At 42.7% G+C, this 115,343-nt stretch carries 94 protein-coding genes (1 of these 94 running past the window's edge); 40 read left to right on the forward strand and 54 right to left on the reverse strand.

Annotated elements, in window-relative coordinates; translation table 11 throughout:
* Nucleotides 1-266: 266 nt before the first annotated feature.
* Complete coding sequence (locus EXT48_RS19900) at nt 267-1,439, reverse strand: MFS transporter (protein WP_130165510.1); 1,173 nt, start codon at nt 1,437-1,439, stop codon at nt 267-269.
* A 114-nt stretch (nt 1,440-1,553) separates the two neighbouring features.
* Here EXT48_RS19900 and EXT48_RS19905 point away from each other — a divergent pair, with 114 nt between their 5' ends.
* From EXT48_RS19905 to EXT48_RS19920, 4 genes are all read left to right on the forward strand, one after another.
* The gene (locus tag EXT48_RS19905) at nt 1,554-2,441 is read left to right on the forward strand and encodes a LysR family transcriptional regulator (RefSeq protein WP_130165511.1); all 888 of its coding nucleotides are present in this window, start codon (nt 1,554-1,556) and stop codon (nt 2,439-2,441) included.
* A gap of 102 nt (nt 2,442-2,543) precedes the next feature.
* Nucleotides 2,544-3,650, forward strand: a complete 1,107-nt coding sequence (locus tag EXT48_RS19910) for an alkene reductase (protein ID WP_130165512.1) — start codon at nt 2,544-2,546, stop codon at nt 3,648-3,650.
* Nucleotides 3,651-3,971: 321 nt separating this feature from the next.
* On the forward strand, nt 3,972-5,774 hold the full coding sequence (locus EXT48_RS19915) for a S9 family peptidase (RefSeq protein ID WP_240703413.1): 1,803 nt from the start codon (nt 3,972-3,974) through the stop codon (nt 5,772-5,774).
* 97 nt (nt 5,775-5,871) lie between these two features.
* Complete coding sequence (locus tag EXT48_RS19920) at nt 5,872-6,816, forward strand: hypothetical protein (RefSeq protein WP_130165514.1); 945 nt, start codon at nt 5,872-5,874, stop codon at nt 6,814-6,816.
* A 62-nt stretch (nt 6,817-6,878) separates the two neighbouring features.
* On the opposite strand, the gene EXT48_RS19925 is transcribed toward EXT48_RS19920, so the two are convergent.
* Nucleotides 6,879-8,585 (reverse strand): alkaline phosphatase, encoded by a 1,707-nt coding sequence (locus tag EXT48_RS19925; protein ID WP_130165515.1) that lies wholly within the window; start codon nt 8,583-8,585, stop codon nt 6,879-6,881.
* 106 nt (nt 8,586-8,691) lie between these two features.
* Nucleotides 8,692-9,615 carry a GGDEF domain-containing protein gene (locus EXT48_RS19930; protein WP_130165516.1) on the reverse strand — a complete coding sequence of 308 codons (924 nt, stop codon included), beginning with the start codon at nt 9,613-9,615 and terminating at the stop codon, nt 8,692-8,694.
* A gap of 203 nt (nt 9,616-9,818) precedes the next feature.
* Between EXT48_RS19930 and EXT48_RS19935 the strand changes: the two genes are divergently transcribed.
* The 3 genes from EXT48_RS19935 (at nt 9,819) to EXT48_RS19945 (ending at nt 14,687) form a co-directional block, all read left to right on the forward strand.
* The gene (locus tag EXT48_RS19935) at nt 9,819-10,994 is read left to right on the forward strand and encodes an efflux RND transporter periplasmic adaptor subunit (RefSeq protein ID WP_130165517.1); all 1,176 of its coding nucleotides are present in this window, start codon (nt 9,819-9,821) and stop codon (nt 10,992-10,994) included.
* Nucleotides 10,995-10,996: 2 nt separating this feature from the next.
* A complete protein-coding gene (locus EXT48_RS19940; protein ID WP_130165518.1) occupies nt 10,997-14,179 on the forward strand; it encodes an efflux RND transporter permease subunit in 3,183 nt (1,060 codons plus the stop codon).
* Between the two features lie 139 nt (nt 14,180-14,318).
* Complete coding sequence (locus tag EXT48_RS19945) at nt 14,319-14,687, forward strand: MliC family protein (RefSeq protein WP_010605442.1); 369 nt, start codon at nt 14,319-14,321, stop codon at nt 14,685-14,687.
* A gap of 52 nt (nt 14,688-14,739) precedes the next feature.
* Here the strand turns inward: EXT48_RS19945 and EXT48_RS19950 are convergent, their stop codons facing one another.
* From EXT48_RS19950 to EXT48_RS20035, 18 genes are all read right to left on the reverse strand, one after another.
* The gene (locus tag EXT48_RS19950) at nt 14,740-15,168 is read right to left on the reverse strand and encodes a hypothetical protein (RefSeq protein WP_130165519.1); all 429 of its coding nucleotides are present in this window, start codon (nt 15,166-15,168) and stop codon (nt 14,740-14,742) included.
* A 101-nt stretch (nt 15,169-15,269) separates the two neighbouring features.
* Nucleotides 15,270-16,181, reverse strand: a complete 912-nt coding sequence (secF, locus tag EXT48_RS19955) for a protein translocase subunit SecF (protein ID WP_130165520.1) — start codon at nt 16,179-16,181, stop codon at nt 15,270-15,272.
* A 1-nt stretch (nt 16,182) separates the two neighbouring features.
* Nucleotides 16,183-18,015, reverse strand: a complete 1,833-nt coding sequence (gene secD, locus EXT48_RS19960; protein WP_130165521.1) for a protein translocase subunit SecD — start codon at nt 18,013-18,015, stop codon at nt 16,183-16,185.
* A 117-nt stretch (nt 18,016-18,132) separates the two neighbouring features.
* The gene (locus tag EXT48_RS19965) at nt 18,133-18,609 is read right to left on the reverse strand and encodes a hypothetical protein (RefSeq protein ID WP_130127424.1); all 477 of its coding nucleotides are present in this window, start codon (nt 18,607-18,609) and stop codon (nt 18,133-18,135) included.
* A gap of 144 nt (nt 18,610-18,753) precedes the next feature.
* Nucleotides 18,754-19,029 (reverse strand): HU family DNA-binding protein, encoded by a 276-nt coding sequence (locus EXT48_RS19970; protein ID WP_010377204.1) that lies wholly within the window; start codon nt 19,027-19,029, stop codon nt 18,754-18,756.
* A gap of 154 nt (nt 19,030-19,183) precedes the next feature.
* Entirely contained in the window at nt 19,184-19,708 is a 525-nt protein-coding gene (locus EXT48_RS19975) for a DUF2878 family protein (protein WP_130165522.1), read from the reverse strand.
* Nucleotides 19,680-20,942 carry a cyclopropane-fatty-acyl-phospholipid synthase family protein gene (locus EXT48_RS19980; protein ID WP_130165523.1) on the reverse strand — a complete coding sequence of 421 codons (1,263 nt, stop codon included), beginning with the start codon at nt 20,940-20,942 and terminating at the stop codon, nt 19,680-19,682. Before EXT48_RS19980 ends, EXT48_RS19975 begins: the two co-directional genes overlap by 29 nt.
* A 1-nt stretch (nt 20,943) precedes the next feature.
* Nucleotides 20,944-21,675: a DUF1365 domain-containing protein gene (locus EXT48_RS19985; protein WP_275446561.1), complete on the reverse strand. Its 732-nt coding sequence runs from the start codon at nt 21,673-21,675 to the stop codon at nt 20,944-20,946.
* Nucleotides 21,672-22,925: an NAD(P)/FAD-dependent oxidoreductase gene (locus tag EXT48_RS19990; protein WP_130165524.1), complete on the reverse strand. Its 1,254-nt coding sequence runs from the start codon at nt 22,923-22,925 to the stop codon at nt 21,672-21,674. The genes EXT48_RS19985 and EXT48_RS19990 overlap by 4 nt, the downstream gene beginning before the upstream one ends.
* Complete coding sequence (locus EXT48_RS19995; protein WP_130165525.1) at nt 22,918-23,634, reverse strand: SDR family NAD(P)-dependent oxidoreductase; 717 nt, start codon at nt 23,632-23,634, stop codon at nt 22,918-22,920. The genes EXT48_RS19990 and EXT48_RS19995 overlap by 8 nt, the downstream gene beginning before the upstream one ends.
* On the reverse strand, nt 23,631-24,056 hold the full coding sequence (locus EXT48_RS20000; protein WP_130165526.1) for a nuclear transport factor 2 family protein: 426 nt from the start codon (nt 24,054-24,056) through the stop codon (nt 23,631-23,633). The genes EXT48_RS19995 and EXT48_RS20000 overlap by 4 nt, the downstream gene beginning before the upstream one ends.
* 6 nt (nt 24,057-24,062) lie before the next feature.
* On the reverse strand, nt 24,063-25,442 hold the full coding sequence (gene phrB / locus EXT48_RS20005) for a deoxyribodipyrimidine photo-lyase (protein ID WP_130165527.1): 1,380 nt from the start codon (nt 25,440-25,442) through the stop codon (nt 24,063-24,065).
* 2 nt (nt 25,443-25,444) lie between these two features.
* Nucleotides 25,445-26,404, reverse strand: coding sequence for a DUF523 and DUF1722 domain-containing protein (locus EXT48_RS20010; protein ID WP_130165528.1), 960 nt, complete (start codon nt 26,402-26,404; stop codon nt 25,445-25,447).
* Nucleotides 26,405-26,419: 15 nt separating this feature from the next.
* A complete protein-coding gene (locus tag EXT48_RS20015) occupies nt 26,420-27,070 on the reverse strand; it encodes a ChrR family anti-sigma-E factor (protein ID WP_130165529.1) in 651 nt (216 codons plus the stop codon).
* Nucleotides 27,067-27,687, reverse strand: a complete 621-nt coding sequence (locus EXT48_RS20020; protein ID WP_039495233.1) for a sigma-70 family RNA polymerase sigma factor — start codon at nt 27,685-27,687, stop codon at nt 27,067-27,069. Before EXT48_RS20020 ends, EXT48_RS20015 begins: the two co-directional genes overlap by 4 nt.
* Nucleotides 27,688-27,747: 60 nt before the next feature.
* Nucleotides 27,748-28,320, reverse strand: coding sequence for an LON peptidase substrate-binding domain-containing protein (locus tag EXT48_RS20025; protein WP_069019219.1), 573 nt, complete (start codon nt 28,318-28,320; stop codon nt 27,748-27,750).
* Between the two features lie 80 nt (nt 28,321-28,400).
* The gene (locus EXT48_RS20030; protein ID WP_130165530.1) at nt 28,401-28,721 is read right to left on the reverse strand and encodes an MGMT family protein; all 321 of its coding nucleotides are present in this window, start codon (nt 28,719-28,721) and stop codon (nt 28,401-28,403) included.
* Nucleotides 28,687-29,601, reverse strand: a complete 915-nt coding sequence (locus EXT48_RS20035; protein WP_010605459.1) for a LysR family transcriptional regulator — start codon at nt 29,599-29,601, stop codon at nt 28,687-28,689. The genes EXT48_RS20030 and EXT48_RS20035 overlap by 35 nt, the downstream gene beginning before the upstream one ends.
* Before the next feature lie 100 nt (nt 29,602-29,701).
* Between EXT48_RS20035 and EXT48_RS20040 the strand changes: the two genes are divergently transcribed.
* The gene (locus tag EXT48_RS20040) at nt 29,702-30,781 is read left to right on the forward strand and encodes an efflux RND transporter periplasmic adaptor subunit (RefSeq protein WP_130165531.1); all 1,080 of its coding nucleotides are present in this window, start codon (nt 29,702-29,704) and stop codon (nt 30,779-30,781) included.
* Between the two features lies 1 nt (nt 30,782).
* Nucleotides 30,783-33,848 (forward strand): efflux RND transporter permease subunit, encoded by a 3,066-nt coding sequence (locus EXT48_RS20045; protein ID WP_130165532.1) that lies wholly within the window; start codon nt 30,783-30,785, stop codon nt 33,846-33,848.
* 82 nt (nt 33,849-33,930) lie between these two features.
* Here EXT48_RS20045 and rnd read toward each other — a convergent pair whose 3' ends face one another.
* The 3 genes from rnd to EXT48_RS20060 form a co-directional block, all read right to left on the reverse strand.
* On the reverse strand, nt 33,931-35,061 hold the full coding sequence (gene rnd, locus EXT48_RS20050; protein ID WP_130165533.1) for a ribonuclease D: 1,131 nt from the start codon (nt 35,059-35,061) through the stop codon (nt 33,931-33,933).
* A gap of 77 nt (nt 35,062-35,138) precedes the next feature.
* Nucleotides 35,139-36,791 (reverse strand): long-chain-fatty-acid--CoA ligase FadD, encoded by a 1,653-nt coding sequence (gene fadD, locus EXT48_RS20055; protein ID WP_045988558.1) that lies wholly within the window; start codon nt 36,789-36,791, stop codon nt 35,139-35,141.
* A gap of 192 nt (nt 36,792-36,983) precedes the next feature.
* A complete protein-coding gene (locus EXT48_RS20060; RefSeq protein WP_130165534.1) occupies nt 36,984-37,856 on the reverse strand; it encodes an alpha/beta fold hydrolase in 873 nt (290 codons plus the stop codon).
* 177 nt (nt 37,857-38,033) lie between these two features.
* Between EXT48_RS20060 and EXT48_RS20065 the strand changes: the two genes are divergently transcribed.
* Complete coding sequence (locus tag EXT48_RS20065) at nt 38,034-39,326, forward strand: alkaline phosphatase (RefSeq protein WP_130165535.1); 1,293 nt, start codon at nt 38,034-38,036, stop codon at nt 39,324-39,326.
* Between the two features lie 77 nt (nt 39,327-39,403).
* Here EXT48_RS20065 and EXT48_RS20070 read toward each other — a convergent pair whose 3' ends face one another.
* From EXT48_RS20070 to EXT48_RS20085, 4 genes are all read right to left on the reverse strand, one after another.
* Nucleotides 39,404-39,700 (reverse strand): hypothetical protein, encoded by a 297-nt coding sequence (locus EXT48_RS20070; RefSeq protein ID WP_017216823.1) that lies wholly within the window; start codon nt 39,698-39,700, stop codon nt 39,404-39,406.
* Between the two features lie 44 nt (nt 39,701-39,744).
* Complete coding sequence (tsaB, locus tag EXT48_RS20075; RefSeq protein ID WP_130165536.1) at nt 39,745-40,431, reverse strand: tRNA (adenosine(37)-N6)-threonylcarbamoyltransferase complex dimerization subunit type 1 TsaB; 687 nt, start codon at nt 40,429-40,431, stop codon at nt 39,745-39,747.
* Nucleotides 40,421-42,259: an ATP-dependent DNA helicase gene (locus tag EXT48_RS20080; protein ID WP_130165664.1), complete on the reverse strand. Its 1,839-nt coding sequence runs from the start codon at nt 42,257-42,259 to the stop codon at nt 40,421-40,423. The genes tsaB and EXT48_RS20080 overlap by 11 nt, the downstream gene beginning before the upstream one ends.
* A gap of 334 nt (nt 42,260-42,593) precedes the next feature.
* Nucleotides 42,594-42,938: a hypothetical protein gene (locus tag EXT48_RS20085; RefSeq protein ID WP_039495260.1), complete on the reverse strand. Its 345-nt coding sequence runs from the start codon at nt 42,936-42,938 to the stop codon at nt 42,594-42,596.
* 278 nt (nt 42,939-43,216) lie between these two features.
* Between EXT48_RS20085 and EXT48_RS20090 the strand changes: the two genes are divergently transcribed.
* Complete coding sequence (locus tag EXT48_RS20090) at nt 43,217-44,221, forward strand: lipopolysaccharide assembly protein LapB (protein ID WP_130165537.1); 1,005 nt, start codon at nt 43,217-43,219, stop codon at nt 44,219-44,221.
* A 92-nt stretch (nt 44,222-44,313) separates the two neighbouring features.
* On the opposite strand, the gene EXT48_RS20095 is transcribed toward EXT48_RS20090, so the two are convergent.
* Nucleotides 44,314-44,550, reverse strand: coding sequence for a hypothetical protein (locus tag EXT48_RS20095; RefSeq protein ID WP_095726550.1), 237 nt, complete (start codon nt 44,548-44,550; stop codon nt 44,314-44,316).
* 336 nt (nt 44,551-44,886) lie between these two features.
* Here EXT48_RS20095 and hisG point away from each other — a divergent pair, with 336 nt between their 5' ends.
* The 12 genes from hisG (at nt 44,887) to EXT48_RS20155 (ending at nt 55,424) form a co-directional block, all read left to right on the forward strand.
* Nucleotides 44,887-45,786 carry an ATP phosphoribosyltransferase gene (hisG, locus tag EXT48_RS20100; protein WP_039495263.1) on the forward strand — a complete coding sequence of 300 codons (900 nt, stop codon included), beginning with the start codon at nt 44,887-44,889 and terminating at the stop codon, nt 45,784-45,786.
* 4 nt (nt 45,787-45,790) lie between these two features.
* Nucleotides 45,791-47,086, forward strand: a complete 1,296-nt coding sequence (gene hisD / locus EXT48_RS20105) for a histidinol dehydrogenase (protein WP_130165538.1) — start codon at nt 45,791-45,793, stop codon at nt 47,084-47,086.
* Complete coding sequence (gene hisC, locus EXT48_RS20110; protein ID WP_130165539.1) at nt 47,079-48,146, forward strand: histidinol-phosphate transaminase; 1,068 nt, start codon at nt 47,079-47,081, stop codon at nt 48,144-48,146. The genes hisD and hisC overlap by 8 nt, the downstream gene beginning before the upstream one ends.
* Nucleotides 48,143-49,204: a bifunctional histidinol-phosphatase/imidazoleglycerol-phosphate dehydratase HisB gene (gene hisB, locus EXT48_RS20115; RefSeq protein ID WP_069019208.1), complete on the forward strand. Its 1,062-nt coding sequence runs from the start codon at nt 48,143-48,145 to the stop codon at nt 49,202-49,204. Before hisC ends, hisB begins: the two co-directional genes overlap by 4 nt.
* Nucleotides 49,201-49,791, forward strand: coding sequence for an imidazole glycerol phosphate synthase subunit HisH (hisH, locus tag EXT48_RS20120; protein ID WP_130165540.1), 591 nt, complete (start codon nt 49,201-49,203; stop codon nt 49,789-49,791). The genes hisB and hisH overlap by 4 nt, the downstream gene beginning before the upstream one ends.
* A gap of 11 nt (nt 49,792-49,802) precedes the next feature.
* Entirely contained in the window at nt 49,803-50,537 is a 735-nt protein-coding gene (locus EXT48_RS20125) for a 1-(5-phosphoribosyl)-5-[(5-phosphoribosylamino)methylideneamino] imidazole-4-carboxamide isomerase (RefSeq protein ID WP_130165541.1), read from the forward strand.
* Nucleotides 50,519-51,292 carry an imidazole glycerol phosphate synthase subunit HisF gene (hisF, locus tag EXT48_RS20130; RefSeq protein ID WP_130165542.1) on the forward strand — a complete coding sequence of 258 codons (774 nt, stop codon included), beginning with the start codon at nt 50,519-50,521 and terminating at the stop codon, nt 51,290-51,292. The genes EXT48_RS20125 and hisF overlap by 19 nt, the downstream gene beginning before the upstream one ends.
* Complete coding sequence (gene hisIE / locus EXT48_RS20135) at nt 51,289-51,900, forward strand: bifunctional phosphoribosyl-AMP cyclohydrolase/phosphoribosyl-ATP diphosphatase HisIE (RefSeq protein WP_130165543.1); 612 nt, start codon at nt 51,289-51,291, stop codon at nt 51,898-51,900. The genes hisF and hisIE overlap by 4 nt, the downstream gene beginning before the upstream one ends.
* A gap of 219 nt (nt 51,901-52,119) precedes the next feature.
* The gene (locus EXT48_RS20140) at nt 52,120-52,620 is read left to right on the forward strand and encodes a hypothetical protein (RefSeq protein WP_039495275.1); all 501 of its coding nucleotides are present in this window, start codon (nt 52,120-52,122) and stop codon (nt 52,618-52,620) included.
* Between the two features lie 391 nt (nt 52,621-53,011).
* Nucleotides 53,012-53,803 (forward strand): dermatopontin-like protein, encoded by a 792-nt coding sequence (locus EXT48_RS20145; RefSeq protein WP_130165544.1) that lies wholly within the window; start codon nt 53,012-53,014, stop codon nt 53,801-53,803.
* A gap of 115 nt (nt 53,804-53,918) precedes the next feature.
* Complete coding sequence (locus EXT48_RS20150) at nt 53,919-54,680, forward strand: glycosyltransferase family 25 protein (RefSeq protein WP_130165545.1); 762 nt, start codon at nt 53,919-53,921, stop codon at nt 54,678-54,680.
* A 195-nt stretch (nt 54,681-54,875) separates the two neighbouring features.
* Nucleotides 54,876-55,424 (forward strand): YkvA family protein, encoded by a 549-nt coding sequence (locus EXT48_RS20155; RefSeq protein WP_045990127.1) that lies wholly within the window; start codon nt 54,876-54,878, stop codon nt 55,422-55,424.
* Between the two features lie 91 nt (nt 55,425-55,515).
* On the opposite strand, the gene EXT48_RS20160 is transcribed toward EXT48_RS20155, so the two are convergent.
* Entirely contained in the window at nt 55,516-57,294 is a 1,779-nt protein-coding gene (locus EXT48_RS20160; RefSeq protein ID WP_130165546.1) for a M61 family metallopeptidase, read from the reverse strand.
* Between the two features lie 178 nt (nt 57,295-57,472).
* On the opposite strand from EXT48_RS20160, the gene EXT48_RS20165 reads away from it, so the two are divergent.
* The 6 genes from EXT48_RS20165 (at nt 57,473) to EXT48_RS20190 (ending at nt 64,810) form a co-directional block, all read left to right on the forward strand.
* Nucleotides 57,473-59,005, forward strand: coding sequence for a GGDEF domain-containing protein (locus EXT48_RS20165; protein ID WP_130165547.1), 1,533 nt, complete (start codon nt 57,473-57,475; stop codon nt 59,003-59,005).
* A 103-nt stretch (nt 59,006-59,108) separates the two neighbouring features.
* Entirely contained in the window at nt 59,109-60,452 is a 1,344-nt protein-coding gene (gene ppnN, locus EXT48_RS20170) for a nucleotide 5'-monophosphate nucleosidase PpnN (protein ID WP_045990124.1), read from the forward strand.
* A 1-nt stretch (nt 60,453) separates the two neighbouring features.
* The gene (gene xni, locus EXT48_RS20175; protein ID WP_130165548.1) at nt 60,454-61,224 is read left to right on the forward strand and encodes a flap endonuclease Xni; all 771 of its coding nucleotides are present in this window, start codon (nt 60,454-60,456) and stop codon (nt 61,222-61,224) included.
* Nucleotides 61,225-61,363: 139 nt separating this feature from the next.
* A complete protein-coding gene (locus EXT48_RS20180; protein ID WP_010377120.1) occupies nt 61,364-61,747 on the forward strand; it encodes a DUF3192 domain-containing protein in 384 nt (127 codons plus the stop codon).
* A gap of 167 nt (nt 61,748-61,914) precedes the next feature.
* Nucleotides 61,915-63,606, forward strand: coding sequence for a hypothetical protein (locus tag EXT48_RS20185; RefSeq protein WP_130165549.1), 1,692 nt, complete (start codon nt 61,915-61,917; stop codon nt 63,604-63,606).
* A 196-nt stretch (nt 63,607-63,802) separates the two neighbouring features.
* Nucleotides 63,803-64,810, forward strand: coding sequence for an isocitrate dehydrogenase (locus EXT48_RS20190; protein WP_010377116.1), 1,008 nt, complete (start codon nt 63,803-63,805; stop codon nt 64,808-64,810).
* A 34-nt stretch (nt 64,811-64,844) separates the two neighbouring features.
* Here EXT48_RS20190 and EXT48_RS20195 read toward each other — a convergent pair whose 3' ends face one another.
* A complete protein-coding gene (locus tag EXT48_RS20195; protein WP_130165550.1) occupies nt 64,845-67,826 on the reverse strand; it encodes an immune inhibitor A domain-containing protein in 2,982 nt (993 codons plus the stop codon).
* A gap of 366 nt (nt 67,827-68,192) precedes the next feature.
* On the opposite strand from EXT48_RS20195, the gene EXT48_RS20200 reads away from it, so the two are divergent.
* The 4 genes from EXT48_RS20200 (at nt 68,193) to EXT48_RS20215 (ending at nt 72,496) form a co-directional block, all read left to right on the forward strand.
* Nucleotides 68,193-69,914 carry an acetolactate synthase 3 large subunit gene (locus EXT48_RS20200; RefSeq protein WP_010605491.1) on the forward strand — a complete coding sequence of 574 codons (1,722 nt, stop codon included), beginning with the start codon at nt 68,193-68,195 and terminating at the stop codon, nt 69,912-69,914.
* The gene (gene ilvN / locus EXT48_RS20205) at nt 69,914-70,411 is read left to right on the forward strand and encodes an acetolactate synthase small subunit (RefSeq protein ID WP_010377111.1); all 498 of its coding nucleotides are present in this window, start codon (nt 69,914-69,916) and stop codon (nt 70,409-70,411) included. Before EXT48_RS20200 ends, ilvN begins: the two co-directional genes overlap by 1 nt.
* A 154-nt stretch (nt 70,412-70,565) precedes the next feature.
* Nucleotides 70,566-71,066 (forward strand): DUF4240 domain-containing protein, encoded by a 501-nt coding sequence (locus EXT48_RS20210; protein WP_010605492.1) that lies wholly within the window; start codon nt 70,566-70,568, stop codon nt 71,064-71,066.
* A gap of 203 nt (nt 71,067-71,269) precedes the next feature.
* Nucleotides 71,270-72,496, forward strand: coding sequence for an FG-GAP repeat protein (locus EXT48_RS20215; protein WP_239359142.1), 1,227 nt, complete (start codon nt 71,270-71,272; stop codon nt 72,494-72,496).
* Between the two features lie 119 nt (nt 72,497-72,615).
* Here EXT48_RS20215 and EXT48_RS20220 read toward each other — a convergent pair whose 3' ends face one another.
* Both EXT48_RS20220 and EXT48_RS20225 read right to left on the reverse strand, forming a co-directional pair.
* Nucleotides 72,616-73,074 carry a hypothetical protein gene (locus EXT48_RS20220; RefSeq protein WP_130165551.1) on the reverse strand — a complete coding sequence of 153 codons (459 nt, stop codon included), beginning with the start codon at nt 73,072-73,074 and terminating at the stop codon, nt 72,616-72,618.
* A 160-nt stretch (nt 73,075-73,234) separates the two neighbouring features.
* Nucleotides 73,235-75,190 (reverse strand): methyl-accepting chemotaxis protein, encoded by a 1,956-nt coding sequence (locus EXT48_RS20225; protein ID WP_240703414.1) that lies wholly within the window; start codon nt 75,188-75,190, stop codon nt 73,235-73,237.
* A gap of 272 nt (nt 75,191-75,462) precedes the next feature.
* Here EXT48_RS20225 and EXT48_RS20230 point away from each other — a divergent pair, with 272 nt between their 5' ends.
* Entirely contained in the window at nt 75,463-75,807 is a 345-nt protein-coding gene (locus EXT48_RS20230) for a hypothetical protein (protein ID WP_010378719.1), read from the forward strand.
* A gap of 33 nt (nt 75,808-75,840) precedes the next feature.
* On the opposite strand, the gene asd is transcribed toward EXT48_RS20230, so the two are convergent.
* The 13 genes from asd to EXT48_RS20295 all read right to left on the reverse strand — a co-directional run bounded on the left by asd (nt 75,841) and on the right by EXT48_RS20295 (nt 93,935).
* Entirely contained in the window at nt 75,841-76,956 is a 1,116-nt protein-coding gene (asd, locus tag EXT48_RS20235) for an aspartate-semialdehyde dehydrogenase (protein ID WP_130165553.1), read from the reverse strand.
* 444 nt (nt 76,957-77,400) lie between these two features.
* Entirely contained in the window at nt 77,401-80,088 is a 2,688-nt protein-coding gene (locus EXT48_RS20240; protein WP_130165554.1) for a TonB-dependent receptor, read from the reverse strand.
* Between the two features lie 77 nt (nt 80,089-80,165).
* Nucleotides 80,166-81,824, reverse strand: coding sequence for a hypothetical protein (locus EXT48_RS20245; protein WP_130165555.1), 1,659 nt, complete (start codon nt 81,822-81,824; stop codon nt 80,166-80,168).
* A 191-nt stretch (nt 81,825-82,015) separates the two neighbouring features.
* Entirely contained in the window at nt 82,016-83,326 is a 1,311-nt protein-coding gene (locus EXT48_RS20250) for a lipopolysaccharide assembly protein LapB (RefSeq protein WP_069019192.1), read from the reverse strand.
* Between the two features lie 21 nt (nt 83,327-83,347).
* Entirely contained in the window at nt 83,348-83,953 is a 606-nt protein-coding gene (locus EXT48_RS20255; protein ID WP_010378710.1) for an energy transducer TonB, read from the reverse strand.
* Nucleotides 83,954-83,962: 9 nt separating this feature from the next.
* On the reverse strand, nt 83,963-84,373 hold the full coding sequence (locus tag EXT48_RS20260) for a biopolymer transporter ExbD (protein WP_010378708.1): 411 nt from the start codon (nt 84,371-84,373) through the stop codon (nt 83,963-83,965).
* A gap of 22 nt (nt 84,374-84,395) precedes the next feature.
* On the reverse strand, nt 84,396-84,923 hold the full coding sequence (locus EXT48_RS20265) for a MotA/TolQ/ExbB proton channel family protein (RefSeq protein WP_010378705.1): 528 nt from the start codon (nt 84,921-84,923) through the stop codon (nt 84,396-84,398).
* 2 nt (nt 84,924-84,925) lie between these two features.
* Nucleotides 84,926-86,293, reverse strand: a complete 1,368-nt coding sequence (locus EXT48_RS20270; RefSeq protein WP_010605502.1) for a MotA/TolQ/ExbB proton channel family protein — start codon at nt 86,291-86,293, stop codon at nt 84,926-84,928.
* 14 nt (nt 86,294-86,307) lie between these two features.
* Nucleotides 86,308-87,057 (reverse strand): DUF3450 domain-containing protein, encoded by a 750-nt coding sequence (locus EXT48_RS20275; protein WP_069019190.1) that lies wholly within the window; start codon nt 87,055-87,057, stop codon nt 86,308-86,310.
* Nucleotides 87,058-87,306: 249 nt separating this feature from the next.
* Entirely contained in the window at nt 87,307-89,196 is a 1,890-nt protein-coding gene (locus tag EXT48_RS20280) for a methyl-accepting chemotaxis protein (protein WP_130165666.1), read from the reverse strand.
* A gap of 197 nt (nt 89,197-89,393) precedes the next feature.
* On the reverse strand, nt 89,394-90,161 hold the full coding sequence (locus EXT48_RS20285; protein ID WP_130165556.1) for a basic secretory protein-like protein: 768 nt from the start codon (nt 90,159-90,161) through the stop codon (nt 89,394-89,396).
* Nucleotides 90,161-92,515, reverse strand: a complete 2,355-nt coding sequence (locus EXT48_RS20290; RefSeq protein WP_130165557.1) for a GH92 family glycosyl hydrolase — start codon at nt 92,513-92,515, stop codon at nt 90,161-90,163. Before EXT48_RS20290 ends, EXT48_RS20285 begins: the two co-directional genes overlap by 1 nt.
* Before the next feature lie 145 nt (nt 92,516-92,660).
* Nucleotides 92,661-93,935, reverse strand: coding sequence for a sugar MFS transporter (locus EXT48_RS20295; protein WP_130165558.1), 1,275 nt, complete (start codon nt 93,933-93,935; stop codon nt 92,661-92,663).
* A 131-nt stretch (nt 93,936-94,066) separates the two neighbouring features.
* On the opposite strand from EXT48_RS20295, the gene EXT48_RS20300 reads away from it, so the two are divergent.
* Together EXT48_RS20300 and EXT48_RS20305 are read left to right on the forward strand one after the other, a co-directional pair.
* Nucleotides 94,067-95,248 (forward strand): AGE family epimerase/isomerase, encoded by a 1,182-nt coding sequence (locus EXT48_RS20300; RefSeq protein ID WP_130165559.1) that lies wholly within the window; start codon nt 94,067-94,069, stop codon nt 95,246-95,248.
* A 1-nt stretch (nt 95,249) separates the two neighbouring features.
* On the forward strand, nt 95,250-96,203 hold the full coding sequence (locus tag EXT48_RS20305; protein WP_130165560.1) for a carbohydrate kinase: 954 nt from the start codon (nt 95,250-95,252) through the stop codon (nt 96,201-96,203).
* 63 nt (nt 96,204-96,266) lie between these two features.
* Here EXT48_RS20305 and EXT48_RS20310 read toward each other — a convergent pair whose 3' ends face one another.
* Nucleotides 96,267-96,761: a YcgN family cysteine cluster protein gene (locus tag EXT48_RS20310; protein ID WP_130127451.1), complete on the reverse strand. Its 495-nt coding sequence runs from the start codon at nt 96,759-96,761 to the stop codon at nt 96,267-96,269.
* A 242-nt stretch (nt 96,762-97,003) separates the two neighbouring features.
* Here EXT48_RS20310 and EXT48_RS20315 point away from each other — a divergent pair, with 242 nt between their 5' ends.
* Entirely contained in the window at nt 97,004-98,740 is a 1,737-nt protein-coding gene (locus EXT48_RS20315) for a diguanylate cyclase (protein WP_130165561.1), read from the forward strand.
* 246 nt (nt 98,741-98,986) lie between these two features.
* Here EXT48_RS20315 and EXT48_RS20320 read toward each other — a convergent pair whose 3' ends face one another.
* On the reverse strand, nt 98,987-100,897 hold the full coding sequence (locus EXT48_RS20320; RefSeq protein ID WP_240703415.1) for a sensor histidine kinase: 1,911 nt from the start codon (nt 100,895-100,897) through the stop codon (nt 98,987-98,989).
* Between the two features lie 328 nt (nt 100,898-101,225).
* Between EXT48_RS20320 and EXT48_RS20325 the strand changes: the two genes are divergently transcribed.
* Nucleotides 101,226-102,365 (forward strand): Na/Pi symporter, encoded by a 1,140-nt coding sequence (locus EXT48_RS20325; RefSeq protein ID WP_069019181.1) that lies wholly within the window; start codon nt 101,226-101,228, stop codon nt 102,363-102,365.
* 136 nt (nt 102,366-102,501) lie between these two features.
* Nucleotides 102,502-102,981, forward strand: coding sequence for a hypothetical protein (locus EXT48_RS20330; RefSeq protein WP_039495325.1), 480 nt, complete (start codon nt 102,502-102,504; stop codon nt 102,979-102,981).
* 3 nt (nt 102,982-102,984) lie between these two features.
* Here EXT48_RS20330 and EXT48_RS20335 read toward each other — a convergent pair whose 3' ends face one another.
* The 6 genes from EXT48_RS20335 to EXT48_RS20360 all read right to left on the reverse strand — a co-directional run bounded on the left by EXT48_RS20335 (nt 102,985) and on the right by EXT48_RS20360 (nt 114,116).
* Entirely contained in the window at nt 102,985-104,148 is a 1,164-nt protein-coding gene (locus tag EXT48_RS20335) for an anhydro-N-acetylmuramic acid kinase (RefSeq protein ID WP_130165563.1), read from the reverse strand.
* Complete coding sequence (locus EXT48_RS20340) at nt 104,149-106,083, reverse strand: ATP-dependent DNA helicase RecQ (protein WP_130165564.1); 1,935 nt, start codon at nt 106,081-106,083, stop codon at nt 104,149-104,151. It abuts the gene before it with no gap.
* The gene (locus EXT48_RS20345; protein WP_130165565.1) at nt 106,080-106,841 is read right to left on the reverse strand and encodes an ABC transporter substrate-binding protein; all 762 of its coding nucleotides are present in this window, start codon (nt 106,839-106,841) and stop codon (nt 106,080-106,082) included. Before EXT48_RS20345 ends, EXT48_RS20340 begins: the two co-directional genes overlap by 4 nt.
* A 166-nt stretch (nt 106,842-107,007) precedes the next feature.
* Nucleotides 107,008-109,476 carry a glycosyl hydrolase family 18 protein gene (locus EXT48_RS20350; protein WP_130165566.1) on the reverse strand — a complete coding sequence of 823 codons (2,469 nt, stop codon included), beginning with the start codon at nt 109,474-109,476 and terminating at the stop codon, nt 107,008-107,010.
* Between the two features lie 52 nt (nt 109,477-109,528).
* Nucleotides 109,529-110,956 (reverse strand): lytic polysaccharide monooxygenase, encoded by a 1,428-nt coding sequence (locus EXT48_RS20355; RefSeq protein ID WP_130165567.1) that lies wholly within the window; start codon nt 110,954-110,956, stop codon nt 109,529-109,531.
* A gap of 46 nt (nt 110,957-111,002) precedes the next feature.
* The gene (locus EXT48_RS20360) at nt 111,003-114,116 is read right to left on the reverse strand and encodes a glycosyl hydrolase family 18 protein (RefSeq protein ID WP_130165568.1); all 3,114 of its coding nucleotides are present in this window, start codon (nt 114,114-114,116) and stop codon (nt 111,003-111,005) included.
* Nucleotides 114,117-114,521: 405 nt separating this feature from the next.
* On the opposite strand from EXT48_RS20360, the gene EXT48_RS20365 reads away from it, so the two are divergent.
* A protein-coding gene (locus EXT48_RS20365; RefSeq protein ID WP_130165569.1) for an HD domain-containing phosphohydrolase crosses the window boundary here: on the forward strand, nt 114,522-115,343 show its 5' portion. The gene runs 501 nt beyond the window's last position; only the first 822 of its 1,323 coding nucleotides appear in the window; it begins with the start codon at nt 114,522-114,524; its stop codon lies beyond the right edge, outside the window.

The following is a 115,343-nucleotide window of genomic DNA, read 5'->3' on the forward strand; positions in this document are numbered from 1 at the left end:
TTTTCGTAGGAGCCACTTCACGTGGCGATCTTTAACAAAAGCTCGCAGGATTAACCTGCTCCTACTTTGGTGAGATTTGAATATTTGCTAAACCAGATCGCCTTTTCGTAGGAGCCACTTCACGTGGCGATCTTTAACAAAAGCTCGCAGGATTAACCTGCTCCTACTTTGGTGAGATTTGAAAATTTGCTAAACCAGATCGCCTTTTCGTAGGAGTCACTTCACGTGGCGATCTTTTAGCAAAATTCCTCCGGATGAGCTGCCACCTACTCTACAACTTGAGCCCTGTTATCCAGATGGCCACTAAAACGGGTTGCTAATAAGGCTGCAGCGCTAATAAGTGCGCCTACCCAAGCGGTGTCCTGCAGCGACATATTTTCTACAATTTGGCCACCTAAGACAGAGCCGAGCGCAATTCCAACGTTGAAGGCAGCGATATTCAACCCTGATGCGACATCCACCGCTTTTGGACTAAACTTTTCGGCTAGCTGCACAACATAGACCTGAAGACCTGGTACATTTCCAAAAGCAAATGCTCCCCACACAAGTACTGTGATCACCACGCCTACTTTCGACTGCATGGTAAATGTCAACACAGCCAAAATGACTGAGAGTAACGCGAAGATGATAGTCAGAGCGCTTATCGGCCCTTTTTTATCGGCTAACTTTCCGCCATAGATATTGCCAACAGCAACAGATACGCCATAAACCAGCATAATAATACTGACTGTAGCGGCGTTAAAACCAGCTTCCTGTTGTAAAATTGGCGCGAGATAGGTGAATGCCGTAAAGGTTCCACCGTAGCCGAGTATGGTCATAAGATAGACGAGCAGTAATCTGGGTTGCAATAATACCTTTGCCTGCTCAGATAGACTGGCAGATGCGCTTTGCTTTAGGTTCTTTGGAATTAATAATGCACTTCCCATTAGAGCGATAACACCTAAAGCAGAAACTACTAGAAAAGTGGCTCGCCAGCCAAACTGTTGGCCAATCCAAGTACCCAAGGGGACACCTGTTACGAGCGCAACGGTCAGTCCCGTGAACATAATGGCGATGGCACTTGCCTCTTTGTCTTTTGAGACCAAGCTAGTTGCAATCGTAGAGCCAATCGAGAAGAACACACCATGAGCGAGCCCTGTCATGATCCTCGCTAAAATGAGGCTTTCATAACTTGGCGCTTGCCACGCAAGCAGATTGCCAAAAACAAAGAGTGCCATCAAACTAAGTAATACAGACTTCCTATTCCATCGTCCTGTGAGTGCAGTTAATACGGGCGCACCAACGGCAACGCCAATGGCATATAAGCTCACCAGTAAACCTGCACTTGGCAGTGAAACTGATAAGTCGGAGGCAATGGTCGGTACTAAACCAACAATGACAAATTCGGTGGTACCAATGGCAAATGCGCTTAATGTCAGCGCCAGTAATGCAAGCGGCATAAATAACCCTTTTAACGTGATAAGCAATAAGTTGGTGTAGTGTGAAAGCTTTTTTATTTGCAAAAAATAGCGAAAATGACAAAATACTTTTGTAGAAAATGAAAAGGAATGCACATGACCGTCAGCTCAAAAACCGAAGATCTAGAAGCTTTTATCTGTGTTGTCGATACTGGAAGTTTTTCCGCTGCAGCAAATCTGATGGACGAACAAGTTGCAAAGGTTTCAAGAGCAGTAACTCGACTGGAAAAGTCCCTGTGTGTAACCCTATTCAATCGAACGACTCGACGGATAGAGTTAACCGAAGAAGGAGAGCTATTTTTAAGCTATGCGCGGCAGGCACTCAATACCATTGAGCAAGGTGAAGAGGCGTTAAAGCTGTTACGATTTTCACCAGCTGGTAAATTAAGAGTGGATGCTGCAAGTCCTTTCGTTTTTCACCAGCTTACGCCTATATTAAAAGGTTTTAATGAGGCCTTTCCCGATATTACTTTGGAAATAACGAGTCATGACAGCATTATCGATTTGTTAGAGCATAAAACCGATATCGCAATACGAATTGGTGACTTGGCAGACTCTAATCTTCATGCTCGTTTGCTAGGTCGCAGTAAACTTCATCTTGTAGCCAGCCCTGACTATTTAAGTAAATTTGTAGGTAATGAACCACTGATTGATCTTCCATATCATAACTTGATAGGGTTTACCGATGCCCCACATCTCAACGTCTGGCCTTTACAAAGTCCGCAGCAGCTCAAGTTTTCCATTAGCGCATCCAGTGGTGAGACCGTGAGGCAATTGTGTATCGCAGGCCATGGCATTGCACTGCTATCTAACTTTATGGTGAGGCAAGATATAAAAGCCGGAAGACTTGTTGAAGTTTTTACCGAGCAAATTATTTCGCCAAATCGCAGAGAAGCAGTACAAGCAGTGTATTATCAAAATAGTGGTGTATCATCTCGGATTTCGGCATTTCTAGACTTCATTGCGCCTAGGCTCACGCTATAGCTTTTTCATTTTTTACAAATATATTTTGTATTTATTGCGGTTAATGAAAATATTTTAAACCGTTAAGCTTCTCATAGTGAAAATAAACGTTGAGGAGGCCAAATGGCTGATTTATTTGAGTCGATTAACTTAGCTGGTAAAACATTGAGCAATCGCATAGTGATGCCGCCTATGACCCGCTCGCGGGCGAGTCAACCCGGGGATATTCCTAACAATTTGATGGCAACCTATTACGCACAGCGTGCTACGGCTGGTTTAATTATTAGTGAAGGGACACAAATATCGCAACTCGGTAAGGGGTATGCTTGGACACCGGGGATCTATTCAGGCGCCCAAGCTGCTGGCTGGAAACAAGTCACAAAACAAGTGCATGATGCAGGCGGTGTTATGTTTGCGCAGCTTTGGCATGTTGGGCGAGTATCTCACCAAAGTAATACCGGTGGGCTTCAGCCGATTTCAGCTTCGGCAATTCAAGCTCAGGGTGTGAAAGTTTTCATCGATGAAAATGACTCCCCTAATTTTATTCAAGCACAAACACCTAGAGCAATGACCCAAGCAGATATCAATAATGTTATTAACGAATATCGACACGCTGCACGCAACGCGATGCAAGCAGGGTTCGACGGAATTGAACTACATGCAGCGAACGGTTATTTGATTAATCAATTTTTAGACTCTTGCTCAAATCAAAGAACAGATGGCTATGGTGGCTCTATTGATAACCGCATTCGCTTTTTGCGTGAAGTCGTAACGGCTGTGAGTGACGAGATAGGCAGTGACAAAGTGGGCGTTAGGCTTGCGCCGCTTACTACCTTAAATGGTACAGTTGATGAAAACCCTGAGCAGACATACCTCGCAGCAATTAAACAGCTAACTGCGCTCAACGTATGCTACGTACACATCGCAGAAGCGGATTGGGAAGACGCGCCAGATATGCCTCTGAAATTTAAATACGCAATTAAAGAGGCATTTAATGGCGTGTTAATTTATGCCGGAAAGTATACTAAAGCGCGCGCCCAACAAGCTCTTAATGAAGGTTGGGCTGATATGATTGGGTTTGGTCGTCCTTTTATCTCAAACCCTGATTTGCCCTACAGGCTGGCAAATGACTTGTACTTAAACGAACATCAGCCTGAGACATTATTTGGTGGTAGCGAACAAGGTTATACCGATTACCAAATTCACGCCTCAAATCCAATGAACGTATAGTAGACTAAAAGTTAGTTTCAATCTGCGTACGCATAAACTGGTGTGTACGCAGCTTTCATTTCAACGGCGTTAAGGTGAGAGCAATGTAGCGAACTTTTGCTCTCACTTTTCCGAAGTTTTCGCTAATGATAGTGTATGCCAAAGCATATAGGTTGGAGTTTAGCCTCAAAATAGGGAATAATGTCGCCAAATTAAAGACACATAAAACATTCTACATCTTATCTAAAAATGAAAAATATAATTCTATTTGCTATTGCACTTTTATGCACTAGCTCTGCTAACGCTCGGTTACCCGTAGAAAGCTATGCGCAACTCCCTAATATGAGCAAAGTTTCGCTCTCCCCCAGTGGTAAGGCAGTTGCCTACCTACAAAACTATGAAGGTGAGTTGGTTCTAACGACTTACGACCTTAAGACCCAGAAAAAAAGATACATCCTAAAAACGGATAACAAAACCATTGCATTAAGTTGGTATGACTGGGCAACAGACGAATTGTTAATTTTCGGCGCTGATTACACTGAGGTACAAAGAGGTGTTAAGTATACCTCATCGCGTTTATTTAAATATAACTTAGCCGATGGCTCAGCGAAGTTAGAGCAAATAAACCAGCCCTATCGCAATCAAGTTTCCGCGCAGTTTCAGGATAGCGTGATCGGCTTACTACCAGACCAACCCGACAAAGTCTTGGTACAGACCGATTTTGATATCGTAAATAAACCAAGTGTTTATCTTTTGGATATAAAAAGAGACCGTCGTCAACTGGTGGTTCGAGGTCGCAGTAAAATCTCCAGTTGGATAGCCGATCAACAAGGTAATGTAAGAATAGGTTACGGGTTTGAAGGGATCCGAGCTTATTATATGCTCTATGATAACGAAACGAAGGATCTAACCGATTTCTATACCTTTCAGGCTCGTGGTCCGGAAGCTATCCATATTCTTGGATTTGATAAAGACCCAAATATTATTTACCTCACCGCACTTCATAATGGTAAAAATGCGCTGTTTAAAGCAGACATTACTAAGCGCCCGCTTTTACCTCAGCTTATTTTCTCCGATCCAGACTATGATTTTGATGGCAGTCTCATTTATTCACACGACGGTCGAGCCATAGGCTTCAGCCATTCCAACCTTGATAACTCGAGAGTCTATTGGGACGAAGACCGCAAACTCCTACAACGCTCACTCAAGGCGGCATTACCAAGCTATGACACCGTTGTAATAAGTATGAGTGCGGATAATAAAAAATACATTGCGTACGGCGATTCGGACCAAGACTCTGGTACGTACCTGATTGGTGACAGAGAAACCAGCTCTTTAGCGGGGTTAGGACGTTTATATCCAGATATTACCGGTGACAATTATTTGGGCAAACAAAGGGTATCGTTTAAAGCCCGTGACGGCCTTGAAATTGAGGGTTACTTAACCCTACCTAAAGCATTCGATGCGGCTGCTCCCACAATCATCTTTCCACACGGTGGACCATACTCTCGCGACTACGCTGGCTTTGATTATTGGTCTGAACTATTGGCAAGCCGAGGCTTTGTGGTTTTCCAACCTAACTTTAGAGGCTCTTTTGGTTATGGCTTTGACTTCTTTAATGAAGCAAATCAAGGTTGGGGAGGAAAGATGCAAGATGACTTACAAGATGCGGCAAACTGGTTGATTGCAGAAAAGTATGCACTCAAAAATAAAATTTGTATAGGTGGTGCGAGTTACGGCGGCTATGCGGCACTAATGGCTGTGGTAAAACATCCTGAAACGTTTCAATGTGCAGCAAGTTTTGCTGGTGTTACAGACTTAGAATCGATAGTCAGTCGTGCGCGCTTTTTCACAAACAAAGAGCTTGTTCGTGACCAATTTGGACAAGATACTGATAAACTTGAGGCACAATCTCCTGTTAACTACGCTAAGCAGATTAACCGCCCCGTGTTACTTATTCATGGTGATGACGATAAAGTCGTGCCTGTGAATCATAGTCGTGACATGGCAGATGAACTTGAAGATAATGACAAGAAGTTCAAATACATAGAGCTCGAGGATGGGAATCATCATCTGAGTTATCAAGCACATAGAGTGAAGACGCTCACTGAGTTTTTAGCTTTTTTCGAAAAACATCTTAAGTAGCAAAGCGCCGCAATTAGCGGCGCTTTTTATTGAGAGAGCAACTTCTTCTGTCACAGAGTTGATGTATGATAGAGGGGTAACATAAAGGAGAATTATTGTGCAGCTCGTTAAATTATTCGCCATGGCAGTGATGCCTATGCTCAGTGTATTTCAGGCCTCGGCAACGTCGTTTTTAGTCTTTGGTGATATGCCCTATACGGAGATAGACAGAGGCATGCTGATGCCAAATGGTGCTCTGCAGGAAAAGGTAAATGATATACAGCATGATTTTATGGTGCACGTAGGTGATATGAAATCCGGTGCTGAGCCTTGTACAGACCAGCTGCTTAAAGATAATTATGCCCTGATCTCAAGTGTGAGTAGCCAACCTTTTGTATTCACGCCCGGCGACAATGATTGGACTGACTGTGACCGCGAAACTCTGAACCCTAGGTTTGATGAGTTAGAAAGATTGGATTTCATCCGTAAACACTTTGCGGTGCAAATACCTAACCTTCCAAAGTTTAAACGTCAGCAAACAGTACCTGAAAATCAATCTTGGATAGTGGATGATGTGCAGTTTTTAACTTTGCATGTACCTGGCACCAACAATGGTCGCAGACAAATCTTATTATCCGATAAAAAAGTAGTGCACGAAGAGTCCCATCGTCGTGATGTAGAGAATATTAAGTGGTTGGATAGCTTGCTAACACCAAGCCATAAAGCCGCGGTGATATTTCTACAAGCTGACCTTTATCAAAAAGAGAAGCACTCAGGACGTTGTGATAAAAACTCAAAAGCTAAGTGCGATGGTTATCAGTTATATCGAGAGACACTTGAAGAATATGCGGCTCAACTCAGTTATCCGTTGCTGTTGATACATGGAGATACGGGAGAATTTTGCTTTTCTGAACAGTCAAAGAATTTATGGCGTCTTAACGCCCCTGGCGACTTTCAATATTTAGATATTGCAAAGGTTAAAGTTAAGGGAGGTAACAAGAAGCCGTTCAAGGTAACACCCCTTCTTTCGCAAGATAAAATAGCTAAATGCAAGGGACTGTAAAGCCCCTTTACACGCTTTTTACGCCGCTTTACAAGAAGGGTAGCGCGAATTGCTTACCGTACCTACAGTATAAGCTCGCGCTGTTTATTGTGACTTTCAAACTGCTCTTGCTTAACTGTATTGACAAAATGCCACTCACTTTCCACCTTCTCTTTTGTGAAATTAAGCGTTAAATAACCACGCTGATGAATATTGGCATATTCAAGATCATCGACTAGTAATTGCAATACCTCAGCGAATTGTAGCGCCTGCTCATCGCCTAATTGCAAGTAATACTCAAGCCCCGGAGAGCTGACAGAAGCTGTCGCATATTCTTGACCACAAATGACTCCGCTTGCATCGCAGAGCTTACCAGACCACGCGTTGTGTGTATCTCCTGCAACGACTACTAAATTTTTATTGGCCGCTTTTGCTGTTTGTAAAATTACTTCTCGTTCAACCGGGTAGCCGTCCCATGCATCCAAATTATAAGGTGCGGTAAACGTGACTCGCGCTTTTTCTTGCTCTGACAACGTTGAGTCACCAGCAAGCATTCTCCCCTTTATTTGAGCAAGCTCTGTTAATTGCGTCGACATTTGTGCAGAAGGGTTGGCAAGAGACATGAGCAGCTCGGCTGGGATCATCATTTTGGTCATCAATACCTGTTGCCCTAAGACTTGCCATTTCGCTGCAGATGTCTTTAAGTTATCTGTGAGCCAAGTCAATTGGTTTACGCCTAAAAGCTGTTGCGAAGGCGCAGTGAGATCCGCCTGAAATCCGGCAAAATCCACTTGTCCTGTTGTAGGGTCAATATAATCTTGATAGTCGAGTGCTTTAGCGCGGCTCTCGTGACGGGTATCTAGCATATAAAGTGATAACAAGTCGCCAAATTCAAATTTACGATAGAGGCTCTCGAGTTGGTCCTTAACCATCGGACGCACAGGCATCCATTCATAGTAAGCTTGCAGCGCAGCAAGTTTGCGGGCAGCGTACTCCCCTTCTCCCTCGTTATGGTTCTCAGCGCCATCCATGTATGAGTCATTGCATACTTCATGGTCGTCCCATACCGCAATAAATGGCGTACTGGCGTGGAGAGCTTGCAGACCAAGGTCCGTACGATATTTTGCATAGCGACGACGATAATCATTTAATGAAATAATCTCGCTCGCATTATCTGCATCCAGCCCGCGCCCCATGGCGTCGGCATTCTCTGTGGCATACCCACCCATACCATATTCGTATATGTAATCACCTAAATGCAACACCGCGTCTAAATCGCTGCGTTTTGCAGCCTCTGCGTAAACATGAAAGTAACCAGCCGGATAGTTTGCACAAGACATGACGGCAAGTTTTACCTGAGTTACATCGTTAACGGGTAAGGTTTTGCATTTACCTATGGGTGAATGCGTTTCCTTAGTGACGAAGCGATAAAAGTAGCGGCTATTTGCAGTCAGGCCATTAAGATCTACTTTAACGGTGTAATCGTTTTTTGCTAATGCGGCGAGCTGGTGGCTTTGTAGTAAGACACCAAAATCTTCAGATTCTGATACTTGTAGAGTGACATCCACACTGTTAGGTGTACCCTCAGGGGTGACTCGCGTCCATAATATGATGCTATCAGCTAAAGGATCGCCACTTGCGACACCATGGTTAAATGCGACAGCAAAACCGTTGCTTGCAACCGCTTTACTATCACTGCTGCCGCAACCTACTAACGAGACGCTAATTGTCGCTGCGCCAACGCCCATTAATGCACTTTTAATAAAATCTCGACGGGTAAAACTTGCCATTATTATTGTTCCTTAACTGCAAAATGCGCCATATTGGGCGCACTTATCTACTACTTGAAGGAACTAGCTTAGTTAAGCATTATTACAATTTAACGATTGGTCTTAATTAGTGCGGATTTGGAACAACTCGATTTCTGCCACTGCTTTTGGCTTCTAGTAACATCGTATCTGCACGACGAATAATGCTTTCAACGCCAGACTCACCTGCGCCAAATTCTGCAACGCCAAATGAACTGGTAATATCGACCTCTTCACCGACTGCAATTTGAAATGATGCCTGCTCTATCATAATGCGTGCCCGCTCGGCAACTAAGATTGCCCCCTCTAAGCCGGTATTAGGGAGTACCAGGGCAAATTCCTCTCCACCTAGCCGACCTATTAAATCCGTGTCTCGTAACATGTCAGAGAGTAGCGAGCTCACGTGAACCAGCACTATGTCTCCCGCTTCATGGCCAAATCGCTCGTTGATTGCACGGAAATTATCGAGGTCGGTCAGTATCACACTAAATGGTGTTCTGTAACGTTCATACAACCTAATTTGACTGTCAATTTTATCGCTTAGCTGCCTACGACTGGCGACGCCCGTTAATGGATCAGTTTTGGTAATAAAATCAAGCTCTTTACGTAAGTGATCGAGTTCGCTATGTATTGCTTTTGTTGTGGTAATGTTGTCTCCGTAGACAACAAAGGCATCATCTTGCAGCGAAAAACATCGTAATCTGAAGAACTCACCGCTTAAGGTATCAATTTCAATTTCTGGATAGTCTAATTCACAGCCGTTGCTTAAGCCTAAAAACCATTCCGTGAGTTCATCCCCGTCGATTCTGTCATCAAACGTACCGTCTGTTTGGGGGTCGAAAATATTACTCAGTGTGCGTCCTGTTATGTGAGATGAGGGTTGTCCAATTAGCTTCGCCATTGCTTTATTGCAAAACTCAAGAACCGACTTGTTGCTAACAATAGCAACTGCATCGTCACTTTTATTGAGCACGCCACTCAGTAGGGATTGTAAATGGTTAGCGTTAGACATAATTCAATTCCGTAAGGCTTTTTGTTATTTTAAATCAAACGGGAAGAATTATCTTAGATCTCGCGCAAATCACACAAAAAAGACATTTTGATTTCGTTATCTACATCGATTGATTCTAATTTGACACCAATCATATTCCATTTCACTTATGTTTAATGCAACAAATGAAACGTATAGTTACCTCCATACACAAAGGAGGAACTATGTTAAAACCAACGCAACTCGCAACGATTATTTCTGTTTTGCTACTGCTAAGTGCATGTGGCGAAGCTGAGCAGGCAAGCAGTCAAACTCCGCCTCTTCAACCAATTGATGTAGCAGCAACACCGCAAATTAGCATTGCTGATTGGCACACCTATACAACACGCCTTTCTTCTCCAAACGAAGTCGCACTTCGCGCTCGTGTCACGGGAGTGATCGGCTCGGTAAACTTCAAAGAGGGAGATACGGTGAACCAAGGCGATGTTCTATTTGAGCTGGACGATAGAACTTTCTTGGCTGAGGTTGCCAGCCTTGCCGCACAAGTGAAACGTGCCGAAGCGGCCCTTTCGCAAGCAAAAAGTGAGTCAGCGCGTGCGCTTCGTTTAAGCAAGCAAAAAGCGATTTCAACCGAAGAAGTCGATGCCCGAGTTTCGCTTACCGCGCAGCGTGAAGCCGAACTAGATGCGCTTAGGGCTTCATTTAAAGCTGCTCAATTAAACTTAGAGTTTAGCAAGATCACAGCACCAATCAGCGGCAAAATTTCATTTGCTGAGGTCACTCAAGGTAACACCATTAGAGCAAACGACACCTTGCTTACTACGATAGTCGCAACCGATAAGATGTATGCGTACTTTGATATCGACGAGCGCACTTGGAATAGCCAGTTTGCATCAGTGACGGAAGGTGAGCCGCTACCTGTGAAATTACAGCTACTCGGCCGTGAGTCACAGCCAGTCATGGGTGAGCTAGACTTTATTGACAACGCCATTGATGACCACTCCGGAACCCTAAAAGTACGTGCTTCTTTTGATAACCATAGTGGACAATTACGACCTGGCTCGTTTGCGCGAGTAAGTCTTTCATCTGGTGAGCAAAACGATCGAGTATTAATTCCAGACCGCGCAGTGGGTACAGATCTTAAAAATCGTTTTGTTCTTGTCGTCAACGACGCTAATACACTTGAATATCGTCTAATCACACTCGGTAATCGCTATGGCGAATTTCGTGCTGTTGAGTCGGGTTTAGCCGCTGGAGAGCGTATCGCGGTGAATGGTCCAGCGCGTGTAGGCCCAGGTATGCCGATAAGCCCAAACTCCGTGACGCTTACCTTGCCAGATAACATTGCCACAGAAGTGGTTGCGATGACGCCAAGCGATTCTTCACAAGGATTAAACTAATAATGAAATTTTCCCATTTTTTCATTAAGCGCCCTATTTTTGCGGCGATGATGTCGCTTGTGATATTAATCGCAGGGGCCATTTCCCTTTTTCAGCTTCCCGTGAGTGAGTATCCAGAGGTGGTACCGCCGACGGTTGTGGTATCTGCAACCTATCCAGGTGCAAACCCAAAAGTCATTGCTGAGACCGTTGCAACACCACTTGAGCAAGAAATTAATGGTGTTGAGAACATGCTGTATATGTTTTCTCAAGCAACCAGTGATGGCCGGTTAACGCTTACCGTGACTTTTGCACTTGGTACTGACTTGGACCGTGCCCAAGTTCAAGTACAAAACCGTGTAAATAGCGCTATTCCAAGGTTACCGCAAGAAGTACAACGTTTAGGGGTTGTGGCTGAGAAGGCGTCACCAGATCTCACTATGGTGGTGCATTTGGTATCGCCAAGTGGCTCGCATGATACAAGCTACCTCTCAAACTATGCCGATATTTATGTCAAAGATCAGATAGCGCGCTTGCCGGGAGTTGGTGATGTAAAACTATTCGGCGGCGGTAAATACGCGTTGCGGATATGGCTAAACCCCGAGCAATTGGCTGAAAGAAACTTAACCGCAAGTGATGTGGTCCGAGCAGTCCAACAACAAAACCGCCAAGTAGCAGCTGGCTCTGTGGGTGCTCAACCCACAACCAATGAAAATCAATTCCAAATTCTGTTAAACGTTAAAGGTCGTTTGGCAGATACCAGTGAATTTGACAATATTATTGTTAGCGTATCGAGCGATGGCGCGATCACTAGACTCAAAGACATTGGCCGAGTTGAGCTTGGACAAGATAACTACGCGTTAAGAGCTTTGCTAGATGGAAATGAAGCGGTGGCAATGCCGATTTTCCAGCGTCCTGGTTCTAATGCGATAGAGCTGTCGGATCAGGTGCGTGAAACCATGAAAGAGTTATCGACACGTTTTCCTGAAGGGGTTGAATACGATATCGTTTACGATCCGACAATCTTTGTTCGCGGCTCAATCGATGCGGTAATTTCGACATTATTAGAAGCCATTGTACTTGTGGTATTAGTCGTTATCTTATTCTTGCAAACATGGCGCGCTTCGATTATTCCGCTGGTAGCGGTGCCTGTATCGTTAGTTGGTACCTTTGCTGCAATGCAGTGGCTTGGTGTTTCTATCAATACGTTGTCGTTGTTTGGTTTGGTACTAGCAATCGGTATCGTAGTCGATGATGCCATCGTCGTGGTTGAAAACGTTGAGCGTAATATTGAAAACGGTCTTGCGCCCTTCGAGGCAACTAAACAAGCGATGTCAGAGGTGACAGGCCCTATTATAGCGATTGCGTTGGTGCTTTGTGCAGTGTTTATTCCAACTGCATTTATTACCGGCTTGTCAGGTCAGTTTTACAAACAGTTTGCCCTCACGATCACGATTTCGACGCTGATCTCGGCATTTAACTCATTAACATTATCACCAGCGCTCGCTGCACTACTGTTAAAGCCGCACGGTGCTAAACCAGACAAACTCACAGTGGTGTTAGATAAATTGTTTGGTCAGTGGCTATTCAAACCGTTTAATCGCTTTTTTGATAAGGCAGCTCACGGCTATGTTGGACTGGTAAAAAAACTTATTAGACTGAGCACCATTGTGTTGGTGGTATATTTAGGGTTAATTTTTGCTACTACTAAGTTGTTTAGCACCATCCCTGGCGGCTTTATTCCACAACAGGACAAACAGTATCTTGTTGCGATTGCACAACTGCCAGACGCTGCAAGTTTGGATAGAACAGAAGCCGTTGTACGTGAGATGGAACAAATTGCACTACAGACTCCAGGCGTTTTACATTCCGTGTCTTTCCCTGGGCTTTCAGTAAATGGTTTTACAAACAGCCCAAATAGCGGGATTGTATTTGTTGCCCTAGATAAATTTGAAAATCGTACGTCACCAGAGTTGTATGCGTCGTCAATCGCTGCGCAGCTTAATCAGAAGTTTGCCATCATAGATGAAGCGTTTGTCGCGGTTTTCCCACCGCCACCAATACAAGGATTAGGCACCACAGGTGGTTTTAAACTGCAAATTGAAGATAGAGCAAACCTTGGCTTTGAGAAGCTATTCTCTGACTTACAGGCAGTGATCGCAAAAGCGCAGCAGCAACCGGAGCTAATGGGACTGTACTCAAGCTTTAGGATCCAAGTACCACAAATGGACATTGATATCGACCGTGAGCAAGCAATGGTACAAGGCGTACCGCTCGAGGAAGTGTTTAATGCATTACAGATCTATTTAGGTTCAATGTACGTCAATGACTTTAACTTATTTGGCCGCACTTATCAGGTTACCGCTCAGGCTGATGCAAATTTTCGGGCAGATCCTGCACAGATTTTGTCATACAAAGTAAGAAACAACTACGGTCAAATGGTGCCACTTGGCGCGGTACTCAAAGTCACGCCGACAACGGGACCTGATCGTGTTATGCACTATAACGGGTATCCTACTGCCGAGTTAAATGGCAGCCCCGCGCCCGGATATTCTTCGGATCAAGCGCAAATGGCAATTGAAGCGGTGCTAAACGAAACGCTTAGCGAAGGCATGGCATTTGAGTGGACTGAAGTCACCTATCAGCAGATCCTCGCGGGTAATGTGATGGTGTATATCTTCCCACTGGTTGTACTCTTGGTGTTTATGGTTTTGGCATCGCAATACGAAAGCCTAAAGCTACCATTTGCAATCATCCTCATTGTGCCAATGACCATACTGTCAGCATTGCTTGGGGTGTGGCTAACAGGCGGCGATAATAATATCTTTACCCAGATTGCTCTTATCGTTTTGGTTGCTTTAGCGTGCAAAAACGCAATCCTAATGGTGGAATTTGCAAAAGAAGAGTACGAGCAAGGCAAGACTAATTTAGAGTCAATTATTGAGGCATGTAAACTACGTTTACGTCCTATTTTAATGACGTCAATTGCCTTTACCGCAGGGGTTGTACCTCTGGTACTTGCAACCGGTGCGGGTGCTGAAATGCGCGAAACCATGGGGATTGCAGTATTTTCAGGAATGATAGGGGTTACTCTATTTGGTCTATTGTTTACGCCTATTTTCTTTATGGCGATGACGAAGCGATTATACACGCCAAAAATACGTGAAGCGCAGAGTATCTCCAATGCTATTCCAGTAAAGGATTAATAACTTGTAATCATGTTTAAAGGCCCGTAGGGCCTTTTTTATGCTGCTTTTTATTGCCTTGTAACCACACTATTCACCTTAACTTCATCCGTTTACGCTAAATTATCAGATACCGTCTTTTTCTCGCCGGAGTCTGTTTATGAAATCTCAAATTGCCTTTGCTGTTTTAATTAGCGCTGTTCTCAGTGCATGTGGCGAGGACATCTCGAATCGTAAAATTGAGCTTAGTGAAACACTTAGCCGCTATCAATGTGATAATGATTCGGTGATAAAAGTTGACTACAACGACAGTGATAAGGCAACTGTCCATTTTAACGAACAGGTGGTTAAGATGAAGATTGCGCGCTCAGCCAGCGGTGCAAAATATCAAGGTGATGGGTTTGTGTGGTGGACAAAAAATGACGAAGGTATGTTGCTTAGACAGGAAGAAGATAAAAACAACCGCATCATCGCACGTTGCGAGATGCGGCCCAATGAAGCCTTAACAGTGAAGGCGCAATCAAACTGATTATAAATGCTCGTCCCAATAGGCAACGTCACTTATATAGAATTAGGATGTCTTATACCGACAACTTTTCAGGTGTAGCTAAAGTACTTTTTACAAACTCAATGGCAGCGCTTACATCAGCAAATAAAACTTGATCTAATGGCTCTGGCATGCCAATTTCTTTGCGCATTTTGTCAATTTGGCTTTTCGCAATTGCCGACTTCAACACATACGCAGCACTAACACAGCCTAACTGCAAACAGCGCTTTGCTGTGTTTACCAGTAACTTATAGGCTTCTGGTGTCGCAGCTATGGCCTTTTCGGAATAACTCACGTAACCCCATGTCGAAGAATGGATCTCAGCTCGACATTGCTCTAATGCCCTAGAAAAATAATGGATCATAGACTCATTAATATTTCCTTCGAAACAGGCAAAGAGGATATTTTGCTCGGCCCAGAGGGTTACTTTCCCGCACCGAGTTTGATAACTATATTTTGACATTAATCCTTATCCGGCTCCTTTCGAAGTGCGGATTATACATCAGCACGACAAGGTTAAAAAAGAGCAATTGCTACTTTTTTAACCTAAATCGCATATTACGCTTATGGCTCAGCGAGTTGCTGTTTCGCTGCCTCAGATTCTTCTTTTAGGTAGTTGTTAAACGACAAGCCTAAAAACTGCGGTAAAGTTGCGCTAATTGCCAAGGAAGACAAAGTACCAATGAGAATGCCACAACACAACGCCATGGCGAAACTATTAAGTCCTGCGCCGCCTAACCACCATATCGCTAACACCGTTGTGAGCGTCGTTAATGAGGTGATAAGCGTGCGGCTCATTGAATCCTTTATCGCTTGGTCTATGGTATTGCCCACGGGACTGTTTTTCCACTGCTCTTCGAACAAAAGCTCTCTAACTCTGTCACCAATCACAATCGAATCGTTGAGTGAGTAACCAATAATCGCCAGCAGTGCTGCAAGCACGGTTAAGTCAAATTCTACTTGCGTTATTGCAAACAAACCTAGCGTCACAATCACATCATGAAAAAGCGCGATACTTGCGGAGACCGCTAAGCGCCACTCAAATCTAAACGCCAAGTAAATCAATACACTAAGTAATGCGAATATACCTGCAAGGCCACCTTGCTCAATTAACTCATTACCCACCTGCGCACCAAGATAACTGGCGTCTAATACGCTTGCTTGCCATTGTGTTTCAAGTCCTTCTATCCACTGTTTGACGTGTGTTTCATCGGTGGACTGAGGGGTTTGGAAAACTCTCCAGCTACCATCGTTTTGTAGAGAGATTCGTGCATCTTGAACACCAAGCTCAGCTAGCTTGTTTTGCATTTCCGTTTGGCTCTTTTGCTTGGGTAAGTCGATAACCGTAACGTAACCGCCGGTAAAGTCTTGGCCTAATACAATGCCTTTTTGGGTGATGGCTATGAGACTTGCAAGGACAAGTAACAATCCAGAAATTAGCCCGACGAATCTCGCCTTTTGCGTTTTACTTGTCATTTTACTTTGCGCCTTTACGTGATTTTGAATAAAGAGATTCTGATAACATACCGGAGACGACCACACCGGCGAAAATACTGGTTACTATGCCCAGCGCCAAGGTGATCGCGAACCCTTTTACTGGTCCATAACCGATACCAAGTAGGATAAGAGCAGTTATCATCGTGGTTAAGTTAGCATCGATAATACTCGACATGGCTTGTTGATAACCTTGCTTTAATGCAGTGACCATCGCAATGCCTTTACGCCTTAATTCGCGAACTCGCTCAAAAATAATAACATTGGTGTCGACCGCCATACCAATAGTCAAAACTAGGCCCGCAATGCCGGGTAAGGTAAGCACAACACCAGGAAGCAGCGACATTAATCCAATTAGGCAAACTAAGTTTACCAGTAATGAGGTAATGGCCACTGCGCCTAGCTTGCGATACCATACTGCCATAAACAGCAAAGTTAGGCTTAGCCCTAACGCCAAAGCTTTAAAGCCGCTTTCAATATTCTTTTCGCCTAATGAAGGACCAATGGTTTGCTCTTTCACAATGGTGATTGGTGCGTCAAGAGAACCCGCCCGCAACAATAATGCTAACTCCTGCGCGCGTTCCATTGACTGCATATTGGTAATACTGAATCGGGTATTTAATACTTGTTGAATAGTGGCTACTGAAATCACTTCCGTTTTGCGCTTAATCTCTCCTTTTGGATCCGCGTAATATTCGCTGAATACAGTAGCCATTGGCTTACCTACATTGTTTCTAGAAAATCGGTTTATCTTTTCACCGCCTTGAGAAGATAAGAATAGTTGCACTAAAGGCTTTCCGTATTCATCTCTTCCTGCTGTCGCGGACTCTATTTCATCCCCGCCAAAAATGGCAACTGGGTCGACTGAAACCAAAGCGCCAGATTTATCCTTTAATTTTTGACCTCCCATTTCTTGTAATGCATGAAATGAAAGCTTTGCTGTTGCGCCGATAATACGCTTGGCTTGTTCTGGGTCTTGCACGCCAGGTAATTCGATTCGTATATAATTAGTGCCTTGACGTTGCGTAACGGCTTCTGTGATCCCGAGTTCCTCAATACGCGAACGTAAAGTAGACAGCGCTTGGGCCATTAACTGCTTATCGAACTCTGCTTTTTTCGCTTCGGCAAAACGGAAGTTCACTTTCGTTAAACTGCCTTGTTTATGAGTTGTACTGGTAAATTGTGGATAGAGTTCGCGCAGTGTCGCAGTAAGCGCAGCGAGTTCATTTTGCCCTTGCGCTTTCGCTATGACCTCAACCTGCTCACCACTGATAACTTGAGGAATAGATAGGTTACGATAACGATTTTTGATCCGTAGGCTATTGGCTTCGTCTGCGAGTGACTGCAGTTTATTTTGCGCCGCTTGTTCTGTGTCAACCTTGAGTACGAACAACACACCGCCGTCCAAGTCGAGTCCGAGCTTGATAGGTTTGAGTCCAGTGCTTTCTAACCACTGTGGCATCGTTGAAGCACTAACAACCTTAACACTTAGCTTTGAGTGAGACTCAGCCATATAAGCACGCGCTTCGGCGGTTAGCGTGCGGTTTTCAAGTTCAACTAAATAGCCACCTTGATGAGACTCGATTTGCTTGACTTTGAATCCCTCTCCTTCTAGCTGAGATTTAAGCTCAGGCAGCGACAGAGACACAACCTCGTTACTACTTGCTTGAATTTGAATTAAATTCTTATTGGGATACACGTTTGGTAGTGCACAAAGGATCAACAAGAACACAATAAGCGCAGTAAAAAAACGTTTTGCACGCGCGGTGGCTCCACGAGAGGTTGATGCCCTCGTTGGCGAGTTTATATCTTTCATATTTTTCTCAATATCTATCTGAGCGATACCGATTTGCTAACGAATACTGGTCATACAGACGTTAGGTGCTGGTATCAAAAACTACTATTTGGGTGCTTTATTGGTAGTCGATAATGATTAAGAGGCGAAGTTGAGACTGCCTTTGAAGGTTAAGTTTGCCGGCTTACAGTTGTCGATAAAGCCATTATTTGGCCGAGTATCACACATATACCAAGGTACAGGTTTAGGTCTATTTATGTCATAGACTGAGGCCGGTATATATTTTTCTGCTGCAAGCTCAAATACAAGCGCATATTCGGCTTGTTGTTTAGGATGCAGAAAATAACTAGGGTGGCTAGTACGCTCACGTTCCGGCAATAAGCCCTTTTCGTGATGCGTGGTTTCACCACTGAGCTTTATTGGACTCGCAGGACTTGGTTTACTGGGTAACTGATTGGCGTCAGCGAGGCCCTTTTGGGTGATGTTTTCGAAGCTTGTGCTGTGTGTATCGGGAGTATGGGATAAGTGAGTATCAGGCGTTCCTGTCGCGCACGCAGCAGCTACCCATAACAACATGAGTAATGACATAACGGCGAAAAGGTTAAAACGCTTCATGAAAACTGATTAAACAACTTATTAGATAAAAATACGAGATTGGGGCGATAGTAGCAAATTCAAGATAGCGCTATCAATTATAATGAATATGAGAGGCATAAAAAAACCTCCAACTTGGGAGGTTTTTCTTGTCCAGCGAGTGGATTAAGGATTTACTTGGTCTTTTAGGCCTTTACCTGCTTTGAACGAAGGAATGTTCGCAGCTGGGATTTGGATTTCAGCGCCAGTTTGTGGGTTACGACCAGTACGCGCAGCGCGCTCTTTTACTGAGAATGTGCCAAAACCAACTAAAGCAACAGAACCGCCATCTTTTAGTGTGTTAGTTACTGCGCCAGTAAACGCTTCTAAAGCACGAGTTGCCGCTGCTTTTGAAATCTCTGCGTCTGCCGCCATCTTTTCAACTAGTTGAGCTTTATTCATTATTAGATTCCTATAACTTTATAATTTGCCTAAGCAAAACCTATGTTTATGCATTTTGCGTTTATGTGCAACCCCAAAATTGCGAAATTCGACGAAATATTTATTATTTTATTGCGTTTCGCCCCGGATCCTGTGGGTTTGTAATCAAACGCTATCAATTTGCTGGCAACTGCGCAAGCTTTGTACCCCATAAAATGCGATTAAAACTCACTATCAGGTAGAATCCCACACTCCACAGCGCGCCAAATGCTGGCCAAAAAATGTACCAAGGCATTGAGATAGAAACTACGTCAAAGTTAGCTGCACCAAGATAGCTAGGTGGCGCGCAGACCAAAAATACCACTAATAATATCGGCGCCTTGAGTGTTAATAGTTTGGAAAGTGCATTATTTATTGTCAGCACCAATGCTATCCACAAAAACCAGAGCCAAAGCGGAAGTAATTCACTACCTTGGTAATTGATGAGCTGAGTTTTGACCGCAATCAATTCAATGCTTATTCCTATGGCGGAACCTACGAGTGCAAGCAGCAAATTGAGACGCTTATTTTGGTGCCCTGCGAGCATGACGAGACAGCCTAGCAACATCAACCAAAGCGCGTCTGCTTGAAAAAATAATGCAGAAAACCAAATACTTTGGAAGAGTAGCGCGTTAGTAATCCAATGTTTGAGTACAGACATTTGACTGGTATCTTGGTTTTCTGGCGACTAAATGCACTGCACTGGTTGCTCTTTGTTTAAATGCCCCTTCGCAGTAGCATAAATAAAATTGCCAAAGGCGATAAAAGCGTTCATCGAAACGTTTACCATCAAGCGAAGGCCATGCTTTTTCAAACCGAACACGCCAATCGTATAGCGTTCTGGCATAGTGCAGACCGATATCATGAAGTTCATGGATAACCATATCGGTGGAATTTACAATTTGCTTGCTCATTTCACTCACGGAAGGAAGACAACCACCAGGGAAAATGTACTGCTGAATGAAATCCGATTGCTTGAGGTAATGTTGATAACGTTGGCAGGCGATGGTAATGGCCTGAATCAGCATTGCGCCTGTCGGTTTTAGCAAGTCGTTGCATTTGGTAAAAAAGCCAGATAAATACGCGTGTCCAACCGCTTCAATCATTTCGATAGACACCAGCTTGTCGTACTGGCCGTCCAATTCGCGGTAATCTTGTTTTAGTAGTGTGATGTGCTGCTGCAGCCCTTCTTTTTCAATCAGTGCTTTTACGTACGCATGCTGCTCTTCTGAAATAGTTGTCGTGGTTATATGGCAGCCGTAGTGTTTTGCAGCATAAACTGCAAATGCGCCCCACCCGGTGCCAATCTCAACAACTTTGTCGGTTGGCTGCAGATCCAAGCGCTCACAGATTGCGGCTAACTTGTGTTGCTGCGCTTCTTCAAGCGATGCCTCCTTTGAGGGATACACTGCGCTAGAGTACAGCATTTCTTCACTTAAAAATGATTCATAAAGGTCGTTCCCAAGGTCGTAGTGGGCGACAATGTTACGCTTTGAGCCTTGTTTTGAGTTTTTGTTTTTTAAATGTTTTACCTTTTTCACAATGCCGGAGAAAAATGCAAACTTATTTTCAAAGGCATCCAGCTGAGCTTGGTTTAGGACGAAGATCTCAATCAGTTTGGTTAAATCCGAACAACTCCAATGACCAAGAATGTAAGATTCGCCTGCTCCGACACTGCCGCCAAGTGCAAATAGCTTATACATTTGCGCTGAATGAACTTGAATATCAACGCTTAGGCTTGTTTCTGACTCACCAAAACAGTATTTTTGGTCGCCTTCGACAAGTACCACTTTTCCGATTTCTAAGGTATTCAACGCGCCAAAGACGAGCTTTTTGTACACTCTATCGAATGTAGAAAGCGAAATTGATGAGGATATTGTCGTGGTATTTTCCATCTTATACTCTTCCGGGGTGCCCAACAAAAGGCACTTTTTTTAAAAATAACTTCAACGCTTGCCAGTAGATACCTTTAGCTATGCTCCATGTCATTGCAGGAAACCGCTTGAGCAATTGATTAATATTTGCTTCATTGAGCTCCTGCTTTTTGAGCGTCATCGTGGCATCAAATAGCAATTCGTCACCTTTTCTGTTTTCAATATGGATTAGCGTATTGCTACCGGGTGGCTTCACTTTCCAATGGTAGTGCATATCCAAATTCATAAAAGGTGATACGTGAAATTGCTTTTTAAAGTTCACTTCTTTATTTAATTCAACTAAATAAAAATGACGCTCGTTCCAAGGCGTATTACTTACTTCAGCGAGCATATGGCTAAAACCGGCACCCTTTTCGTCTTCAAAAAAGTAGAAATTAACCGGGCTGAAGTAAAAGCCTAAACAGCGTATTTGCGCCATTAAATATACTTTTGTTTGTGAAGAAACGGGTTTGCCTAACGCATTTGACTTAGCACGTGCGCGCTCAACCAAGCTTTCGCCTTCTGTGAGGATATAGTCAGCTTGATTGAATTTAAGCAGTTTTAAGCCGGATGTACCAAGCTTTGACGAAATACTATTGAGTGCGTCGAGCTCACTTAAATCTAGCCACATCATATACATGGGGTAAGAAAAAGCATGCCCGGCATGAGCGAATCGCCGATGCCGAACTTTACCAATCAGTATTGCACTGTTCAAAATGAGATACCCAATTGCTCGGCCACATCTACCGCACTTTTTACCCCATCTTCATGAAAACCGTTGAACCAGTACGCACCACAAAAATAGCTATGGTGTTTACCATCAATATCGGCTTTACGTTTTTGAGCCGCAATACTGGTGGTATTGAAAACCGGATGATGATAGACAAAGCGGCGGATCACTTTGTCTTCAGCTATCCCTTCATCGTGATTTAACGTGACACAGTATTGATGTTTAGCGTCAAACCCTTGTAGTATGTTCATTTGGTAGGTGACAACAGCGGCTTTGTCCGTCGCTTCGTTTAACAAATAGTTCCAACTGGCCCACGCCAGCGGACGCTTTGGCAATAAACGGGTGTCAGTGTGCAGCACCACTGAGTTTGCAGTATAAGGAATTGCACCAAGTATCGCTTGTTCATCACTCGACGGGGTATTTAGTAATGCTAAAGCCTGATCGCTATGACATGCAAAGACGACTTTATCGAAGTACTCATTACTGCCATCTTTGAAGATGATGGTCACACCAGACTCATCACGAACCACTGTTTCGATGTCGGCATTAAGCACAATATTGTCTTTAAATTCTGCCACCAATGGCTGAATGTATTCCCTGGAACCACCTGGGATAACATACCATTGAGGGCGGTTTGTGATGTCCAAGAGCCCATGGTTGAAGAAGAACTGGACAAAGAATTTAGCTTCAAAATCGAGCATTTCTTTGATACTGGTTGACCAGATAGCGGCGCCCATCGGCAAGATGTAGTGCAGCTTAAAAAACGCATTAAAATGGTGTTGCTGTAACAGTTTGCCAAGCGTTTCAACACCTCGATAGTCGTCTTTTTCATATAATGACTTACAAAGGCCATTAAAACGCACAATATCCTTTAGTAATCGCCAGAAAGTTGGTCTCAATAGGTTACGTTTTTGTGCGAATAGCGTGCGGAGTGAATGGCCATTGTATTCAAACTTCGATTGGCTGTTGTGAACACTAAAGCTCATTTCAGTTTCTTTGCGACTAACACCAATTTCAGCCAGCAATTTTTCAAACTTTGGATAGGTTCTGTCGTTAAATACGATAAAACCGGTATCAACCGCGAGCTTTTCACCTTGGTATTCAACATCAATAGTTGCCGTATGTCCGCCAATATAATCATTTTTTTCAAAGACTTTCACGTCATGTTGACGACTTAACAGGTATGCTGCGGTCATACCTGAAATACCGCTTCCAATTATTGCAATTTTAGCCACGGGCTATCCTTTTTGCGAGAGGTAACCACAACGAAAACGGCAGTAACCTGAGAAGTTTTAAAAATAGAGTAAACCTTTTTGGGAAATGTATTTCTTTACTACGCTTTTCTATTCCTTTGCTAATGTAACCCACGGCCTCATCGACACTGACAATAAATGGCATCGGAAAGTCGTTTTTATCTGTCAACGGCGTTTCAACAAAGCCTGGGTGAACTAGGGTTACATCAATGTCTTTTAATGTTGCTGTCAGGGTGCGCGCTAAATAGCTGACAGCCGCTTTCGACGCACCATACGCTTCGGCGCGAGGCAAAGGTAAAAATGCACTGCTGGAGCTTACTATACAAAGTTGCCCGCCTGTATTCATTTTTGGCAGTAAAACGTCTAGGCAGTGGCCGATTGAGATGACGTTTATATGCATTACTCGCTCAAACAGATGGCCGTCAAATTGGTTGGGATTATCGATATACTCACAACCACCAGCGTTGAGGATCACAAGATCCAAGCCGTCAATATCTTTGAAGTTATCTTCTATCTCTTCGCGGTTTGTTAAATCAAATGCTTTGCTCTTTGCACCTACGCTGCTTTCTAATTCGTCTAACACTTCTTGGTTGCGGCCACAAGCTGTTACTTGATGTGACTGCTTTGCATAAAATTCAGCAAGACCTTTACCTATCCCTGATGTTGCGCCAGTAACTAAGATGTTGCTCATGCCGTGATCCTTTTATCCAATAGCCGAATAACACCACCGAGTAGTGGGACTTGGCGATACAGCATTTGCGCACTGTCAAAGTAATCCCGATGTTGCGCCACTTTTTCGCCAATAAAACTCAAACGACTATGACCATCGACTTCTATGGGCTTACCGCCATTTAGCTTGGGGTGTTGATAGGACATGGTCCAGTAGATAAAGCTGACGTCATCAACCTGATAAGCGTTCGTAACAAGAAATTCGATTTCAGAGACATTTTCATATAACCCTTGAAAATAACTCGTTAGCGCATCAAGTCCTTGAATTTTATGTAAAGGGTCTACGAAACTGATGTCCTCAGTGTAAATTGAAGCCAATTTACCGAGACAGTATTTGTCTATTTCATTATAAATTGCCACGAATCGCTGCGTTCTGTGATCCATACCTATTTACACCTTAAATGCGTCAAGTGCTCTTGCCCTTGCTTCTTTATGATCAACCAGCGGCTTTATATAGCCGTCCTTTCCACCAAATGCCGCTAAATAGTCATGGGGAAAATGAATATGCTTTGCTGGAACATTTTTCAATTCAGGCACATATGTACGAATAAAGGAACCATCGGGATCAAACTTTTCGCTCTGCGTGATGGGATTAAAAATACGAAAATAAGGCTGCGCGTCACACCCTGTACTTGCAGCCCACTGCCAGCCACCATTATTACTGGCAAGGTCGCCATCTATTAACTTTGACATAAAATAGGCTTCGCCTTCACGCCAGTCGATGAGCAAGTGTTTGGTTAAAAAGCTGGCAACAATCATACGTAGCCGATTGTGCATCCAGCCAGTTTTATTGAGCTGACGCATTGCCGCATCGACAATCGGATAGCCAGTTTGACCATTACACCAGAGCTCAAAAGCTTGGCTGTCGTCACGCCACCTAACCGCGTTATATTTATCGTTGAAATTAAAACCTTTACATAAACGCGGAAAAGCGACGATAAGATGGCGATAAAACTCACGCCAAATGAGTTCGTTCACCCAACAAAACTCTGGCTTACTTGGGTTTTCAAGCACTTCAGGGTAATGAAGTTGGATCTGTGCGATGAGCTGCTTGGGTGACACAATGCCTAATGCCAAGTATGGACTGAGCCCCGAAGTTCCTTTGATTGCAGGGAAATCACGGTCATCTTGGTAGTCTGCTAGTTTGTCCTTAATAAAACGATTTACAATCGTGACAATGGCATTATCATCCACTGGCCACTTTTCAGATTTATTGGTCATCTTGAAGAAAGTTGGCTTTTTGAAGTTTGCCTCATGTTGTTTGTCCAGTGGCCAGCTAGAGAAGTGAAATTGCTGCCCCACAAAACATTTTAACCATGCTTTTTTAAAGGGGGTAAACACCTTGAACATCTCACCGGAGCCCGTAAGCACTGAGCCCGGTTTGGCAACGAGATCGCCATCGAATAATTTTAACGAGATCACAGTTTCACACGCTTCATCGCGCGCCACTTCATTTACTTCATATTCTTTATTTGCATATAAGCAATCAATGCCTTTATCGTCACAAACAACTTGAAGCTGCGCCGGCAGCTCAGCGAATGTGCTCGCTTCAATGATATGTAGCCTAATGCCAAATTCACTAAGCTGACTGCCAAGCTCAAGTAATCTGCGCTCAAGTAGGTCGAGCTGAATACTGGCCACGTTGTGTGACTGCCACTGTGACTTGCAATAAAAAAAGAGCGCATCGCGTGCGCCCTCATTCACGGCTTCAATCAAAGCCTCGTTGCCGTAAACCCTGAGGTCACGGCGAAACCAAAAAGCTGTTTTCATTACTAAATTCCGAATCTTAAACGCAGTTCGTTGGGGTATGGGTCAAAGTACACTTGGCTTTGCAAATACGCTTTAGGATGCACGGTGAGATGATGCTTGAGCAAAGTCAACGGTACATATAAAGGTACAATACCTTTGCGATATTGATCTATTGCGCCGCACATCTCTTGCTTCTCGATACTGGAAAGCTCGTTCTTAAAATATCCCTGTAGATGCGTTAACGTGTTTGCTTGATTTTTGCGATTGGCAGGCTTGCTCAGTGCTGACATCAAACCACTGATATATTTATGTTTCAGCGTCTCTCTATCCAATTGTTTGCCATCACCGAGTAGACGCCCTAAATCTTTATAGGCTTGGTAATTATGGCTCATCAACAGATATTTGTGCTTGGCGTGAAAATTCGTCAGCTCGTGTAGACCGATGTTTTCCGATTGAGTTAGTTCCTGCCAGTTTTTATAAACAAATACCCGCATTACGAAGTTTTCTCTGAGATGCATGTCATTCAATCTGCCATTTTCCTCGCAAGGTAAAAGCGGATTGTGTTTTATGATTTGCTCAGCAAAAATACCAATACCCTCAGATGTATTACCAGTTCCTGCTTCGTTATAAACCTTAACACGCTCCATTCCGCAGCTTGGGCTTTTGGCACAAAACACAAAGCCGGAAAGGCTTTGTGTCTGTGAGGTTGCAACCTTTTCGCCAAACTCCTTAAGCTTTGGTGCGACATCTTCTTTACCGTCGGGACGACTAACTTTGATAATGTCGCCTACACGGATCTGTCTGATGGTTGGTCTTGGAATTGGCATGCCTATCGCAACTTCCGGGCAAAAGCGCACATACTCAACATGTTCGGCGAATTCATCCATACAAAAGTTTGAACGCTTGTGGCCTGAATCAAATCGTACTTTGTCTCCAGCCAAACACGCGCTAATGCCAATTTTTATTGGTGATGAAAATTTCATTTCGCAACTATTCCTTTAATAAATCAACTTACCAATTGGGTTTAACAGCTTACTTAACCCTTTATTAAAGTGTAGTGCACTGCTTACCACGGTAAAGCAAAGGCAGCCTTCTTTTGTGCGCGGAGAATGATTATGTTTGCCGTCTTGCCAAATAAAGTCGCCCGGTACGTATTCCCCAGCTTCATCTGCAAAATCGCCGTCAAGTAACAAGGTGATTTCAAAGCCCGTGTGGGTGTGCTCTGGAATTTCCCCTTCCGCACCAATTTGTAGAAGACTTGAGCGTAAGTCGCCATCTTCTAGCAATAACCGAGAGCGGGCGACTTTACCTACACCTGAAAATTTGGTGCGATCGATATTCGCAATAGCCCTAGGTAATTGAACATCCCTACCCTGATAGTTAAAAGTGGGTTGGATATACTCCTTAACTTCGTCTATTTCGTCATCCAGTGTTATCGCTTGCATCATCGCCTCAAAATCACAGCTTAGTGAAGATTCGCTGCCTCCTCCAAGCTGAACATTCGCTTCTTGCGCTTCAAGCTGTTGGGTCTTTTTCTGGCAACAAGGACATAGTTCGACATGTGCTGCAATTGCGACACTGATACTTGCAGGCAAATTACCTTCAACAAATTGGCTTAATAATGAATCATTAGGGTGATGCTTAATCATGCTTGATCTCCCATTTCTGCGCGAAGTTTTTGTAAAGCAAGTCGTAAACGTGACTTAACTGTCCCGACAGGTATATTAAGATGCTCTGCCAATTGTTCTTGAGACATTTCTTGAAAGTACACGCCTTTGACTATGTCTCGTTGTGCTGGCGGCAACTTATTGATGTATTTTTGAATTTGCGCCGTTTGCAAGTGATCTTGAAAACCGTCGTCGTCAGCCTGCGAGTCTTGAATTATCGGCCAGATGTCTTCACTGATGTGTTCTTCTTTATTACTCTTCATCTTACGCAGTGCATCGAACGACGCGTTACGCATTACGGTATAGATCCACGTTGTGGCTGCGCCTTTGTCATGATGATAAAGATGTGCTTTACGCCACACTGACGTCATCGTGTCTTGTACGAGCTCCATCGCTTGGGCGTCATTACCAAATTGTTTCACACCAAAGCGCCTGATTTTTGGCGCAAAGTACTCAAACAAGAACGCAAAAGCTTTGCGATCTCGTTTTTCTGCAACCTTAACTAAAGCGTCCGATAACGCTTGAGAGGGAGTTTCTTGCACTGCTTTGCGAGTTCCTGACTGAACGTTGCAATCGATAGATTGCTGTTGGCCTAACATAGCTCACCTTCCAATTTATAATTATAAGCTGTAATACGCTGTAAAACTTGGCATGGATCACTATTTTTCATCTAATACAGTATGTAAGAACTCTGCCACCTGTTCAAATGTTTGTGCTTGTTTTATTTTCAGTTTTTGGGTCATCGAGATAGGTAAGATTTCTAGCCAACGATAAGCAACCCAAAGAGGTTGAGTAAAATGCTTGTCGCGGTACAAATCATCAAGGATTGGATTGGCGATAAAAACACTCTGAAGCTTATCAACAAGGGTTTCGTCAACTAGACTCAATGCTTCCTCGCTACATTGCCATGGCGGCCCATCAATAATGTCACAATCGCCATAACGTAAAGATTGTGAGTCTACTTCCACATTACTGATCGCGACGCGCGATAGTGCCTCAACATCAATGAGCAGCTGACCATCATCATCTTGTGAAAAGTCGACGATTTTAACGTGCACGCCTTCTTTTGACACATTGTTCGGCGTATCCGCGAGGTATGGGCATAACACAAAACCTTGCTCTGTTTTCGCGGCCTCTTTTACCATATATAAATAGCGCTGCTCAAAGATCCGCAAGCGGGTGAACCCGCCTGGAAGCAAGAATATTGGCAATGGAAATAAAGCGAGTTTCATAATTCCCGTTCAAATATACAAAAACTAACGATAATTACGACTGCCCTATTTATCTGGATCAGTTAACGCTAAATTTATAACTATTCCCAAACACAGTGTTTAGCTATCACGTTACTATTTGAGAATGTGACGCCCTCAGCTTGCAAGCGCGATTTTTGCTCTTGAAATTTACTACTGTCTTGAGGAAATGAAATACGTCGTTGGCTATTTACTACTCTGTACCAAGGTAACGCTGAATCTTGTGGTAGGTTTTTCAGCAATTGACCAACCTTTCGAGCATGTTTTGGATAACCAGCTAATCTCGCTATTTGCCCATACGACGCAACTTTTCCAAATGGGATACCACCAATTACGGTGAAGACTTTTTCAGCGAGTTCTTGCTGAGGATTGCTGCTTTTCATATTGAATATTTAACTCTTTTAATTTATCCCAAAAATATCTTGCTACTGGCCCATGGTGGGAAATATGCAAACGATACGCGTGGATCTCGGCTTCAAATTCATCCTTTCTATCGAACACTCTCACTTGTTGTAAAACACCAGACTCTAATTCTTCTCTACAAAGGTCAAGGCCGATTAGGGCATAGCCCATACCTTGTAATAAGTATCTTTTTATTGCCAGTGCGTCATCGAGTTTCATGACATTGTTACTGTTTCTGTATGCCAAGCGCTCACTGTCAAACTTGAATTTACTTTCTTTCATTGCAAGAGATGGGTATTGCGCAAGCTCTGAAAAACTAAGCTCTGGTGGCATATAGCCAGTTAATGAGACTAAGCCTAATTTTACGTGTCCAATCGGCATTGATTCTAAATCGCCAGTTGAATGAAAAAGGTCAAACCAAGGGCCAATGCCAAGGTTTGCAATCCCCTGTGTGACTTGCTCAAGTGCAAAAAAACGTTTACCACTTGAGATGTTCATTTCAGTTGCGGGAAACTTAATGAAGGCATTGCCTAATACTTGATCAATCTGGTTTTGATATACGATCGGTTCGTAACAGATGTTAAAGCTTGGTTCATTACCCGCCGCGAATTCAGTCGCGAGTAATGACAAATCTCTATGATGATTAAGCAATTTTTCGGCTTCAAAATAAAATCGACGACCTTGCTCTGTTAACACATTGCGATATTTCTCACGCTCAAAAAGGGCAAATCCCAAAGATTGTTCTAATCTTTTAATTGATTGAGAGACCGCAGGCTGCGTCTTATGAAGCTTATTTGCTGCTTCGGTAAGGCTAGGCGCTTCAACAACGGTGCAAAACGCTGCTAAGTCCGAAATCTTCATAAATAAATCTTATGCAGTATAGAATGTTTTATAATTTTTATTTTATATGTAATTCCATTATTCTGCACGCATTAAAATTGACGTTGTCATGGAGAACAATATGTTAAGAGTGTTTTCTGGAATTGTGCTGGCTACCCTATTAGTGGGCTGCCAAGAGCAAGCAGAACAAGCCCCAACAGAAGCCCCTAACCGACCAGTTAAAATTCATACGGTTTCGGATCCCAATAGCAGCACACTTCGTAGTTTCCCAGCTGAAGTGGTGGCAAACCAAGGCTCCTACCTAGCCTTTCGTGTGAATGGTGAACTTATCGAGTTTCCAGTTCTCGCAGGCCAAGATGTACAAAAAGGGCAATTGCTAGCAAAACTTGATCCTGAAGATTTCAACCTGCAATATGAACAACGTAAAGCCCAATTTGAACTGGCTAAATCGCAGTTATCGAGAATTGAACCGTTATTTGAAAAAGGCATAGCGACTAAAGCTGAGTTTGATAAAGCAAATGCAGACAAGCAAGTTGCGGAGTCTGCATTTAAAATTGCTAAAACAAACCTCGAATATAGCGAACTTAGAGCACCGTTTAGCGGCACGGTTGCTAAGGTATTTGTCAAAAATTACGAAAACGTCGTAGCAAAGCAAAATATCCTTCGTCTTGAAACACGCGATATGATGGATGTAGTTATTCAAGTACCTGAGCGCATCGTTGCACGTGTTGATAAAGATTCGGATTACAAACCGACCGTTGTTTTTGATGGCTACCCAAGTAAGTCTTACCCGCTTACGATTAAGGAATGGGATACGCAGGCAGACCCTGCAACCTTAACCTATAAAGTCGTATTTAGTCTTCCAATCCCCGAGGACTTTAATTTGTTCGCAGGTATGACAGGCCATGTTTACGTCGACCCAAGCAAAATTACGAACCGTGAAAATACGGCAATCATCGTACCTAACCAAGCAGTATTCTCCGATAAAAAGCAAGGCACAGAGGGAAATAGTTACGTATGGGTATATCAAAGTGATAATCAGACGGTAACAAAACGCGAAGTCACCGTTGGCCAACTGAATCATACCGGTATTGAGGTATTGTCGGGTCTTGAACCTGGTGAAGAAATTGTTGCTGCGGGCGTGCATTACTTGCAAGAAGGCGCAAAAGTGAGACCTTGGACTAAAGAAAGAGGTCTGTAATATGAGTTTAGCCAAATGGTCAATTGAGAATAAGGTAATCAGTTGGATGTTTGCCTTGCTCCTGCTTATTGCTGGGGCGGTATCCTATTTGGGCTTAGGCCAACTAGAAGATCCTGAATTCACACTAAAAAAAGCCATGGTCGTGACCATGTATCCTGGTGCATCGCCACAACAAGTGGAAGAGGAAGTCACCTTCCCGATTGAAAATGCAATTCAGTCTCTGCCGTATGTTGATTATGTTACTTCCATTTCTTCTCCAGGTAAGTCGCAGATCACTGTTGAAATGAAGAGTAAGTACCGTAAGAAAGACTTACAACAGATCTGGGATGAGCTGCGCCGTAAAGTAAATGATCTCTCGCCGAAGCTACCGCCAGGTGTTAGGCCGCCAAGCGTTATCGACGATTTTGCTGATGTTTACGGTGAACTCTACGCGATCACCGGCGAAGGCTATTCGTATGATGAGCTAAAAGACTACGTTGACTTTTTGAAGCGCGAATTAGTGCTAGTTGAAGGTGTGAGTAAGGTTACTGTTGCGGGTGAGCAGCAAGCACAAGTGATCGTCGAAATATCAACACAAAAACTGTCACAACTTGGCATTGCACCTAGTTACATTTTCTCGTTGTTACAAGCCCAAAATACGGTATCTAATGCGGGTAAAATACGTGTTGGAGACGAGTCTATTCGCCTACACCCTACTGGTGAGTTTACAGACGTTGCTGAGCTAGAGGGGTTACTTATTTCAAAGCCCGGTGCCAAAGAGCTTATTTATTTGGGTGACGTGGCAAAAGTGACACGCGAATATGCGGAAGTGCCGAATCATATTACACGTTTTGATCAAAAGCGTGCCCTGCTGGTTGGGGTTTCTTTTACCTCTGGTGTAAATGTTGTTGAGGTGGGTAAAGAAATCGAACATCACTTACAGCAACTAGAATATCAGCGCCCATACGGTATTACGATCAACACGGTTTACAATCAACCAACAGAAGTAGAAACCTCGGTCGACGGTTTCATCGTTAGCCTTTTAGAGGCCGTTGCCATTGTAATTATCGTTCTGCTTATCTTTATGGGTGTAAAGAGTGGTATTTTAATCGGCGGTATTTTGCTTATTACCGTGCTCGGTACCTTTATCTTTATGAAGATATTCGCCATTGATTTACAGCGTATTTCATTAGGTGCTTTGATCATTGCACTGGGGATGCTAGTCGATAATGCCATTGTAGTGACTGAAGGCATTTTGATTAATATTAAACGGGGTCAATCTAAAGTAAAAGCTGCTGTGAACATTGTTGAACAGACAAAATGGCCACTTCTTGGCGCAACCGTTATCGGGATCACAGCTTTCGCGCCGATTGGTTTAAGCTCAGATGCCAGTGGTGAATTTGCTGGTTCTTTATTTTGGGTGTTGTTAATTTCATTGCTACTAAGCTGGGTAACGGCAATCACACTGACACCATTTTTTGCCAATATGATGTTTAAAGGACCGAAGGAAAAGTCATCAGATACCAGCGAAGAAGACGACCCCTATAAAGGTGTGATCTTCACTGTGTATAAATCCATGCTTACCTTCTGCCTTGAAAATCGCGCTATTACCATTATTTCTATGGTACTGCTATTAGTCGCTGCAGTTGTTGGCTTTAAATCAGTTAAGCAGTCCTTCTTCCCGGCTTCAAATACACCGATGTTCTATGTGGATTATTGGCATTATCAAGGTGCAGATATTCGCAGCACGGCGCAAAATGTTGAGAAAATTGAATCCTTTTTACTGGCTGATCCTATGGTTAACGAAGTAACGGCAACGATTGGTCAAGGTGCGCCTCGTTTTATGTTGACCTATTCGCCTGAAAAACAATATGACGCTTATGGTCAGTTAATTGTACGTGTAAAAGACCGAGAAGCTGTAGTGGCTATGATTGCTAAGCTTCGCGATTATGAGCTTGAAAATGAGCTAGACGGACGTCTCAAAATAAAGCGCATGGAAATTGGTCCTTCAACCGACGCAAAAATCGAGGCTAGGTTCTCGGGACCAGATCCTGTTGTGTTACGCCAACTAGCTGAAGAAGCCAAAGGTATTATCAGCCAAGACGATAAAGCGTTTAATATTCGTGATAACTGGCGACAAAGAACCAAGTTGATCCGCCCACAATTTAATGAATTGAAGGCGCGTCGTTTGGGGATCAGTAAATCTGACTTAGATCAGTTGCTACTTACTTCGGTGTCAGGTAACAAGGTAGGGTTATATCGAGATGGTACGCAACTGTTGCCTATCATTGCACGCTCTCCTGAGGAAGAGAGACTCAATGTTGAAAACCTTGGTGACTTACAAATATTCAGCCCTGTCCTTAGCGTTTACGTGCCAGTTTCACAAATCGTGGATGATTTTAGTGTCACTTGGGAAGATAGCCTGATCATGCGCCGCGACCGCAAACGTACCATCACGGTAATGGCTGATCATGACGTGATAGGTGATGAAACCCCAGCGAAGTTATTTGCAAGAGTGAAGGCGGATATCGAAGCCATTGAACTACCCCAAGGGTACGAGATGCAATGGGGCGGCGAGTATGAGTCGTCAAGCAAAGCGAAGAAAGCTATTTTTGGCTCATTACCAATCGGCTATTTAGCGATGTTTATGATCACTGTATTGCTCTTTAACTCTGTGAAAAAGCCATTAGTGATCTGGTCTACAGTGCCGCTTGCTATTATTGGGGTAACGGCAGGCCTTGTATTACTACAAGCACCATTTAGCTTTATGGCGCTGCTAGGCTTGCTAAGTTTATCCGGCATGTTGATTAAAAATGGTATTGTACTGATGGATCAAATAAACATCGAAATTGACTCTGGTAAGTCCCCTTACCAAGCGGTATTTGATTCTGGTGTGAGTCGTGTAAGGCCGGTGTCTATGGCTGCTATCACAACCATATTGGGTATGATCCCGCTATTATTTGACGTGTTCTTCCAATCCATGGCGGTCACCATTATGTTCGGTCTTGGTTTTGCGACCATACTGACGTTGATTGTATTACCTGTGTTACATTGCGTGTACTTTGGTATCGAACAACCAAAAGACTAGTTGAGTATCATCCACCTTCTTCGGAAGGTGGATGTTATTATCGCTTTAGCTTTTTTCTTTCACCTTTTAATCGACAGGAGTGCTACTGCCACCAACTGTCTAACTTATCTGCAACAAGCTCAGCCCTCCAGCCTAACGCAAGATCGGGTTTCATCAGCAATTGCTTTTCTTCCGGTGACTTTTTCCACGACCAGCTGATCACCTGATTGATTTGCTTTTTCGAAGCAAACACATCAACCGGAATATCGTTAGTTTTGGCGACTTCGGCGATAACCTGTTTAATATCCTTGCACGCTGCTTTGTAACCTTTAAAGTCGATAAGCCTTCTCACGCGTTGTGGACAATCTTGTTCACTTACTTCTTTTGCTTTTTCTATACAGGCGAGAATTTCTTTACCAGAGCGATTAACTTCCATTGGCTCAACACCTGGAACATTACGTAAACTGCCCAGTGAGCTTGGACGACGTTTGGCAATTTCTACCATGTTATGTTCTTTAAGTACAAAATTTAGCGCTAAGTTCTTTTTCTCTGCCTTGGCTCTGCGCCACGCCGCAAGTTCTTTTAGAGTAGCAAGATCTCTAGGCTTAAGTTGCCACACGTTTTTGACATCGAGATAAAGTACTTCGTCTGGTTGACGGAAGCTCCTCTTTTGGGCGAGCAACTCACTCTCTTGAAGCACTATGTTAAATAGCTGCTTTTCATTTACTCGCGCTTGAATAGTCTCAAAACATGGCAGTAAATGATATACATCGGAGGCGGCGTAATCTAATTGGCTTTGAGTTAAAGGGCGGCGTAACCAATCTGTTCTGGATTCACTTTTGTCAATGTCTACGTCTCTAAGTTGCTTCACCATATTGGCAAAACCAATACAACTACCCTCACCTAACAACTGTAAAGCAAACTGGGTATCGAATATTGGTGATGGGATAAAACCTGCAAACTTTAGAAATACTTCGATATCTTCTGATGGAGAATGAAGTACTTTTAAAACACTAGTATCTGAAAACAACGTCCACAGCCTACTAAAATCGATATCGGCTAGTGGATCGATAAGGGCAAGGTGGTTACCATCAAAGATCTGTAACAGAGCAATTTCTGGGTATAAGGTGCGGCGACGCATGAATTCGGTGTCGACGGCGAGCACTTTGGCTTTCGAAATAGACAAGACAAATTCATCTAGTGCTGTTTGGCTTTCAATAACTTGATACTGCACTGTTACTCCCATGCAATTTACATAACTAGCCATATCACGCTAGTTATAAAAAAGCCGGCTAGTGCCGGCTCTATTTGTTATTCTTTTAACGCTCTACGCAGTATTTTACCAACGTTAGTCTTTGGCAGTTCATCTCTAAACTCAACTAGCTTTGGTACTTTATAGTTCGTTAGATTATCTCGGCAATGTGCAATTATATCTTTTTCTGTTAAAGATGGGTCTTTTTTAACAATAAAAACTTTAACTTGCTCACCACTAACCTCATGTGGCACGCCAACCGCTGCAACTTCTAACACGCCTTCGTGCATAGCAACGACTTCTTCGATTTCATTAGGGAAAACGTTAAAGCCAGACACTAAGATCATGTCTTTTTTACGATCAACGATGTAGAAGAAACCGTCATCATCATAAGTAGCGATATCACCCGTTGCAAACCAGCCGTCTTTTAAACATTCGGCGGTTGCGTCTGGACGGTTGTAGTAACCAGCCATCACCTGTGGCCCTTTAACACACAGCTCACCGGGCTCACCTTTAGGTGTTTCATTGCCGTTGTCATCAACTATCTTAATGTCAGTGCTTGGTGCAGGTAAACCAATAGAACCGTTGTAGGCTTCAAGATCATGTGGGCAAATAGTAACTAGCGGCGCACATTCTGTAAGGCCATAACCTTCCATCAGTTTTGACTTTGTCACTTTCTGCCAGCGCTCAGCGACAGGGCGTTGTACGGCCATACCACCACCTAAAGACATTTTCAGGGTTGAAAAGTCTAGGTCGGCAAAACCTGGTGTGTTCAACAAGCCATTAAATAACGTGTTAACACCAGTGATTGCTGTAAATGGCACCTTTGCCAGCTCTTTTACAAACGCAGGCATGTCACGCGGGTTGGTGATCAAGATATTGTGACCACCGTACTTCATAAAGGTCAAGCAGTTCGCTGTTAATGCAAAGATATGGTAAAGCGGTAGCGCCGTGATAACGACCTCTTTTCCTTTATCTAATACTTTATCTAAACAGCCAGAGACCTGCTCAAGGTTTGCTACCATGTTGCCATGAGTAAGCATCGCGCCTTTAGATACGCCAGTTGTACCGCCAGTGTATTGCAAAAAGGCAAGGTCACTTAGCGTCACATCAGGTTTCTGATATTTTGTAGGATCTGCTGCAATTACTTCTTTGAAAGGAATGGTATTTGGCAGGCTAAAGTCAGGCACCATTTTTTTGAAGTGCTTAACAACAAAGTTCACCAAGTGCTTTTTGAAGCCACCTAACATGTCACCAATTTCTGTCAGCACTACGTGCTTCACACTGGTTTTTGGTAAGGCCTGCTCCAATGTATGGGCAAAGTTTGCAAGAATAAAGATAGCTTTTGACTCGGAGTCATTTAGCTGATGCTCTAATTCGCGCACGGTGTAAAGCGGATTGACGTTTACAACGGTACAACCAGCACGTAGTACACCTAAAATGGTAACTGGGGTTTGCAACAAGTTTGGCATCATGACCGCAACTTTATCGCCACGGCCAAGTTTCAATTCATTTTGTATATAACTAGCAACTGCTTTGGTTTTTTCATCAACTTGCTGATAAGTCAGTGTCTTACCCATATTGGTGTAGGCTGGATACTGAGCATAATCTGCAAAACTTTTTTCAAATAATTCAAGCAATGAGTTGTAATGCTCTGGGTCGATAGTTTCAGGCATACCTTCTGGGTAGCGCTTAAGCCAGATTTTTTCCACTCTTAGCTCCTGTGTTCTCGTTATTTTTATATTCACCCTAAACCATAAACGATGTAAGGCACTTTAACAATTGAGCAAATACTCTAAAAACGCCATATTCCCACAATATCTGAGGATTTACAATCTAGATGCTGTTGAAACGTGGGCTTTAGCGCTCTTTGTGAACTTTTCTTTCCATGATTAGTTTATTCTTTACGCTCCTTCAGTTGTAGACGCTGTTTTGTCGCGGTTCTGGTGTGCTTCAATTAGCTTATAGCAAATTTCCGGGTTTTCCATATGGCAATGGTGTCCGCCAGGTATTTTCTCAAGCCTGAGTGAGTCGAAACAGCCCTTAAATTGACTATATTGTCTGACAATCATGTCATAGCCTTGTTCCGCTAACACCAATAAGGTTGGAATGGATATCCCATTGAGCGCCGACTTTGCTTGAGAGATGGAATACCTAAATCCAGAGTGATGCTTTAGTCGGGGATCCAATCTAAGTTGCACGCCATCAGGATGCGGCTGGGTATTTCTTGTCACAAGCAGCGCTGCTATTTCTACCGAAACATCACTGATTTTACTGCGCAGTTGCGCAAGTGTATTTATATCAGGATAAACCCGTGGTTCAGATTGTTTTAATTTATCTCGGGAATTAAACGCATTAATGAGCTGGGTTTTGGTATCACTCTCTGAGGTACTCACAATCCCTATTCCCTCGATTAGTACCAACGATAAACAACGTGTTGGATAGCAGCTTGCAAACAAGTTAGCTATCATTGCCCCCATAGAATGACCAACAATATGGCACGTTTTGATCTGTGCTAAATCTAAAAAGCACTTTAAGTCATAGACATAATCGATAAAGTAATAAAAGGCGTCGGCACTTTTCCAATCTGAGTGTCCATGACCTGCTAAGTCAAGTGCGATATGTGTGTACTGTGTATTGCAAAATGGCGCAAACGGTACAAAACTGTTGCTGTTGTCTTGCCAACCATGAAGGTAGATAACGGTTTGCTTTCCTTCCCCCCAGCTTTGGTAGGAGAATGGCCCGATTTTTTGTTCTTTTATCGCATATAGAGACATCGACGAATTCTTTTAGTGTTCATTGTACCATCATTGATTTATCATCTTACCGTGACATATTTGAACTTACTACTTTGATTTGTTGAAAATATTTTTATTGAACATCCATTCTATTATGAATGTGTTTTAAATCGATCAAATACATACCTCTATCACAATAAGTACACGGGAATAACAATGAATTTCAAAACTAGCCTTTTGGCCTCATTTGTTGGATTAGTATTTGCGGCTCCGACATTGGCTGCTCCAAAAAACATTATTTATATGATTGGCGACGGCATGGGGCCGGCTTACACTACGGGCTACCGTTATTTTAAAGATGACCCTTCAACGAAAGTGGTTGACCCAACGGTTTTTGACTCTATTTTGGTAGGTATGGCGCATACTTACCCAGACGACGACACGGTTGTAACAGACAGTGCTGCGGGCGCAACCGCCTTAAGTACAGGAACTAAAAGCTATAATGGCGCAATTGCGGTAGATACCCATAAAGAACATTTGGAAACGATGCTTGAAGTGGCGAAACGAAAAGGTAAAACAACCGCGCTTGTTGCAACATCGCAAATTAACCACGCAACACCTGCAAGTTTCGCGTCTCATAATGAATCACGTCGTAACTATGACGATATTGCCAATGATTACATCGACAATAAAATCGCAGGAAAATTACCCGTAGATCTTATGCTTGGTGGGGGCACTAAATACTTCATTCGTGAAGATAGAAACCTCGTTAATGAATTTAAAGATGCAGGTTATCAATACGTTGATGCTTTATCTAAGCTTGATACGCTAAATAAAATTCCTGCGATGGGTCTGTTCGCAGAAGTAGGTCTGCCATTCGCAATTGATGAAGAGCCGCAGCGCCTAACTAAAATGACTAAAACGGCATTATCATTATTGGAAAACCAGAATGATAAAGGCTTCTTCTTAATGATTGAAGGTAGTCAGATTGACTGGTGTGGACATGCCAATGATATCGCTTGTGCTATGCATGAAATGGACGACTTTGCAGAGTCAATTAAGCTGGCAAAGGCTTTTGTTGATAACAACCCAGACACTATCTTGGTGATCACAGCAGATCACTCTACCGGTGGATTAACGCTTGGTGCGAATGGTCAGTATCGCTGGGAGCGAGATGTGATCGCTAAAGTGAAAGGTTCAGCGGGCGAGATAGCAAAAGCACTCGCAAAGACAAAAGACGTTAAAGCAACATGGCAAGATCTCACAGGTCTTGAGTATGACAGTGCGACTGAGCTAAAAGTAAAAGAAGCTCTTTCACAAGGTCCGAAGGCGCTTAGTGTTGTCGTAAAAGAGGCAATTAGTGATGCATCTTTCACTGGTTGGACAACGGGTGGTCACACCGCTATCGATGTACAAGTGTTTGCCCATGGAAAAGGTAAAGAAGCGTTCATCGGCTCGCAAAACAATACCGCAATTGCTGATAAACTGATTGGATTTATTAAAAAGTAAAAATCTTCATCTATTATTTCAAACAAAGAAGGTCAGCATTTGCTGACCTTCTTTGTTATCGAGTCTTGGAAGAGGTATTACGCGTAAACAGAAACGCCAATCATACTTTTGATCTCATCTCGTCTTGCTTCGGTTGCAATTGCTTTGTATTCACTAATTGCTTGTCCAGTACGAAAGTTAGGGCGGTCGTAGATAGTCGAACGTTGCTGCGATTGGAACTGCTCCACCAACGCAATGCCCTTTTCACTGGTTTTGATCTGCGCGGTATTGAGCTTAGCCGTATTTCCTTCTTCAATAGCAGGGCTCACCGCCTTTTTAGGCTGTGGCTTTACTTGATATGTACCTGCTTGTTGGATGATTGAATTTAGTTTCACGGTTTAGCTCAATAAATACGAAGTGCTTGTATAAAAATACGCCTTTATTCTCGACCTGGCAACTTTTTCCACGTCACAGTATCCCTCACATATTGCGGCTGGGCGTCAGCTGCATCCACAGATAAGCCTTGTGTGAAACTATCGTCGGCTATAAACAGCATGTAATAAGCGTCTGGTAATGTGATATTGTCAATGATTTCGCATTCAAGCTGTGTGGCAAGCTCTGAGAATGCTTGCCATCCTGTACCAACACCGGCCGCGCCAGTTGATGTAAAGTCGATATTTTCAGGTTTAATAACTGTTTCTTCGGTGCTCGGTTGAATAACACCACTAGTTTCGCCGTTGTATTGGCATAAGTAGATCTCACCCATACGTGCATCTATTGCCGACACTACGCTGGACTTGCCTGCTTCCATGTATGCCTGTTGCGCCATCGCCTGCAAAGTTGAAACACCAACTAACTTAAGACCTGAAGAATATGCTAAGCCTTGCGCAACCGCTGTACTTATTCTCACCCCAGTGAAGCTGCCAGGCCCACGTCCAAATACAATGCCATCAAGCTCACTAAGGGTGATATCGGCTTCGCGTAAAATACGTTCAACTAAGGGAAGTATCTTTTGGCTATGCTGCTGTGGGCAAACCTCGAAGTGGCGAATAAACTTGCCTTCATAGTGCAATGCAATACTGAGTGCTTCGGTGGAGGCGTCTATGGCCAACAGGTTATTTTTCATTTTTATCAATATTCTCTAAAAATCGGATTGCCTTGTTTAAGTCTCTCGTGCGAGACATATCGGGCAAACTACTTAAAAACGTCTGGCCGTATTTTCTCGTAACTAAGCGATTATCGCAAATAATCAGTACGCCTTTATCGTTAGCATCACGAATTAGCCGTCCAACCCCTTGTTTCAACGCGATAACAGCTTGGGGGAGTTGTATTGCATCAAAGGGTTCTAATCCACGCATTTCAGCGTCTCGCATGCGCGCTTGCAGCAAAGGATCATCTGGTGAAGCAAATGGTAGCTTATCAATGACAACACAACTCAAAGTGTCACCTCTCACATCCACGCCTTCCCAAAAAGAAGCTGTACCAAGTAGTACGGCGTTACCGTGCCGAATAAATTGCTCTAAAATTATCCGTTTCGATGCTTGACCCTGCATAAAAATGGGATATTGCAGTGCCGTATTCAGCCCTTCGTACACTAAATGCATCGCGCGATAACTGGTAAAGAGTAAAAATGTACGCCCTTTTGCAGCTTCAATCACCTGTTTTGCAAGCTTTACCAGCGCATGTGGCATTAAGTCGTCACGGGTTTCTGGCAAATAGCGTGGCAGGCATAGTAAAGCTTGCTGCTTATAGTCAAATGGACTATCAACAATAAATTGTGAGGTCGGTTTGAGTCCTAAGCTACGACTAAAGTGCTCTAGGGAGTTATCAACGGATAAGGTGGCTGAGGTAAATACAAAGCTTGCCTCAGTGGTTTTGACAATTTGTGCAAACTTACTTGATACATCAAGCGGCGTGATATGAATAGATAAAAAGCGCCTTGTGGTTTCGAACCAGTAACTAAATCCAGTTTGACTGGTATCAAAGGCACGTTCAAACTGATTTTTAAAGGTCATGACCTTTTCAAATGGGTGTTCTATTTTTTCACTTCTATCCAGACAAAGTTTGAGCACTTTATAGAGAAAGTCTAAGTTAGCTATCACTCGATGCATGGCATCGCAAATTGGTTTATTCGCCAGCGCTTCACGCCAATCACCACGGGCACCATCGCCACCAAATACCAAACGCAAATCGGCGACACTGGTTTCCAATTTATTGAGTGTTTTTCCTAGTTGCAACATATCTGGAATATCAGCGCGGTAGATCACCCTTAAATCGTTAATAAGCGCCTGCAAAGCTTTAGTGCTGATAGTCTCACCAAAGTAGTCACTGGCTATTTCTGGTAATTGATGTGCTTCGTCGAAGATATAGCTATCTGCGGTTGGCATTAGCTCCGCAAAACCTAAATCTTTTACGGCCATATCGGCAAAAAATAAATGATGATTGATCACCACAACATCGGCATCGACTGCCTTTAATCTTGCCTTTCGGATATAACAGTCTTCGTAGTCTGGGCACTCTTTCCCTAAACAGTTATCTGCAGTTGAGGTAACGTAGGGTAATACCTTTGCGTCTTCTTCGATACCCACACAGTCGGCTAAGTCTCCACTGTGTGTTTCAGAAGCGAACTTTGCAACCATGGCAAGTTGGTGCATAACATCTGGGTCGTCGGTTGGCACATGGCTCAAATGCTGTGATAAACGATAAGGGCAAAGGTAATTGGCCCTACCCTTTAGCAACGTGACTTTTGTCCCACTGCCAAGCACCTTTTTTAAGGTCGGCACGTCACGATGGAATAATTGCTCTTGCAAGGCCTTAGAGCCGGTTGAGACGATGACTTTACCTTTAGACTGAAAGGCAGGAATGAGATAGGCAAACGTTTTCCCCGTCCCTGTTCCTGCTTCGGCGATGCATTGTCCACCATTTTGTATGGTTTCTTCTACCGCAATAGCCATATCAATTTGGGGCTGTCTTGGTTGATAGCCTGGGAAATGCTGGGCTAAAGGCCCCGTAGAAGAGAAAGTCGTAGATACAGCCAAAGTAATGTAGTTTACAAACAGACAGGTCGCGAAATTGTATGTGGCTAAGCATCAAATCGCAACCGCTGTTTGGCAATAACTGAGTGTGGATACCAATTGAATTAATTCTCTAATCAATTTGAAGGGTGAAATAGCATATTAGCTTCGTTAAAAACTTCTCATTTAGAACAACTAAATAGCAAAATTTTTGCCTAGCTACTAAAGCTATTTCCCCGCTTCGAAATAGATCATTTACTTAATACAACTGATATTACCTGTTAAGTTGTCGTTTAACCTTAATCATACCTACCCCACAAATAATGAAATACACGAGATACAAAGCGATGCGGTTAAGCCAAGTAGGCTCTGGCGAAGGCATGATAACACGCAAATAATCGTTCAAAACCAGCATACCGACACCGACAATGATTGCTGTCAATTGAAAGTGGCGGTGATTGGCTGAAGAAATGGTAAACAAGGAAACTAGGAGCAGTACAAGGCTTAAGTAAAATGCTAAAACAGCCATGCTACCAGGTACAACACTTGGGGCTAACGCTAGCGCAGACAGACCTACAACGAGCCAACCTACGAGATTTTTTACTGATTTATACGACATGTTATTTCTCCTTAAATAAATGGTCGTTAATTTATGCAACCTTGTTTGATGTATTGAATACAAACAGAACTATCAAATGTATCGGTATCGAAACAGAACATGGCGAGTGTATCGATAATGGCACGCAAAATACAGTAAGAGTAAAGCGATAACAGCCTACATCATATTGATTGTATGAATAAAAATATAAAAAGTAAAAGCTGGTATCAAAACTGCAAATTAAGCTTACGTTAGAAAATACACAATAGTGATAATGGACACACTAAAAAGGACACAACATGTTTATTAAGTCGCTTATAAATACCTCTTGCACGGTTATTATTTTGTATAGTGCTTTAACATATGCACAGCAACCCAATTCTCAAATAACAATGCTGGAGTCTGCTTTTTATCATCGTCAGTATCAGCAAGTCACTAAAATGCTTAACACGCTAAACGATAAAGAGCTTGATGCTGAAATAATGGCCGTGTCAGTTGCGGTTGCGCAAAATGATGATAATAAAGAAACACTGTTAAACACCTTAATTAAGCGCCATATAGACAATGCAAAGGTGCATTTTACTGCGGGTAATTTATGGTATCAAATTAAACAACAGTCAAACCTTTTTAATAAACTTAGCTTAGTTGAAAAGTCTAACACGCACTTTATAAGAGCTGCAGAATTGGCGCCAAATAATCCTGAGTACTTAGTATCTGCAGCGAAAGCATTAGCTATAGAAAGTGGTTTTTGGGATTCTGAAAAAAAAGCATCAAAAGCGATAGTTGATAGACTAAAAGCAATGGATGACCGATACTATAACTTGGCTTTGATGGATTACTTACAAAACACACAAAATGAAGAGTTAGCCCTAGAAACGGCAGCTTTTGTGGGTCAACATTATGCGCAAGATATCGTTTTGATCCATCGAGCTGCTAACTTATTGTGGACTTTTTCAGCGAAAGACGCAGCGCAGCGTTTATTCACTAACGGGTGCCTGATTGAGCAAATCGCATTAAGCCAACTACCAACGTGGAGAGATGCTTGTGTTTCATCGGCTTATTTAGCGCTTCAGCAACACGGTGATAAGCGTAGGGCTGTTGACGCTATGGAACACTTATTGGAAAAAGAGCGAGTACAGGATGAGCAGCATATAGAGTATTTAATGCTTCAGGCTGAGTTGTACCGGGAGCTCAAACAAAGCGAAAAGGCTAGAAGTGCCTACCTTCAGGCATTGAATCTCACCAAAGAGCGTTCAATTGAGCGAGATATTCACCGGGCTCTCGCTGGACTAGATGATACATAAGCTAGGCTCGAACAGCGGGTGGGATATGTAGGGGGAATAGATAAACTCAGGTATTGAGAGATGTTCAACAGGTTATTTTATGCAAAATAAATCTACGCCCATGTATCAAGATTCTCACCCTTATGTTCTTCGTGAGATTTTTCCTCTTCATCTTCGCTTTCTTTAATTTTTTCATGCTCAGCAGCTTGGCGTTTAAGTTCGATCTCGGTTTTTAGATCTTTCTTAACCTTTTCAATCTTATAGTGCTGCACACCAGCTACATGAAATGCAGACTTATGAGTTACATCTAGCCGTACGATTGGGCCTAAAAAAGGTTTAAATGCATCCATCTGTTCCCCCACTAACCTACTGTTGGTCTTACTTATTATCGGCTGTTATAAGCTATTCTTTAATTTGCGTAAAAAAATGATTGCCAAGTAGAACAAAATTATGTTTATCTATAAATGAACTTTTTGAACAGCAGATATATTACAAAGGTAACATCATGCTAATGACACTGACAGCAATTCATCATCACCATCATCATACGGGATAACCTGTCAGTTATTTCGCTGGTGGGTTATTCCTTAAAGGAACCTCCGGCGAAGCAAAAAGTATAGTCAAAGTTTATTTCGCCCCGAGGTTCCGCCTCGGGGTTTTTCATTTAAAGAATTAGGAAATAAATAATGAGCAACAGCAACCGTTTAAGAATCGCAATCCAAAAATCAGGCCGTCTTTCAAAGGATTGCCAAGCCCTACTCAAACAACTTGGTGTAAAACTAAACCTACGTGAACAGCGTTTAATCGCCCACTCCACTAACATGCCTATTGACGTACTTAGAGTGCGTGATGACGATATTCCAGGCCTTGTAATGGACGGCGTTTGTGATTTAGGCATTGTTGGCGAAAACGTGTTAGAAGAAGTTCAAGCTGAACGTGTTCGCAACGAGCAGTTTGCTGAAGTCACTAAACTTTCAAAACTGGACTTTGGCTTTTGCCGTTTAGCGCTGGCGTGGCCACAAGAGCTAGGTCAACAGGAAAAAGCGTGGTTTAACGGCAAACGCATCGCAACCACCTACCCTGAGATTTTAAAGCAATATCTAAAACGTGAGAACATCGATGCTAGCGTGGTCATGTTAACGGGCTCGGTAGAAGTAGCACCTCGAGCAGGCCTCGCTGACGCCATTTGTGACTTAGTATCAACCGGTGCAACGCTTGAGGCTAATGGCCTTATGCAAGGCGATACCATCTTAGAATCTAACGCTTGCCTCATTCAAAATGCAGCATTGACTGACCAAAGTAAGCTTGCGTTGATCGATAAGCTAATGCCACGCCTTAAAGGGGTGAAACAAGCAAAAGAAAGCAAGTACATCATGATGCATGCACCAAAGAATAAGCTAGATGAAGTATGTGCGTTACTTCCAGGCACAGGCCAACCAACTTTACTTGCACTTGCTGGCAGCGATGAATATGTTGCACTTCACATGGTCAGCTCCGAAACCCTATTTTGGGAAACGATGGAAGAGTTAAAAGCGCTTGGTGCTAACTCGATTCTCGTCATGCCAATTGAAAAGATGATGGAGTAACAGCATGTTTGATTGGCAGCAAGCCACCAGCGAGCAACGCAGCGAATGCTTGAGCCGTCCTGCGGTCAAAGTGGGTGATAAGGTAAAAGCGGCAGTTGAAAAGATAATTGATAACGTTGCTTGCAATGGCGACACCGCGTTACTAAGTTATGCCGAGCAGTTTGACGCCCGTGTTAGCCCAAGAATACGGGTAACGGGAGCAGAGCTTATTGAAAGCGAATTTGCGTTAACACCTGAACTTAAAAGTGCTATTGACCAAGCGTATAGCAACATTAAAAAGTTTCACCAGTTGCAGTTACCACAAAGCAAGAAAATAGAGACTCAGTCAGGTGTGACCTGCGAGCTCAGGTATCAAGCGATAGAAGCCGTGGGTTTATACGTGCCAGGTGGTAGCGCGCCACTGCCTTCTTCTGTATTGATGCAAGGGGTGTGTGCGCAGCTAAGTGGTGCAAAAACAATCGTGTTGGCGACGCCGGTCAAAGGCGATAGCCAAATACATCCTGCGATTTTGTATGCGGCTAAATTGTGTGGTGTTACCGATGTGATTGAATGTGGTGGTGCAGGTGCAATTGCTGCCATGGCGCTAGGTACTAACAGCGTACCAAAAGTGAACAAAATTTTTGGTCCAGGCAATAGCTTTGTCACAATGGCAAAACAGCTGCTTGCTCAGTCAGTGCCGGGACTTGCGATTGATATGCCGGCAGGTCCTTCAGAGGTGTTAGTGATTGCAGATAAGGGCGCTAACCCAGAATTTATCGCCGCCGATCTACTTTCTCAAGCGGAGCATGGGGAAGACTCGCAAGTCATATTATTGGCGTCTGACAGTCAACTAATCGAAGAAACTGAAGCTGCAATCGAGCACCAACTAAGCAAGCTTAGTCGCGCTGATATTGCCAGAGCTGCGCTTAAAAACAGCACGCTGATTTTAGTTGAGAGCATAGAGCAAGCCTTTGAGATCTCAGCAGAGTATGGGCCTGAACACCTTATCTTACAGATAAGAGATGCGGAGCGTTTCCTGCCGCTAGTAAAAAACGCGGGCTCAGTATTTGTTGGTGACTATACGCCAGAATCAGCAGGTGACTATGCGTCAGGCACCAACCATGTATTGCCGACCTATGGTTATTCAAAAACCTATTCAAGTTTAAATCTGATGGATTTTTATAAGGCTTACACAGTACAAACCATCACAAAAGAAGGGTTGAGTAAGTTAAGCACAGCGATTTTACCTTTGGCACAAGCTGAGGGCCTAGATGCACACGCGAACGCCGTTAAAGTGAGGTTGGAGAATAATAATGACTAATATTGCGCTACCAAATAACATTGAAAAGCTTAAGGCCTACAGTTCTGCGAAAAGTGCAAAGCTAACAGGCACCACGTGGCTCAATGCCAATGAAAGTCCATACGCTCGTGTGCTTGAAATGCGCTTTGATAACTTAAACCGTTATCCAGATCCGCAGCCACAAGCGGTAATTGATGCATACGCAGGCTACGCTAAGGTCGATCAAACAAATGTACTGATGACGCGTGGTGCCGATGAAGGCATTGAGTTATTAGTACGCACATATTGTGAACCGGCCAAAGATAGCATTGCAATCTTTACCCCTACTTATGGTATGTACAAAGTTACGGCAGACACCCACAACATCGCTATTAATGAATTAAGCCAAACGCAGCTTGCCAATGACGATGTGGATACACTAACCGCTGCAATTGGCGACGCTAAACTTGTCTTCATTTGTAATCCAAATAACCCAACCGGTGCAATGCAACCTGCCAGCAAAGTCGCTGCACTTGCAGATACGCTTAAAGGCCGTGCAATCGTGGTCGTTGATGAAGCTTATATTGAGTTCTGTGAAGAACAAGCCTGTGTCGAGCTTATCAAAGAATTCTCAAACGTTGTTGTGCTGCGTACGCTATCTAAAGCGTTTGCACTGGCAGGGCTTCGCGTTGGCTTTATGTTAGCGAGTGAAGCGCTATTGGCACCGGTGAGAAAAGTGATTGCGCCCTACCCTGTTTCTACAGTCGTGGCACAAATAGCAGCAACAGCGTTAACGTCAGATGCGATAACGCAGATGCGCCGGCAAGTCTCTATTTTGAACCTAGCAAAAAAGAAGCTTATACAATGGCTACAAGACAGCGAGTTCGTAAGCGCAATATTATGCGGCGAAGGCAACTTTGTTACTTTACAGCTAACCGACAAACAGTTTGTGGTTCAAGCGATGCGCCAAGGGTTAATCATGCGGCCATTTGTGCTGTTTGGCGAGGACAACTGGCTGCGGATCTCTATCGGCAACGAGCAGGAATTAAAACAAGTAGAAAACTGGCTGAAACAATGCCAAGTCACTGAGGAAGTATTATGAGCGCCCCCTATTTATTCATCGACCGCGATGGCACTATTATCGAAGAGCCAATAACCGATAAGCAAGTGGATAGCCTAGAGAAGTTGGCACTATTACCCAATGTGATCCCAGCGTTATTACAACTGCAGTCGTTTGGTTACAAGCTAGTGATGGTATCTAATCAAGATGGTCTCGGTACAGATAGCTTCCCTCAAGCTGATTTTGATGCGCCTCAAGACAAAATGATGCAAATCCTCACCAGCCAAGGGATCCGTTTTGAGGAAGTTCTGATCTGTCCTCACTTTGACGAAGACAACTGCCAATGTCGCAAACCTAAAACAGGATTACTCACAGAACTGATGCGTTCTGGTAAAGTGAATCTTAGCAAATCATTTGTTATTGGCGATAGGCAAACCGATATTCAGCTTGCAGAAAACCTCTGCATTGAAGGCATTCTCTACGAAGATAACTGGCCTGCTATTGTGACGCAGTTAACCACCTTAAATCGCAGTGCACAAATTGCTAGAAATACCAAAGAAACACAGATTTCGGTAGCGATAAATCTGGACCAACAAGCCAATGGAGAGATTTCAACAGGGCTTGGTTTTTTTGACCATATGCTAGATCAGATCAGAACTCACGCTAACCTTGGCCTGAATATTCAGGCGAAAGGTGACTTACATATAGACGAGCACCACCTCGTAGAAGATATCGGGATTGCCCTTGGTCAGGCTTTTAAGACCGCGCTTGGCACAAAATCACAAATCGCACGTTATGGCTTTGCGTTGCCTATGGACGAATGTAAAGCAGAATGTCAGTTGGATTTATCTGGACGCGCGTCTTTTGTACTTAATGCTGACTTTACACGAGATAAAGTGGGTGACTTGGATGTTCAAATGGTTGAGCATTTCTTTAAATCCTTCGCGGATAATGCGGCAGTGAGTTTAATTTTGAGCGTAAGCGAAGGTAATGCCCACCACCAAGTTGAGGGCTTATTCAAAGCATTTTCTCGTGCTATCCGTATGGCAATTGCAACAGATGCGTCACAGCAAATGGCAAGTTCTAAGGGGTGTTTATGATTGCAATTATTAATACCGGTTGTGCCAATATTAACTCAGTGCGTTTTGCATTTGAGCGCCTTGGTGTGACGCCTGAAGTGATCACTGCACCGGAGAAATTAGCCCGCTTTGAACGAGCCATTTTACCTGGCGTCGGCCATGCCAATGTGGCAATGAAGCGCTTAAATGAGCAAGGCTGGGCAGACGCAGTAGCCGACTATCAACGGCCTTTGATGGGGATTTGTTTAGGGATGCAGCTGCTTTGTGAGTCTACTGAAGAAGGGGATATTCCGTGCTTAGGTCGCATTCCGGGTAAGGTTGAGTTATTAGAGACTAACGAATTAACTGTACCGCACATGGGCTGGAATAATCTTCGTGTGGTGAAGCCTCATGCGCTCACTACAGGGCTTAGTGAACAAGATCAAGTGTACTTTGTACACAGTTTTGCGCATACCATCAATCAATCGACACTGGTTTCGGGTGAGTACGGTCAAGCGTTTTCTGCGATTGTTGCAAACGACAACTATGCCGGCATGCAATTTCACCCTGAGCGCAGCGGCAAGGTTGGCGCGCAGCTTTTACAAAACTTTATTAATTGGCAGCTATAAAAGGACGAACAATGATTATTCCCGCTTTAGATGTATTAGAGAACAATATTGTTCGTTTGTATCAAGGCAAGTACGAAACCGCACAGTTTTACCCTTTTAATTTAGCTGAGCGTTTACTTGAATACCAAAATGCAGGCGCAGCCAAGCTACATTTGGTGGATTTAGAAGGCGCTCGTGACCCGAGCAAAAAGCAATGGCGCACTATCCAAGCGGCGACTAAGGCTTTATCTGTTCCCTTTCAGGTAGGTGGCGGTATTCGCAGTATTGACGACGTAAAGCAATGGCTAGATGCCGGAGCCGCCCAAGTGGTGATAGGCTCGATGGCGGTAGATAAACAGCAAGAAGTTGCTGCGTGGATTAAAGCATGTGGCGCCGATAAATTTGTGATAGCACTTGATGTGAACAAAACCGAAAGTGGCTGGTCCCCTGCCACTCACGGCTGGCTAAATGATGCGAAAAGCGATCTATTCGAGCTATTAGACTTTTATGTAGAGCAAGGTGTAAGCGATTTTTTATGTACGGATATCAGTAAGGATGGCACGATGACAGGTCCATCGTTTTCCTTATACGAAGACATCACTAAGCATAACAGTGCAATTAAAGTACAAGCATCTGGCGGCGTGAGCTCTCTTGACGATATTGCACGGCTTGCAAAGCAACAAGTAGGTGGAGTGATACTTGGCAAGTCGCTACTTGAAGGTGTATTTAGCGTTGAGGAGGCTTTAGCATGTTATCAAAACGTATAATTCCTTGTTTAGACGTAAAAGACGGTCAGGTGGTCAAAGGTGTTAAATTTCAAGGCCATGAAGTCGTCGGTGATATTCTTGATCTCGCCCAGCGTTATAGCGAGGCAGGTGCTGATGAACTGGTGTTTTATGAGATCAGTGCTAGCGTCGAAAAGCGTTTGCTCGATGTCAATTGGGTAGCTGAAATTGCCAGACATATCGATATACCATTTTGTGTAGCTGGTGGGATTAAATCGGTGGCTGATGCGGCTCGAGTGCTTGAGCAAGGCGCGGATAAGATCTCCATTAACAGCCCTGCCATTGCAAGGCCTAAACTCATTAAAGAGTTACATGACGAATTTGGCAAGCAATGTGTGGTTGTAGGCGTAGACAGCTTTTATGATAAGCAAACTCAAGAATATTTAGTATACCAGTTAACTGGCGATCCGAATGCGGCAAGTCGTACTCGATACAAAACGCAAGAATGGGTCAAACGAGTTCAAGATCTTGGCGCTGGAGAGATTGTACTTAATTGTATGAATCAAGATGGCGTGCGTAATGGCTATGACATAGCGCAGCTCAGCGCGATTAGAGCGCTGTGTAAAGTGCCACTTATCGCCTCTGGCGGCGCAGGCAGTATGCAAGACTTTGTTGATGTATTTAAACAAACTAATGCAGATGGTGCTTTGGCTGCAAGTGTGTTCCATAAAGGTGTGATTGACATTCCAAAGCTCAAGCAGTTCTTAATAAATAATGATGTGGCGGCACGACAATGATTATTAATAAACAAAACATAGCAGAAGTAGATTTTGATAAATCAGCACTCATTCCCGCTATCGTACAAGATGTATTAACCGGGGTAGTGTTGATGCAAGGCTTTATGAACAGAGAAGCTCTTGAGGCGACGCTAGAAAAGCAGCTCGTCACTTTTTATTCGCGTTCAAAATCGCGCCTTTGGACCAAAGGTGAAACCTCAAACAATGTATTGACCTTGGTGGAAGTGCATACCGATTGTGATAAAGACAGCCTGCTGATTTACGCAAAGCCGCAAGGTCCAACTTGCCACCTTGGAACCGAAAGCTGCTTTGCAGACACCATGCCAGAGCTTGCATTTTTAGGTAAGCTTGAGCGAGTGATTGCCCTGAGGAAAAATGCATCCCCTGAAAGCAGTTATACCGCCTCTTTATTTGCTAAAGACTTAAGTCGTAGTTGTCAAAAAGTGGGAGAAGAAGGGGTTGAAGTGGCGCTGGCGGCGATGAAAAACGACAACGAAGAGTTGCTCAATGAGTCCGCAGACTTACTGTATCATCTTATTGTCTTATTACAGAGACAAGGGCTTACGCTCAGTGAGGTGGTCAGTACGCTCAAAGATAGGCATAAGTAATTAGCCCTTTGGGTAAGTAATCCTTTCGCCTATCTTTTCGTTGGCTTGTTCCAGGCATCGTGCATTAACAAGCCAACCTACCATAATCGGGATAAATCTGTAATTAGATCAACCCCTGTTCATATAAATAAGGTAAACTTCTCATAGTCTTACAACTATGCAGTGGCAAAATATTAGTCTAACTTTAATGGTGCGATTGCGAACAGTATGGAACGGTTTATGAAAACAAGATTACTTGGTCTAATGCTGGCAGGGTTGACAGCTGCCGGATGTTCAACATTGACCCCTGAGCAACAAGAGAAGCTCGATGATATGTCTAATTGCGAGAAACTTAATGCACTTCTAAGTGCATCACCCAATGGGTTTTCTGCGCTTAAAGGTGCTGAAGTCGGCGCAAAGTTAATCAACTCTTGGCAGGCCAAGGCACATCTAGTTGGCAATAAATGCCAAATCATAGAAAGCGCTTCTGGAAAATCAAAATATACCTGTTCTGAGCAGTTCAAGGAATACGAAAACGCGGTAAAAATCCATAACTATGCGCAGAGTCTCGCAAAGCAATGTTTAGATCACTCTTGGGTTGGTGATAGCCAAAAGAGTGGCCAGCTAATGCGTACGGAAATTATGTCACCGAGCTCTACTAGCAAAATTGCAATTGAACTAGGCAAAGGCCTCGACAAAGTCACGCCATGGATCGTTACGTTTAATGTGACTGAAAAATAAGATGTAAAATACGGAGAAGCGTTGTGCTTCTCCTACCCTGTCCCCTAGCATTCCTCCTTTGCAATCCACTTCACTTTGTCTGTTTGAGCGTTAATAAATTTTTAATTGTTGCTTTACTCGATTCTAATGTCGCTTCGCGTGGCGTCTTTTATATGAAAATAGTGAATAGTAATTGTGGTGTAACGCGATAAAAATTTAGAAAAAATAAGCAGTATATATTTTGAACGGGGATGGGATCTGCAACAGTCTATATTTAATTGATGCTGATTATGCATTTCTTTGGTTTTGATGTGTTAATAAAAAGCTTGTTTATTAAAAAAAAGTAGCATTTAATTCAGCTGCTATTTTTGTTGTTAGCGCTAAATTAACTACTATTTTTAAAGGAATTAAGATGAACACATTGATAAAGTTGTCTGCTCTATCCCTCTCTCTTACTATGTTTTGTAACCCTGCTTCGGCTAATGAACAAGCTAAGCCATTTGAGTATACAGTAAATGGCAGTGTATATGAGATCCCCGCTTCTCAAGCTAAGAATCTAGATGAGATAATTGCGCTAATAGAAACTAATAACGATGTTTCAGGTTATGACGTTACTGAGACTAAGTTAGCAAAAACTGAGCGCACAGAAATTGCCAGTGATTTTTCAGCGCTAGCTGGTGGTAACTTACGCGTTTATAGTGAACTCAATACGGGGTATTTAAATGATTTTGACCAAGCATTTACTTACACTTGTCCAAGTAATATGTTTATTAAATCAATCTCAAGCTACCACCAAGATAAACAAGAAGACAGACGTTTTAGCTTAGTCTGTGCAAAATTTACAACGGATAGCGGCAGTCGCATTTATCGTAAAACGACAAAGTGGAGCGGTTACGTAAATTCATACGATCAAGCGTTTAACTTTGTTTGTCCTAATGGTCAATTCTTTGTCGGAATGTCAAGTCGTCACGATAATGGCACGGAAGACCGTTTGTTTAACTTTAATTGCGCATCTATGGCAACCTCGAGCACAGGCGCTGCACTATTCGCTGAATCATGTATTACAACACAATACACAGGCTACGACCAACCTTGGACATTAGGCGGTAATGGTGCAATCATCGGCATGTCAAGTCGCCATGATAACAGAACGGAAGACCGTCAGACTGCAGTGAGTTATTGCTCAGCTGCGAGTGATTGGTAATACTTCCCTATAGAGTAGGGTTGATACCCTACTCTATGTCAGAATTTCGTCATTTCACTGTCATACAAAAGTCGCACACTCAAAATGTAATTAGTTAGCGGATTTAAGACTCATTGTGACCAAACCGAATATTTTTCTCATCAATTTAGATTCTTGTACTGATAGACTCAAGGAATCTACTCTCCAGTTTGATAAGTTCTCACTACCCTTTGAAAGGATAAGCGCTGTAAAAGGTGCAGAGCTGAGCGCAGACGTTTTAGATGCGAGCTATTGTAAGTTAAAAAACGCTAAGCAATATTTCCGGCCTTTAACGTTAGGAGAGATAGGTTGTTATTTAAGTCATATAAAAGTACTGAGCAAAATTGTTGAGTTAGAACTGCCCTATGCTTTTATTTTTGAAGATGATTTCCAACTACACGACGACTTAGCACAGATTGACCAACTGATCGCTTCATTGCCATTTGATTGGGATATGATCAAGCTATTCCAGTCTCAGAAGAACAAACGCACTCCGATTGCAAGCTTTCCGCTAAATAAATCACTATCGTTATTTATGCAAAATAAGGTACCCGCCGGAACCGTTGCTCAGCTTGTAAGTCTCAAAGGGGCAAAGAAAATATTATCCAAATCAATTCCTTTCGGCAGACCGATTGATATTGATTATCAACATTTTTGGGAAAAAGATCTAAGCGTATTCGTAATGAGTCCTTGTCCTGTTAGTCATGGTGAAAAGTTTGCGAGTACCATAGATAGAGCACCAAGTGTTACAGGAGCAAAGCGGTATTTTTGGCGCAAACAATTGCTTCAGATAAATAAGTTTATAAAAAACAAGTTTTATCGCGGGCTGGTTCTCAAACGCTATCAACAACACTTCTAGTTATATGGTGCGAAAGCCGCTGTACGCCTTTTGAACAATGGGTTTTATACTTGTACGTAATAGAGAAAAATTCGTGTTAAAAGTGTAATTTATGGGAAGACTTCTGAAAAAGATGTGCTAGTATCTAAGATTATTGCAATAAGTTTAACTTTTTGCTTAAACCATTAATAATAACAACGTTGAGGGAGCACAGACGTGTCTATAGAAATCAACTTTGAACTCTCTGATTCAGATCTTGAACACTTCCGTGGAATGATGAAAGCTGCTATTGAAAAAAGTGGCGATGTAAGTGACGCCGAAATCATTGCTAAAGCGCGTGATTTAGTGGCTACGATGGAGAAATCCAACCTTCCTGAATTTGTAAGCACTCGTCTAATTTCGTTACAAACGCTAATTGACGCAGTGTTAGATGAAGAATGGCAAATGCCTGAAGATGAAAAGCGCGAGATCATGGCTTCTCTTGCTTACTTCAGTGAGCCTGAAGACATCGTTCCAGATCATATCCCAGTATTGGGCTATGTCGATGATGCGATTATGATTGAACTTGTGTTACAAGAATTGTCGCTAGATTTAAAAGCATACCGTGAATTCTGTGGCTTTAGAGCTACTGAAGAAGCAAGACGTGGTGATAATGCTAAGGTCGATCGTGAAAGCTGGCTTGCGGGCACACGCTCTCAGATCCGTTCTTCTATGCGTAGAAGTCGTTCTAAAAACCGTTCACGCTTCTTTTCTCGCATTATGTAAGTTAAGTAGCCCTAAGCTTAGCTAATTGCTTTTTAGCTTAGGGCTGTGGACTATAAAAGGGCTGATAATCATCAGCCCTTTTTGATTGCCATTATTTTATTTCATTTGGGTGAGAAACCCCCATCCACGCTTTATAAAGTAACGCTTGCTCGCTTGATGGGTTAGGTGTAAATGTTATCTTTTTAGGCTTATCATGGTCGCGGTCAAGCTTGATTTTCGTATTCATCAACTTATCACGACGGATAAAATCTACCGTGATTGTTTGACCTGGCTTGAAGTTTTCTAAGCTCGCTTTTAAATCTTTACGAACAAGGTGCTTATCAAATGCAACGATAAGGTCGCCTGCTGTTAGCCCCGCTTGCCATGCATTTCCATCTCGAGCTACATGGGTCAGCTCCAGTAATTCACCCTTTTGTCTTGCCATACCATCTAAGCCTGCGATCATTTTAGCCGACTCTGGATAATCATAAACAAGTCCTACTTTGTCGAATAACTTGTCAAAGTCTATGTTCGCTGGTGTGTCAACATATTCATTCCACCAAGTATTGTAGTCTTGACCGGTAAGCGCTTTTAGGATGTTTTTAACATCTTCACTGGTGAAGCTATTTGGCAATTTATGCTGTTGGTAAAGCGCTTTATGAACGTCACGGTAGCTAATTTTTCCTTTTGATTTTTCGAGTAAGTCGATATCAAGTGCCATGGACACCAACGCACCTTCTGAATAGATATTGGTGCTGTAATTTATCCCATGATCGCCACCTTGATTGATCCATTTATCAAAGCTCGTTGCAGCAACCGACTGAACATGACGACCAGGAGTTTTCAAATGACGATTAACACGCTTAGTCAGCATTTTAAGATATTCGTCATTGGTGGTGATCCCTGCACTTAGCAGCAAATAATCCTCAAAGTAGCTGGTTGAGCCTTCAGCTAGCCACAACAAATCCGTGTAATTTGGTGCGACGTAATCATAAGGAACCATGCCCGCTGGGCGATAGTTTTTGACATTCCACGTGTGGATGAATTCATGTGCTGCTGTAGAGATAAAACCAATATAGTCATCTCTTTCTTTAAAACTGTCTCTATGTCTTTGAATAATCGTCGAGTTTAAGTGCTCTGTTGCCCCTCGTGCACTACTGGTTGCATGCACCATAAAGACATAACGGTCATAAGGATAATCGTGCCAAATGAGCGTGCCGGTTTGAACGAGTTTTTTAAGATCCGCGAGCATTTGGTCAGCGTCATAGTTACCCTCGCCCCAAATAACTAATTCATATTTGCGGCCATCTACTTCAAATTTGTGTAGCTGATTAATACCAGTTTCAATAGGGGAATCTAACAATATGTCGTAGTTATCAGCTTTGAAGCTGTGTTTTGAATCGGCAAAGTCCATACCAGAGACAGAGCGCCAGCCTTTAGGTACATTGAGTTCAACAGAAACAGGCTCAGATCTGAAAGATTCACTAAACATCAAAAAGCCAGATGCATCAATAAACGCGTGGGTGTCATCTATGTGTCTGGCTCGAAGACCTAACTCATTGGCATAAATCTGATATTTAACCGTCAGCTCGGTAGGCTCGCTAAGGTGTACACGCCATGTGTTTTTATCAATTTTTTCCCATTTTTGTGCTTGCCCGCTTTGAGATTTTGCGTCAAAAAAGCGTACGCCGTTGGCTAAATCCAATATCTCGTAGCGACCTGTACGCCAATCTGGAAGTTGCACATCAATGCTTGGTTGTGAGGATTTTGGGAACTTAACTTCTACTTCTGCAAGGTGATGCTGTGGTTGTGTAATTGAAATATGGTAGTCGACGTCAGCATAAACACTAAAGGTTGCTGTACATGCTAAGGCAATAAGACTTTTCTTCATTATTTTTGTTTCGGTAATTCGAGATAAAATCAATTTACCAAATCAGCGACTTACACGCGAAGTAATATCGATGAGTAAACAGCAAACTCCGATACTTTACCGTGTTAAATTTCTGCGCATAACGGCGTAATTTGTTGTAGACTTAGTAACTAAGAGATTATTTTATGATTGGAAATCTGTGACTGACAATGCCGTAATGCTCGAGCAGAAATTAAAGCAAGCCATAGAGGCTAGAAAAACGCTTGAGGATGCAAGAAAACAACAAGTAGAACTCCTTACTCAATTTGCTGCAAAGTTATCTTTAGCCTGCAAAGGGCAAGATGTTTCACTTGATAATCAGTTAGCTAAATTTCGTATTGCACTTAATAAAGGCGTCGATTTTGAGCTGCTTGTGCCTTTTATTGACGGAATTTCCGAGCCGCTAAAGTCACAAGAAGTGACCAATTCAAATAATCAAAAAGCATTGCAAACGGCAATTCAGCAAAGCGGAAAGTTACTGCAGAAGCTCAAGGGATTACCAGATGAGTCGCGCAGAAAGTTGCGTCATTTATTGGATGTAGAACTTGAAGATATCAACTCTACTAATGCTTACATCCCCGCGTTAGAGTCTTTGGTTTCTATCTACCATACGGTTTTACAATCAAAAGTAGAAATTACAGAAGAAACATCTCATAGCCACTACCCAGAACTAGCTGCTGAACTTCAAGCTTTGATCAACGAATTAATTTTCGAAGATGAAGTAATAGAAAAGGTTAAAGAGATCCGCGCAAGCGTTGCGGAAAACAATAGTTTAGATAATTTATATTCAGCAGCGACAGAAATCATTAAAATTATTGCGCAAACGATTGCCAAAGAGCGCCAATCCGCACAAGGTTTTTTGGTTTCACTGAATCAAACACTGGAAGAGCTACATCGCTCTATTGTTGAAACAACGGCGCGTTCAAAATCAACATCTAAAGAACTTCAGTCGTTAAACAATAAAATAGAATTAAAAATTCAAAACTTAAATCAGCAAACCCAAAACGCTAGCTCAATAACTGAGCTTAAAGCCTTGGTCGACAATGAGTTGAAACTACTGAGTGCTGATTTGATAGAGCGTGAAAGGCTTGAAAAAAATGAACGAGAGGCGCTGCTTGACTCGTTTGATGCAATTAATAATCGTATTAACACCTTAGAGTCTAAAGTTTCAAATTATAAAAAGCGACTCAGCGAACAAAAGTTCAAAAGCCTATTGGATAGCTTAACTAAGTTACCAAATAGAGCTGCTTTCGATGAGCGTCTAACCCATGAAATGCACCTATTTGAGATAAACGACTCAGATGTGACGCTGGTTGTCATCGACGTTGATCACTTTAAATCTATCAACGACCGTTATGGTCATAGTGCGGGCGACAAAACATTGCAAGTGATCGCACGAGCCCTTAAAAAGTCTATTAGGAAAAGCGATTTTATCGCACGCTACGGCGGCGAGGAATTTGTTTTGCTAATGCCAGGTATGCCGCTGACTCATGCGCAAAAACCGCTTGAAAAAGTAAGGCAAGTCATTAAATCTATACCATTCAAATTTAAAGAAAAAGAAGTCGAAATTACGATTTCTCTCGGTGCTACTCAGTTTGTCAAAGGGGACACTGCATTGAGTGCCTTTGACCGAGCTGATGCAGCGCTTTATGAAGCGAAGAACAGCGGGCGAGATAGATTGTGTTTTAAGTAAATAGAGCTAACTTGGGCAAAAGCAGAGTGGCGAAACATTATACTCGTCCCCGCTTTGCTCAGTTATACCAATTCGCTGCGCATTACAAACAAGGAGTAAGCCTATGCAAGTAGAGCTAAACCCAACTGGGGTTCTTAACTTATTATCAAGATTGGAAGTCGATTTACTTCAGCAGTCAACCACAAGTGAGAGATACAGGCTTTTTAGAAATTGTGCATTGGCGGTGTTGAATGTAGGAAGTCATACTGATTCCAGTTCTGAAATCTATAACAGATACGAAGATTTTGATATCCAGCTACTCGCACGCGAGCGAGGAATAAAAATTGCGTTAAGCAACCCCCCCGAGTCAGCTTTTGTCGATGGTCAAATAATTACCGGTATCCATGAGCACATATTCTCCGTGATCCGCGACATACTTTTTATTTGTCAAAAATACCACGGTGAAAATAAATCGCCGGTAGAAATCACCCATATGGTTTTTGACATGCTGCGTAACGCTGATGCGCTTGAAGTGAATAAAGACCCTAACATGATTGTCTGTTGGGGCGGTCATTCAATCAATGAAGTTGAATACAAATACACCAAGGAAGTGGGTTATCAACTTGGCCTTCGCGGCCTAAACATTTGTACTGGTTGTGGACCAGGCGCAATGAAAGGCCCGATGAAAGGAGCTACAATTGGTCATGCTAAGCAACGGATCTCGAATAACCGTTATTTAGGCCTTACCGAACCCAGTATTATTGCCGCTGAGCCGCCTAACCCTATTGTTAATGAGTTAGTGATTTTGCCTGATATCGAAAAACGTCTAGAAGCGTTTGTACGCATTGCGCATGGCATCATTATTTTCCCAGGCGGTGCTGGAACAGCTGAAGAGCTGCTTTATTTACTGGGTATTTTGTTACATCCAGAAAACGAAAAGCAATGTTTACCTGTGATTTTAACTGGCCCTAAAGAGTCAGCTGCATATTTTGAAGAACTCAGTGCCTTTGTTGAAAAAACACTCGGGAAAGAAGCTCTGTCTAAGTTTGAGATTATCGTAGACAATCCAGAGCTGGTAGCCAAAAAGCTCAAACAATCGATGGCAACGGTGCGTGAGTATCGTAAGTCTGAAGGTGATGCCTATTACTTTAATTGGACATTAAAGATTGAAAATGATTTTCAGCATCCATTTGCACCAACCCATGAAAATATGTCGGGCTTAGACTTACACCTAGAGCAACCAAAACAATTACTGGCCGCTAACTTAAGACGTGCTTTTTCTGGTATTGTTGCCGGTAACGTGAAAGATGAAGGTATTACAGCAATTAAACAGCATGGTCCGTATGAACTAAGTGGTGATAAATCACTGATGGCCGATATGGATAAGCTGCTAGGTGCATTTGTGGCTCAGGGGCGAATGAAGCTACCTGGGAGCAAATATATACCGTGTTATAAAATTAAAGCTTAGAATGAATAATTTGTTGTTAATAGATGCGCTTAACCTTATCAGGCGCATCTATGCTGTTAACGAACCAAAAGGTAATAAAGAACAAGAGGCCCATATAAAGGCCTCTTGTCTTCGTGTAGAGCAAGCTACTCGTAGCTTGTTACGTAAAACGGGGGCGACACACGCCGTTGCAGTCTTTGATGGTGATAAGAGTTGGCGTTATCACTTCTACCCAAAATATAAAATAAGCCGTCAACCAATGCCCGAATTCCTAAATCAGAACCTCGATAAGTTTTCAGAAGCGTTCGCAAATGTCGGTGTTAAATCATTTAATCCCGAACATGATGAAGCTGACGATGTTATCGCGACGCTTGCCTGTAAAGCCGCTACCGCCAATGTTAACTGTACGATAGTATCGACTGATAAAGGCTTCTTACCCCTGATAAATGAAGCTATCTCTGTGTACGACTATTTCAAAAAGTCGATAATTTCTATTGAAGATATCAAAAGTCGATTTTCTGTCACCCAAAGCAAGCTCGAAATGTTTTGGGCACTAAGTGGCGACAAGACGAACGATATCCCTGGTGTTACAGGGGTTGGGGTCAAGACGGCGCAAGAGCTACTCGCAAAACATGACGACTTTGAGAGTATGCTAAAAGATGAGACCGTAAAACCTGCTGCAAAAGCAAAATTAGAGGCCGGAGCAAGCGACTATGTTACCAGCCTTGCACTAGTGACACTAAGAAGAGATATTGAAATTGGCTTTAGTTTGAAGGATATACGAGTGGTTTGAAGGGACTTTTGATTAGCAATGTATTACATCGTCGCTAAGCGCTAGGCGAATGTAGATGACTTTGATATATTGCATACAAGCGTATCTCAATTTTTGCAGATACAAGGTCTGTTTTACCCATTCTTTATTGAGCAGTTAGATGATTAGGAAAATACTACAGTACATATTTCTTGGCCTTGCGGTTTACGTTACTGTGGTGTTTCTCGTGATCAATTATTATAAAGATGACCCGCAAGCGATGATTTGGCAGGACCGAGAAGCGTTTAACAATCGTTTCATTCGTAATCTTAGCCTTGAAAAGCCGACTGAGTTAGACACTGTGTTAGATACCTTGGGTAGCCCGGATCTAACGTATGTAAAGAAGAAACAAGACAATACGATTGTACAAATTGTGTTTTATCGCACTCAGCTTGTAAAACCAGATGGTATTACTACGGAAGATGAATGCACCGGATTATTGTTTGAAAATGGCATATTAAAGCTTTGGGGACCTGGTGCTCGGGTCACATTTGATAAAGTGTGATACCAATTAAATTAATCTTCCAACCAATTTGAAGGGTAAAATACCATATTAGCTTCGTTAACAACGCCTCATTTAGAACAACTAAATAGCAATGTTTTTGCCTTGCTAAGAAAGCTATTTTACCGTTTTAAAATAGAGCGTTTACTTAATAAAATTGGTAAAGATAGATGGATGCAAGGATAGTTACTAGTAAAACGCTGTTCGCGATAGCCCAAGGTACACACAAAGTATTACGTCTTTATTATCACAAAGAGAAGTGGTCTTCTATCTACCCTACCCTAGTTAAACTTGCACAGCTTTATATGGACTGTTATGAGTCCTCGCCTAGTAGCATGCATGGGCAGCTTGGACTGTATTCACAAAACTTGGGTTACAACACTAATCTGGTCATGAATCAAAATGTGTTGGTTTGTATGGCTTGTCAGCACTTAAAGTTTTCTCGTGCAGTAACCGAAGAGCTATTGCTTGCAAGCTTTGCGGACTATTTATGCGTAGCGAGAGAAAGCGATCAACTCGCAGCAGGTAAAAATTTAGATGCACAGCAAGATAAGCTTTGGAAAGTTCGCCATCAATTGGCTGTACAAATACTGAGTGATGGGCAAACACCTAACTTGCAATGTTTGCGAATTTTATCTCGCCTTTCAAACTACGACAGCAAGCTAGTGGCTTCTACCCCTCAGCGCTTTAATGACCATGCTTCTTTGATTGTGGCAATCGCTCACCGATTAGCAAGCTTAATAACGCCAACACACAAGCAAAATTGCGTGGCTTTAGACAGAGCGATTAAGCTTCTTTATAGCAAGCTCAGTTATGCTTTTGCATTAAAAGTGCTGAGTGCAATTGCAGGAGCATTTGTTAAACATCCTGCGGGGTTGCTGTGCGAGATTAAAGGCGAAGTGGGCTTTTTGGTGATACAAAGCAATAGTGAAAAGATAATTGCTGTTGTCGAACAAGGGCAAACCAAAAAGCTGGCGAAGGCCAACCGTAAATTCCAGTTTCACTGTGGTTTAACTGCAACAACAGATGCAAAGCTACTTTACAATATCTGGGACCGAGCTGCTGAACCGGCAGCACTTCCATTCGGTTCTGAACATTTACATCTACTAGAAACAGTAAAAGCCTTATCTCACAGTCAATTTCAAAGTATTCGTGCACTTGAAAAGCTGATTTGCGAGTTCGATTCGGTGTCAAGTGCATTGCAGATCGCAGCAAAGCAGTATAACCGTGAAAATCTAAAAGCCGCATCGGTTAGGCATTCTCTTGCCATGGTAGGACTTGATGCAGCTGGATTACTGGCGCAGCGGGTGTTGCTTGAACAAATTATAACAAATCACAAGCTTCCTTTTACAGAAGATGTAGTGCATAAATACGGCATAATTAGTCAAATCATTGCCTTATATGTGGGTGAGAGTTATGGTGAACAATTTGAACGTTTGTTGTCGCCATTTGCAGCAGTTATTGTGTTTCTGGTGACCAAACAAGGGGTTGAGATCCAACATGCTACTGCGCTCCATTCTCGTGAGTATTCAGAAGAACTAGTATCAATTGCTAACCTATTTGGGATCCGCGCAATAGCAAAAGATAAATACCTAGACTTTAATCAGCAGTATTTTGAAAAAAGCATTCTTCATAAGGCAATGCTAGATAGCGAAACGTTAAAAAAATCTCAGACCAACACGCAGTGTAAACTGTTCATTTTTATTAAACTGATTGCACTTAAAGTGATATCACCCACTTTTGTGTTAACTGCATGGCAGAAACAATTAGTCGATGACGTATTAGCTGAAAGTCGTTTTGTTACCGCACAAAAGTTTGATGTAGCGCTACTAGAGGCCGGATTTTACTCATCTATTGCCTGATATTTATTCTATAAATACTATCAATAACAAGCATAAATCATATGTATGTCATTTTTTCATTCCATACTGGAATAAGACCTAATTAATTGCTATAAAACGCGGCTTAAACAAGCGAACGTACACCTTTGTTAATTTCTACTAAACTTAGTCTGCAATTCTTCTCGGGTGTATTCCAACTTTTGATAAAGGAAAAAACATGGCACAGCAAACCATCACAGTTATCCGTGGCGACGGCATTGGCCCTAGCATCATCGATTCAGCAATCGAGATCTTAAAAGCCGTAGGTTGCGACTATGAATACGAGTACGTAGACGCAGGTTTGGCTGCTTTAGAAAAAACAGGTGAATTACTTCCAGCAGCAACGCTAGAAGCAATTGAGCGTAACAAAATCACGCTAAAGGGCCCATTAACTACACCTGTTGGCGAAGGTTTCACTTCAATCAACGTGACATTGCGTAAGCATTTTGGCCTTTACGCAAACGTTCGTCCAGTTAAGTCATTTGAAGGTACTAAAGCACGTTACGATGATATTGATATCATTACCGTACGTGAAAACACGCAAGGTATGTACTCAGGTCTTGGTCAAGTTGTCTCTGAAGATGGCAACGAAGCGGAAGCAATGTCAAAGATCACTCGCGAAGGTGCTGAAAAGATCGTAACTTTCGCTTATGAGTTAGCACAGCGTGAAGGTCGTAAGAAAGTAACAGCGGTTCACAAAGCGAACATCCTAAAATCAACTTCAGGTCTATTCCTTAAAGTTGCTCGTGAAGTGGGTGAGCGTTACCCTGAAATTGAATCAGCAGAAATGATCGTTGATGCTACTTGTATGAAACTTGTAATGACACCTGAAGAGTTTGATGTGATCGTCACAACAAACCTATTCGGTGATATCCTTTCTGATCTTTGTGCGGGTCTTGTTGGAGGTCTTGGTATGGCGCCAGGTGCAAACATTGGTACTGATGCTGCAATCTTTGAAGCGGTTCACGGTAGCGCACCAGATATCGCAGGCAAAAACCTTGCAAACCCAACTTCTGTTATTCTAGCTTCAATTCAAATGCTTGAGTACTTAGGCGAAGCTGATAAAGCGGAAAAAATCCGCAGTGCAGTAGCTGACGTTATCAAGAGCGGTGACCGTACAACGCGCGATCTTGGTGGTAGCCACGGCACTACCGATTTCACACAGGCGGTAATTGAGCGCCTTTAATTCTTAACGCTCAATTTAATCCTTGGGTGGTGCGTTAGCACCACCTTCTTCTTAATCCCACTAGTACTCCACCAATTAACGCAAACCATCCGATACTGCCGCCAGACGATCCGCTATCACCAGAGTCTATCGGCGTTGTTGGTGCCGTTACTGTGATCTCAACAGTACCTTTCGTGCTTTGTTCTGCACCATCCGATAGCGTTAACACGACATTATATGTACCCGCTTGAGCGTAACTATGCGTTGTAGTTAAACCAGAACCTTGTGTGCCATCACCGAAATCCCAATTAGCTTGATAGTTACCATCACCACCAACAGCAGTTGCGACAAAGCTTGCCTGTAAGTTAGATGTGGTCGCTGTGGCTTCAATGCTTAGAGGTACTACGACTGTCACTGAGGTTGATTTAGTTGCCGCTTCACCTCCGGCGTCTTTCACATTAAGCGTTACCGTGTATGTGCCGCTTAGCTCATAGATATGTTCAATTGAGTTTGATGTTGATGTTGATGTTGCTGTTGCTCCATCACCAAAGTTCCACTCAAGCTCATAAGGCGCTTTACCACCAATGATCTCGGCATTGAAGACAAAGCCTTGCCCTACTGCGGTCGCTTTGATATCACCGACTGTAAGCGGGATTGGCTCGACGTTGCCAACGCTAACATTTGAACTCAGCGCTGAAGTGCTACCGTCAGCTTTGGTTCGTGTGAACATTACCGTATAGTTGCCGATATCTTGATAGCTGTGAACAGGTGAAAGCGCGTTACTTGTTTGTCCATCACCAAAGTTCCACAAAAAGCTATCTGATTCGTTTAATGCCAAGCCTTTTACATTAAACTTAACGGTGTTTTGCGATTGTACTTGAGTGATTTTAGGGTCGCTTAGATAAATTACACCGACTTGCGCGCTGCTTGCATCTTCTTCTATGGTATTCAATCTAAGTTGAACACCAAAACCTGGCAAACTAACACCTGACTCTTTTTGGATGGAGAAGGTGTAATCCTGAGTATCATCAAACGTACTGATTGGCGTGAGATGTTGATCGCCAAGACCTGCTTTTTGAGTATCTAAACGCAGTGTTGCATCTTTGACTTGAATAATACTCGTTGCGGGTGTTGTGCCATCGGCTTTGAAAATTGGGTTTTGGTCTTGGTCAATCACCAACATATCGCCAGTACCGGGGTGTAACGAAGTGGAGTTATTGCTTTGCCCATCGTTGCTGTACCACATCAACACACCTGAATTGTAACCAGACAAAGATAAACCCGCATCTAACCCTCTAAATGAGCGTAAATGCGCGTAGTAAGCGTTACCAGATTTAGCTCTATAGCCGGAAATCTTACGAAAACCGTTGTAGACTAAGTCGTCTGTTGGCTCTGCGGTATTGGTATAAATTTGCGAACCATCCGCTGTCACCGCGATGTTATCGAGTAATACCCCTTTAAGGGTTTCAAAATCGTCAGTTTGATAAACGAATGTAACGGTGACAGTTTGTCCTCGGTACGCTGAGATATCAAAATCTAGCGTAATTGGGTTAGCCCCAAAAGCCGACGACTCGCCATCCATGTAATTAGTGACACTGGCATAATTTGGATGATTTGATTTTGTGGTATTGCCAGCAATTGGCTGTCCATTTACCGCCACTTGGAAAATATCGTAGTTAAGCTCGATACTATAATTTGCAAGCATGGATAATGAAATTTGGCTTGCGTTTGGTAAGCTTACGGTAAAACTTGCTTGGTTATTGAGTTTGTCGTCTTGTCCGGAGTAATAGTGATAATTTCCATCAAGTGGCGTTACGAATTCCTCTAGTTCTGCAGGCAGATTTATCTTTATTTGATTCGTAGTACCATTGTTCACCCCAATATCTGTGAGCGTTACCGTTTGTTCTGTGCTCAAATCATCAAATGTGTATTCGGTTTGGGTTAACCAATTTCCTGCATAATTTTGTTGTAAAAACTCAAGGCTTTTAGGGGAGAACTGGGTGGGCTGCGAGCCACTTAATTGACCTAAGTAACTGCCTGAAGACATGACTGACCAAAGCGCAACAGGTTCACCTATGTCATTGGAATTTAAATCGTATTCGTCCGGTAACCCAAGGTCATGACCAAACTCGTGGACAACCACACCGATTGCAGCATCAATAGGATTAATGGTGTAGTTATAAATCTTGTAGTTGGTATCTGGAATTGTCTTTGGCTGGTTGTTTTCGTCAAATACGAAGAAACGATGTGACCAAATTGCATCCGTATCTAATACGCCGCCACCTGCTTCTTGACCGATACTTGAATGAAATAACATGACATGGTCAATAATGCCGTCAGGCTCAAGGCGGTTGCCATCACCATCTATGTCATTCAAATCTGTTTTATCGTACTCAGATAAGTCGATATTAAATTGCGTTACAGCTTTGCTTACAGCTTCAAACACCAACTCTTCAGGTCTTAAGTCTCGGGTATCGCCTTCTTGTTCACCATAGTAGGCTGCATTTTGAGCGGCTCTTACCCAGCCAAATGCATTGCCAGATACCTTGAAACTGCCGCCTGAGGCCGCTTGATAAAACTGGGTAGCGGATTGCAATGATTCATTGTTAGGCCCGTTATAGCCACTATCTGAGTACAATAATGATTGGTAGTGAGACGCGGGATAGCTCGAGTAGTACATATCCGTATCACCTGGGTTTAGTCGGTTTTGGTCGTTAGGCAAATCCGGGAAATCGACCAGAATAGCAAGAATTTTCGCTTCATTAAGTGCTTGCACCGTGCCCACTGCAAATTGTTTGCCTAACTTAGTATTGCCAAGGTGCACATTTTTAATTGCATACGGTGTTTTTATTTGGCTGGCAATGGGCTTTGTTTTGGTGAATTGCTCAATTGCAATTTTCCGCTCGTATTCACTCAGTGTCCGGCCGAGCTTTTTCTCCTGCCAGTAGATAACCTGATCTTTGTAGAGCACCTGCGCTGACGCAGCACTTGATAGCAGCGTGACCGATGACAATATGCTTAGTTTAAAAATATTCATCTAAGAGACCCCAGTACAATTGAGCTTTAAGTTTAGCATTTTTATCGCTTTGTTCCCGTATAAGTGCTACTAAATAAAAAATCTAATTGGTGGTGAATTTTAAATTGAAATGTAATATTTCAACAATTGAAAGGTGGAAAGGTGGAATTTATATCTAATACTGTGTAGGCTAACTTTGACATCAACTTAAAGGCAAAATAATGACTAATTTCTTTCAACTAATCGTTCTCGTGGTGGTACTGGTCTCTTCATAGAGTTCAGCGGGGAGCTATTACTTGAAAGAAATACTCAAACCCCGCAACCAGCGGGGTTTTTTTTTGATTTTAGAAATATAACAGGCACGCACAGTCAACGAGGAATGAGGTAATGGCAGAGCAATACAACGGCTCCGAGCTAGTAGTAAAAGCATTGAGCGCATTAAAAGTAAAATACATATTTGGCTATCCCGGCGGATCGGTTCTTGATCTTTATGATGCCTTGTTTCAGCAATCAGATATTGAGCATATCTTGGTTAGACATGAGCAAGCAGCAACCCACATGGCAGACGGTTATGCCAGAGCAACGGGAGACGTCGGTGTCGTCCTTGCGACCAGTGGCCCTGGTGCCACTAACTGCATTACAGGGATCGCGACCGCTTATATGGATTCAATCCCAATGGTTGTACTCTCAGGGCAAGTACCTTCAAACCTAATCGGCGATGATGCGTTTCAAGAGACGGATATTGTTGGTTGCTCTCGCCCTATCGTTAAACACAGTTTTAACTGCCGCGACGCAACAAAAATCCCAGAAGTGTTAGCTAAGGCATTTTATCTAGCCAACTCTGGTAGACCGGGACCGGTTGTGGTTGAGCTGCCAAAAGATATTTTAAACCCTGCGCTTAAATTCGATTATCAGATGCCTGAACAGATTGATATGCGTACTTACAACCCGAGTGTAAAAGGGCATTCCAAGCAGATCCGCAAAGCGGTTGAAGCCATTATTGAAGCGAAGCGTTTGGTTATCTATTCTGGCGGCGGCATTATTCTTTCGAATACCTCGGAAAAACTAACTGAGCTGGTTGAGAAATTAAACGCGCCTATCACCAATACCCTAATGGGTCTTGGCGGGATCAGTGGCACACATCCTAACTTTATTGGCATGTTAGGGATGCACGGAAGTCTTGAAGCTAATAAGGCGATGGCGAATGCCGATGTTATCTTAGCGTTAGGGGCGCGTTTTGATGACCGTGTGACCAATAACGTTAAGAAGTTTTGTCCGGATGCCAAAATTGTTCACGTTGATGTGGATCCAACTTCAATTTCTAAGACCATTCAAGCGCATATTCCAGTTGTGGGCTGCTTAGATACAGTGATGGAGCAATTGCTACGCGGTATCGAAAAAAGCGAGAAGCGCATCGACCGCGCTGCACAAGAAGATTGGTGGCAAGCAATTACCACATGGCGCGCTCAGAAGTGTTTGTCGTTTACAGCGGGTGTTGAAAAAATCAAGCCGCAAACGGTTATCGAAAAGCTATACCAAATGACCAGCGGTGACGCGTATGTTTGCTCAGACGTAGGACAACACCAGATGTTTGCAGCGCAGTACTACCCGTTTAAATCACCTCGTCAATGGATCAATTCAGGCGGTCTTGGCACCATGGGATTTGGTTTACCCGCTGCGATGGGAGTAAAAATGGCATTTCCGCAAAGTGAAGTATTGTGCGTAACTGGGGATGGCTCTATCCAAATGAATATTCAGGAACTTTCAACCTGTTTGCAATACGGCCTTGCTGTCAAGGTCATCTCGTTAAACAACCGCTCGCTTGGTATGGTACGCCAATGGCAAGACATGATGTATGAGGGACGTCACGCGAGCTCTTATATGGAGTCCCTGCCTGATTTTGTTGCGCTTGCCGAGAGTTATGGTCATATCGGTATTCGGGTTGATAAGCCTGAGCAACTTGATGCGGCGCTGGAAAAAGCAATGTCGATTAAAGACCGACTTGTATTTTTAGATATTTTGGTCGATGAGTCTGAACATGTGTATCCAATGCAAATTAAGCAAGGTGCGATAGACGAGATGTGGTTGAAAAAAGGAGTAAAAGCATAATGAGAAGAATACTATCGATTTTATTAGAGAATGAACCTGGCTCCCTTTCTCGTATTGTGGGTTTATTTTCTCAACGTGCGTACAACATTGACAGCTTAACAGTGGGTACAACCGCAGACAAAACGCTATCTCGTATCACCATCACGACCCAAGGCGATGACCGCATTGTTGAACAAATCACCAAGCAAGTTAACAAGTTGGTGGATGTGCTTAAGGTTATAGATTTAACTGATATGCAGCACATTGAAAGAGAGCTGCTACTGGTAAAAGTCTATGCCAGAGATGAAGTAACACGAGCCGCTATCAATCGTGTTGCTGAGGTGTTCCAAGCCAGCATTATAGATATGGGCAAGCAAAGTTATATATTACAGATGGTAAGCTCAGCCGACCGTCTTGAGTCTTTCTTGGATTTATTACGTCACGAAAGCGACATTATTGAACTTGTGCGTTCTGGCGCGGTAGGTATTGGCCGTGGTGACAAAGCACTGAAAGGATAAAACCACTTACCTTTTAGCTGTCACTGTTATCTTTTGGGCGGGTGAGTACATTGTATTACGTACAACCCGCTGCAGTTATTTTGCATGGCGGCTTCGATTTACTCTCATTAGGTTACTGGCTATAATCTCGTTTTTATCAAGTTAGATTACGCACATGGAACTCGAACGCTTCTGGCAGCTTGTCACCGCCCCCGATCATTCAAACGATAATGACTATTTAAAAACGCGTTTATCACCTTTAAGTTCAGAAGAAATTGCTCAGTTCGATGCATTATATACCAAAGAACTCAGAGCACTGTGGCATTGGGATAACTGGAAAGTGGCCTACGTGATTGCTGGCTGTAATAGCGAATATGATTTCTTAGATTTTTGTAATTGGATCATCAGTCGCGGCCCTGAAGCGGTAAGCGTACTCACTGCGGAACCAGACGAATTAGCTAATAAGTTTGCTATTCCGAATAAAGATGACCTGCCCTACCCATTTATTGACGAATTAGATTTAGTTGCAGGGTTGCTTTTTGAAGAAAAAAACCAAGACGAACTTCCGTATCACAGTGTCGTGAACTTTCCGCCGCAAGGTAAAAAGTTTAAAAATAAACCAAAACAGTTAAAGGCTGAATTACCTCAACTGTTTGGCCAATATTGGCTCGGATAAGGTTTAGTTTATTGTTTTATATGATGGGTTTTGGTTGTTCTTGAGTTAGACGCTGAAACTCATTATTACCATCACAAAATGTCACTGCTCCAGACGCTTATCAATCCTTCTCGCCAACAAAAAAACTTAAGAACACAACCTCTTGTTAAGTCGTAAGCAGTGGAATACTATGTTTATTCCCTATATCGAAAACAAAAAGAATAATGATGAAAGCCCCCTCTATTTTAAAATACTTCCCTAGTTTGGCGTTAGTGATAGCCTGTCAAAGTATGGCTGTGCAACAAAAATTGGTAGCCGATGATGGTAAAGCAGAAGATCAGTTTGGTTATAGCGTAGCGATAGACGGCACAACTGCATTAGTTGGTGCCCATAAAGTGGATGCAAATACGAGTCAGGATACTGGTGCGGCTTACCTATACACGCTAGGTGCGTCTGGCTGGCAGCAACAAGCAAAGCTCATCGCGCAGTCTGCCAATGCGGGCGACACGCTTGGCGGCAATGTTGCCCTTAAGAATAATATTGCCATGCTTGGTGCTATAAATCGGGACGATAAAGGAGAAAATGCCGGTGCGGTGTTTGCCTTTGAGCGTACAGAAAATAGCTGGGTACAAAAACAAATTTTAACCGCCAACGATGCAAAAGCGGGTGATGCCTTTGGACAAAGCATTGCCCTCACCGAGCAATTTTTAGTGATCGGTGCACCACACAGCGATGCGCCACACAAAGACTCAGGCTCAGCGTATGTATACGTGAGAGAAAACAATAGCTGGCATTTTCAGTCAAAGTTGACGGCAAGGGATGGCGCTGATGGGGACTTATTCGGAATTAGCGTAGCAATAGATGGCGATACCATTTTAGTCGGCGCAGATTTAAATGATGAAAAAGCAGAAAAAGCCGGTGCTGTTTATGTGTATCAATTCGATGGTAAAAAGTGGAATTCGCAAGCAAAACTGATGGCAAATGATGGTGGGAACACTGATATTTTTGGTGTTCGCGTGGCTATTTTTGGAGATACAGCCCTTATTTCAGCCAGAAGAGATGATATCGATGGGATAGGTAAAGACGCCGGCTCTGCATATCTGTTTGAGAGAACAAATTATAAATGGACACAAACTCAAAAATTAGTGGCTCCAGATGCCAAAGCGGATGATAGATTTGCACGCGGTGTTGCGTTAAGTAAGGACATGGCGTTTATCACCGCCATGCACCATGATGAAAAAGGTAATAACGCGGGGGCACTTTATCTATACAAAAAACAACAAGGCCAATGGCAATATGCGTCTAAGGTATTTGCCAATGATGCAGCGCCAGAAGATAGGTTTGGTTGGAATATTGCGGTTTCAAATAACACCGCCATCATCGCAACTCCCCACCGCGATGACAAAGGAGAAGGCTCAGGTGCCGCCTATATTCTGGATTTGGTGGAATAATAGCGATTGGTAATGTCTGAGCTTGGCTCGTTAAGCTCAGACTTTGGCTGTCCCTCTGACTGGGCTTTGTTAGCTTTCTGTAATATGAAGGCTATTGAGAGCGACTTTTTATTGCCTTATTAACCATTTTGATTAGCGCGACGCATATTGAATAGCATTTTTTCATTAACCTTTGTGCGTGTTTGGAGCTGTTTCACTGATAGTTTTCTCTTTCGCATAGTATCAATGGAAAATTTGTACTCCCAATCATTAATCCAGCCGTTTCTATACGCGTGGTCTACAGCTTCTGCATTGAGTGATTTTTCATTATTTTTTCGCACACGCTTAACTGCTTGGAAGATTTTATCTGAAGGAAGACCTATGAACTTTTTAACACAGCAGTTTCCAACGGTAGCTCTGTGATGATTATGCTTATTTTGTAATATACATATTTCAATGATTGGGAAGTGTCCACACAGACAGCGCTCAGGCTCATCTGCTTCATATATTTGAGCCAGCGACCACTCGAGCTTCGCGACATCCCAAACCGCAGACGCTGATAGGTCTATGATTTCTCTCGTAAGCTTATACTCTGACATATCTCTACCTAATAGTTAACATTCTAGTATTTATACGACGCGTAATTTGTGTTGCATCATCGCTTGTTGGACTCAGCTGCTACATGCTTGGTGTGTCAGAATAGATCTCCAAAACTCTTGGATAATCGTTCTCGCTGAACTCTCGAATATTCATAGGGTGCTAGCTCTTATCAATTTTAAATATATCCATTGTGCGTTGTAGCGTATCGCTATTCAGTTTCATATCTTTAAACAATTCATTTAACGCTTTCGATGTATCTAATTCATGGTTTGCGGCTTCAAGCACTGCGGCGGTGTTTTGTGATATATCGGCGGCGACTTCTGATTGTTCGCAGGCTGCGGTGGCAACTGAGGTCGTTAGCTTTTCAACATGCGAACTGTGTTCGTTTACTCTGAGCGATACTTTTCGCGTTTCTTCTACTTCGTTCATGGTATTTTGTGTGAGCAGTGTGTTTTCTCTGATTGATTTAACAACGCTTTGGCTTATTTCTGACAAGCTAAGTAACAGTGTGGAAATTTGCTCTGAAGATTGTTTACTGTTGTTTGCAAGTCCACGCACTTCATCGGCTACAACTGCAAAGCCACGACCGTGCTCGCCTGCGCGGGCTGCTTCTATTGCGGCATTGAGTGCAAGCAAGTTAGTTTGCTCAGCAACACTGCGAATTGAGTCCAAGATAGTATTTATCTCAGAAACCTGCTTTTCCATACTCGCGGCCATCTCGTCGACGGTGTTCATACTCGTCGAGAGGGTTTTCATGGTGTCTAAGTTCTTTTGGTTGTCTGCAAGTAACTGCTGTGATTCGATGTTAAGTTGGTCGCTGGCATCCAGTGTATCTTGCGCGAGTTTTGCAATTTCTTGGCTGGTTGCGGCCATTTCTTCTATAGCAACCGCAATGGAAGATGCCATGCCTTGGGTTTTTTGTGCATCCTCATTGACGTTAGAGGCTGCTAAATGCATTTTTTCGCCAAGCCTTGTACCTACCTGTACCGACTTGGCTAAGCCAACCATTAAATCTTTAAACGCATAAATTGTATTGTAAATTGACTCGGAGATTTGCCCAAGCTCATCGCGAGTGTTTAAGCGCATATCTAAAGTTAAGTCGCCCTCTTCAGCTACGCGTTTTAATATGCTCGTTAATTGTGAAAGCTCTGAGCGTAATGAGCGAATGAGGTGAAAGTTGACGAGCGCGATAAAGCTGAGAACGATGACAAAAAGCACAAACATTAAGATACTTTCAAATGCGATATCTGATTTGTGCTTTTGGCTATCTTTAATTGTCATTTCCCATACGGAATCGAGTTTGGTCTTGAACTTACCAATTAGACTTGTCGCAGCAGAAAACCACTCGGCACTTGAAGGTAAGCGACTAAAGTCAACTTGCCCTTGGCTTTCAAGAGTATCAAGAATTTGATTGAATGCTTTTGCCTCGCTTGAAGATAAAATAGTTTGTACGTTGCTTTGGCCTGTACCTTCGAGTGCGGTTTCTAATTGATGTAATGACATCTCTAGCTGTTGGCGATAGTACTTGATATCGTCTTTGAGGGTGTCTGACATTGCTTTTTTCGCAAGCACGCCATTCACTTTGCCACGGATCTGTCCAAGGCGCTCTTTACTTTGGGCAATAAGGAAAGCAATAGAAAGTTCAGAAGATAGGGTTCTATCTGATACGTAGGCTTGAATTTTTGCTGCTGTGTTTAATGAAACTTGATTAAGTTTGCTGTAGTAAGCAAAGGCATTACTGCTATTCTTCCTGTCGACCTCACCTCTTACGCGGTTCTTATTGGCTTCCACTTCAAAAATATAAGGTAACCATTTTTGCACATTTTTATCTTTAAGAAACAGTGAAGAGTGAATACTCTTAAGCGTTGATATTGTTTGGTCGGCAATTTCACGTTGCTCGTCGACCTTTCGTTTATTATCACTACTTGGATTACCAAGGAACCCTGCCGTTAAGCCGCGCTCTACCGCATGATGATGCGCTACTTTCTCAATGGCATCGAGCAAAACGACATAGTTGATATCTTGATCGGCCGCATTGTACTGTCTCCAGTTATTCAAAACGTTTTTGCCAACTAAAAATAGTAATAATGCAAGCAGTGAGAAAGAACTAATCATCGTGAGCTGCATAATCGAAAATTTTTTCAAAATACCCATTCGTCTCTCCGTAGCGCGAGCGTAGATTATTGTTTAATCAAGGTAACTATAGTCCAACAAAATTAAGGTGAGATATTTTGTAACAAACATCGTGATAGATTTAGCGTTTTGAGGCAGTAAGGATATGATAAATGTTACTTGAAGTAATTTTTCTGAAAACAAATGGTAATGCAGTGTTGCTACCTTCTTGTTGCTAATAATGGTATTGGCGTCAAAATTAAATAGAGGAATGTATGAAAGGATTTATCAAACTAATGTTAGTGAGCCTTGCGCTTATCTCATTAAAGTCATATGCAGTCGTATTTACGTGTAAAGGGATCGTGTACGACCTTTACTCAAAAGGTGACAATCGTTATGAAGTAAGGTTTGAGCGTGAGTCTGGTTTCGACCTTGAGCCTGTTGTTATCTATCCAGAACAGCACTACCTTTTGGCTCCGGTTTTAGATGCTATCCGTGAAGGTGAAAAATACCGCACTGTATATCGCTTAGTTATTGAAAATAGAGATAGCGGTGATACTCGATGCCACGATGGTGAGAGTGAAAATGCCTTAATCGGTCTTACAAAAGTCATCGATTAAAAAAACAAAAGGCGCCAACGGCGCCTTTAGAAATTAACCTGTAATGATCCTTAACATTCTACGAAGTGGCTCTGCCGCCCCCCATAAAAGTTGATCACCAACAGTAAATGCACTGATATATTTTTCACCCATTGTGAGCTTTCTTATCCTGCCTACAGGAATACTCAGTGTGCCAGTAACATTTACAGGAGTTAGCTCTTTTGCCGTAATATCACGCTCATTTGGAATAACGCGCACCCATTCATTATGTGCCGCTAGAATTTCCTCTATTTCTTCGACGCTTCGATTTTCTCGTAACTTGATGGTGAGTGCTTGTGAATGACAGCGCATCGCGCCAATTCGTACACACAATCCGTCGATAGGAATAGGCTGCTTTGACGAGCCAAGGATTTTGTTTGCTTCTACTTGTGCTTTCCACTCTTCTTTACTTTGACCAGACGGCATTGGAACATCAATCCACGGAATTAAGCTGCCGGCCAACGGCACACCAAATTGATCTTGTGGTAAAGATTCATCTTTGATTTTTTCTGCCACTAGCTTATCGATCTCTAGGATGGCTGAACTTGGGTCGTTAAGTTGTGCTTTAACCGAGCTGTGGATCTCACCCATTTGAGTGATGAGTTCACGCATATTTCTTGCGCCTGCTCCGGATGCCGCTTGATAGGTCATTGGGCTCACCCACTCTATTAAGTCTTGCTCGAATAAACCACCAAGCGCAAGTAGCATAAGAGAAACCGTGCAATTACCACCGACAAAGGTTTTTACACCTTGTTCAAGACCTTGTTGAATGACATCTTTGTTGACAGGGTCAAGCACAATAATACTGTCTTTTTCCATTCTCAGTGCTGAGGCTGCATCTATCCAATAGCCTTCCCAGCCCTGTTCACGCAATGAAGGATATACAGATTTGGTATAATCTCCGCCTTGGCAGGAGATGATAATATCCATTTCGCTAAGCGATTGAATATCGCTTGCGTCTTGAAGCGGCTTTGGCTCACCACCGCCTTTAACAACGGGGCCGAGTTGACCTGCTTGTGAGGTAGTAAAGAAGTGTGGATCAATGACATCAAAGTCATTTTCTTGCTGCATACGCTCCATTAGCACGGAGCCAACCATTCCACGCCAGCCGACGAGTCCTACTTTTTTCATGTTATGTGCCTTAATTCTTGATTATACGGATCATTGCGTGAGTCGTATGTCTAGATGGCTACCATAGCAAAAGAAGACGCGGTGGACTAGCCAGAAATTAGGAATTTAATAAATAAAAAACCCCGCATGGCGGGGTTTGGATACAACATGTAAAGGTTGTCCTAATTAAACGCATTTGCGTCAACAAGAACTCGGTACGAAACGAGCTATGGTTTTGTTTTTAAAGCTCTTAAATAATGTTACTGGTTAAATATGACAAGTATATTAACAACCTAGTAACCTACTGAAGTATTTGGATATATTTTTATATATAGACCAACTATACACAAAGTTACAGAACTTAGTCCATGAAATAATGAATTAGTGGGAAAAAATATCTCGAAGATTGATAAAGATCAAAAAAGCCAAGGCTGACCTTGGCTTTGGTTAAAGCTTAGTTGTTCTTTAGAACTCGTAGCTGTAGCTCAGGCTAACAGAGGTACCGACATCTTTTTGTCGAACCACTACGTCAGATTGAGTTACTTCTTGATCTTCATTTAGCAAGTTCTTGACTTTAAATTTAACTTTAGAGTTAAAGTCAGGATACCAAGTATATACTAGGTCAAGTGAGTGGAATGGTTGCTCATAAGCATCATCTCTACCGCCGATCCCTGAAGCCAAAATACGCTCACCAAAGACGTTATACACTAATGAACCACTGTGTTGACCATCAGCCGAGTCATAGTTCAATTGCATATTAACTACATACTCTGAGTGACCCGTCATACGCTTCGTTGGGTTGGTTAAGTTACCAGCACGAGCAGGATCTATCGATACTTCAGAATCACTCAGGGTGATGTTACCTGACGTAAAGAAGCCACTCGCAAGGCCCGATAAGTCGTATAACCATTCGGCTTCGATACCGTATACTTCACCTTCCTCACCGTTCACGAAGGTTGCTGTATAGTCTTCATCACCAACGCGCAAGATAGTTTCTATTGGCGCCGTAATATCTTTATAGAATGCCGCAACTGAGAAGTTATCGCCATTATCCATATAGTATTCAAAGCGCGCGTCATAGTTTTTCAGGTCGCTACTCTTAAGGCCAGCTACACCGAAGGTGCGAATATCGGTTAATGGATCATAGTAGGCAACCGGTACTAACTCACGTAAGTCTGGACGTACAGTGGTTTCACCATAACCAAAACGTACTTGATAGTTACCGTCTGACAGATACGTTAGCGATAGTGCGTTAAAGAAGTTATCTTCGTTAACAGTACCGGCTAAAATACGCTCCTCGTCGTAAATCGTTTCCATCGTTACGCGGTCGAAGATTAGACTCGATGTTGCAAGTGACACTTGTTTAAAGTCTTCGTAACGAATACCACCACTAATACGCCAGGTATTGTCGAAGAAGATATCAAATTCACCATAGCCCGCATCAATCTTTTGAGCTGCGATATAATCGTCTGCTGCTGGTGCCTGAGGTTCGTTGAAGGTCAACAAGAAAGTGTTGTTGTTCAAAAACTCATCGTCAAGATAACCCGATAATCCATAGATCTCAGATTCATCAAAGTTTACTGGGATGGATATGCCACTTTTGTTATTTACAACGAAGTTACTGGTATTGTAGACACGCGCTCTATCCATAAAGTCGTAACCACCTTTAAGGGTAATTTCTATGCCCTCGAAGGTTAACGGTAAGGTGACATTACCGCTGTAAGACTTAACGTTGTCTTCCATGTCTGTAAAAGCGTACGTTATACGGTTATCATCACCGGTAACGATAGAGTTTTTATAAGAACCGTCTTCGTTATAGTTATCAATAAACTTAAAGTCGATTTCTGTTGGAATATCGGTTTGCGCTTTTGACTCTGTATACTGCCAGTCAAAGCCTATCCCCCAGTAATCGAGGAACGTGTGTTGACCAATCACTTGGTCGATATCCAAAGTGCGCTCTTCGTAATCAAACTGATGTGAACGCTGTGCCGCGCCTGTTCCCGCGATAGTTCTAACTGTACTACCGTTAGGACTTTGTAACACGGAAAATTCTGATTCGGTCTCGTTATCTTCGAGATAAATCTTAGAATAAGTAATGCTATGCTGATCTAAGCGGTAACCGATATTGAATACACCATTTAGGCGTTCAGTCTCAGTCGTTACTTTAGATTCTTTAAGTGTCACATAACAGGAATTGGCTGTGTCTTCTGCGGTTTCTAGTTTTGAAGTACAGTTCTCAGCTAATGTGTCGTCAATAACGCCCGTCGTGCGGTCGCTATAATTCCAATCGTTGTCATAGGAACCCGCAAGCATAAAGCCTACCGTGCCGCCTAACCAATCTTCTTGGAAACTATTGCCAATGTTGGCTTTTACATCAAAGTTTGGATCTAGGGACTCTTCTTTGACTTGAATATCGCGAGGAAGTGATGACACAAAACCTTTGATCACGTCAATTGCTTGATCCGCACGTGTTAGTCCGTCTTTATCTTTGAACCCGTTTTTGTCTACAACTTCACCGATGTCAAAGTTACCACGATATCTTACAACTGCATCTTGTAGTACTTGAGGTATACCTTCCGCGGTTCCGCTGTAGGTAAAGCCTTTATCAGAATTAAAGTTTTGGCCAATACCTACCTCAATACCTGCGGTGAACTCCGATGGTACAGACTTAGTACGGATATCGATGTTACCACCACCGAATGCAGCAGGCATTGACGGAGAATAAGCTTTTTGCACCGCTAGACTTTCAATAATGCTTGCTGGAAAAATATCGAGTGGAATAACGTTTCGGGTTAAGTCCGGGCTCGGTACTGCGGCACCATTCAGGCGAGCACTTGAGTAACGCTCACCTAGGCCACGAACATAGATAAACTTGCCGTCAACTAACGTAAGGCCGGTAACACGACGTAGCGCGGATGCTGCATCACTATCACCTGTTCTAGATAACTGCTCTGCACCTAAGATATCCGCAACGAAGGCTTGGTTTTTACGTTCTTCAATTACCGCCGCAGCACTACCTTGCAAACGAGTACCTACCGCAACAACTTCTTCGATTGCCTGTTCTTCTTCTGCAACGCTTGGTAGAGAAGTTGCGACTGTGAGTGCCGTACTGATGGCTAAAGCAACTTTTTTAAATTTCATTTGAGTATCCATATGCAATCCTGCCAAAAATCATAAAAAAGGCGCAATGACTGCGCCTTAATTGTAATAACTAAGGTCATTACGGATAATTAGTCAGCGTTTGAAGCCTCAATTGCTTTCTTAACCCACTGATACCATTCAGAAGATGTATCTTTATCAGATACCGCACCAATGTAATCAACAGTCGTGAAGAAGTTATCATTTAGGCTGCTTAGGTCGTTTGCTTCAACAGTGATAGCGGTAGAGCTTGAATTTGTTGAGAAGCCGTCTGCTGCAAGTACGTCAGCTGCACCGTTTAGAATTTGGTTAGAACCTGCGTTAACAAACCAGTCTTCTTTACCTTCACCTGCAGGTAATGGGTCAGAACCATTTTTAAAGTTTGCTGCACAAGCAAGTACAGAGCTTACATAGTTAAGCGTATCGGCTTCAGCGTTTGCCGCTGCATCTGGGTCTTTGAATTCTAGACATTCAGTGCCATTCGAAGCTGATGATTTAACTACTAACGCGTTGTAATACATACCACGGATTGCATCGTCAAACTTCATGCCTTGTGATTCGTCATCATCACGGATAGAGTTACCATCAGTCGTTATCACAGTTACGTTTGCGAAATTAAGCGTAGATGCTGGCGCTTGGCTATAATCAGGGCCTGCTGCTTTTTCACCATCGGTTTCAAAACCGTTGTTACCCATGAAGCCTTCTGTGCCTGCAGGGATTAGTACCGCGTCGCCGTTATCATCAGCATAAGTAACGTCACGCTTTGTTTGAATCGTACCGTGTTTAACAATAATGAACTGACCTTTACCCTGCCAGCCCGCATCAACGTCGATACCATCATCTTGAGTATCTGTTACTACGATATTTTTGATGTTTGCAGCACCACCGAAGAATTCGATACCATCGTCAAAACCTTGGTGAATGTGAAGGAATTCGAAGCTTGAACCAGAACCCACAGCATTCAGTGTTAGTGAGTTTAAGTCGTCCCCAGGGCCGCCATCACGAGGACCAGAACCTGCATACCAAATGTGTGCATATTTGATTTGACCGCTGCTATCTGCGTTGTTTTTACCGCCATAGTAGCTTGTTACACCTTCAGAATCTGCATTACAAAGGTCGCCATCACGCTCTGCATCAGTACATTCGTTTGTGATACCAAAACCGTTAACCATGATACCACCCCAGTCAGCAAACTGTGGACCGATACCTGCTAGGTTAAATGCGTCAAATTCCGCTGCTGAAGTGAAACGAATTGGCTCAGCTGCAGTACCAACTGCGTTGATTTTCGCACCACGCGCGATACGAACCACTGACTCACCAGAAGTGAATGCCATTACTGCACCTGGCTCTACAGTTAGTGTTGGGCCGTTCGCCTCGATTGTACAACCTGTTGAAGTGTTACAATCTTTACCGATTAAAAGTGCACCTTTAAATACGTGAGCGCCACCATTCTCAAGCTTTTTGAATGTCACATCAGCTTGTACTTCTAGCGATTTAGAAGCAAAGTTAGTACCGTATACACAGTGTGGTGCTTGGAACGTACCTTGAACTTCAGTGCTTCCTACAGCGCGAGTTGTACAAGGGTTTTCTACAACTGGATCTGGAGTTTCACCGCCATTGTTTGTCGTATTGTTTGAATTGTTAGTGCTGTTATCGTTTACAGTAGGTGTAACTTCGATGTCACCACCACAACCAGTAAGTGCCATAGCGGCGACGATTGCAGAGACTCTGAAGAGGTTTTTTAGTTCCATTGCTAACTCCAATAGTAGACTTTTAAAAAATTATTTTTTTACTGTGTTTAAATGATGTGACTAAATTAATGGGGTTTTATTACACGAAGATTACACAAAATAATTGTAATTAAATCTTCATAATAAAAATTGGAACTTTTAAAAATAAAAAAACCGCCCGAAGGCGGCTTTGGTGTTGCGATTATAAAATATTATAATAAAGCTTGTTTTAATGTTTCAGCATGAACTTTTTCTCGCTTCACATATTTAATCCATTGTTTAGCGAGGTTTGCTGATTTTTTGTGCTTTTCAGCTTGTTCGAATGCCAATATAGAAGCATCAAAGTTTTGCAGGTTAAACTGTGCCATTCCAAGTGCAACATAGGCGTTAGACTCAAACGTTAAATCGCCTTTATTGAGAGCAAGTCGGGCGTGATCTGCGGCTTCATCATACTTTTCAAGATTTAAGTAGATCTCTGCAAGTCTTTGATCTAAATTACCATGTTCAACTTTTTCAGTTGCTGCTAGGAAGAAAGGTAGTGACTTTTTATCTTCTCTTGCTTGAACGAAAGCTTCTGCGATAAAAGTTAGGTTTTTGGCGCTGTCTTCAACGACACCTGCTTTTATTCCGTTATCGAGTGCTTCCGCTGCTTTAAAAGGCAAGGCGTTCATTAAATAGACTTGAGCAAGTTGCATATAATCAGATTTTGATTTTATAAAGCCCCTTTGCTTCGCAGTTTCAAATGTTGCAAGCTGTTTTTTCTCGGCACCTATCTCACCGTACATACCACCAAGCTGGACCCAGTATTGTGGTTTGTCATAAAGAGTAACCATTTTCTCTAAAACATCCGCTACTTTTTTCGGCTGATTTAATGAGTAATATATCGCACGTTGAAGAACTAACCAGTTTTCTTTAGGTAGTTCACCGTCGGCTTCAACTAAATCAATCGCAGTATTTATGTTGTTTATCGCATCATTATATTTTTTTAGTTGATATTGTGCTTGCGCCTTTAAAATATAAAAGTTGCTTTTTGGGGCCTGCGTATTAACTTCTTTCCACTGATCAAGGAATGATAATGTACTTTCAAAATCATTGTTTGCCATGGCCAATTGAGCCAAGCTAAATGTCGTAGAAAGACGCAGGGACTCAGGAATAGATTCTTCCGCAATAACTGCTTTGAAAGATTCGATTGCCTTGTCGAGCTTGTTTTCGTTGTAATAAATAAAGCCATAGAAGTTATACATCATTGCCACTTCGTAGCTATTCATACTCGAAACGCGTTCTTTCACCGAATCTAATGCGGCGAGGCCTTCTGCAACTTGCCCATCGTCTGCAAGTTTTTGCGCGCGGGCCAGTTGACTATACACTTTTTCGCGTAGCGCGGGCACACGCTTGGTTTTAGTTTCTGAGTCAGCATAAGCCGTTGCCAAATTAACATTTGGTATGACCGAAATGAGACTCGGCGCTATTAAACCTGTGCTAAATAACGCACTTATTAACGTAATTTTTTTAAACATTTTCATAATCGCAATCCTTAATGACGGTTAGCCATTAATTTGAAATGAAATCTTATTTTGAACACCCGCAACTTCAACCGGTTCACCGTTTACTACGCGAGGTTTGTATTTAAATTTCAATGCCGCATCAAGCGCTGCTTGGTCGAAGATTGATTCCGGTTCGGCGCTTACTACAACAGGGTTTCTCACAGTGCCTTGTTTAGTTACAATGAACTCAACAATCACATACCCCTCAATTCCGCGTGATAACGCACGTCTTGGATATACCGGTGCAACTTTAACGATTGGCAGATATTCACCATCACTGGACTCAAGTGCTAAACCACCCGCCAAATCTACGTCAGCGTCCACATTGGCACTGAAATCAAAGTTGCCGCCTGTTGCGTCAAGATTGTTATTCTGTGTTTGTGGTGCATCCATTGGTGGAGGCGGCTCTTTAGGTGTTGGTGGCTTTTGTGGCTTACGCTCTTTTTTCTCCACCGTCTCTTCTTTTTTAAGACGGACGAAATCTAGTACTTGTCCTTTTACAGGATCTGTCATTGCTCCTTCCCCTCCTTGGATAAGCGCTTGCATACCCAAGAAAAGGAAAAAGGTAACTATGCCTGCAATTACTAAAGCAATTAAGTAACGCATGGTATGTTCCTATGACTCCTGTGCGGCAATCGAAACATCAAATGCGCCAGCTGCGCGTGATGCATCCATTACTTTAATTAGCGTGTCAGTAGTTGCCTTTTTATCAGCCTGAATAACCACACTACCCTGCGGATTCTCCGCTTTAAGACGCTCAATATTTGCTTGAACTGCACGGATGTCTACTTGGCGTTTGTTAATCCAAATTTCACCAGTATCTGAAATTGCAACCAGGATATTGGCTCTTTGCTTTTTAACTGCAGTGGCCGCTTCAGGGCGGTTAACATCAATACCCGCTTCTTTAACGAAAGAGGCCGTTACAATAAAGAAGATAAGCATGATAAATACAACGTCCAGCATTGGCGTCATGTTGATTTCTTCTGCTTCTTCTTCTTGGAATACTTTTGCAAGTGGTGCTCTCATAATTCTTTCCTCACACGACCGCTTAATGGTCTAGTAGCATTTTATCTTCTAACAACTCAACTTCACGCTTGGCTTTACGCTGAAGGTAGGTCGATGCAAATACACCCGAAAGCGCGCCAACCATGCCTGCCATTGTTGGGATAGTTGCTTTTGATACCCCAGATGCCATAGAGCGTGCACTGCCTGATCCGGTGATCGCCATTACATCAAATACTTCAATCATGCCAGTTACCGTGCCTAGGAGTCCTAGTAAAGGACACAGTGCCACCATGACATTGATATATGGTAAGTTGGCGTTGAGTTTGATCCCCACGCGAGAGATAGTTGCTTGCCTTATCTGCTCTGCGTTCCAACTGTTACGCTCATTTCGAGAGTTCCATGCTTGTAGGACTTCGTTTTTGTAGCCTCTGTATTTACCGAACACAAACATGAAGCGCTCGAGAATAAGTAGCCACATGGCGAAGGTTACGAAGCCGATGACCAGGAGAACCTGGCCACCTGTATCAAGGAATTCACGTAAAGCGTTAATTGCATCAAGCAATAAAACCACGATTACGCTCCTTTCTCGCTACGCTCTGCAATGATCCCCGCGCTCTGCTCTTGAAGAATAAGGAGCAAGTTACGAGAACGTGTGTTTAGTAGTGTGTAAAGGAATACGGTTGGGATAGCGACAACCAGGCCAAGTACGGTGGTTACAAGGGCCTGAGAAATACCACCAGCCATGAGTTTAGGGTCGCCCGTACCAAACAAGGTAATTGCTTGGAAGGTGTTGATCATACCGGTCACTGTACCTAGTAGACCAAGTAGAGGTGCTACGACTGAAATAATTTTGATTAAAGTCAGGTTACGAGTGATCTTTGGCATCTCACGAAGGATTGCTTCGCTTAACTTAAGTTCTAGCGTATCGTAAGCTACATCTGGGTATTGCTCCTTCACTTTCATCACACGACCTAGCGGGTTGTCGTCACGGGCAACACTATCTTTAAGCTGACGGTTGATTTTAGAACCCATCAACATGAGTGATACAAAACGCTCAATTGCAATAAGTAGTGCGAGTAAACCAACACCTAGGATCACATAACCTACCGCGCCACCTTGGTGTACTTGTTCCTCGGTATTTGGCGCTTGTACTAGTAGACCGAGAATTGAGCCGCCTGTTGGGTCAAGGGCAAAATCAACAGAACCTGTCTTCGCATTTTGTAATTCACCCGCTGTTGAGGTGAAACGAGACGCTGGCTGACGAGTCAGTTCAGAAAGTGTTTGTGTATCGTTGTTGTAAGTCAGGTATTTACCATCAGCGATTAAGTTGAATGCACCAACGCGAAGCACTTCTTTATTTTGCTTGGCACCACCGGCTACGATAACTTCGGTATTAAAGCGCGATACTTTACCTTGTTCTGTCATTTCACGTTGCATCTCAAACCAGACTTTTTCAATGTCTTCGATTGATGCTAGACGCGATGTTGAGCCCATCTTTTTCGCAAGCTCAGTCATGTAATCATCACGACCTTTAATTTCAGCTGATACAACCGAAGTTGCGAACTTATTTGAACTATCGCCAGCTACTTGTTGAAGCACACCGAATAGCTCTTTTAATGTACCCATACGCTTGCTAAGCGTGTCACTTAGGTTGGCCAGTTTAATTTCGTTTTCTTCGAAATTGGTTTCTAGACGTTCAGATTTAGCCAACGCTTGGTTACGTTCACCTGTCAACGCATTCAACATTTGGATTTGGTTGTTTTGCTGCGCTTTGAACTCGGCTTCACGTTGTTTGTTTTGCGCTGTTTGTGCCGTTTGCCCTTGCTCTAAGGTTTTAAGTAGTGAATCTAAATCTAATGCTTGTTCAGCATGCGCAGATGCGGTTAACGCAAGTGTTGTTGCGAAAATAGCGTGTTTAGTGAATTTTTGTACGAATTTCATAGTGGTCTCACCTATTACTCTGCAGCCTGAACTGGAAGCGTTAACATGTCAGGTGCTAACTGCTTACGTGCGATGCGAATGCCTTTATTGATTTGGCTGATGTTGGTATCTGGTAATGTGTCAAAAGCGTTACTGTCTTTGTTCCAAAAACCAGCTTGGCTGCCATCTTTTGTGACATAAAGTAGCTCAAGGCGACCAATTCGTAGGAAGTCTACTTCACGTTCTTGTCCATTCACGTCAAGTAATGAGGTATAAGCTTCGATAGTACGTCCGTAGTCCACTTCAACTTGGTAAGCTTCAAGTACGCGGCGGAACTTCTCGCTTGATGAAATATCAGCACGGTCCATCAAGTTAGTTAACTGAGTAATACGCTCAGCACGCTCTTTGGGAAGGAAAGGCACATCTAATTCAACGAACTGTTTCAGACCTGTGATCATGCGCATCATGAGAGGTGTGATTTGACGCTCGATCACCGAAACCTGATCCATAGAGGTGTTAATTGCCGCCATTTCTTCAAGTTGGTTTTTGATTTGTTTTTCTAATTGAGCGTTGTAAACAGATAGGCCGTCGATTTCTTTGTTCAACGTCTTGAACTTTTGCAAACGAGACTGCATATCGTCTGCAATACCATCGATTTTCCCTTGAGACTTTAATGCAGATTCATTGATAGCTGCACTTTTGTCCATCGCTTGATTTAATTCTGTTGCTCCGGCAGAGGCCGTTGCTAGCATACCTGCTATAAGCAAGTGGTTAACGCACTTCATCGCATACACCTTATAAATTATTGCTAGTTGCTAAAAAACTGGGTGCAGTCTAATTACGAAAAATGACAACCATGTTGCGCAACTAATACACAAATATGACAGCTGTCATTGAAATTACATTAATCAATTAACTTGTTGGTTTTAATGGGATTTTGTTGGTTAATGAGATGTTGCAGGTGTTTTGTGTCATAAAAGGATCACAAAAAAGCCGCTTTTGTTAAGCGGCTTTTAAGCATTATTGGAATGGCGTTAGACTCTAAACTTGAGCACCATTTGTTCTAATTCGTCGAACTGTAATTTCAATGACTTACACTCTTCAAGGGTTGCGGTTAGGTTATTACTGCCTTGCAGGCTGAGGTCACTAATATGATGAATGTCGCTATCTAATGTTTGGATAACGGTGTTTTGCTGGTGTGTGGCGCTGGCAACTGCATGGTTAACGCCGTCTATGGCATCAATCGAATTGCTCACCTCTTGCATTTTAGTACCAGAAGCATTGGCTCTATCGGCGCTTCTTGCTGAGTCTTCTAAACTTGCTTTCATTACAGCTACAGCTGAAGCCGAGCCTTGTTGTAGCTGAGCAATAGTGCTTTCGATTTCTTGCGTTGACTCTTGCGTGCGCTGTGCCAATTGCCTTACTTCATCGGCAACGACAGCGAATCCACGTCCGGCCTCACCTGCCCTAGCGGCTTCAATGGCTGCATTTAATGCCAGTAAGTTGGTTTGTTCGCTAACTCCTTTGATCACTTCAAGTACTTGCCCTATGCTGCCTGAGAGTTTATCTAACCCGTCCAGCGTGTCTTGTGCCTGAGACATTTTTTGTGTCAGTGAAGCGATTTCTTCGATATTTTGAGTGAGTGAATGTTGGCTTTCAACCGAAAGCTTGTTGGCATTACTGGCAAGTTCTGAAGCATGGGTTGCATTGTTTGAGATCTCTTGTGCACTTGAAGAAAGTTCGTTGATGGCTGTCGCGACGCTATCGGTGCGCTTGGACTGATCTGTATACATAGATAAGGTATCTTGCGTTTGTGCAACCAAACTATTCACCACGTTTTCAAGTGTTACTGTAGTATTTTTTACCTGCGTAATTGAGGCATGAATTTTGTCGATAAACAGGTTGAAATAATCGGATAACTCGCCAAATTCATCTTGGTTCTCTACGACTAATCTACGAGTAAGGTCACCTTCACCTTGGGCGATGTCTTTGATGGCTGCGTTGAGATTGTACATCGGGCGCATCAGATACTTGAGCAATAGTTGTAGCATCACCACAATCGCAATAACGCCAAGTAGCATATAGATAGCAGCCATATTTCTAAAAGAAGATACGGACGAATAGGCAATTTCTTTATTAATGACAACGCCAAGATACCAGTCGACATTTTTGATGCCTTTCATTTTTACAAATGAAACGAGCTTTTCTGTGCCATCAATTTCAAGCTCCGTGAAATCCCGATTTAATGACAGGCGTTTACCAAACAGCTCTGACATCGGCTTGTCATTAAGTTTAGTATCTGGATGACTGAGTATTTTACCACTTTCATCAAGTAAAAAACCGTAACCAAACCCTAAAAAGTCAATTTCGTTGATGATTTTTGTGATGGTTGACATGTCAATGTCCCCCCCAGCCACACCTGCAAATCGGCCTCCCTGTTTCACCGGTACAACGGCAGAAATAGTGAATTCGTTGGTGGTAACGTCAATATAGGGTGCGGTAAATGCGGTATCTTGTTTTTGCTCCGCGAGCTTGTACCAAGGGCGGCTAGTCGCATCAAAATCAGCAGGAAGTTGGATACTTGGATCATCCAAAACAAATGTACCATCTGGCGTGCCAATGAAAACATTTTTGAAATCCCCCGCAGTGTCTGCGGTTTTTAACCGTCTTCTTATCTGTTCAGTGGAGTCATCAGCTCTATGTCCATCAGCAATCGAGACCACGATTTCAAGTCTGTCATTGAGCCAATTGGCGATATTTTGTGAAACCGAGCTGGAAATCTCTTGTAAAACCAAGGTAAGCCGAGCTTGAGTTTGGTCTCGCATAACGAGAAAGTTGTTTACGGTAAATAAGCCGAGCACAATCACTAACACAAGGGAGGCTGCTACGGTTACTTTGGTGGTGAACTTTAGCGCTTTAAACATCATGATCCTGTTGAACTTGTTCTTTTCTTCAGCCAAACAAAAAACTCGTTGGCCGATTGTTATTAATAGATTTAGGAATTGGATTCCTTTGTAACTATTTTTATCAAAAACTCAAAGGTTTGTCTTTGATTATCGGCAGGAAATAAGAGAGGTTTAGAGTGAATGTTAAATAAAGGTGAGACTACGCTCACCTTGTGTTAAAGTAACGACGCTTGATAACGTCGCCAAGCAGTATCTAATTTAACACCTGCTGACTGCTCGAAGTATTGCCAGTCCCACTTTATGTCGTCATATGGGTCCAACTGAGCATTGATCTCCTGAAGTAGGTCTCGATTACTTTGCTTCGATAACCAATCGATAAAGAATGCAGTATTTTTATAGCCATCTTTATAATTGCCACCAGGATTTTGGATGTCATCAGGAATATATCCAGCTTTTAGTCTAACAACATCCGCTATTCCCTCAATGATTGGCCCTATTTCCTTGTAATTATGATCATCTAGTTGATAAGCATGGGCAATTTCATGATAGAGAATACCGATAAGTTCGTCGACTGATTCTGTTTCGCTGTGCGATTTAGAAAAGTTTTCCATGTAGTTTGCGCTGATATGGATTGTTGCGCCGTTAAAATCGCCCTCTTTATATGCAACCCCTTTTAGGTCTTCAAAGACGATATGGAGTGTAGGTAGTTTAGGCGCCATTCTCATATCTTTATACAGTAATCTAGCCACGTTATAACTTATCTGCTCTATTACTTTGTTATCAATTTCTTGCCATGCGAAATGGTTAATTTTAGTTGTTTTGCTGAGCGAGACGGCAGGCAGGGGAAATTGACGCCATGCTAAGTCTGACTGAAAAGCGATCGGTTTTAATTGCGCTGCGGCATTATCGATGTCATTTGCAAGTGCGAATGGCGCACTTGCAAATGTGGTCATAGCCGCAAGAAATATTCCTGCTTTAACCATTATTTATACTCCGACAATGAAGGCGGTCTTTGCGTTTTGGATTGACCCCACGCTTTATTAGGCTTGCTGGACATTTGATACTCCAATGTACCACCATTCATAATGTCGTTATGTGTGATATAACTACGCTTAAGTGGCTTGCCATTCAATTTAACGGATTTGATGTATTTGTTTTTATCACTGAAACCTTTAGCAACGGTTTTAAACGCTTTACCGTTTGCAAGTTTCAATGTAACTTCTGGCACCTGAGGTGCACCAATCGCGTAGCTTAGGTCGCCTGGCGCTACGGGATAAAAGCCCATCGCTGAGAATATATACCAAGCAGACATCTGACCTACATCATCATTACCTGCAAGGCCATCCGGTTTGTCTGAGCTTAAGGTATCCATGATCTGACGAATACGCTCTTGGGTTCTCCACGGTTTACCCGCGTAGTTATATAAATAGGCAATATGATGGCTTGGTTCATTACCATGGGCATAGTTACCAATCAGGCCTGCAATATCTTCGTGCTCTTTGATCATCTCTTCAGAAAGGTGGGTATCAAACAGTGCATCTAGACGTGCTTCAAATGCATCGTCACCACCCATTAATTCAATCAGGCCAGCTACATCATGCGGTACATAGAAGCTATATTGCTTAGCGTTACCTTCGGTGTATGGGCCCATGTATTTTGCTTCAAACGGGTCAAATTCGGGATCCCAGTTTCCTTTTGAATCTAACCCTTGCATGTAACCGGTTTCTTTATTGAACACATTTTTATAGCTCATCGCACGTTGGTAATAGTCTTTCGCTTTACTGGCATTGCCCATCGCTTCATACATTCTTGCGATGGCAAAATCATCGTAAGCATATTCAAGAGTAATAGAAATAGACTCAGGAAGTACGTCCATTGGTACATAGCCAAATTTCTTGTATTCAGGGATGGCGTCATACACTGGATTGTTAGCCGTGTTTTCAATGGCTTCTACTGCTAAATCAATATCGTAATCTCTGATCCCTTTTAGATATGCATCGGCAATGACTGACACCGCATGATAACCAATCATGGTCCATGTTTCGTGGGCATGGAACGACCAAATAGGTAACATTTTTTCATAGCTTTGCTGATAATGTACAAGCATTGATTGGATCATGCCGGATACGCGGTCTGGGTCGATATAAGTGAGTAATGGATGTAATGCACGATAGGTATCCCACAACGAGAATAAGGTATAGTGCTCAAAACCTTTGCCGTCATGAATTTCACCGTCAACGCCTCGATACTGTCCATTGACATCTTGGTAGATATTAGGCGCTTGTAGCGCATGGTAAAGCGCAGTGTAGAACTGACGTTTTTGCGCTTTGGTGCCTTCCACGTCGACTTTATCTAAATAATTTGCCCACTGAGACTTGGCATTTGCGCGAACGTTATCAAAATCCCAACTTGGCACTTCAGTTTTAAGATTCTCTAATGCGTTTTTGCGGCTAACTGCAGAGAGTCCGACCTTCACCAACAGCGGCGTTTCGTCTAGATCATCAAAGCTTGCAACAAACTTAACGGCTTTACCTGCTGTCATTTTTACTGCGGTATTCTCAATCGTAGAGTGTTTGCTGTCTTTTCCTAAGCAATTCATACAACGATAACGGTTGTTGTCTAGATTATAAAACTGATAGTCAGTGATAGGTTTTGAAAACTCAATGGCAAAATACATTTGGCGGTTACGCGCCCAGCCATTAGTTGCACGGTAAGCAACCAATGTGGTGTCGTTTATTTTGCGGATGTCGCTCCAAATCACTTTGTTTTCAAAGTTATAGATTGCTGAGGTCAAATCAAGCAATACATGGCCTTGTTTTGCTTTATTGAAGCTGTATTTATGCATACCCACTCGCGTGGTTGTGGTGACTTCGGCTTTCACACCATAGTCGAGTAAGTCAACGCCATAATAGCCAGGCTCAGACCATTCTTGGTCATGAGAAAAGCGTGAGCGATACCCTATGTCTGGATTTTCAGCGGTACCAGCATCGAGTTTTACTTCGCCTGTCATTGGCATGATCAGCAAGTCGCCAAGATCTGAGTGACCAGTGCCAGAGAAATGCGTGTGGGAGAAACCAACAATAGTATGGTCGTCATAGTGGTAACCGGCGCAGCGCTTGTAGATTTCTGGTTGAGGGGAAACACCGCGCATAGGGTTATCTGTATCTGGGCTTAATTGAACCATACCAAATGGGACGACAGCGCCTGGGAAGGTGTGGCCATCACCGCCAGTACCAATGAAGGTATCGACCCACTGTGTATTTGATTCAGTGGCGTGAACTGTTGCGCTTAACAACACACTTTGTGTGATTGCCAACGCCCAAGTTTTAGCTCGCATTACTCTCTCCTAGTTTTTGTTTTGAATTGGAGCGTTCCAATTTTATTTTATAATACCCTTTATGAATACGTATTCAATACTCTGCGACGAAAAAATTATGCAATAAAAAAGGCGAGCTATGCTCGCCTTGTAAACTTTCGTTAACTTAATTCAGTTTTGCTTGCCACTTTTGCGACAGTTTAACCACGTTTAATCCGTACCATGCGATGTAGACATAACAAAGCAATGGCACAATAAAGCTGATCTGAATATGGAATTTATCCGCAACCACACCTTGAATAAGCGGCACAATAGCACCACCGACAATGGCTAAACACAGCCAGCCAGAACCTTTACTGGTTAGTGAACTCAAGCCTTCAATTGCCATTGAGAAGATTGTCGGAAACATAATGGAGTTAAACAAGCCAATTGCGAGCACGGCAATCATCGCAATGTTGCCACTGGTGCTCATGGTCAATGCCAGTAATAAAATAATAACGACAGCGTTGAAAGCCACTGCTTTTGAAGGTGCAATAGTTTTTAAGGCAGCAGAGCCGACAAAGCGCCCTACCATAGCACCACCCCAGTAGTAACCGATAAGTTTTGCCGCGGCATGCTCTTCAAGTCCTGCGATTTCAGGTTCTGCAAAGTAATTTACAAGGAAACTCCCAATCGCAACCTCTGCACCGACATAGCAGAAGATGGCTACTACCCCCATTACTAAGTGTGGCGCTTCAATTAGGTTATGGTGTTTCGCTTTACAATCGACGGCTTCAGTATGCTCAGCAATAACGGGTAACTTTAAAAACGCGAATACAACGGCGATTGTTAGTAGCGCAGCTGCCAAAATAAGATAAGGTACCTTTACCCCCTCTGCGCTTGCCGCAGCTTCAACGGTTAGCGTACCGGCTGAACCAAACAATAAAAAGCCACCCACGATAGGACCAATCGTGGTACCCAGTGAATTAAGCGCTTGTGCGAGGTTTAAGCGACTTGATGCGGTGCGAGGATGACCGAGTGCTGCTACATAAGGATTCGCTGATACCTGCAAAACAGTGATACCAGATGCAAGCACAAAAAGGGCTGAGAGAAAAATCCAATATTCGTGAACAACAACGGCAGGATAAAACATGATGCAACCAATGGATGCCACGATTAAGCCCGTTAGTACGCCATTTTTATAGCCAAAGCGTTTAACTAAATAACCAGCAGGTAAAGAAATAATAAAGTAGGCACTAAAAAAGCAAAACTGGATCAGCATTGCTTCTGTGTAGTTAAGGTCAAATACGCCTTTTAGTCTTGGAATAAGGACATCGTTTAAAACGGTGATAAATCCCCAAAGGAAAAAAAGCGTTGTCATTGCAATAAGCGGAAGTCGATAATTATTATTCTCGGTATTCCCGCTTGTGACGAAGGTTTGATTTGTATTTATTTCGCTCACAAGTGATACTCCAATCTGTTTTCACCTTGATTCTACACACTGTTACATGAAAATCACAAATGTTTTATTGGATCGTTCCATGTTTTATCTGCTAAAGTAACGGAAATGTTCAGCAGTAGGTTAAAAGTTAGATGAATTTTAGAACAACGCAATTTTTAGAAGCACACATAAAAAAGACGCTCAGCTTTTACGCACCAAATTGCGTGGATGAACGTGGTGGCTTTAATCACTTCTTCAAGGATAATGGCGAGATTTATGATGCGAAAACGCGTCACTTAGTATCAAGCACCCGCTTTGTCTTTAACTATGCTATGGCTTATGACTATTTTAAAGAGCCAGCTGACTTAGATAAGGTTAAGCATGGTATCGATTATTTAGAAACTGTCCATAGACAAGAAAGTGGCGGCTATGCGTGGCTGCTTGAAGGCGAAAATGTTGTAGATGGCACTAACCATTGTTATGGCCTCGCCTTTGTTTTATTGGCTCATGCCTGCGCGCTTAAGGTTGGTTTGTCGGACAGCAAGTCTGCAATCGAGCGAGTATGGCAGCTGTTAGAAGAGAAGTACTTTGAGCCTGAGTTTGGGCTCTATAAAGATGAATTCGATGCGGACTTTAATCAGGCAAATAAGTACCGTGGTCAAAATGCCAATATGCATACCTGCGAAGCGCTAATTGCTTGCTTTGAAGCAACGCAGGATGAAAAGTTTTTACAGCGTGCATATTTGCTTGCCGACAATATGGTAAATCGTCAAGCGGCTAAGGCTGAGGGGCTGATTTGGGAGCACTATGATAGTCAATGGCAAGTCGACCTTGAGTATAACAAAGACGATCCCAAACACTTATTCAGACCTTGGGGATTTCAGCCAGGTCATCAAACTGAGTGGTCAAAATTATTATTGCTGATTAACCGCTACATGCCAAAGTCATGGCTTGTGGAAAAAGCCGTGCACTTGTTTGATGAGTCATTAAAAGCTGCTTGGGATAGTGAATTCGGCGGAATTTGCTACGGTTTTGCGCCGGATAAGTCAGTTTGCGACGATGACAAGTACTTTTGGGTTCAGGCGGAGTCATTCGCTGCGGCTGCGCTACTAGCACTTGAAACTGGTGATGAAAAATATTGGCAGTGGTACGACAGAATTTGGCAATATGCTTGGGATAACTTCGTCGACCATGAATACGGTGCTTGGTATCGTATTTTGAATAACAAGAACGAAAAGTACAGTGATGAAAAAAGCCCGGCGGGCAAGACCGATTATCACACCATGGGCGCGTGTTACGAAGTCCTGCGTTCAATGAAGTTAAAAGGCGAATAACATGGCACTTGTTTGTTTTGGTGAGGCGTTGATTGATTTTTTATCGGATGGCAAAACACCAGAATCATTTACTAAATATGCAGGCGGCGCGCCTGCAAATGTGGCAGTAGCTGCGGCAAAGCAAGGCGTTGATGCGTATTTTTGCGGCATGTTAGGCAATGACATGTTCGGCCAGTTTTTAGCTGAAGAGCTACAGGCTAATGGCGTAAATACCCGTTACCTCGAGTATACAGATAAAGCCAAAACGGCATTGGCATTTGTTTCTCTTGATAAACAAGGTGAAAGAAGCTTTAGTTTTTATCGGCCACCAGCGGCGGATTTGTTGTTCAGGCAAACACATTTTTCTGAGGATATGTTTACAGAGCATTCTGTCTTACATATATGCAGTAACAGTCTTACTGAAGAGAATATCTACAAAACCACGGTTTATGCGCTCGAGTATGCGCGTGCAAACAACATGCTTGTTAGTTTTGATATGAACCTCAGGTCGAACCTGTGGAGTTCGACTACGCATATTCTTGATAGAATTTGGCATTGTATCGCGCTAAGTGATGTCGTTAAACTCTCACGCGAAGAATTGGAATACTTGAACGCGAATAGTCATGCGGGTAAAACCGAAGCGCAAACCATAGCCGCAGTTATGGATAAGCAAACTCAATTGTTATTAATAACCGACGGCGCAAACCCCGTTGAGATTTATCTACCAAATGATAGTGCTAAAGTTGCTGCGCCAAATGTTGTTGCTGTGGATACCACGGCTGCGGGGGATGCGTTTGTCGGGGGGTTACTTGCTGAGATCATTCGAAAGTTTAAACCTACCCAAGATACTGAGTTTGTCATCTCACTGGATGAGGCAAAAGACTTAGTCGCGTATGCTGCGAAATGTGGTGCATTTGCCGTTCAACGCTACGGTGCATTTGCCGCGTTGCCGTCTAAAGGCGATATTGGCGAATAGTAGCCTTTTTTCTAGGATAGATGCATGCTCTACCGCAAAGCATTTATCCTAGTCCTTGTTTCTTTAGTCGCAGTCTTTGTGGGGCCACTCTACAATATGCGCTTCAAAATCAGACTCTAAGTCTACCTCCAGCTCTGAGGTTGCCTTACCAAAAATACTGATCCCCGCATCTATCATGGCTTGTTTGGAACCATTATTTCTAAGAGGATGCCAGCTTGCCAGTCCCCTGCCCTCATGAAGTCGTCGATAACTACAACTGTTTGGCATAAAAAAGATATCTTTGAGGTTTTCTTTGGTTAGCTGTACGCAAGACGGAACTAGAACTTGCCTTTCGCTGTAGCGGCTACAACTACAGCTATTTTTATCGTTATATTGGCAAACAACATCAGTGTAGAGTAACTCTTCACCTTCGCGTAAAAAGTCGGTGCTTTCAAATGATTCATCTTCCTCATCGCTGTCGATAAAAGAGTGTAAACAGCATTTACCACAGCCATCACAAATCGCTTCCCACTCATCTCTAGTCATTTCTTCGAGTGTTTTTTCTTGCCAAAAGCTCATTACTTTGCCCCTTCATTACGCTTTTTTGCATCATATTTGATTTGTGACGTTGGAATCGATCACATCAAACAAGCGGCGCATTCTATAGGATAGTTGAACGTAATTCAAAATTGGCGAACTATTTATGGCTGACTATGATTAAAGTACTATTTTTATTTCATAATCTTCGGCGAGAGCGCTATTTGTCTGTGATTATGGGACGTAGCGAGGGTGGGTGATTGAGGCAAAGGTACGTCTTTTTATTGTTTGTACTCCTGTTGTCTCTGTTTAGTCAAGTGGTAGCTGCTGGCAAAGAGACGTTGCAACTAGAGTACGTGGCTTCAAATGCTAAAATTGTCGACATCATAAATAACCCAAGTATCCATTGGCAAACTACCGATGATAAAGTGCTGAACTTAGGTTATTCCAACCTAAGTTACTGGGTACGTACGTCGTTAAATATTGATGAAAAAGAAGGGCCTTATTTACTTGAGATAGCCTATCCGGTGCTGGATCAGCTTGATGTTTACATGCTACAAGAAGGCAATATATTTGTTCATCAGCAATTAGGAGATAAACAACCTTTCGTTGACCGCCCTTTTGCGCATGAGCATTTTATCATACCGCTCCCAAACGGCACGCATGGTAAGGTAGCACTATACATTAAAGTACGCTCATCCAGTGCGCTGCAACTTCCCGTGGTACTTTGGACAAACCATGACTTTTTGATAAATGACCAAGTTTTCCGTATCGTGATGGGGATCTACTTTGGTTTGATGGGAATAATGGCAGCTTATAATGTGCTCCTCTATTTTACCATTCGCGAATCCACGTTATTTTACTATGTTTTATACGTTATTTGTTTAGCGCTATTTTCCGCTTGTTTATCAGGTTTTGCCTTCCGATATCTTTGGCCAAATAGTCTTTGGTGGAACGATCAAGCAATCTTGTTTTTTCTTATCAGCTCGGTGTTAACCGGCACTTACTTTGTTATGACATTGCTCGAGATTGGTATTTCTGACAAGTGGCTTTACCTAGGTTGTCGCTTAATTTTGGGATTTGGGTTGGTACTCTTATTTTCTTCTGTGTTTTTTGACTATGCAGTGATGATAAAACTTACCATAACGTATGCCGTATCAGCTTGTATCTGGGGCGTTTTCTGCCGTATTTTACGTTTGGCTGGGAAAAGCCGCTTAGCGACATACTATTCGATTGCTTGGAGCTCAGTGCTCATTGGCGGGATCATTCTTGCGCTAAATAAATTAGATTTAATCAGCCAAACTTGGTTTACCGAAAATGCGCTATTGATAGGTACTGCCATTGAGGTGGCCTGTTTGTCGATAGCAATAGGTGAAAAGCTCAATACCGAGAAAAACAAGCGCTTTCAGGCGCAATTAACGGCGTTCAATGAAATCCAAAAAGTAAATTCTCAATTAGAAAAGACTGTCGCCATCCGAACCCAAGCGCTACAGGAAGCTAACGATAGACTGGAGCTTGCGAGTCGCACCGATGCGCTGACTGGCGTTGCCAATAGGCGAGCGCTAGACGAAGCCTTGCATAGTGAGTGCTCAAGAGCAAAGCGTTTTGAACACGCTCTTAGTGTTATTATGATCGATATCGACTTTTTTAAGCAGGTTAACGATACCTATGGTCACGAAGCGGGAGACGATTGTCTGATTCACATCGGACGTATACTTTGCAATTGTGCTACGAGAGCGGGAGACTTTGTCGCACGGTATGGCGGCGAAGAGTTTTGTATTGTACTTGCGCAAACAGATGGTTCGCAGGCTTTTGACCTTGCAGAGAAGATCAGAATGACATGTGAGGCTAGCCCATTGATAAGCGAAAGCTATTGTATAGAGATGACATTAAGTGCAGGATTACATACTCAGACTAAGCCACCTTACATCGGTAAAGAATTGCTCGCCTCGGCAGACCAGGCGCTTTATTTTGCCAAGCGCAATGGTCGTAACCAAGTGGCAATTTCAGGAGAGTTGTAAAGTTGGTATTCGGCTGTAAATGAATTAGCTAAGTCACCATAGAAAAGGATATAAGATGAAGACACTTCACAGAATCGCTATTTTATTGGCTCTCCTCATTGGTGCAGTAGCTGCTTATAGCTATAGCAGCCACACTGGGATGTTTATTTTTGTGATATTGGGTGTGGCACTTGAAATTGCATTTTGGCTTAAGCTAATACCGCGACGAAATAATAAAACGTGAGCGCGAAAACATACTGTTGTATATCAGCTAAAAGCAGGCACTTTAGTTAACGGAAGCTTGATCTCCATGTTCAACCCGCCTAATAGACTATTAAAGGATTCAATTTGTCCACTGTGAGCTTCTACCACTTTTTTGCACATCGCAAGGCCCATCCCCTTGGATTTACCCGAATTGGTCCTTGCAGATTGTGATTTGTAAAGCGGGTCAAATAGCTGTTGGTGCGCCTCATAGGATAGCGGAGTGCCTGAGTCTTCAATGCGAATGATTAGATTGCTGTCGACGCTAAAGAAACTCATCTTTACTTGGACCTTATCTCCACCATGCTTAATCGCATTACCTAAGATCTCGAGAACGCAGTTAGTGATCGCGTCTAGGTCGATGGTTATCTTTTCTGTACCAGATATTTGATAGTTAACCTCTAATTGCTCCTTATTATCCTTAAATAAGCCGGCAGCCTGAGTATGTACTTGATTTACCAGTTTGCAGATCGTGAAGTCTCTTAGATTAAGCATAGTTGCTAACTTTTCATTGTCAGTGACCAGCATCAATTGATTAATAAAGTGGTTTAGCTCGTCAATTTTATCCATGAGCTTGCCGTAGCTTTCCTGAACATTCTCTACAATATTGTATTGTAGAGATTCAACTTGTACCTTCATCACCGTAAGGGGGGTACGCAGCTCATGAGAGAGATCGGTAAATAAACGTTGTTCTTTCTTTTCTAACGCCTGCTGATTTTGACGGTTGAACTGCTTTTCTGTTTGTACTGTATTCGAGAGTGCATTCACCTGAGTTTGTAGCGTTGATAGCAGATTATTTTGGGCTGACTTATTTTGTTGCGCAAGTGCCAGCGTAAATAACATGACCTCTATTAAGTAGCCAAACTTAATCGCGCTTGATATATGATAAACATTGATAAAACCCGCATACATTGTCCCACCGATAGCAATGAAATTTACAAAGATGACATGATTTAGCAGGCTGAGGGAAAAAGTGACAGAACCAGGAGCACTCTGTTTCAAAGACCAATAGCTGGTATAAAGAAATAGCGGGATGATACTCAAGCTTAATACTAAGTTGTAGTGAACCGATTTTGAATAGATTGCTACTGGGATAAGCAGTAGGTAAGCCGCTAAAAATCCATTATATAAAAGGTGTAAGGTTTTATTTCTATGCTTTAATTGCAGAAATTGTTTGATGAAAAGAAGATGAAACACTGGTACAAAAGTCATCAAACAAGCTGAAAATAAGGTGGCAAATTTGCCTTGTGAAGGCCAAAAATATTGAAATGTGAGCCCTGACATATCCAACACAATAAGCAAAAACAATAGCGTCCAAATACAATAATAAGCGTTGGTCGCGTTGGCATTAAAGTAGAAGTTAACCAATACAATAACAAACACGGCTGCTATGATCCCGCTAAGTGCAGCATTGGTAACCGTACTGGTAAGAACATTACTGTTTAGCTCATTATCATTTATTAACCTAAGGTCAGCGGGGGCATTCGCAAAAGTCTGATAGCGGACAATAAGACTTGCTCCTCCTAAGTGTTCTTTTGATATTGGTAGATATAATTGCGGTGCTTCTACTTCCCTAATATTAAACGCGGTATTCAGGGTGTGCTGCGTTAAAAATGAGACCTCGCCGTTGTTAACCAAAGCAACACTTAGCCAAGGCAATCTAGCAAAACCAAATGCGATGTAATTTCTGCCCTCGGATATAAGCATATTTGGGGTGATCAACGCCCACTGATAAGACTCATTCTTTAGCTCAGGTGCTTGGCTTGAAAGTATCTCTGCAATAGATTGGCTTTCGCGCTCATTTATCCCGAGCGTTGAAGATAATTGCGCAGCATCGACTTCTCCAAAATGGATTGTTAATGGTTCACTTACTCTATGCTCGGCACTAGGCGTAAAGTCAACTGCACCAGCCGCCATAGAAAAAAGCATAAAAATTAACGAGAAAAGTCTTAACATAGTGATATAAGGCACAATAATTATAGTTAAATCCTACTTTTAAATAGTGAAGCAAATGTGGATCAAATTTGGAGAAGTAAACAAATGTAAATGCATCACATAACTAATAATCAGTAAAAACAGCATATTACTACTATTAGTTACCACTGTTTCAAAAAATGCGATGAGAAAATGAGCATACGTGTCGAGTTACATAAAACTGAAATATAACTGTAACAATTGGGTGGTTAAATGCGCGGCTGAAATAAAAGTGTAATGAATGAAGATTACTTACTCTAAGAGCGAAACTATGGTTAATCAATCTCAGACTTCAGCATCAGCTAAACTTTTTAACTGGCTGTCAATCGTATTACTTGTTTACTTAGTCTTAGTCGCAGTTGGCACTGTGAGTGGCGGTTTTAAATTGGCCTCAGGTGGAAGTGAAGGCGCGAAGGAAATCTTCGCATTTGCAACCAATCCAATCGTCGCCCTACTCTTAGGGGCTTTAGCAACTGCATTGGTGCAGTCCTCTTCAACGGTGACTTCTGTTATTGTTGGTCTCGTTGCTGGTGGATTACCTATTAGTATCGCAATTCCTATGGTGATGGGCGCAAATATTGGTACGACTATTACCAACACACTCGTTTCTATCGGCCACATTCGTAGTAAAGAAGAGTTTAGAAGAGCGTTTGCCGCATCCACCGTACATGACTTCTTTAATTTATTAGCCGTTGCTATTTTCCTTCCTTTGGAAATCATGTTTGGCATGTTAGAGAAACTTGCGTCAGGACTAGCCCATGTATTTGTTGGTGATGCTGACTTATCGTTAAAAAGTTACAACTTTATCAAACCACTAGTGAAACCAGCGGTTAGCGTGGTAAAAGATGGTGTTAGCTTCTTAGATTCTACAGCAGCAGGTATTGCCATGGTTGTTATTGGTATCATGATGATCCTGTTCGCTGTGACTTACTTAGGTAAATTACTCAAAAAGGCGTTAGTAGGTAAAGCGAAAGAATTATTACATAGTGCGATAGGCAGAGGCCCTGTTGTAGGTATAAGCTCAGGCGCTTTAGTTACGGTAATGGTACAATCGTCTTCGACAACAACAAGCTTGATGATCCCACTTGCTGGCAGCGGCGTATTTACCACTCGCCAGATATATCCGTTCACTTTAGGTGCAAATATAGGCACTACAATTACCGCTTTGTTAGCAGCAACATCTATCACAGGTCCTGCTGCAGAAGTCGCATTAACGATTGCACTTGTACATGTTATGTTTAACGTTTTTGCGGTAGCACTTATTTACGGGTTACCACTGCTGAGAGAAATCCCACTTCGTCTAGCTGAGAAGTTAGCTGAGATTGGTGCGCAGAATAAACCAGCAGCTTTGGCTTACGTATTAGGTTCGTTCTTTGTATTTCCGGGACTCATTATGCTCGCAGTACGATAAATAAAACGCACAAAGAATGTATTTAAAGCTCGGTATTGCCGAGCTTTGACTTTTTTAGCCTTTGGTTGGTAAGTCATAATTCTGTCATTTAGCTTTGAGATAATTAACATTGTCTTGTAAATAACGAAAGAAAGTAATGAGTAGCAAACCTGGTATTTTTAGTTTTAATGCAGCACAGATCACAAGTTCTATGAGGGGACAGTACCGTGCTGTTCAACCCTATGAGAAACTTAGTCTGCAACCAGGTGAGCAAGGACTTTCTTTGGTGATAGAGTTGCCAATGGATGCGCGTATTGATGACCGAGTTAACGTTGTACTAACAAAGCACGGTGAGCGAAATGCGAAGTGCGAGGTCTCTTTGGTGGTTGATCCGGAGTCTTATCTCACTAAGATTGTAGAAATCAAAGTAAAGCAATCGCTTGATGCAGGTCCTTACTTTATGCAATTGAATCTAGTGGGACTCCACGATTACCTAAAGAATGCGGCTGAGTTTGATATCATTTTGAATGAACGAATTATCGTAAGCGAGCCAGTATCTGAAGCGGTTACAACTCAGACTACCGGCTTCAAACGTATTTTTAACTCGGCGGTCAGCGCTGTATTATCCGTTTTTTAGCGACTATGTTGGTAATGAAATCTTACCCATAGAAAAAGGCAGCGCATCGCTACCACCTGATACGGTTTCATTCGCAAGTAGGGCAAATAAGGCGGCCTCTTTGGCATCAGGGTTGATACCCAGTTGTGAGAAATCCTTGATTAAAACACGGTTATTCAAATAGCTTTCAATTCGCGCCATTAAAAACACATTATGAATTCCACCTCCGCTAACATATAGCTCTAATTCAGTTGTACCAAGCTCGTTCACAGCATCTGCGACAGTGATAGCTGTGAATTCGGTCAGTGTCGTGATGATATCTTCATGATTATAATCTTTTCCGTCCAATGCATGATGCACGAAGGTTTGATTAAATAACTCTTGTCCAGTTGATTTTGGAAGTGGCATATCAAAGAATTCGTGTGACAGTAAGGTTTCGAGAAATGGCAATTGAATTTTTCCACTTGACGCAATCTCACCATTTTCATCAAACGGCAGCCCTAATACGTGGCGACAATATTGGTCTACTAATGTGTTTCCTGGACCGATGTCACTACTCATACTCTGCGCTAGTGCACAATTTTTTGGCAAATAAGTAAGGTTTGAAATACCGCCAATATTGAGTAAAACCCTATCGATACTTGTGTGCGAATATAACAAATAGTCACCATATTGCACGAGAGGGGCTCCCTCATATCCTTTGGCGATATGCTTTTGTCTAAAGTCTGAGATGGTGATGATGTTCGTTTTTGCCGCAATAATATCGCCGTCAACGATCTGCAATGTGCTATTTAATTTTTCAACGTCTGCAAAGGCTTGTTTTGGACAATGGTAAAGTGTTTGTCCATGACTCGCTATTAAATCAACAGTGTCGGCTGCGACTTGCCATTCATTCAAAGCATTATTGATTAGACTTGCATACAACTCGCCTAGCCACGCATTTAATTGACATAACGTTTTAAGACTTACCTGTGATTTAGACGCATGATCACTGAGAAGCTGCTTTTGCGAAGAGTCGTATTCTATCGTGGTAAATTGTTCGACTGTTAGCTGTGTACTTTTCCCGGCACCTTCAATTTTACATAACGCAATATCTAATCCATCCAATGAGGTACCGCTCATAAGTCCGACTATATATTTGGTCTTTTTTTCCGCGATCGTGGCGAGTTTAATAATATCTGTTTTCATTTATAATGCGCGCTCCATGATCAATGCTTTTGCCTGTTCATACTTTACGCCGGACAAGCTGCCAAATCCTTCAAGTTGTCTGAATTTATATTTAGTAAAATAGGGGCAATTTAAGCCTAGTAAAAACAACGTTTTGAGGTGAGTAGAAAAATTTACGCCGCGTTGCGATGCAAACTGCGAAGCGTCTCTTAAAATATTTTGTGTTGTTTCAATATCTAATTCCCGGCTCTCTTGTGCATTGACGATCAAATGCTTACCGCCGCAGACCCCGCAGTGACCGCATTGTTCTGGTGCGTGCATATCGCCGAAGTAGCTGGCAAGCGCTTTGTGATAGCATGAAGTTAGCTGGAAAAATTTGAGTAAATGTCTTAGCCGTGCAAGTTCGCCTTGCTCTTTAATTTGTGATTGCTGGTAGAAAGACTCAACCAGTTCATTGATGTTAACTTGTTGGATAGGCTTTGAATAAACCGACGTATATTTAGCGACTTTTACGTCAATCAGTTGTTGGTTTTGCAAATACTCAACGACTTCTTGGGCTTTAGCCTGTGGGATATTTTGCTCGCTTAATGCTTGATGTGAAAGTAATCCCCATTTCTTTTTGAATTCAAAACACGAAAATAGCTGAGTCAAAAACCGTTGCCGCTCAGGCGAGTACTTGGCTAATATTTTATCTTTGTCTTGGCTGAATGCGATGCTTAGCTCTGCAAAATAGCTGTAGTTTACTTGTAAGTAACCTTGCAGTTCGAGCTGGACAATAAGTGTTTTTAGTACCAATTGATTAATATTGGTTTTATAGGCGAGATCGTATTCATTGAGATGATAATCTGTAGCAGGATCACCGAAAAGTTCATTAAAAAGCAGCGTTAATGACTCTCGCTCTAATGCACTGGCATAAACGAAGTTCTCTAATGTGGCAATTTTTTCATTATTAATTAAAGCAACGCAATGTGCATTCTCGCCATCTCTGCCTGCCCTACCCACCTCTTGGCTATATCCCTCAATAGATTTTGGCATATCATAATGTAGTACCCAGCGAACATCGGGTTTGTCTACACCCATACCAAATGCAATGGTAGCTACAACGATAAGATTAGCTTTCGCTAGAAAATCTGCTTGAATTTGGGCCTTTTTTTCGCTCTGCAATGATGCATGAAAAGCTTCTGCAGGAAAGCCACAAGCAGTTATCATTTTTGCTACTTCTTCTGCTTGCTTTTGCTGCGTGACATAAACGATACCAGCGCCTTTTGCCTTTTTTAAAAAGGCGAGTAAATATTCGTCTTTTTGAGATTCGCTAATATGCGCCGCACTTAAGAATAGATTCTTTCTGTAAAAGCCCGTTCTAATGATATTTTGATCGGATACATCGAATTTACCCGCCATATCGCGTGCAACTTTATTTGTTGCTGTCGCGGTGAGTAATAGCACTTGGTTGATACCAAGTTCATGGCGATATTTGGCCACTTTTAGGTAATCTGGCCTGAAATTATGTCCCCACTCAGAAATACAATGCGCCTCATCAATGACAAGAAAAGAGATATTGCTTTGTGATAACAAGGTACGTGCTTTTTGGCTATTAAGCCGCTCGACTGATATAAAGAGGACTTTAAGTGCATTGTCTCGCACCGCATTTTCTATGCGCAACGTTTCCTCTTTGCTTTGAGTACTGTCAAGACAAGCAGTCGCAACGCCTTTACTTTGTAGGTAATCTCGTTGCTCGTGCATTAGTGCTAATAGTGGTGAAACGACTAAGCACATCCCTTGCTTCAATATTGCTGGTAACTGATAACACAACGACTTGCCTGCACCAGTTGCAAAAATAGCGATTGCACTTTGGCCTTGAAGTATAGATTCAATGACTTCCGATTGCCCCGGGCGAAGTGTCGTATGTCCAAATGTACTTTGTAGTGTTTGAAAGAGTTGCTGCAGTTGAGTCATCCTGAATCTTTTCTATATTTTTCTGAGATATTCGCTATTGTGCCATTTAAATTGGTGATTGCTTCATTAACGCGCTCAATGTCACTACGCTTAAATGCATGACGTCCAAGCATAAAATGTATAGCGTTATCGTTAACTACATAAGGGTGTAGCTGAATGCTTTGGTAGCCTAGCTTGTTGATATAGTAGTAGCCTGCGTCTTCATCTTCAATCAGAAAATCGACGCGGTTTTTAGCCACCATCTCTATTCGCCGGTCTAAGCTCGCGATTTCAAACAACCGCCTGTCGTACCAATCGATTTTTTTTATTTGTTTCACTTCCTCACCGTAGTAGGCTCCAGGATTGGCCGTGAATGTATAGCCTGCAGAAAACAACTCGATTAAGTTGCTATCGAGATCTATTTCCTTGTTAGCGAACAAGCGCATTTTTTCACGCCGATATGGCGAGGAGAAGTAAGCAATTTTTGCTCTATCGACGCTAAAACTTGCGGATGGCAGGACATCAATTAAGCCCTTTTCAAGCTCAGTGATCCCACGAGCCGATGAAGGAAGCTGAATGAACTCGATACAAAACCCTGCTCGTTCAAAAACTGCTCTAGTGATATCTACGTCTATGCCGTAAGGACGAGTGCCATACATAACAAAAGGCGGCCAACTAGAGCCAATGCCGATTTTTAGGGATGACTGATCCGCGCAGTCGGACGCGTAGCTTTTTGGAAAAACTAAAACGAATAATAAAACGGATAGACGAATAAGCACTGCCAGAACTTATGACTCTTTTATGAAGTTCATTATGTCATTATGAAAGACCAAGCAGAAAAAGAAAGAAGAAATTGGTGATAAAAGCCAGATAATGGGTAACTTTATGTTTATGTGAATAAAAAATGAGCTTGACTGGCAAGCTCATTAATTGGGGATGGTTAGATTAGTTAGTTACTGCCTTCCATACATCAGCGGTTCCAGGTTCTTCACCTTGAGTCCACCATTTTGCTTCAAAGACATTGCCGTTATGAATTACTCGGTCGCCACCGACATATACTGTAGAGCGATCCCAAGTCGGGTATTGGGCGCCACCATCTTTAATCGTAACATTAAATGTTGTATCAACAGCGTTCACCCCGTCTGATACAGTAACAGTTACTGGGACGGTTGTGTCGGCAGTGACATTTGCAGCAGTAATAGTCGCTGAGTTGCCATTTGCTACTACGCTCAGCTCGGCTGGTGCACTCCAGCTATAGCTAAGCGCTGCGCCTTCAGGGTCAGTTGCTGACACATTGACAGTAGCCGAGGCTCCTTCATTAACCGAAATATCTGAAACCGGTGTAACGACAGGCGCTGCATTTGCACCTTCTGGGTTTACAACAACAACGATTGTTTTGGTTGTTGATAACGCGCCATCATTGACCGTTACAGTCAAGTCGTAGCTTGTCTGTTGAGTGACTGAAGGCGCGGTTACAGCGACAGCTGCGGTGTTGTTAGCAGATAAAGCCAAACCAGACGCAGCAACCCATGAATAGGTTAATGGATCATTGTCTAAATCGCTTGCTTGCGCATCGACATTCACAACCTGACCTGAGGTCACATTGATTGGTCCAGAAACTCCGATAGAAGGTGCACGATTAGGGATCTCTCCTGCTGTAAGGCCATCATACATTGCATTTAGAATGTCGCCATTATCAGCGTCAATTTCCCAACCAAATAAACCAGCGAGTTGATGAGTGTTTGCATACTGACCTTTTGCGATAACGCTGCGTGGGCTATCGTAAGTGATGAGTTTACCGTTACTTCTGTTCCAAACATATGCTGCTTGTGCTTGCTCATCGTAGCCTACTTCATAACCATTAATACCTGAACCACCTTGGCCTACAGCGTTCGCTGCAATTGCTTTATAATCCATAATGCCTGGTTCCCACACGCCTTCAGTGGTGGAACCTGTCAATGGGCCATTGCCTGGCGCCGTCATCGGATTACCAGGAATGGTTGCATTTGCATCTAGCACACCTTCCCAGCCGCGGCCGTACATTGCAACGCCCATAACGAGCTTAGAGGGCTGCACACCTTGTTGAAGTAGCAATTGAATTGCATGGTCGCCAGTATATGCCGGGCCTTTGCGTGGCACACCATTGTCGTCAACGCCTGTCCCGTTACATTCATCAGTACTGAGATGAGAACCACAGTAGATACCGGTTTGATGACCCGTTTCATTGTTCCAAGCGCCATAGAAGTCATAGGTCATCGCAAAGATATAGTCCATATACTGCTGAGCAGCTTGGTAATCTACATCTTCAATCTTGTCATAACCTGCACCTATTGCAGAAGTGAGCTCATATTGACGGCCGGTTTCAGCTTCTAACTCATCTAGCATTGCACGAAGCTCTTGCATTAGCGCCACATAGGCTGGACCGTCGTTAATTGGATCGCCTAAATCTGGATTTGGACCATCACCACCTGGGAATTCCCAGTCGATATCTACACCGTCATAAAACTTCCACGTTTTAAGGAATTGTTTTACAGACGCGACGAAAGTGTCGCGGTTTGCTTTATTTGTAAAGCCATGGAATGGATCAGATAGCGTCCAACCACCTACTGAAGGCAGAATTTTAAGGTCCGGATAACGTTGTTTTAGCGCCATTAATTGAGAATAAACACCGCGAATAGGATCCTTTGCATCCACCCCTGGCATAGATTTTTGCACTGCAGCCCAAGGGTCGTGAATGACGACTTCGTAATCTTGAGAGTCAGCACATGCAGTTTGAAGCGCTCTCCAACTATTACCATTTTCGATGGATTTTAGCGACTCGTTAGGACCACAAATCGGAATAAAGCCATATAAAATGTGCGATAGGTTATGAGCCGGGATCTTAGTTACGTCGTAATTACGGCCATAAATGCCCCATTCAACGAAATAAGCACCCGTTACACGGCCTGGTATTGTACCGTTATTACGGTTGTTCGGATCTACATTCATAGGAAGTGGCGCTAGATGTGCACCGTCAGTGTCGGCAATGACGATTTCTTTCCCTGCGCTTCTTGCACATACGGTACCTTCACACAGTTCTAAATAAAGCTGATGGCGACCCGATTTAGTGTAGGGGAATTGTACTACTCCGCTTTTAGTACCAGCTGCAAGCGTACCTTGGTTCACGAGTAGATCATCAAAATATACTTTATAGTTATCACCGCCAGAGCCACTCCAAGCATTCCATTTGATGCTAATATCGACAACATCTTTGGCTTTTACCAGTTGCTTGTATGAGCCAAGCCCATCGACGTTAACTTCTACGAACGAATACTGTTGTGGCTGCCAATCTAATGTTGGTGTAGAAGGGGCTGCAAGTGCCCCGCCACTCAGTAAGGCAAGTCCTATATAGCTGGTTATTTTATTAAGTTTCATATCTTCAACCTTATTGTAGTTACATGTTGTACCCAATTAATTTGGGTTTTCTTTAAATTGCTTTCCAAACATCGGATGCGCCGGGCTCTTCTCCCTGAGTCCACCACTTGGCCTCATAAACCTTCTGTTGATGTGTTACTCTGTCGCCTGCGACATAGGTAGTTGTACTATTCCAAGCTGGGTATTGATTATTGGTGCTATCTTGAACGGTAATTGAGAAACTTACGGTCGTGCTTGCTTTGCCATCGGTGACATTAAGTTCAGCCTGAAAGGTTTGATCAGCCGTCACTTCAGGTGTTGAGATGGAAATCGTGTCACCTTCGCCACTAAAACTAAGCGGTGCAGGAATACTCCAAATGAATGTCAGTGGGTCATTTTGGTCGTCAAACGCATGAGCATGCACTGTCGCTTGGCTATTTTCTGCGATGCTTTGGTTAGAAATTGGATTCACCGTAGGCGCGGTGTTGTCACCCCCTTTTACAACGCTAAGATTGCTGGTGTAAGCGGCATGCGGCAAAAATACTTCGTTTGCTAACAAGGCGTTTGCATCAAACGCAATTGAACCGTCCGTTTGCTTAACACCAATGTTGACCTTATTTCCGTAATTGCTATTAAGATAAAGAGCTAACTCAGCTTGCCATGTTGATGCATTAGTGGAGGTTACATTCAAGTTATGGCTAATTAATTCATTTCCAGATTGATCAAACGTTCTAAACCACACGCTATCACCGGCTTTAGCATCTTGCCCTTGCTTTAAGAAATAGCCGCTGCTTACCCATTCTGGTGGCGTGCCTGTTGAGGTTATTGTGATATCAGAACAATTGTAAAATCCCTCTCCTGCGACATCAAACCGCTGCCAACGGGTATATAAAACTGCATTGCCCTCACGGCCTTGCGGTATATCTATTTCCATTTTATAGAAGCGTTTACCTTCAGGATCCACAACGAAATCAATATTGCCAAATTCATTAATAAGCTCTAAATCATTCCAAGTCAGAGGAGATGTATCGCCATCGTAGTTTGGCTTTGACAGGAAAAACTGCCAAAAACTGGGATTATGAGGTGTTGTCGCCCTAAAGCTAATGGCAAGTTTATTTTGAGCGTTTGGCTCTACAACTGTACGCTGCCAGTGTGGTGAAACAACACTCATGCCACTTTTGTTTGGGTCACCAGCTGAGCAAAGCGTACCATTGGGGATATTCGCTTTTACCGCCTCTAGGTTATTGTAGTCAGCTGTATTGGTCGAAAATTCATGCTCTTGTACAAACTGAAAATGGCCTGAGTCTAGAAAAGCTGCTCGACACGCTAGGTTTGGGATATTTGAGCCATCATCCGGCCACCAATAGCCTCCTTGCGCTTGACAGATTGCTTGCCTTGCTTTGGGAAAGTCCATAAAACCATGAGCTGAAACTGGGCTTGAAAGCAAAGCTGAGGTTGCGCCAAAAAGACCAAGCGCATATTTACGGTGTAAACTATTCATGCTTATTCGCCTTTTATAAAGGGGAGCAAAGCTCCCCATTTATTATTTACAAGTTGCAAACCTTGGTATAGTCGCTACTGACTGATGGTTGCTTATTACTCCACCATTTCGCTTCATACACCGCGTTTCCTTCAACAATTAAATCACCTTGAGCTGCATGTGTGCCCTGTGGCAAGTTCGGGTAAACCACAATTTGACTTATAGGTGTACCTTTACAGCTAGTTACCGGATCTGTAGGCCCAGTACCAGGTGTTGCGATTGGTAGGTCGTTATATTCGCTGGTAAATGCATAGCGATTACCGTCTTTCTCAACCACAAAGTTAACAGGACCAGAAATCGGCATGTAGTACATGACTTGGGCATTGATGGTTTCACCAGGAGCAAAAGACTTAGGCGTTCCACCCCACTCGTTCACAAGCGTGATAGAGAATCTGTGGAATTCGTTTTCGAAGCCGCCAATATTATTACCCGCAGCATTTGAGCCATTTACGTCCACTGCCATACCAAGCTTTTCTTGTGCATTCCAGTTAGATTTGAAAATTGCCGATGTTGCAACAGGAACATCAAACGAAATTTTTGCGCCACTCAAATCTATCGCTGAGTTGTTGGTAAAGGCAAAAGTTGGTGCAATTGGATAGTTAGCATCTCCGGCTGGGAAATCTTTTGCAACGAATGCGACATCAACTGCAGAAGCTGGTTTTATAAAGCTCTTATTTCCTTGTTTAACCGAGTATGGCGTGCCACTTTGGTTAAACTTGTTGTAGGCTAAGCTTGTTAGCGATGAACCCATGAAATATTCATTTTTGCTTACATCATAATCGAAGTCACCAGCAAGCTCCCAGAACATGATTCCGCCTAGTTCTTGGTTGATGACATAGTCGACTTTCGCAGCCATTGACTCTTCATCTTCAATGGATAAGAAAACATTCTTGCTGGCATTCCAGAGCCAAGGAGCAACAGCGACGGAATCATAATGGCGCGCATAAGTACCGCTAATTTGATGCTCTGGGTTGTTAACTGGATCTAGTCCATAATCACTTAGGTAACTTCCTAACACGCCATTTTGAAGGTTTTTAACATGCCAAAGTGGGTTAGAACCTGCCGGTACTTCTAAGCCAACGTCGTTCTTGTCGTGCCACAAGTTATCGATACCCACAGCACCATTCCCGCACTTGTTCTTTTCACCGCTGCCAGTCCCCGGAGGACAATCAGCTTGGTTAGGTAATGCAGCTTGCCCCCAAAGGCCATTTGTACCACCCGTTACATCTCTAAAACCACGAGTATAATAAGGGATTCCGATGTTGATGCGCCCTGCAGAGACAGAGCCTCTGAAATATTTGACCGCCCAATCAGTGTTTAGGTAACCAATACCTTCAAACTCTTTGGTGCCGTAAACATTCCACTGTTTTAGCTCGGAATCTTCGCCGGTGTCGAATAGCGATGCGTTATGACCAACGTGCTGGTTCCACGCTCCGTGTAAGTCATAAGACATGATATTGACGTAGTCTAGATACTTGGTGACTTGGAATGTCTCCATACCACGTAGAAGGTAACCAGAAGACGGTGATGCGATCGTCAATAGATAGTGTGTATTGTCTTGCTGACCTGCTTGATCTAATGCTTCTCTTAGCTTTTTCATTAACACTTGATAAGAAGCATTCAATGCTGCTCGACGCGGGTTTGATATCGCAAAATCATCCGGGTGACCAGAGTCATTCATAGAAGATGGATATTCATAGTCAATATCGACACCATCAAAGTTGTATTTACGGATAAATTCAACTGAACTTGCTACAAACGCGTCAATACCAGCGTGATTCACGCTGCCATCTGCATTGGTCGTCATCGTATAGAAGCCGCCGCTGGCAACTCGCTTACCTGTTTCGTCAAAGTAGCCACCGGTTTCTGCCCAACCGCCGACTGAGATCAAGGTTTTAACATCAGGATGCTGTTTCTTAAATTTGTTCAGCAAGTTAAAGTGACCGGTATAGGGAAGAGACGGATCCATCTCTGCACCAGCAACCCCCGGCCAAGTCATATTCGTCGCTGCATTGTTAGGAGCTGTTGGATTACCTATTGAAACCTTGTTATTGGCATCAACGTGCGCGAAAGCGTAATTGATATGGGTGATCTTATCCCATGGAATATCATCAACTAAATAGCTCGGTTGACCATTCTTACCTGTCCTCCAACTGGTAAAGTAACCGATGACGCGTCTTGGGTGATCGGTGCCCATTTTTTCTCGACCGCTTTCATCATAAATATCACAGTAATTAGGCGATGTATTTGGAGTCTGATAAAGACCATGCGGAACACAGCTGTTTACAACTGGCGGTGTTTCAACCACATTTGCGTTGAGTATGCTCTCTGCTGTCGCACCGGTATTATCTTCAACAACAAGCTTTAATGTTACTGTGCCCAGTTGCGTTGGTGTCCAAGTATGTTGAGCTGGTGCTGTTGCACTTTCAAATGCGACTTGGTCGTTAATAAGTAGGGTTAGTTTTGCTATTGAGCCGTCGGGATCTGAACCATCAAGAACGATGTCTACAGGCTGATTAATAACCAGATTATTACCTCCGCCTAACGAAAGGTTTGCTGTAGGTAACTGATTTCCTGCCGTATTAACGATAATATTGGTTATTAATGTGTTGGATACAGCCTGCTTGTCATCTGTTGCAACTACTGAAATTGCGTGTGTTCCAGCGGTTGCTGACCAGTTAAATGAAAAATTATCACCTGTCGCTGTGGTATCAATACCAACTGACGTGCCATCTACAAAAAACTCTACCTGTGCGACTTGGCCATCACTATCTGTTGCATTTACAGAAATGGCAACGCTGTCATTTTCATTAAAAGCGCTGCCATCAACTGGAAGTAAGCTCTGTACTGTCGGTGGTGTGTTGGTGACAACGCTGTCACAATCGCCCAATTTTTTCCAATCATCCCACTGTCCAGAGTGGGTTACTGGATCAGCCTGAGTCCACCATTTTGCTTCAAAAGCTTGTTGCGATTTTTGTACTTGAGCGCCGCCATTATATGCCGAATTTTGTGACCATTCAGGTAAGCCATCACAATTATAAGCATATGAGTTAGCGCATAAAATGGCTCCGAGGATCGAAGCCATTTGCGATAATTTAAGGGTCTTTACATGTTGTTTCATAGTTTGGTTCTCCAACCATTTATTGTATTTGGTTAACAATAACAACATAAACCTAACACATAAATTCAATATGGCAACAACATTTTTCTCTAGCTGATAACGTTAACGTAAGCGTAAACTAGAGCTTGCTTTTCATCAAAATGTAACACTAAATTGTTGATTAATATGCTTAGTTTTAGTTTGCTGATACATATAAATAAAACTGTAATTATTTAATATTAAGCGATAGTTATTAGCCTACTTCTCTAAAGTTTATACAGTTACCAGTTTGTTTTTTAAGCATATATTGAAAAGTTATTAATAAGGTTGAAGGGTAATATTAGACTTAAGGCGTATTTTAACGGTTTCTTGTCGTGGCTTCCTTTTTGAACTAAGTTTAAATTAATTCATTTAGGAGATTGAACTTTGGAATTTGCTGAGCTATCAACGACTTCAAATGAAGCGATACGAGTGCTTTGTCTCGATGATGAGACGAACGTGATACGGTCATTAAATCGCTTATTCCGTCAAAATGGAATACACGCAGAGCTCTGTAGTGATCCACAGCAAGCCTTGGCGCTGATCCGAGACTCCTCTTTTGAAGTTGTTATTAGTGATATGCGGATGCCTGAAATGGATGGCGCCACATTTTTGCATGAAGTAAAGCGGATTTGCCCAGATACACAACGGATATTACTGACAGGATACTCTGATCTTGCTTCAACAATTAAAGCCATTAATGAAAGTGGGATCCATGCATATATTCAAAAGCCTTGGGATAACGATATACTCGTACATACCGTGAGAGAATGTTCAGAGAAATACAGGTTAAAAAGCACAAATAAGAGACTAAATGAAGAGATAGTACAAAAAAATGCGCAACTCACTGAGTTAAATGAAAACCTTGAAGGACTTGTACAAAAACGCACTGCGCAGATCCGCAAAGTGTTAAGTCAATTAGAGCAAGCTAATCAAAAAGAACGTAAAGAACATCGGGCTACCGTCGAGTTACTTTATAATTTTCTGAATGCAAATCCATTTATCGATGGTAAAAAAGCGAAGAGCATAGCCAAATTATGTAAAATTATAGCTAAGAAGCTAGAACTTTCTAGTGAAGTAGCTGAAACGGCTATGATGTCAGGGTATTTAGCGGAAGTAGGTTTACTTGCTATGGACCCAGAAATTTATAAATCGCCACCGAGAAAACTAAGCGAAGCACAAAAGAAAATTTATTATACGCATCCTTCC

The sequence above is a fragment of the Pseudoalteromonas sp. CO348 genome (assembly GCF_004208845.1).
Classification (GTDB): domain Bacteria; phylum Pseudomonadota; class Gammaproteobacteria; order Enterobacterales; family Alteromonadaceae; genus Pseudoalteromonas; species Pseudoalteromonas maricaloris.

What these genes read in the sequence shown, in the direction of transcription:
- EXT48_RS20160 (WP_130165546.1), bottom strand. Translation starts at nt 57,294, where the DNA reads ATGAAGAAAAGTCTTATTGCCTTAGCATGTACAGCAACCTTTAGTGTT.
- EXT48_RS20255 (WP_010378710.1), bottom strand. Translation starts at nt 83,953, where the DNA reads ATGCGTTACTTAATTGCTTTAGTAATTGCAGGCATAGTTACCTTTTTC.
- EXT48_RS20225 (WP_240703414.1), bottom strand. Translation starts at nt 75,190, where the DNA reads ATGATTAGTTCTTTCTCACTGCTTGCATTATTACTATTTTTAGTTGGC.
- asd (WP_130165553.1), bottom strand. Translation starts at nt 76,956, where the DNA reads ATGAAAAAAGTAGGACTCGTCGGCTGGCGTGGAATGGTTGGCTCCGTG.
- EXT48_RS20045 (WP_130165532.1), top strand. Translation starts at nt 30,783, where the DNA reads ATGAGTTTAGCCAAATGGTCAATTGAGAATAAGGTAATCAGTTGGATG.
- EXT48_RS19980 (WP_130165523.1), bottom strand. Translation starts at nt 20,942, where the DNA reads ATGGAAAATACCACGACAATATCCTCATCAATTTCGCTTTCTACATTC.
- EXT48_RS20300 (WP_130165559.1), top strand. Translation starts at nt 94,067, where the DNA reads ATGAATTTTAGAACAACGCAATTTTTAGAAGCACACATAAAAAAGACG.
- xni (WP_130165548.1), top strand. Translation starts at nt 60,454, where the DNA reads ATGAATAATTTGTTGTTAATAGATGCGCTTAACCTTATCAGGCGCATC.
- hisB (WP_069019208.1), top strand. Translation starts at nt 48,143, where the DNA reads ATGAGCGCCCCCTATTTATTCATCGACCGCGATGGCACTATTATCGAA.
- EXT48_RS19975 (WP_130165522.1), bottom strand. Translation starts at nt 19,708, where the DNA reads ATGTCTGTACTCAAACATTGGATTACTAACGCGCTACTCTTCCAAAGT.
- EXT48_RS19940 (WP_130165518.1), top strand. Translation starts at nt 10,997, where the DNA reads ATGAAATTTTCCCATTTTTTCATTAAGCGCCCTATTTTTGCGGCGATG.
- hisF (WP_130165542.1), top strand. Translation starts at nt 50,519, where the DNA reads ATGTTATCAAAACGTATAATTCCTTGTTTAGACGTAAAAGACGGTCAG.
- EXT48_RS20185 (WP_130165549.1), top strand. Translation starts at nt 61,915, where the DNA reads ATGGATGCAAGGATAGTTACTAGTAAAACGCTGTTCGCGATAGCCCAA.
- EXT48_RS20340 (WP_130165564.1), bottom strand. Translation starts at nt 106,083, where the DNA reads ATGACTCAACTGCAGCAACTCTTTCAAACACTACAAAGTACATTTGGA.
- EXT48_RS19900 (WP_130165510.1), bottom strand. Translation starts at nt 1,439, where the DNA reads ATGCCGCTTGCATTACTGGCGCTGACATTAAGCGCATTTGCCATTGGT.
- EXT48_RS19965 (WP_130127424.1), bottom strand. Translation starts at nt 18,609, where the DNA reads ATGAAGCGTTTTAACCTTTTCGCCGTTATGTCATTACTCATGTTGTTA.
- EXT48_RS20190 (WP_010377116.1), top strand. Translation starts at nt 63,803, where the DNA reads ATGGCACAGCAAACCATCACAGTTATCCGTGGCGACGGCATTGGCCCT.
- EXT48_RS20280 (WP_130165666.1), bottom strand. Translation starts at nt 89,196, where the DNA reads ATGTTTAAAGCGCTAAAGTTCACCACCAAAGTAACCGTAGCAGCCTCC.
- EXT48_RS20260 (WP_010378708.1), bottom strand. Translation starts at nt 84,373, where the DNA reads ATGAGAGCACCACTTGCAAAAGTATTCCAAGAAGAAGAAGCAGAAGAA.
- EXT48_RS19910 (WP_130165512.1), top strand. Translation starts at nt 2,544, where the DNA reads ATGGCTGATTTATTTGAGTCGATTAACTTAGCTGGTAAAACATTGAGC.
- EXT48_RS20220 (WP_130165551.1), bottom strand. Translation starts at nt 73,074, where the DNA reads ATGTCAGAGTATAAGCTTACGAGAGAAATCATAGACCTATCAGCGTCT.
- EXT48_RS20270 (WP_010605502.1), bottom strand. Translation starts at nt 86,293, where the DNA reads ATGAAATTCGTACAAAAATTCACTAAACACGCTATTTTCGCAACAACA.
- EXT48_RS20215 (WP_239359142.1), top strand. Translation starts at nt 71,270, where the DNA reads ATGATGAAAGCCCCCTCTATTTTAAAATACTTCCCTAGTTTGGCGTTA.
- secF (WP_130165520.1), bottom strand. Translation starts at nt 16,181, where the DNA reads ATGACAAGTAAAACGCAAAAGGCGAGATTCGTCGGGCTAATTTCTGGA.
- EXT48_RS20180 (WP_010377120.1), top strand. Translation starts at nt 61,364, where the DNA reads ATGATTAGGAAAATACTACAGTACATATTTCTTGGCCTTGCGGTTTAC.
- EXT48_RS20200 (WP_010605491.1), top strand. Translation starts at nt 68,193, where the DNA reads ATGGCAGAGCAATACAACGGCTCCGAGCTAGTAGTAAAAGCATTGAGC.
- EXT48_RS19970 (WP_010377204.1), bottom strand. Translation starts at nt 19,029, where the DNA reads ATGAATAAAGCTCAACTAGTTGAAAAGATGGCGGCAGACGCAGAGATT.
- hisD (WP_130165538.1), top strand. Translation starts at nt 45,791, where the DNA reads ATGTTTGATTGGCAGCAAGCCACCAGCGAGCAACGCAGCGAATGCTTG.
- EXT48_RS20140 (WP_039495275.1), top strand. Translation starts at nt 52,120, where the DNA reads ATGAAAACAAGATTACTTGGTCTAATGCTGGCAGGGTTGACAGCTGCC.
- EXT48_RS20000 (WP_130165526.1), bottom strand. Translation starts at nt 24,056, where the DNA reads ATGGATCACAGAACGCAGCGATTCGTGGCAATTTATAATGAAATAGAC.
- phrB (WP_130165527.1), bottom strand. Translation starts at nt 25,442, where the DNA reads ATGAAAACAGCTTTTTGGTTTCGCCGTGACCTCAGGGTTTACGGCAAC.
- EXT48_RS20015 (WP_130165529.1), bottom strand. Translation starts at nt 27,070, where the DNA reads ATGATTAAGCATCACCCTAATGATTCATTATTAAGCCAATTTGTTGAA.
- EXT48_RS20040 (WP_130165531.1), top strand. Translation starts at nt 29,702, where the DNA reads ATGTTAAGAGTGTTTTCTGGAATTGTGCTGGCTACCCTATTAGTGGGC.
- EXT48_RS20080 (WP_130165664.1), bottom strand. Translation starts at nt 42,259, where the DNA reads ATGGCTATTGCGGTAGAAGAAACCATACAAAATGGTGGACAATGCATC.
- EXT48_RS20350 (WP_130165566.1), bottom strand. Translation starts at nt 109,476, where the DNA reads ATGAAACTTAATAAAATAACCAGCTATATAGGACTTGCCTTACTGAGT.
- EXT48_RS19915 (WP_240703413.1), top strand. Translation starts at nt 3,972, where the DNA reads ATGAGCAAAGTTTCGCTCTCCCCCAGTGGTAAGGCAGTTGCCTACCTA.
- EXT48_RS20085 (WP_039495260.1), bottom strand. Translation starts at nt 42,938, where the DNA reads ATGTCGTATAAATCAGTAAAAAATCTCGTAGGTTGGCTCGTTGTAGGT.
- EXT48_RS20020 (WP_039495233.1), bottom strand. Translation starts at nt 27,687, where the DNA reads ATGTTAGGCCAACAGCAATCTATCGATTGCAACGTTCAGTCAGGAACT.
- EXT48_RS20010 (WP_130165528.1), bottom strand. Translation starts at nt 26,404, where the DNA reads ATGAAATTTTCATCACCAATAAAAATTGGCATTAGCGCGTGTTTGGCT.
- EXT48_RS19930 (WP_130165516.1), bottom strand. Translation starts at nt 9,615, where the DNA reads ATGTCTAACGCTAACCATTTACAATCCCTACTGAGTGGCGTGCTCAAT.
- tsaB (WP_130165536.1), bottom strand. Translation starts at nt 40,431, where the DNA reads ATGAAAAATAACCTGTTGGCCATAGACGCCTCCACCGAAGCACTCAGT.
- secD (WP_130165521.1), bottom strand. Translation starts at nt 18,015, where the DNA reads ATGAAAGATATAAACTCGCCAACGAGGGCATCAACCTCTCGTGGAGCC.
- hisC (WP_130165539.1), top strand. Translation starts at nt 47,079, where the DNA reads ATGACTAATATTGCGCTACCAAATAACATTGAAAAGCTTAAGGCCTAC.
- EXT48_RS19950 (WP_130165519.1), bottom strand. Translation starts at nt 15,168, where the DNA reads ATGTCAAAATATAGTTATCAAACTCGGTGCGGGAAAGTAACCCTCTGG.
- EXT48_RS20210 (WP_010605492.1), top strand. Translation starts at nt 70,566, where the DNA reads ATGGAACTCGAACGCTTCTGGCAGCTTGTCACCGCCCCCGATCATTCA.
- EXT48_RS20335 (WP_130165563.1), bottom strand. Translation starts at nt 104,148, where the DNA reads ATGAAAACAGATATTATTAAACTCGCCACGATCGCGGAAAAAAAGACC.
- EXT48_RS20360 (WP_130165568.1), bottom strand. Translation starts at nt 114,116, where the DNA reads ATGAAACAACATGTAAAGACCCTTAAATTATCGCAAATGGCTTCGATC.
- EXT48_RS20035 (WP_010605459.1), bottom strand. Translation starts at nt 29,601, where the DNA reads ATGAAGATTTCGGACTTAGCAGCGTTTTGCACCGTTGTTGAAGCGCCT.
- EXT48_RS20240 (WP_130165554.1), bottom strand. Translation starts at nt 80,088, where the DNA reads ATGGATACTCAAATGAAATTTAAAAAAGTTGCTTTAGCCATCAGTACG.
- EXT48_RS20305 (WP_130165560.1), top strand. Translation starts at nt 95,250, where the DNA reads ATGGCACTTGTTTGTTTTGGTGAGGCGTTGATTGATTTTTTATCGGAT.
- EXT48_RS20285 (WP_130165556.1), bottom strand. Translation starts at nt 90,161, where the DNA reads ATGGTTAAAGCAGGAATATTTCTTGCGGCTATGACCACATTTGCAAGT.
- EXT48_RS20330 (WP_039495325.1), top strand. Translation starts at nt 102,502, where the DNA reads ATGAGTAGCAAACCTGGTATTTTTAGTTTTAATGCAGCACAGATCACA.
- EXT48_RS20245 (WP_130165555.1), bottom strand. Translation starts at nt 81,824, where the DNA reads ATGGAACTAAAAAACCTCTTCAGAGTCTCTGCAATCGTCGCCGCTATG.
- ilvN (WP_010377111.1), top strand. Translation starts at nt 69,914, where the DNA reads ATGAGAAGAATACTATCGATTTTATTAGAGAATGAACCTGGCTCCCTT.
- EXT48_RS19935 (WP_130165517.1), top strand. Translation starts at nt 9,819, where the DNA reads ATGTTAAAACCAACGCAACTCGCAACGATTATTTCTGTTTTGCTACTG.
- ppnN (WP_045990124.1), top strand. Translation starts at nt 59,109, where the DNA reads ATGCAAGTAGAGCTAAACCCAACTGGGGTTCTTAACTTATTATCAAGA.
- EXT48_RS20060 (WP_130165534.1), bottom strand. Translation starts at nt 37,856, where the DNA reads ATGTCTCTATATGCGATAAAAGAACAAAAAATCGGGCCATTCTCCTAC.
- EXT48_RS20025 (WP_069019219.1), bottom strand. Translation starts at nt 28,320, where the DNA reads ATGAAACTCGCTTTATTTCCATTGCCAATATTCTTGCTTCCAGGCGGG.
- EXT48_RS20090 (WP_130165537.1), top strand. Translation starts at nt 43,217, where the DNA reads ATGTTTATTAAGTCGCTTATAAATACCTCTTGCACGGTTATTATTTTG.
- EXT48_RS19995 (WP_130165525.1), bottom strand. Translation starts at nt 23,634, where the DNA reads ATGAGCAACATCTTAGTTACTGGCGCAACATCAGGGATAGGTAAAGGT.
- EXT48_RS20310 (WP_130127451.1), bottom strand. Translation starts at nt 96,761, where the DNA reads ATGAGCTTTTGGCAAGAAAAAACACTCGAAGAAATGACTAGAGATGAG.
- hisG (WP_039495263.1), top strand. Translation starts at nt 44,887, where the DNA reads ATGAGCAACAGCAACCGTTTAAGAATCGCAATCCAAAAATCAGGCCGT.
- EXT48_RS20095 (WP_095726550.1), bottom strand. Translation starts at nt 44,550, where the DNA reads ATGGATGCATTTAAACCTTTTTTAGGCCCAATCGTACGGCTAGATGTA.
- EXT48_RS20250 (WP_069019192.1), bottom strand. Translation starts at nt 83,326, where the DNA reads ATGAAAATGTTTAAAAAAATTACGTTAATAAGTGCGTTATTTAGCACA.
- hisH (WP_130165540.1), top strand. Translation starts at nt 49,201, where the DNA reads ATGATTGCAATTATTAATACCGGTTGTGCCAATATTAACTCAGTGCGT.
- EXT48_RS20065 (WP_130165535.1), top strand. Translation starts at nt 38,034, where the DNA reads ATGAATTTCAAAACTAGCCTTTTGGCCTCATTTGTTGGATTAGTATTT.
- hisIE (WP_130165543.1), top strand. Translation starts at nt 51,289, where the DNA reads ATGATTATTAATAAACAAAACATAGCAGAAGTAGATTTTGATAAATCA.
- EXT48_RS20145 (WP_130165544.1), top strand. Translation starts at nt 53,012, where the DNA reads ATGAACACATTGATAAAGTTGTCTGCTCTATCCCTCTCTCTTACTATG.
- EXT48_RS20290 (WP_130165557.1), bottom strand. Translation starts at nt 92,515, where the DNA reads ATGCGAGCTAAAACTTGGGCGTTGGCAATCACACAAAGTGTGTTGTTA.
- EXT48_RS19925 (WP_130165515.1), bottom strand. Translation starts at nt 8,585, where the DNA reads ATGGCAAGTTTTACCCGTCGAGATTTTATTAAAAGTGCATTAATGGGC.
- EXT48_RS20325 (WP_069019181.1), top strand. Translation starts at nt 101,226, where the DNA reads ATGGTTAATCAATCTCAGACTTCAGCATCAGCTAAACTTTTTAACTGG.
- EXT48_RS20195 (WP_130165550.1), bottom strand. Translation starts at nt 67,826, where the DNA reads ATGAATATTTTTAAACTAAGCATATTGTCATCGGTCACGCTGCTATCA.
- EXT48_RS20230 (WP_010378719.1), top strand. Translation starts at nt 75,463, where the DNA reads ATGAAAGGATTTATCAAACTAATGTTAGTGAGCCTTGCGCTTATCTCA.
- EXT48_RS20320 (WP_240703415.1), bottom strand. Translation starts at nt 100,897, where the DNA reads ATGGCGGCTGGTGCAGTTGACTTTACGCCTAGTGCCGAGCATAGAGTA.
- EXT48_RS19905 (WP_130165511.1), top strand. Translation starts at nt 1,554, where the DNA reads ATGACCGTCAGCTCAAAAACCGAAGATCTAGAAGCTTTTATCTGTGTT.
- EXT48_RS19945 (WP_010605442.1), top strand. Translation starts at nt 14,319, where the DNA reads ATGAAATCTCAAATTGCCTTTGCTGTTTTAATTAGCGCTGTTCTCAGT.
- EXT48_RS20030 (WP_130165530.1), bottom strand. Translation starts at nt 28,721, where the DNA reads ATGAAAAGCAGCAATCCTCAGCAAGAACTCGCTGAAAAAGTCTTCACC.
- EXT48_RS20355 (WP_130165567.1), bottom strand. Translation starts at nt 110,956, where the DNA reads ATGAATAGTTTACACCGTAAATATGCGCTTGGTCTTTTTGGCGCAACC.
- EXT48_RS20275 (WP_069019190.1), bottom strand. Translation starts at nt 87,057, where the DNA reads ATGAAGTGCGTTAACCACTTGCTTATAGCAGGTATGCTAGCAACGGCC.
- EXT48_RS20125 (WP_130165541.1), top strand. Translation starts at nt 49,803, where the DNA reads ATGATTATTCCCGCTTTAGATGTATTAGAGAACAATATTGTTCGTTTG.